The organism is Achromobacter sp. GQ309, assembly GCF_059759315.1.
This window is the reverse complement of record NZ_JCAXDP010000006.1, coordinates 171,710-285,491: the sequence shown is the minus strand read 5'-3', so window position 1 is coordinate 285,491 and position 113,782 is coordinate 171,710. Positions and strand designations below refer to the sequence as shown.

Sequence of the window (113,782 nt, the reverse complement as noted above, 5' to 3'; positions counted from 1 at the left end):
TTGTTCACCGCCAGGTGCTCGCGCAGCGTCAACCCGTGGCCGCCGTAGGCCTTGGGCCACGTCATGCCGGCGAGTCCGGCCTGATACATCGCGGCCTCCCAGGCGCTGCTCTCGGCAAGCGTGGGCGCGCGCCAGTCCGGGCTGTCGGCGCGCATGAAATCTGGCAGGTTGGCGCGCAGCCAGGTGCGCGCATGCTGGCGGTAGACCTCGGGGCCTGCGCTCGGGTCAGGGACCGTGGCAAGTTGTTCGAATTGCATGGCTGTCCTCAATGGGCGGGCGCGGCGCGCGGGATCATCAGCGCGTCCAGGACGACCACGCCTTGGCCCTGCGGCCGGACCAGAATGGGGTTCATGTCGATCTCGGCGACGTCGTCGCGATGGCGGTACGCAAACGCCGACAGGCGCGCCACGCTACGCGCGGCGGCGGCGATGTCGGCCTTGGGCTGGCCCCGCGCGCCGTCCAGGATGGCAAACATCTTGAGCGAGCGGATCATTTCCGCGGCCTCGTCCTCTGTCACGGGCGCGGCCTGCACGGCCACGTCCTTCAGCACCTCGGCGTAGATGCCGCCCATGCCGACCATGACGATGGGGCCGAAGACGGGGTCTTGCGACACGCCGGCGATCAGTTCGGTGCCGCCCGCGACCATCGGCGCGACCAGGACGCCATCGATGCGGGCGCCGGGCGCATGGTGCGCGACGTTGGCCAGGATGCGGGCGTGGGCGTCGCGCACGGCGTCGGCATCGGCCACGTTGAGCAGCACACCGCCGGCTTCCGTCTTGTGCGCGACGTCTTCGGAGGCGATCTTGAGCACGACGGGGTAGCCGATGGCGTCGGCCGCGCGCACCGCGTCGTCGGCACTGCGGGCGATGAATTCGCGCGGCACGTCGATGCCGGCGTTGCCCAGCGCCTGCTTGGCGTGGAATTCGTTGCGGAACACCGCGGGATCGACGGGTTCGGCGGCGGGCAGCGCCGTGTCGGCGTAAGCGGCCGCGCGCAGCTTGCCCAGCTTCACCAGGCCCGACAGCCCCGTCGCCGCGGCGTCGATGCTGGAGAACACCGGAATGCCCAGTGCGTTGATCTGCTCGACGGCGTCGGCGGGGCCCTGGCTGATGACCATCAGCAGGCGGTCTGGATGGCTGGTGCGCACCCGGGCCAGCGCTTCCAGATAGATGCCGCGCAGCCGGGTGTTGTAGAGCGACAGCGACATGAACAGCGCCAGCGAACTGGCCGACGGATCGTCCAGCAGGGCCGTCAGCATCTTTAGCAGAATGTCGGGGCGGCTGGACATCTGGGCGGACGCGTCCACCGGATTGCCGGTGCTGGCCGTGGGCACGGCTTCCAGGATGCGCCGCTGGGTGTCGGGTGCGAGCGCGGGCAGCGCAAGGCCGGCGTCGCTCATGGCGTCGGCCATCATGATGCCGAAGCCGCCGGACGCGGCAACGAGCGTGACCGCGTCGTTGGCCGGCAGGCGGTCGGGCATGAGCAGCGAGGCCGCGTGTCCGATGTCGATCAACGCTTCCACAGAGCGCACGCGCAGCACGCCGTGCCGGCGGAAGACCGCGTCGATCACCGCGTCCGAGCCAGTAAGGGCGCCCGTGTGCGAGGCGGCGGCCGCCTGGCCTTTTTCCGTGGAACCGATCTTCAGGATGATGACGGGCTTGCCCTTGCCGCGCGCAAGGCGCAACGCGTCGATGAGCTTTCCGGCATTCCGGCAAGTTTCCATGCAGCACAGGATGATGCGCGTGTCCGGATCCTCGGCCAGCGCGGCAATGCCGTCGGCGGCGTCCACATCCGCCTCGTTGCCGGTCGCGATGAAGCGGCTGACGCCCATGCCGCGCCGGGCGACGCTCTGCATGGTGTGGCTGCCCACGTTGCCGGACTGCGACACGATGCCTACGTGGCCGACCGGCGGCATGTTCTCTTCCAGCGCGATCGAAAAAGAGCCGATCAGGCGCTCGGCGACGTTGACGGTGCCCAGGCAGTTCGGGCCCAGGACGCGCATGCCGTGTTCGCGAGCGATCGCCACCAGTTCGGACTGTAGCGCCGCGCCTTGCGGACCGGCCTCGGTGAAGCCGGCCGACAGGACGATGGCCGCCTTCACGCCGCGCGCGCCGCAGTCGCGCAGCGCGGCAGGCGTGGCGGCGGCGGGCACGGCCAGGATGGCGAGTTCCGGCGCTGCCGGCGTGTCTTTCACCGATGTGTAGGCCGGCAGCCCCTGGATGGTGCCGCCCTTGGGGTTGATGGGGTACACGGCGCCGCGGTAGCCATGCTTGATCAGCATGTGGACGGGGCGGCCGCCGATCTTGGTGACCTCATCGGAGGCGCCAATCACGGCGATGCCCGACGCCTGGAAAAAGGGCGCCAGCCCCGCACCGGGGCGTTGATTCTGCTGCGTCATGCTCAACGCCCCTTGAATTGCGGCTGGCGCTTTTCCAGGAACGCCATGCGGGCCTCGCGCGCGTCTTCGGTCTTGGCCAGCGCCATCGTGAAGTCCTGCTCGAAGCGATAGGCGTCGCGCTGCGGCATCAGGTCCACCATGTTGGCCGCGCGCTTGGCGTACAGCACGGCGAGCGGCGCCTTGGCGGCGATTTCGTGCGCCAGCGCCAACGCGGCGGGCAGCAGCTGATCGGGGGGCAGCACGTCTTCCAGCACGTTGCGGCGCAGCAGGTCGTGCGCGGTCAAACGCTGTCCTGTGTAGAACATGCGGCGCAGTGTCGAGCGCCCGAACAGCGTACGCAGCATGGAAGCGCCGCCGGCCAGGCCGACGTTGATCTCGGGCATGCCGAACGTGGCGTTATCGGACGCATACATGATGTCGCAGGCAGCCATGAGCCCAAGGCCGGCGCCCAGCGCCGCGCCGTTGACGGCGGCGATGACTGGCTTGGCGCACTCCTTGATGGCGTTGCCGGTCTCGCGGGTGATGCGGTTGTGTTCCAGAAAGTCGCCGGCAATGTCGGCGTCGGGGCGGTCCTTCAGGTCGGCGCCCGCGCAGAACACCGTGCCGTTGCCGGTCAGCACCGCGCAGCGGATGTCCTCGCGCTCGGAGATCTCGTCGAAGATCGCCACGATGCGCCGCCGCATGTTGCGGTTCAGCGCGTTGACCGGCGCGTTGTTCAGGGTGACCAGGGCAACGCCCTCGTTGACTTCGAACTTGACGGGGGTGTCGCTCATGCGCGCACCTCGTTCGACTGGGCATGGACAGTGGGGCGCCGGGCGCCGTGGGCGTGCTGCATGGAAGTCTCCTCGGGTCGGATCGACCTGTCTTGTCCGCAGTCCGTGCCGGGCGGCGCCGGACTTTTTTTTGATTTTAGGTAGGGGCTCCTGCGCGATCTACGCCAAAAACGGTGGTTGTGTTCTGCAGGAATGCCGCATATTCCGGCCCACGCCAAGCCGATACCATGGGGAAAAAGTCGGCGGAAAGCCGGCTAATAAGGAGCGAGGCGGAAGATGCTGATTGAACAAATCGGGACGCTGCGCGCAGCCCTGGGCGAATGTCCGGTCTGGGATGCGGCGCGCGGGCTGCTGTGGATGGCGGATTGCCGCAAGGGGCTGATCCTGGCCGTGAACCCCGACTCTGGCAGCGTGCAACGCTGGCAGTTGCCTGCGCCGCTGGGTTCCTTTGCGTTCAACGGCGAGGACGAGCTGGTGGTGGCGCTGAAGGAGTCGTTTGCGCGCTTTTGGCCGGCGAACGGCAACCTGCGGATGCTGGCCAGTATCGAGGACAGCCACCCGAACCTGCGGTTGAACGACGGTACGCCCCTGCCGGACGGCAGCTTCGTGGCGGGGACCATGCATATCTACCGCGAGGCCGGGGAGCCGCCGTTGGGCGGCCTGTACCGCCTGGATCCCGCCGGCCGCCTTGACCGCATCGACGCGGAGCTGGGGGTGGTCAACGGGCCGGCCCTGCATCCGGATGGCACGCACTTTTACGTGTGCGACAGTTCGGTGCGCAAGATCTACCGCTACCGCATGGACGCGCAGGGCAGATTGTCGGAACGCGACGTCTTCGTCGATACGGACGCGCTGGGGTCGGCGCCCGACGGCTGCTGTTTCGACCGCGACGGCGGGTTATGGACGGCGTTGGTGCATGCCGGCGCCATTGCCAGGTTCGACCGCGATGGAAAGCTGGATGTGCGCATCGACCTGCCGGTCGCGCATCCGGCGTCGCTGTGTTTTGGCGGGGACGGGCTGGCCGACCTGTACGTCACCTCCATCAGCGACAGCGGACGCCTGTCGGCGGACGGCCCGATGGATGGTGCACTGCTGCGCGTGCGCGGCACGAGTTATGCCGGCGCGCCGCGTCCGCATTGCCGGATCCGACCGCAAGCCTGAGGCCTGCCGGCGCGTCAGTCGCTGGCGGCCGGCTTGCCGTACGCCGCAAAGCGCAGTTCCGCGCCGGATACGTGCGAGGCCACGAAGTCCAGGAACAGCCGGATCTTCACGGGGATCATGGCGGTATCCAGGATGGTGGCGTACATGCCTTCTTCAAACGTCGTGTTGGTGACACGGTAATCGGGGCATAGCCGCACCAGCGTGCCGCGCTCGATGTCGTGGTGCACGGTGTAGTCATCCAGCAGCGCAATGCCTTCGCCCAGCCGGGCCAGTTCCAGCAAGGCCACGCCGTTGTTGGTGACGTGCCGCGGCTTGATCAGCACCTCGTCGATGGCGTCGCCCTGCTTGAAGCGCCAGCAGGTCTGGTCGCCGGGCAGCAGATACGCCAGGCAGTCATGCTGCGCGATATCCGCGGGCCGCGTAGGCAGTTCGCGATTCGCCAGGTACGCCGGCGAGGCCACCAGGTAGCGTTCGCTCTTGAACAGGATGCGCCGCTTCAAGCCGGCCTCGACGGGCGGCGAGATGCGAAAGTCGATGTCGAAGTTATTGCGCCGCAGATCGGTTTTGGCTTCCGACAGCACGAGTTCGATGTGGATCTCGGGATAGGCCTCGCGGAACGCGGCGACCAGCTGCGGCAGCACGCCCAGGCCGAACATCATGCGCGAATGCACACGCAGGATGCCCTTGGGCGCGGCGCGGATTTCGGTGATGTTGCGGTGCGCCTCGTTGATGTTCCAGAGGATGGTTTCGAGTTGGCGCGCGTATTCCTGGCCCGCTTCGGTCAGCACGACCTGCCGTGTGGAACGCAGCAGGAGCTTCACGTTGAGCTCGTTTTCGAAGTCGGTGATCATGCGCGACACCGAGGTGGCGGAGATGCCGAACTGGCGCGCGGTTTCCGAGAAGCTCTCGGTCTTCGAGATCGACAGAAAGAGCTCCATTGCGCGCAGTCTGTCCATCATTCCTCCACTTTATGCAGCACAGAACGCCGCTTTTCTTGTATTCCAGCCCATGACTACCGGCCTCTAGAATTTCCTCAAGGATTCAAGCATCAATGAGGAGACACAATGGAATTCGGCGTATTCATTCTGGCGCAGCAACGAGGTTACCACCAGTCCTCCGCGCAAGTCATCAACAACTCCATCGAGCAGACGGTGGCGGCCGAGCAAGCCGGGTTCAACACGGCCTGGTACGCCGAGCACCACTTCAACAACTACTCGCTGTCGCCGTCGCCGCTGATGACGGTGGCGCATGCGGCCGCGAAGACCAGCCGCATCCGTCTGGGCACGGCGGTGTGCATTTTGCCGCTGTATCACCCAGCGCGTTTCCTGGCCGAGGTCGGCTTCGTGGATACGGTGTCCAACGGTCGCCTGGAACTGGGTGTGGGATCCGGGTATCAGCAGTTCGAGTTCGAGCGCTTCGGCGTGCAGCTGGAAGAGTCGGGCGCGATCTTCAATGAGTTCCTGGACGTCATCCCCAAGGGTCTGACGCAGAAGATCTTCGAGCATGACGGCAAGTTTCTGAAGATTCCGCCCAGCTCGATCGCGGTGCGCTGCATCCAGGATCCGATGCCGCCGCTGTGGATCACGTCGGGCAATCCGGTGACGCTGGGCCGCGGCGTGCGCGAAAACCACAACCTGTTCGTGACGGCGCTGCTCAAGGGCAACGACGCCATCGCCGAGCTGCGAGGCCGGCTGGAAAAGGTGGCGGACGACAATGGCAAGGACCTGGATCGCGATGTGAAGTTCGGCTTCCTGCGCTGCGGCTACGCGTCGGACAACAAAGCCGAGATCGACGCCTATCTGGATTGCGCGCGCTTCCAGCGCCGCATTTCCGAAAGCTTGAAGTTCCGCCGCGCGCAGAGCGACGACGGCTACATGGTCAAGGAAGTGCCGTCGGAAACCGATCCGACCTTCGAGCAGCTTCGCAAGAACCTGCCGGTGGGGTCGGTCAATGAAGTCATCGACAAGATGCTGGAAGAGATCAGCATCCTGCGGCCCAAGCACATCGCGCTGCAAACGCAGCTTGGCGATTTCGACCAGAAGACGATGCTCAAGCAGATCGAACTCTGGGGCGACAAGATCATTCCCGCGATCCGCAAGGAAGTTGGCAGTACGACCGTCCTTGCCTGAAGGAGTCCAACATGCGTATCTACTTAAGCAATGCCGGCGCGATTGCGCTGCGCGACGCGGCGGACTTCGGCCGCCTGGATGTCATGGCGGATCCGCAGCCCGCGGATAGGCTCGAACGTGCGATCGCCCGCATTGGCCGGCGCGAGGACGAACGGCACGTGCGGCTGTCGCCGTCGGTGCTGCGCTTTCTGTCGCAGCACGCGGGCGATCCGGCGTGGGAGGCCAGCTTCTCGAAGATGGTGGATTACGCGGCGCGGCATGGATGGGTCGATGAACGCGGCGACATCCGCGCGCACATGGTGGTCAACGATTGCGACGAGGTGGTGTCGGTCGATGACTTCAAGGCGGCGATGCGCTCGCTGCCGGCGGGCATCAGCGCCGTCAGCACGGGCGACGGGGCCGACATGGCGGGGATGATCGTTTCCAGCCTCACGTCGATTTCCGCCGATCCGCCCATGGTCGGATTCTTTGTGCAGCAGACCGCGTCGGCGCATGCGCCGCTGCTGCGAAACGGCCGCTTCGTTGCCAACATCCTGGGAGAAGGCCATGGCGAAGTGATCGAGGCCTTCATGAAGAACCCTCAGGGCAGGGCGCGGTTCGCCCAAGGCGGTTGGGTGATGAACGAACATGGCGCGCCCGTGCTGCCCGATGCGCTGGCCAGCATCGAGTGCGACATCGTCTGCACCGAGAAACTGGGCACGCATGATCTCATCGTGGGCAAGATCCGCAGGACCGCCTGCCGGGAAGCGCGTCCGGTGATCAACTTCCAGTCCGCCACGCACGGCATCGCGCCGGCGCAGATCCAATGAACGAATGACCGCATCGGCCTGAACAGACAAGCCCGCCAAATTGGCGGGCTTGTCATTGGGAGAAGGGTTGGCTCAATCGAGGACGATGTGGTTTTCCTGGATGACCTTGCCCCAATATTGCCGGTCGGCGTCCAGTTGCGCTTCCAGTGCCTGCGGGCCGCCGGCCTTTTCGGTTTGGCCGTTGGCCACGAGCAGCTTTCGGAAGCTCTCGGATTGGACGGTTTTGATGGCGGCCGCGGAATAGGCCTCTACGATCGCGTCGGGCGTTCCCTTGGGCGCATGCAACGCCGTCCAATAGCTGGCCTTGAGCTGGGGATAACCCAGTTCCGTCACGCAGGGCACTTCCGGCAGGGCCGGATCGCGCTGGTCGGTTGTCAGCGCCAGGATCTTCACCGCGCCCGCCTTCTGGTGGTCGGCCAGGGCGATGGGCGTCATGTAGGAGAGATCGTTGCGCCCGGTGATGAGGTCGATCAGGCTGGTGGGCGTGCTCTTGTAGGGCACGGCGGTCAGCGGGATGCCCAGCGTCTTGGACATGATCAGCCCGTATAGATCGGTGACGCTGCCGGGGCCTAGCGATCCGTAGGTGAGCGCGCGATTCTCTTTTTTTGCATAGGCCACCAGCTCCGCGAGGGAATTGACACCCATCTTCGCGGGCACGGTGATCGTGAGCGGGCCGTCGAACATCATGGCGACGGACTTGAAGCTGTCGAAGCCATAGTTCAGGCTGGGGCGCAGCAGGATGTTCAGCGACAGGGGGCCGGAGCCGCCCATGAGCAGCATGCTGCCGTCGGCGGGCGCGCGTGCGACCTGCGATGCGCCGATGATGCCGTTGGCGCCAGGCTTGTTCTCAACGATGAAGTTCATGCCCAGCTCGGCGCCCATGCCTTCGGCCAGGAGGCGCGCGAAATTGTCGTTGGGGCCGCCCGCGGCATAGGGCACGATCAGGGTCACGGGCTTGGCCGCGGCCCGCAGCGGGCGGGCGAACATCATGAGGGTGCCGGCCGCGATGAAGCCGCGGCGCGTGAGCTTGCGCATCTGTCTCTCTCCAGGTTCCCGCCGCCATGCGGGGACCGTGCCTTCCGCAGGCCGGTTTCTTATGTTCTGACGCTGGCGGCTGGGTTGACCGGAATCAGACTTCCGGCCAGGGGTTGTCTCATACGCCGATGATAATTTTTATCCGACCGGCCGATTACCCCATCGATCTGCAGAACAGTTCTGCGAAGCAAGCAAGATTGCGCTGTGCCGCGGCGTTGCCGTTCGTGTCAGCGCCGCGTGAGCGGCGGCAGCCCGGGCATTATGCCGGATTGCGGCTGATCTTCGCGCACCGGTACAACGCCTCCTTGTCCAGCACCGTCAACCCGCCGTAATGCGTTTGCAGTACGCCTTCGCGCGCCAGGCGGGTCAGCGCGGTGTTGCAGCGCTGGCGCGAGACGCCGCATAAGCCCGCGATCTCTTCCTGCGAGATCCGCAACCGGCCCTTAGTGCCCGAATGGACCTCGGCGTCCAGTTGCGCCGCAACGGCGCGCGCCACCGTGGTGTCGACGTCGAGCAGCACGTTGCCCGTGTAGCAGCCCATCAGCCAGTTCACCCGCTGCGCCAGATGCGTCATCAGCGCCTTGGTGAATTCGATGTTGTTGTTCCAGAGGCGTTCGCAGGTGTCGCGCGGCAGGATCACGATGCGGCTGGGGCGCAGGGCGACGACTTCGTACTCGAAGCGTTCGCGGCGGATCATGGTGGCTTCGCCGAACCAGCTTCCCGTGCTGAATCCGGCCAGCGACAACGTGCGGCCATCGGTGCCAGGGGACGACCACTTCACCAGGCCTTCGACCACGCCATACCAGCCAGGCGAGCGGGACCCCGCGCGAAACAGGTATTCGCCCGTCGCCAGCGACACCGTCCGCAGTTCGGCGCGCACCACATCGCGCTCGAGTTCGGGCAGACCCTTGTACCAGGGCACCACGTCGAGCATCTTGTCCACGGCACTGCGCGCCGGCCTGCGATTCACGGCGGACGCGTCGTTGCCCGCCAGGGCAGGCGGTTCGCGCATGTTCATTCCCTGTCTGGAGGTGGTATGCGGCCCAGGTAAACCCTAGGGTTCTTTGTCAACGTGATGACTGTCCGCAGGGGCAGCCGGACCGCAGAATGTTTGACGCCCACGGGCCAAAAACCATAAGAGGAGACCGGTATGTTGTCAATGCCACGCCTGCTGTCCGCCACCGCCATTGCCGGCGCCATTTCCGCCACGCTGCTGCCCGCCACGGCTGCACAGGCGCAAGTGTCCGACGACGTGATCCGCATCGGATTCATCACCGACATGTCCGGCGTCTACTCGGGGCCGGATGGTCCTGGCGGCGCCGAAGCCATCAAGATGGCGATCGAGGAAATGGGCGGGCAGATCAACGGCAAGAAGATCGAGCTTTTGACCGCGGACCACCAGAACAAGGCCGACGTGGCCTCGGCCAAGGCGCGCGAATGGTTTGACCAGCGCGGCCTGGACATGCTGATCGGCGGCACCAATTCCAGCACGGCGCTGGCCATGTCGAAGGTGGCGGCGGACAAGAAAAAGCCGATCATCGTGGTCGGCGCCGGCGCGCCCGCGCTGACCAACGAGCAATGCACGCCCTACACGCTGAACTATGCCTACGACACCGTGGCGCAGGCGCGCGGCACGGGCGCGGCGGTGGTTAAGGCGGGCGGCAAGAGCTGGTACTTCCTGACGGCCGACTACGCCTTCGGGCACGCGCTGCAGGCCGACACCACCAAGGTGGTTGAGTCCGGCGGCGGCAAGGTCGTGGGTAGTGTGAAGCATCCGCTGGCCGCCAGCGATTTCTCGTCATTCCTGTTGCAGGCGCAAAGCAGCAAGGCCGAGATTTTGGCGCTGGCCAATGCGGGTGCGGACGCGACCAATTCAATCAAGGCGGCCAACGAGTTTGGCATCACCAAGTCGATGAAGCTGGCGGGCATGATCATGTTCATCAACGACATCCACGCGATGGGCCTGCCGGCCGCGCAGGGCATGTACCTGACCGACAGCTGGTACTGGAATGCGTCGGACGAGACGCGCGCGTGGAGCCGCAAGTTCTTCGACCGCCGGCAGGCCATGCCGTCGTCGCTGCAGGCGGCCGATTATTCGGCGGCATTGCAGTACCTGCGCGCGGTCAAGGCAACCGGCACGGATGACGCCGACAAGGTGCTGGCTTACTTGCGCGAGAACAAGCTGAACGACATGTACATCAAGGACGGCGTGGTGCGTCCCGATGGCCGCGTCGTGCATGACATGTACCTGCTGCAGGTCAAGAGCCCGGACCAGTCGAAGGAGCCGTGGGATTACTTCACGGTGGTGCAGGCCATCGACGGCAACGAGGCCTTCACGAAGCAGTCCGAAAGCCGCTGCGCGCTGTGGAAATCCTAGGAGAACTCGCATGGCCAAACGCAAAGTCATCGTGACCATTGCCCCAACCGGGGGCATGGCCCTGAAAAGCCAGAATCCGCACCTGCCGACGCAGCCCGCGGAGATCGCGGAGGATGTCTACCGCTGCTATAACGCGGGCGCCAGCGTGGTGGCGCTGCATGCGCGGCGTGCGGATGATCTGGCGACGTGCGACGCCGCCGTCTACCGGAAGATGAACCAGCTGATTCGCGAGCGCTGCGACATCGTGCTGAACAACTCCACGGGCGGTGGGGTGCATGGCGACATGGTCGGCGAGACCTCGCCCGGCACGTGGGAGATTCTGTGGGAGGAGCGTCTGAAGGGCATGGACGCGGGCGCGGAGATGTGCACGCTGGACGCCACCACGCTGAATCTGGCGTTCGGCGACCGCGAATACCTGATGAACACGCCGCTCAGCAAAGGGCGCGAGCTGGCCGCCGGCATGAAGGCGCGCGGCATCAAGCCCGAGTGGGAGGTGTTCAGTCCGACGCACATCCTGCAGGACGTGACGACGCTGATCAACGAGGACCTGGACGAAGGCCCGCACTTCATCAACCTGGTCATGAACGTGCATCGCAATTTCCAGAACGCCATGCCGTTTTCGCCGCGGCATCTGCAGATGATGGTGGACCTGCTGCCCAAGAACAGCGTCTTCTGCGTCAGCGGCATCGGGCCGTCGCAGTTGGAGGCCAACATCAGCGCGCTGCTGCTGGGCGGCCACGCGCGGGTCGGGCTGGAGGACAACCTGTACTACCGGCATGGCGAACTGGCCACCAACGTGCAGTTGACCGAGCGCATCGTGCGCATCATCCGCGAAATGGACATGGAGCCGGCCACGCCCGCCGAGGCGCGCGAGATCATGGGCCTGCCGCTGAAAAGCGGCATCCGTCCCGAGTTCGCACTGTGACGTAACCGTCTGGCGGCGCGGCGCGCGAGCCGCGCTGCCGCCACTTGTACATCGGGACATGACATGACCGAATCATTGAAAGGCGCCCGCGTGCTGGTCACCGCGGGCGCGCAGGGCATCGGACTGGCGATCGCGCGCAGGTTTGTGGATGCGGGCGCCGACGTGCATATCTGCGACGTGGACGAAGGGGCGCTCAAGACGGCGCAAGAAAGCCTGCCTGCGTTGAGCGCCAGCCGGACGGACGTGTCTGATGAGACGCAGGTGCTGGCGATGTTCGAGGCGCTGGGCGCGCGGTGGGGCGCCTTGGATGTGCTGGTCAACAATGCGGGCGTGTCCGGGCCGACCAGCCGGCTCGAGGACACGACGCTGGACGCCTGGCGCAACACGCTGGATGTCAACCTGACCGGCACTTTCCTGTGCGCGCGCAGCGCGGTGCCGCTGCTGCGGGCCGCGGGCGGCGGCGCCATCGTCAATATCTCGTCCGTGGCGGGGCGCCTGGGCTTTTCTTTGCGTTCGCCTTACAGCGCCAGCAAGTTCGGGCTGGCCGGGCTGACCCAGACCTGGGCGATGGAGCTGGGGCCGTCGAACATCCGCGTCAATTCGGTGCTGCCGGGCGTGGTGTCGGGCGACCGGGTCGAGCGCATCATCGCAGCCCGCGCCGAGGCCGGCGGGGTCAGCAACGATGCGATGCGAGAGCAGCTTGTGGAAAAGGTGTCGCTGCGCCGCATGACGCGTCCGGAAGATGTGGCGAATCAGGTGGTGTTCCTGTGCTCGGATCAAGGGGCGATGATCAGCGGGCAGAGCATCTCGGTGTGCGGGAATGTGGAGTATCTGGGATGAGCCTTCGTGTACGCCCGGCAGGCGCCGGGCGTGCGTGTCATCGGCAATCGGGCGCAGGGCCGCAGGGCTGGGGACTGCCTTGCAGCAGCCGGCCGATCAACTTTTCCACCGCGCCGGCCTCGGCCAGGACCGCCATGATCAGCGCCGCCGTGCCGATGACGAACATCGTCCGGTGCTGGCCGCCACTGGCGCTGAACACGGCCGAGTAACCGTAACCGGCCAACGCCTGGAAGGTCGCAAAGCTGACCGTTGCGCGGCTCCAGGCCTGGTTTTGCGCAAAGGCATCGTGCGGAATCAGGTCGTGGATGCGCGCCAGCGCCAGCGGCACGATGCCCGGCGGGAAGGTGCCCGCTACCAGCGCGGCGGCGCCCAGCCATGCATGGTGGTGGCTGAAGCTCAAGGCGCCCATCGCCATCGCCTGAACAGCCAGCACGACGCGCAGGGCCTGGCGCGGGCCAAGCCGATCGCCCAGCCAGCCGTAAAGCGGGGGGCCCACCATTGCGCCGACGCCGTAGAGAATCCAGAAGCGCGCGCCGGCCGCGGCGCCCGCGCCCAGGCCGCGCTCGACGAAGTCCACCAGGAAGACCATCGCCGGGACTAGCGCTACCGCCATCAGCCCATACTGGCCGAACAGCAGGAAGACGCCGGCGCGGTGATCGGAGGGCTGGCGGGCAGGGGAAAACGTATCCGCCACGGGGTTCGCCAACCGGCGCGACGCGGCGCCATGCGCTGGCCACGCACGCCAGGTCAGCAGGGTCAGCGCGGCCGAGATGGCGGCAAGACCTAGCCATGCCGCCTGCAGCCCCATGCCCAGCAGCCACGGCACGACTGTGCCGGAGCCTGCAATGCCGACGCCGATGCCCAGGAAGATGGCGCCGCCCGCCAGTCCGCGCCGCGCGCGCGGCACATGCGGCAGGATCGTCGCGGCGGCCAGCACCATGATGGCGCCGCCCGCGATGCCCGAGGCAAGACGCCAGCCGAAGAACCAGCCGATCGACAGCGGCAGGCTGCACGCCGCAAAGGCCAGCGTGACCAGCGCCATCATGACGCGCAGCACCTGTGTGCTGGAAAGGCGCCGCGCCAGGGGCTGGCCGATGAGCGCGCCGATGAGATAGCCGGTCAGGTTGGCAGCGCTCAGGAACACGACGCTGGACGAGGAGAACCAGTGCGCCTGGATCAGCGCGGGGACCAGCGGCGCGTAGGCGAAACGGGCCAGGCCGATGCTGGCCAGGCTGGCGGCGAACCCGGCAAGGACGTACCGCCATGCAGCGGTGCCTGCTACGGGCGGTGTTGCCACGGGGGTTGGCGTCGCGGAGGGTGCGACGGCGGATGAATGCGACATGGGGAACCTCACGCTTCGAACGCCGGGCGAAACCGACCGGCCTGCGAAAAAGTATAGGTAACCCGTGCGCTGCAATCACGCAGCATTTTGCAATTCGACCAATGCAAAAATGCGGCAGTAATCGTAGGCAATAACCGCTGGCAGTCGTCGCTGACTATCGCCGCCTATTGCGGCGGCGGGTCGAACTGCTTTGCGACGGCGTCGATGAATGCCCGCACCCGGGCCGTGTGCCGCAGGTCCTGGTGCGTCACCAGCCACACGGGAAAGCCGCCTGCGCGTTCGCGCGCCGGCCACAGGCGGACGAGTCCGCCGCGTTCGGCCATGGGCACGGGCAGTTCGCCGATGCCGATGCCGTCGGCGATCATGGCGCGCAGCATCAGGCTGGAATTGGCCGTGGCCACGATGCAGCCTGCCTGGGCCGGTTCGCCGACGATGGTGGGCGCGCGGCCGCCTTCGAGGTAGGGCTGGTAGTACACCAGGTCATGCCCTTGCAGGCCCTCGCCTTCCGCCGGCGTGCCGCGCAGTTCCAGATACTGCTCGCTGGCGTACAGGCCCACTGGCCAGCGGGCCAGTTGGCGCGCGACGAGATCCGGGTTCTCGGGCTTGATGTTACGGATGGCGATGTCCGCCTCGCGCCGGGCAAGATTGGCCATCTGGGTCGACACGTTCAAGCGGACACGCACGGCAGGGTGCTGCACGTGCAGCGCCGCGATGGCTGGTATGACGAATTCCATGGCCAGCGAGTCGGTCGTCGCAACCTTGACCTCGCCTTCCAGCCGCCCGTCCGTGCCTTGGGCCTGCCGCACCAGGTCGTGGGCAAATTGCTCCATGCGTTCGGCGGCGCGCAGCACGCTTTCACCCGTGGGCGTGAGCGTGTATCCGGTGGAACTGCGCAGGAACAGCGTCGCGCCCAGGGTGTGTTCCAGCGTGGCGATGCGCCGCCCGATCGTGGCCTGATCGACGCCGGCCACGCGCGCGGCGCGCCGCAGGGTGCCTTCCCGTTGCAGCGCCAGAAAGATCCTTGCATCGTCCCAGTTCATCGCTTCCTTCGCGGCTGTGTGCCGGCTTCGCCAGGCCCGTCGGGGCAGCGGGATTATCGCCTAAACCCCCGTTGCCAAACCTCGCCACCCCGGTCCATAATCTGCGCTTTGTTAATTGATAACCGTTCGCATTAATAAGCAATGTGAGCGGTATCGCGTGCGGGCGGGATCGTGAGCGGATCGGAAGGGGCATCCCAGGACTTCGAGAGCCTATACGGCAATCACCACGGCTGGCTGCTGGCCTGGGTGAACTGGCGTCTGGGCAACGCGGCGGACGCCGCCGACCTGGCGCACGACGCGTTCGTGCGCCTCTTGACGCGCCCGTGCAAGTTCGACAACGCCCGCCATGCCCGGACCTATCTGCGCCGGATGGCCAACGGCATGTGCATCGACCTGTGGCGCCGCCGCGACCTGGAGCAAGCCTGGCTGGACGCCCTGGCGGCGCAGCCCGAGCCCACGGTGTCCTCGGCCGAGGATCAGGCCATGGTGCTGCAGGCCCTGGGCGAAATCGACGCGATGCTGCGCGGATTGCCGCCCAAGACCGCCCACGCCTTCGTCATGGCGGTGGCGTGCGAGATGACCGACCAGGAAGTGGCGGACGTGCTGGGCGTGTCGTCGCGCATGGTCCGCAAGTACGTCGCCCAGGCCATGCTGTGCTGCATGCAGCTTGAGGCGCGCCTGGCGGCAGGACATGCGGACGAGCCGGCCGGCCTGCTGCAGATGCCCGCGGCATCGCAGGCGGCCGCCTCATGAGCGCCGCGCAGGCGCGCGAGCCCTCTCATCGCGCGATGGAGCAAGCCGCCGAGTGGTATGCGTTGCTGCGATCCGGCGATGCGTCGGCCGCCGAGCGCCAGCAATGGCAGCAATGGATCGACCGCGCGGCGGAACACCGCGAGGCCTGGGGCTACGTCGAACGCATTGGCCGCCGGTTTTCCCCGCTGCAATCCAGTCCTGACCGGGACGCCGCCGTGACGGCGTTCGGGCAGGCCGCGTCGGCCCGGCCGCGCGCTCGCCGGCAATTGCTGCTGGGGATGGCGGGGGCCCTGGGCATCGCCAGCCTGGGGTGGACGGCGTGGCGGCAGACGCCCTTGCCCCTGGCGGCCTCGACCTGGGGCGCGGACCATCGCGCGGGGCTGGGCGAAACGCGCCACGTCGCGCTGGCCGATGGCACCCAGGTCTGGCTGAAGGCGCTGAGCGCGTTCGATGTCGACTATGGCGCCACGTTGCGCCGCCTGCAGCTTGTCGCCGGTGAGCTGCTGATCCAGACCGCCGCGGACCCGATCCGACCCTTTGTGGTCGACACCGCGCAGGGCCGGCTCCAGGCGCTGGGTACGCGTTTCACCGTGCGTGGGGAGGACGACGGCGTGGTGGTGGCCGTGCACGAAGGGGCCGTCCGGGTCGACACGGCCGCCAGCCGCGCCAGCGGCATCGTGCCGGCGGGGCGACAGGCGCGGTTTACGGCGGACACGTTGGACGGCTTCCTGCCGGTGGACCCCGCCCGGGAGGCCTGGACGCGCGGCGTGCTGGTGGCCGACAACACGCCGCTGGCGGACGTAGTGGCCGAATTGCGCCGCTATCACTTCGGCCACCTGGCCGTGGCGCCGGAGATCGCGCGGCTGCACGTCTTCGGCAGCTATCCCATCCGCGAGACCGACCGCGCGCTGGACATGCTGGCCTCGGTATTGCCGGTGCGCGTGCGCCGCACGATGCCCTGGTGGATCAGCCTCGAAGCGCGCGCCTGAAAAAATTTCCGCGAAACGGTTCCGGGTTTTGCCCGCTCGTTCGAATAAGGACAGTAAGAGCCGCTCGCGCCCTGCAATCCGCATGGCTGGCGCGCCGCTCTCCCTTCCAGAACTTACGCACGAGAGCACAGGTCCCGTCATGTCCCACCGTCCTTCTTCCGCCGCCGCGGCCTTTCCCGTGAACCGCGCACGCGCCTTGGCCTTCCGTCGCCGGCGCATCCCGTCCTGGGGCCTGCCGTTGGCCCTGGCGATGGCCGTTTCCGCCGTCTGGGGGCCGACGGCCCACGCGCAGGCCGCGCCCGCGACGACCGGCGTGGCGGATCTGATGACCTTCGACATTGCCCCCGCGCCGCTGAACCAGGTGCTGACGCGGCTGGCGAACGCGTCCGGCATCCTGCTGGCCGCGCAGCCGTCGCTGGTGGCCGACCGCCAGAGCAATGGCGTGCGCGGCCGCTACACCCCCCATCAGGCGCTGGAGCAGGCCCTGGCCGGAACGGGACTGCGCGCCACGCGCGAGGCGCCGAACCAGTATCGCCTGAGCGTGTTGCCCGCCGGCCAGACCACCACGCTGGAACCCGTGACGGTGACGGCCTCCGGGCTGGCGAGCGGCTTGCCGCCGGTTTACCCCGGCGGCCAGGTGGCGCGCGGCGGACGTCTGGGCCTGCTGGGCGACCGCGACGACATGAGCACGCCATTCAGCGCGACGCAGTACACCGCCAAGCTGATCGAGGATCAGCAGGCGCAGAACATCGGCGACGTGCTGGTCAATGACCCGACCGTGCGCAATACCTACTCGCGCGGTGCGGGGCGCGACGAGTTCAACATCCGCGGGTTCACGCTGTTCAATTACGACGTGTCGTTCAATGGCCTGTACGGCGTGTCGCCGCGCAATTCGAGTTCGCTGATCGGGGTGGAGCGCGTCGAAGTGCTGCGCGGTCCCAATGCCTTGCTGAACGGGATGGCGCCCTACGGTTCCGTGGGCGGCTCAATCAACCTCGTGCCCAAGCGCGCGGGCGCCGATCCGCTGAACCGCTTTACCGTGTCTTACATCGGCGACAGCCAGTTCGGCGCGCACGCCGACCTGTCGCGCCGCTATGGCGAGAGCCAGGAGTGGGGCGTGCGCCTGAACGTGGCCGGCAGCAGCGGCGACCTGCCGATGGACGGCGCGAAGGAAGACCTGGGCGCCGTGGCGCTGGGCCTGGACTACCAGGGCGAGCGCCTGCGCGTGGAAGGCGACATCAACTACCAGAACCGCACCACCGATGCGCGCAGCGGCCTGCTGTTTCCGCCGCCGTCGGGCGTGGACATCGGCCGGGCGCCGGACGCGCGCCGCAATTTCTTTCCGTCGTGGACCTACTGGAAGACCAAGGAATGGTCGGGCGCGCTGCGCGCCGAGTACGACGTGTCGCCGGACTGGACCGTCTACGGCGCAGTGGGCGCGCGCAAGCACGACTTTGAAAGCATGCAGACCAGCTGGCTGATGCTGAACGAAGCGGGTGATATCGGCGCGGTGCCGGCCCGCCTGAACGAGTCGCTGCTGAGCAAGACGGGCGAAATCGGCGTGCGGGGGCGCCTGCAGACCGGCCCGCTCAAGCATGAGCCGGCGCTGAGCGCCAGCGTGCTGGACATCGACTATTCGGCGGCGCGAATCCGGTCCAGCACGGTGTTTTCCAACATCTACAACCCCGCGGACCTGCCCAAGCCGAACATCGCGCGGCCGTCGGATCTGCCGCGGGCCAGCGATTCTCGGCTGGTCAGCATTGCGCTGGCCGACACGATTTCGATGGCCGACGATCGCGTGCAATTCATCGCGGGCGTGCGGCACCAGCGCGTGGAGTCGACCAACTTCGACGCGATGAGCGGTCGCCAGACGTCGAACTACAACGAGTCCGCCGTCACGCCGGCGTTTGCATTGACCGTCAAACCCACGGAGCGGCTGGCGCTGTATGGCAATTACATCGAGGGCCTGAGCCAGGGCGGGACGGCGCCCGAAGGCGCCGTCAACGCGGGCGAAGTGTTCGCGCCTGAAATCTCCAAGCAGTTCGAACTGGGCGCCAAGTACGATTTCGGCCAGTTTGAAACGACGCTCAGCGCGTTCCAGATCGAGCGTCCCAGCAGCTATCTGGATCCTGCCAGCCTGCGCTACGTGTCCAATGGCAAGCAGCGCAACCGCGGTCTGGAATTCCTGGTGCAGGGCGAGCCGACGCACGGCGTGCGCCTTTTGGGCGGCGTGGCCTATACCGATGCGCGCCTGACGCGTACCGAGGGCGGCGTCAACGACGGCAATCGCGCGCCGGCCGTGCCGCGTCTGCAATTCAACGCGGCAGCCGAATGGGACACGCCATTCGTGCCGGGCCTGACGCTGACCGCGCGGATGCTGCGAACCAGCTCGCAGATCGTCGACGTCGCCAACACGCAGGAGATTCCGGGCTGGACGCGCTTCGACGTGGGCGCGCGCTATGCCTTCAACGCCAACGGCAAGCCCGTGGTCATCCGTGCGATGGTCGAGAACGTGCTGAACAAGAACTACTGGCAGTCCGCGGCGCGCGAAGGTCTGACGGTCGGCGCGCCGCTGACGGTGCTGTTGTCCGTGAGCACGGAGTTCTAAGGCAAACGGTCCGCCATCAGAACTTGTACGCCACACCCGCGCTGAACGCGCGGCCGTTGCCCGGCAGGAAGATGGGCATGGCGGGCGTGGCCGTGTTGCGGATGGCGTAGCTGCTGGCGTAGGTCTTGTCGGTGAGGTTGTCGGCCGTGACGTAGCCGCTCCAGTGCGCGTCGTGCTCGTAGGCGATCTTGAAGCCAAGGAGCGCATAGGCTTCCTGCTGTGTGCCGGGCGCGTTGGCGTGGTTGGTCTCCGTGTCGCTCATCAGCCAGCGCACGTTGGGGCCGAAGCGCCAGCCGCCGATGCGGTACATGACTTCGGCGCTCAGCAGATGGCGCGGCACGCCGGCGATGCGGTTGCCTTCGTATTGGCCGTTGCGGAAGCGGAAGTCGCTGAGCGTGTAGGCGATGCGGTAGTCGAACATGCCTTCGCCGGGCGAGGGCAGCGTGCCGTAGAGGCCGGCTTCGATGCCCTGGTGCCGCGTGCGGCCGTTGTAGTTGTAGGTGCCCGCCGGCGTGCCGTTTTCGTTGGTGACCGACATCAGCTCGTCGTCGACCTTGCTGCGGTACAGCGACACGCTCCAGTGCTGGTCACGGCCGGCGACGGTGAACGTGCCGTCGCCGCCGACTTCATACGTGAGCGCGCGTTGCAGGTCCAGCTTGCTCATGGAGGTGCTGGCCGTGGCCGGGTTCATCGGCGCGGCGACTTCGCCGTTGACGATTTCCCAGAAGGTCGGCACTTCGTTGCTGCGGCTGACATTGGCGTACCAGCGTTGCGTCGCGGCCGGCTGCCAGATCACGCCCAGCTTCGGCGTGGCGTAGCGCCAATCCTGATCCAGCGTCTTGCCGCTGTTGCGCTCGTGCGCGTCACGCACCGCGACGGTGTATTTGACGTCACCCACCACGCTGAACTGCGGCGTAAGGTGCCAGTCCACGCCCACCATCGCGCTGCGGTTCTCGGCGCGCAGGTCGTAGTTGCCAAAGCGTTGCAGGCGCTGGCCGTCGGACGGGCGGATGGCGTACAGGTCGCGGTCCATGTTGCTGCGCTGCCAGTCCAGTCCGGCGCGGTAGTCCACCGTGCCGATCTTGCCGTTCAGTTGCCAGGCAATGCCATAGGTGTCGCTGTCGGTCACGTTGGCGACCTGGGGATTGGTGAAGTCGTCGTTCGTGTGCTGCCAGTAGACGCCGGCGGTCTGGTTGAAGGCCTCGGTGCCCCAGAAGCTGCGGTTGGCCAGGCGGAACTGGTTGGTGTCGCGGTGCGGGTCGCGGTTGTAGACGTTGTTGGAAATATCCTGCGGCGAATTGCCGTCGCCCAGCACGCTGCGCGGGTCCTCGTACATGCGCGCCTTCGGGATCGGCTGGGGGATGTCGAACTTCAGGTCCGTGTACGAAAGATAGGTGCGGTTTTCAAAAAGGCCTCGCCGGAAGCCGACGTTGCCTTGAAAGCTGGTGCGTTCGGACGACGAGTGGTGGCGGTAGCCGTCCGACTTGTCGTAGCCGAAGGCGAAGCGGCCGTCGAAGCGCTCGTCCTGAAAGCCCTTGGCCAGCGTGACGTTGCGGGTGCCGAAGCTGCCGCCGCCCAGCCGGATGAAGTCGCCCTGCGTGCCGGTGAGCGACTGGAAGTCGACCTCGCCGCCCAGTGTGCTGGCGCCGGGGGCCAGCGCGTTGGCGCCGCGCCGCACGGCGATGATGCCGGCATTGCGTGGTTCGAGCAGGCTGATGATGAAGGAACCGTCCGCGTCGTTGAGCGGCAGACCGTCCTGCATCAGCAGGATGCCGCGCGACAGCGGGTTGCTCTGGATGCCGGAACCGCGGATGTTCAGGCGCGGCTGGTCCAGGCCGCCAAAGAATTCCTGCACGATGACGCCGGGCTGGTATTCCAGCGCGTCGCGCAGCGTGATCAGGCGCACCGCCTGCTGCGGCTGGATCAGGTTGGTGCCGCCGGGCACGGCCTGCAGTTCGGCTTGCGTGCGTTGCACGCTGGGTTCCAGTGCATTGGGGATGGTGGTCCCGGAAACGACGACGGGGGCCAGCGACGGCGCATCCTGCGCCACGGCGACGGACAGCCCGAGGGCGCTCAGGGTGAGGGTGAATGCGAGCTGGCGCAGGACAGGGGTAGACATCAGATGGATTCCACGAAGGACGGGCCTGGGCGTTACCAGGAAATGTGAAACATGGTCTTGGCCAGCAATACGATGCCGGCCATGTGACAGAACACGCTCAGATGCACGCGTGAACGAAGCGCGGCGTGCAGGCGTTGGCGGCGCGCCAGCGTCATGGCCGTAATGACGTGCAGCAGCACGCTGCCGGCCAGCGCCATCTTCAAGAGCAGCAAGGCGGCGAAGGCCGAGCTGCCAGGGCTGGCGAGCACGGCGCGGTAGTGCCAGGCCATGCCCAGTCCGCAGGCGTAGAGCACGACCAGGACCCAGGGCATAACGCCGCGCACGCGCGGCGCCAGTTGCTGCGACAGCGCGCGGCGCACCTCGGCGGGCAGGCGTCGGGCGACGGGTTCGAGGAACAGCACTTCGAAGATCACGGTGCCGATGAAGATCAACGCGGCGAACAGATGCACGATGTGCAGGGCGAGGTAGGTCATGGTTGCTTCCTTGAGTCGAGCAGCAGGGCGTGCAGGCGTTCGGCGTCGGCGGCGCGCTGCGGGCTGCCAATAGACCCGCTGATCGAGACGGGTTCGAGGCGGCCGTTGCCGACCATGACGCAGCGGTCGACCAAGCCCAGCAGTTCCTGCGGGTCGTGGCTGATGCAGATGAGGGCCGCGCCCAGGCGCGCGACTTCTTCGTTGCAGCACGCGGAGAGCTGGCGGCGCAGCGCGGGGTCGAGCGCGCTGAAGGGTTCGTCGAGCAGCAGCAGGTCGGGCTCCAGCGCCAGCGCGCGGGCCAGCGAGACCCGCTGCGCCATGCCGCCCGACAGCTCTCCCGGCCAGGCATTGCCCGCGCCCACCAGCCCGACCCGGGCCAGCCATTCATCCGCTTTCGCGCGGGCGTCGGCCATGCGCAGGCCGGTGGCGCGCAGCGGTAGCGCCACGTTGTCGCGCGCATTGCGCCAGGGCAAGAGGCGCGGCTCCTGGAACATCAGCACCGGATGCCGGAACGTGTTGCGCAGCGTGCCTGCCGTGGGCGCGAGCAGTCCCGCCGCCAGACGCAGCAGCGAGCTCTTGCCCGCGCCGCTGGGGCCGGCAAGGCCCAGCCGTTCTCCGGCAGCCAGTTGCAGGTCGATGCGGGCCAGCACCGGCTGGGCGCCAAAGCGCAGCACGAGGTTTTGCATTTCAAGCATGGCTCGGCTCCATCCAGCGTCCCAGGCGGCGCTGCAACGGTTGCAGCAGCGCAAATTCCAGCAGGGCGACCAGGCCGAAGATCAGCAGCACCCACGCAAAGAGTTCGGCGGTGTCGAACGTGCTGCGGGCATTGGCGAGCGCATAGCCGATGCCGTTCTCCGCGCCCAGCACTTCGGCCATCACCACCAGGCGCACGCCGCCGCACAGGGCGATGAGCAGGGCGGCCAGAAGCGGCGCGCTGAGCGCGGGCAGGTAGAGGTGGCGCAGGCGCAGCCACGGGCCGTAGCGATAGACGTGCGTCATCTCCATCAGCCGCCGGTCCACGTGCAGCATGCCCTTGACGGTGTTGACGTACATGCCGGGGGCCATCATCAGCGTCGTGATGAAGATGACCATGGGCGATCCCATGCCGAACCACAGCATGGCCAGCACCACCATCACCACGGGCGGCACGGCCATCAGCAGCCAGCGCACAGGTTCGATGAGGCCACGCAGGCGCGCGCTGTGCCCGGCCAGCACGCCGAGCGTGAAGCCGATGGAGGCGCCGGCCAGCACGCCCACGCCGATGCGCATCAGGCTGACGCCTGCGTTGGCGAAGAACTGTTCGCTGCGCACGAGGGGGCCGATGGCGCGCAGCGCGTCCCAGGGCGTGGCCATGAGCAGCGGGCCAAGATGGCGGGCGGTCAGGTGCCATGCCAGCAGCAACAGCAGGACGCCGGCCACGCTCCAGCCGCGCGACGTGCGCGCGGGACTTGCGGCGGGGGCGCTCATGGTCCGTAGAAGCCGACAGGGGGCAGCTCGCCGCCGATGGCCTGCGGAAAGCGGCTGGCCAGCAGGCGGTACAGCGCTTCCAGCTCGGGACGGGCATCGTGGGCGCTGCGGCTGTCCAGCCGCGTGCCGCGAATCGCAGTCACGACAGCCGGCGCGGGCAGGTGCGGAAGGTGTTCGCGCACGAGGTCGGCGCAGGCCTCGGGGTTGGCCGCGCACCAGCGCGCCGACGCGGCGTAGGCGGCGTCCACCGCGCGGCACAGCGGGGTATCGTCCGCCACGTCTGCGCCGGCCATGACGCCGGCTTGCGGCAATGAAGGCTGTTCGGGAAAGCTGCCGCGCCACGCGGCTTCCAGGCTCTGGCCGCGGTGCAGCGCCATGCCGCCGGCCTGTTGCGCGCGCCACAGCAGCAGCGAGGCCATGGGTTCGACGAGCAGCACGCTTTCCGCCTGTCCGCTCAGCATGAGGGCGATGGCGTCCTGGCCGTCGCGGGTGCGGCGCAGCGAGACAGGCGCCAAGCCTTTGTCGGCCTGGGCCTGCAGCAAGGTGTCCAGCAGCACGGCGGGCAGATCGCGCTGGAAGGGCGCGACCAGCTCGCGTCCCGCCAGGTCGGCGAAGGTCTTGACGTCGGGGTTGCGGCTGACGAGCCACAGAATGCCCCAGACCGAGATGTTCAACAGGCGCACCGGCATGCCGCGGTTGTGCAGCAGGGCGGGCAGGGTGCTGGGCGCCGCGCTGAACTCGACGTCGCGGTTCACCAGCAGCGTGCGCAACTGGTCCGGCGTCTGCCACAAGCGGAAGCGCAGCTTGTCGGTGTGATCGGCCAGCGCGCCGGTGGCCGCCATGTGCATCAGCGGATAGCTGACCACGGCGCCCGGTCCCGCGAGGGTCAGTTGGGCTCGGCGTTCGCGCGTGGCGGCCTGGACGGATGCAAGGCGCGGCAGGAGGGCGGCGCCCAACGCCGCAGCGCAGAAGCGGCGGCGGGTGTGCTGAGGTGAGGTCATTATTCTAAATAGGAACTATTATCGTTTTATTCTCACACTCAAGCCGAAAGACCCAGAATGACAAATATCAATGTGCTCGAGCCGCGCGCGGCGGCCGTCCGCCTGCTTGCACAGCATCCGCTGCTGGCCGGATTACCGGCGGGCGTGGCCGACGATCTTCTGCTCGATGCGAGTGTGCTGCGGGCGCCGGCCGGGCAGATCCTGTTCGGCGAAGGCGACGAGGCGCGCCACTACCTGCTGGTTGAAACCGGGCAAGCCGAGGTCATGCGCTACAGCTACAACGGCGACGAGCGCGTGTTCCGGGTTTTCGAGCCAGGGCAGCTGATGGCCGAGGCCGCGATGTTCATGCCGCACGGCCGCTATCCGATGCAGGCGCGCGCACGGACGGATGTACAGTGCTGGCGGCTGGCCCGCACGAAGCTGCACGACGCGTGCCGGCGCTGGCCCGATCTGGCGCTCAAGCTGCTGGCCGGTATGAGCCAGGCGGTTTATGACCAGGTGAACAAGGTCGACTGGATGACGTCCAGTTCCGCTGCGGAACGGCTGGCGAACTACCTGATGGGGCTGCAGGAACGGCAGGGCGCCACGCTGACGCTGCCGCTGAACCAGCGCCAGCTTGCGGCGCATTTGGGCATACGCGCTGAAACGCTGAGCCGGCTGCTGAACGACTGGCAGGCGCAGGGCTATATCAGCGGTAAGCGTAGCCAGTGGGTGGTGACTGATCCGGCCCATCTGGCCAGCCTGTCGATGACGGCCAAACGGCCGTTCTGACACGCTCAAACGCACGCGTGCGCCGGGATCGGGCGCGCTTTTTATGCGTTCGCGTGACGTGAAAAGGCGCGCGCGCCAATGACCTTCGTCATGTGACCGGACGCGCGGCGTGCGGAGAATGGCAGGCGTTCTCACGTCCAAGCGCTTCCCGCCTTTCATGCCTTTCACGCCGCAATCCGAACCCGCTAGCCAGACGCCAGCCCCCACCGAAGACGACATCCGCAGGCTGGTCCACACCTTCTACGACAAGGTGCGCGAAGACGAGGTGCTGGGTCCGATCTTCAATGCGCGCGTGAAGGACTGGGACCATCATCTGTCGCTGCTCTGCGATTTCTGGTCGTCGCTGGTGCTGGGCACGCGCCGCTTCAAGGGAGCGCCGATCCCGGCGCATGCGCGCATTCCAGATCTGTCGTGGCCGCTCTTTGAACGTTGGCTGGCGCTCTTTCACGCCACGACGGCGGCGCTGGGACACGCGCAGCTGCAGACGACGGCGGACGCAATGGCCGATCGCATCGCGGCCAAGCTGTGGGCCGTCTGGCAGGCGCGGGCGGACATCGTCAGCCTGCCCGACCGCTTGCCGCCCGGCGTGCAGCCCTATAAGGACAGTCCCGTGTTCACGCCGGACAACCTGCCGGACGCGCTGAAGGCCGCGCATTCCACCAAGGCCGGCACGTGGGGACTGTTGAAGGTGCACGCGGGCGTGCTGCGTTTTGTGCTGGACGATGCCCCGCATACCGAAGCCGTGCTGACCGCGGGCCAGCAGGTGGTGATCGAACCCGGCGTGCGGCATCACGTGGCGTTTGAACTGCCGGGTCGTTTCCAGATCACGTTCTGCCGGGCGGCCGAAGCCTGATGCGCGGCGCGGCCGCGATCAGTCCTTGACCTTTGCAGCCTGATAGAAGCAGTAGCCGCTGCTGCGCAGTGTCTTGACGGGCAGCGTCTGGCCGCTCAGGGCTTCGACGCGGCGGCGCAGCCGGCGCATCTGCGTATCGAGCCGGCGTTGGTCGTAGTCCAGGTAATCGGCGCCGAGGGCTTCGACGATCTGCCGGCGGCTGATGTTTTCGCCGGGCTGGCTCATCAGGCAATGCAGCACGGTCAGGTCCTGCTGCGACAGCGGCATGGCCGCCGCGCCAGGAATGTGCAGGCGGCGGGGGCCGATTTCAAGCAGCCAGCTCAAAGGCGGCTGATCCCGGCCCGGCTGAGGCAGCCCCAGCCGGCGCACCAGCGCGGCCAGCGTTGCAGCCAGTTCGTCCAGGTCGCAGCCTTTGCCCAGATAATGGTCGGCGCCCATGCCCAGGCCCGAAATCCGGTCAGGACCGGTCTGTCGCGCGCTGAACACCACGATGCCCACTTGCTGGCCTTCCTGGCGCAGACGCTGAATCAGGTCCAGGCCGCAGCCATCCGGGAGACCGATGTCGATGACGGCCAGATGATGGCGGGCGGGGTCGAAACGCTGGTCGAATTCCTGCAGGCTGGACGCGCACGAGGGGGCGTATCCCAGCTCTTCGAGGAATTCGCCGAGCTCCTGACGCAGCACGGGTTCATCTTCGAGCAGGATCACTTCAGGCATGAAGCGCCTGAGGAATGCAGCGTGAGGGGCTGGTGTAATCTGCCGGGTTGCACGGAAATGCTGCGTAGATTGCGATTGATGAAACGGGAATGTTACTCCAGGGCCACGCTGTGGCTGACGCTGCTGGCCTGCCTGTTCGCGGGCCTGCTGGCCGCGGCCGCACCGGCGCGCGCCGAGCCGCTGCGCCTGGATGGCTTCCATAGCGTCCAGGACGCGGCCGGGCATCTTGAGCGCCTGATCGATCCCGATGGCGAGCTCGACGTGGGAAATGCCGCCAGCGCGAACGGCTGGACGCCGCTGCCGGGCAGCCTTAGCGCCGGCTTCACGCCCGCGACGATCTGGCTGCGCCTGCCCGTGCAGGTCGATAAGGTCATGCACGGCGGCTGGATGCTGCGGCTGACCAACGCACTGCTGGACGACGCGCGCATCTACGTGGGCCATGGCGGCGGCTGGACGATGCTGGGACGCAGCGGCGAGGACCTGGCGCGGCGCAAATGGCCGGTGGACTATCGCAGCCCCGTGATCCAGTTCAATCCGTCCAAGCCAGGCGAATACGTCATCCTGGTGCGGTTGCAAAGCAAGAACGCCATGGCGACGCGGCTGGAAGTCTGGCAGCGGCTGGCGTTCGACAACCAGTCGCGCCGCGAGGGCCTGCTGTTCGGGCTGTATTTCGGCTTTTATCTGCTGCTGATCTGCGCGCACGCGGCGTTCTGGCTGGTCACGCGTGCGCCGATGAGCGGACTGTTCCTGGCCTACATCGGCAATTGCGTCTTCAACGAGGTCCTGTCGCTGGGGCTGGTGCAGCAGTTGACCGGCCTGCCGGTGGCCTGGAGCGATCGGCTGCTGGGCGTTGGCATCGCCGTCAGCCTGCCGGTGGCGCTGCGCGTTGCGTTCCGCCAGTTGAACCTGGAAGCTTTGTATCCGCGCGCCGTGCGCTGGCTGGACTGGCTGTTCTGGGGCATCGCCGCGATCTGCGCCGCGCTGATCGTGACGGGGCACTACGGCGCCGGCATGCAGCCGATTCAGGCGCTGGCGCTGCTGGTAATTGTGGGATTCACGACGCTGGCGGCTTATCTGCTCAAGCGCGGCTGGCGGCCGGCCCGCTTTTTCGCGTTGGCGTTCGGGGTGTTCTACCTGGGCGTGCTGATCGCTTTCCTGCGCAACCTCGGGGTGTTTCCGGTCAACGCCTTCACCGAATACGTCTCCACGCTGGGCACGATGCTGCACATGCTGCTGCTGAGTCTGTTCATCGTCGGCCGCTACGAACGCCGCCGCCGCGTCCGCGAACTGCAGCAGGCCAACCTGGCGGCCGATCTGGCACGCCAGCACAGTCACTGGCTGGAACGCGAAGTCGCGCTGCGCACGGCCGAAATGCAAGGCGAGATCGAACGTCGGGTCGCGCTGGAGGGCGAGCTGCGCACGTCGCTGGAAAAGGAACGGCAGATGTTCACGGAGCAGCGCGAATTCGTGGCGATGGTGTCGCACGAATTCCGCACCCCGCTGGCGATCATCACGACGTCGGCGCAGCAGCTTGGCCGCAATCTGACTGCGCCGCTGGAGAAAAGCCTGGCGCGGTGCGCCAACATCCGCAATGCGGCCACGCGCCTGCTGGCGCTGGTGGACGAATACCTGACCGATGACCGCATGCGCGAACCCAGCGCCGAACTGCGCACGACCCGGTGCGATCTGCCGGCGCTGCTGCAGGACCTGGCGAGCGAGTATCCGCCGGGGCGGGTGCAAAGCACCTACGAGACGCCCATACGCGCGCTCGATTGCGACGCGGGCATGCTGCGGATTGCCCTGCGCAACCTGCTGGCCAATGCTGACCGGCATTGCGAGGCAGGTGGAAGGGTGAGCGTCTTGGTAAGCGAAGAGGGGGACATGCTGCGCATCGCCGTCTCCAATCCTGGCAGCCGCATTCCGCCTGCCGAGCAGGAACGGCTGTTCCAGAAGTACTACCGCGGCCACAACGCCATGCGGCATCCCGGGGCGGGGTTGGGCTTGTATCTGGTGAGTTCGATTGCGGAGCGGCTTGGCGGATCCGTCGCGCTGGCGTCGGCCGGCGGTGACGAACCGGTGTCTTTCTGCCTAGATTTGCCCCACGCGGCAGCAGCCTGAACGCGTGGTCGGCGCATTAATCGGGACGCCGCGGCGCGCGATTGTTGCGTGAACGCATCTATTTGTTTCAGGCGACGCCTTGGGTGGCTGTATTCAAAATCGGGAAAAGCGCGCGATTCTCTGCCTAATTTACGCGATTTGAGGTGGCGGATTCTCGGATCTTACAAATCGCTCAGATTTGCTCAGATTCCGTTTTGCAATGATCGGTACATTTCAGACACGAAATTTACATGGTCACTACAAAATGTCTCGCCGCTTCCCGCTTACTCGTATTGCTGTATTGCTTAGCTTGAGCCTTTCGCCTATTGCCACCCCGTACGCGCTGGCGCAGATCAGCCCGGAGTATCTGCAGGATGGATACGCGGATCCCCTCGTGTTTGGCAACATCGAAAACACGGCGTCCTCCAACTATCCCTACATTCGCCTGCAGAGCGGTGCGGTGCGGAATGGCGACCTCATCAACAGCGCGCGCCTGCAGGGCGGGTACTACGACGGCTCCTTCTCGGTGGAAGCGTCGACGCTGAACGGAAACATCCGCAACGAAGCCAACAGCACGGCTTACGGCGTGGGTCTCGCCCAAGGCAAAGTGAGCGGCGACATCGTCAACAACGGCGATCTCTACGGCCGATACATCATCTTCGGTTTTGCAGGCGTCTCGCCCATGGCTCAGCCGTCGAGTTCCAGCGTGACGATCACCAGCTTCAGCACCGTCGGCGGCAAGATCATCAACAACGGAATCATCCATTCCGACAGCAATTCCGTCGTTTTCCCGACGAGCGGTCTGGCGATTGATATCTCGAACAACAGCGTGGTCACCGGCGGCATCGAAAACAACGGCACGATCAACGGCGGCATTCTGGTCAGGGACGCCTCTGCCGTGAATAGCGACATCGTCAACATCGGCACCGTCAACGCGAACAACATCACCTCCTCGTCCATGCCGGTGAACAATTTGGCCCTGGAACTCAGGAATGGCAGCACTGTCGCCGGCAACATCGACAACAAAGGCACCCTGAACGGCGGCATCCTGATCGGCGACAATTCGCAGGTGAAGGGCAACATCGTCAATGCCGGCGTCATCTACGCGAGCTCTCCCTCCCCGATCTTCCCGAGCAGCAATCTGGCGGTGGAAGTGCGCAATGGCAGCACCGTCGACGGACGCATCGAAAACTCGCAGACCATCAACGGCGGCATCATGGTGAGCGGCGGCGCCGAAGTGACGGGCGGCATCGTCAACAGCGGCTCGATCCTCGCCAACTCCTACGTGTTCGCCTCCAACAGTGTCGCGGTCGACGTCGAGGGCGCCGGCCAGCCGATGGTGATCACGAACACCGGCACCATCATCGGCGACGTGCGCCTTGGCGCCTCCACGTTGAATATCGACGGCGGCAACATCTATGGCGCCATCACCGGCGACGACAACCAGCACAGCTTCCTGTTTGCCAGCGGCGGCGGCACCAGCACGGTGAACATCAACACCAACTATGCGCCCCAAGGCAACATCACCGTCGGCGCCGTGAACGTCGCAGCGGGCAAGACGCTCACGCTGTCCGGCACGAAGGTCAATGGCCTGCTGAACGTGAACGGCACCCTGGCCGGTTCCGGCGATGTGGGCAACACGACGCTGGCGTCGGGCGCAACGCTGTCGCCGGGCACCGCCGCGAAAACGGGCCACGTGATGATGTCGGCCATGACGCTGGCGCCGATTGGGTCGATCGGCATCATCCCGACCAATTCCGAAATCGGCACCGTGACGGTGAACGGCGACCTGACCTTCATGCCCGGCTCGACCTACCGCGTCGATGCAACCGACGATGGCAAGAGCGACCGCGTGAACGTCACGGGCACGGCCAACCTGGCCGGTAACGTCGTGCATATCGGTTCGGGCGGCACGTACGCTGCGTCGACCGCCTACACGATCCTGTCGGCCAACAGCGTGAACGGCAAGTTTGGCGGCGTGTCCAGCGATCTGGCTTATCTGCAACCGACGTTGAACCAGGAAGGCAACGACGTGGTGCTGAAGCTGGACATGAAGCAGGTGCCCGTGGACCCGGACCCGAAGCCGACCAACCCGGATCCCAAGCCGACCGAGCCGGACACCAAGCCCAGCCCGGGCAAGCCCGTCGACAACGGCGGCGGCAACACGGACAGCGGTACCCGTCCGATCGAGTTCGCCGATTTGGCGGTGACCGGCAACCAGCGTTCGGCGGCGAACGCGGTGCAAACCCTGCCCAAGACCAGCTCGCTGTACACCCGCGTCCTGAACCTGCCCAACGGCGCGCCGGCCGGCGTGTTCGCCGATCTGTCGGGCGAATCGTTCGGCAGCAGCGTGACCGCGATGCAGAACGTAAGCAACAACGTCGCCAGCCTGCCCACGGCACAACTGCGCGCCAATATGAACGCCGGCTTCATCCCCGGCCCGCCCACGGCGCAAGTCGGCCGCGGCGACGCCTCCATGCTGCCACGTTCGAACGCGCAGCCGCTGTGGGCGCAGGCCTTCGGCAACTGGCGCTCGATGGACGGCAACGGCAACGTCGCCAAGTCCCGTGAACGTGATGTCGGCATCTTCGTCGGCGGCGACCACGGCGTGGGCAACGGTTGGCGCCTGGGCGGCGCGTTCGGTTACACCGACAGCCGCATCACCGTGGACGACCGTTCGGCCAAGTCCGACGTGAACAGCTACAGCGCGATCCTGTACGGCGGCAAGTCGTTCGAAGCCGGCTCGGGCAAGATCAACTTCACCGCTGGCCTGGCCTACACGTGGCATGACATCGACAGCAAGCGCAACATCAACGCGGCAGGCCAGTACCAGGAACTTAAGGCTGACTACAGCGCCAGCACCGGCCAGGTCTTCACCGACGTCGGCTACGCGATCCCGCTGAACGACCGTGTCACGCTGGAACCGTTCTTCGGCGCCGACTTCAGCGACCTGCGCACCCGCGGCTTCTCGGAGTCGGGCGGTGACGCCGCGCTGAGCGGTCGCAGCAGCACCAACAACGTGGGCACCACCACGCTGGGCCTGCGCGCGCAAACCACGTTTGACGTGAAGGACACCGCGGGCCGTCTGCGCGGCATGCTTGGCTGGCGCCATGCCTACGGCGACGTCAATCCGGAAGCCACGATGTCGTTCGACGGCAGCCAGCCGTTCACCGTGGCGGGCAACCCGCTGGCGCGTGACGCGGCTGTGATGGAAGTGGGCGTGGACCTGGCGATGAGCAAGAACGCCACGCTGGGCCTGGCGTACTCGGGTCAGTTCGGCGACGGCAACCGTCAGAACACCGGCACGGTCAACGTGAGCTGGCGCTTCTAAGGCATTCCGCCTTGGCGGATGCGAAAGGCCGGCCTCTTCGGAGGCCGGCTTTTTTTGCGTCGGCGGCCTATCTTCGCTCAGCCCGTTGTCAGGCTCCCGCGCCTCCGTGCAATACCGGGTGTCCGGCGAAAACGCGCTCCGATACACTGTCCGGTCACCCCTATAACGAGAACGCCATGAGACAGTTTCTTCCCACCCTGGGCGCCGCCCTGGTGCTAACGCTGGCGGGCAATGCGGCCACCGCGCAGCAATCTCCGCCGCGCGACCCCTTCTTCTGGTTGGGAGAAATCAACAAGGCCACCACGGTGATCAACGCCGACGAAGGCCTGCTCGACAAGTCCATGGCGCCACGCCTGGCGGCTGGTGTCGCAAAAGTCATCCACGACGGCAACCAGCCCGGCGCCAAACGGCCGGCCACCGTCATCACCTTTGAACCGCTGCTGATCAAGGCCGCCGGCGAAGACATCACCTTGCTGCACGCCGGCCGTTCCAGCCAGGACATGCACGCCACCTATCGCAGCGCCATCCTGCGCGACAAGCTGCTGGATCTGGCGGATCAGTTGAACGCCACGTCCACCACGCTGGTGGAGCTGGCGGCCAAGCACGCGGGCACCATCGTGCCCAACTACACCAACGGCGTGGCCGCGCAGCCCAACAGTTATGGACACTATCTGCTCGGTCAGGCTGCGGGTCTGGCGCGCGACGCACAGCGCATCCGCGAAGCCTATGTCCGCATCGACCGCTCGCCCATGGGAACGACCGTGCTGAACGGCACGAGCTGGCCGCTGGACCGCAAGCGCATGGCCCAATACCTGGGCTTCGAGGCGCTGGTCGACAACGCCTACGACGCCTCGCAGATCTCGTCCATGGACCAGCCCGTCGAGGTCGCCTCCATCGTCACCAGCATTGCGCTGCGCACGGGTAATTTCGTCGAGGACGTCATGACCCAATACGCCCAGTCGCGCCCGTGGATCCTGCTGGAAGAAGGGGGCGGCAACACGTACGTGTCCAGCGCCATGCCGCAAAAGCGCAATCCGGGCCTGCTCAACGACACGCGCAGCGACGCATCCACCGCAGTGACCTTGGCGATGGGGCCGGTCCTGCAGACGCACAACATCACGCCGGGCATGAGCGATCCCAAGGACGTGAAGCAGAATTCCGCGATGGTCGATAGCGGCATTTCGGCGCTCAAGCGCTGGGATCGCGTGCTCAAGGCCATGGTCATCAGCCCCGACCGTGCGCTGGAAGAGCTGAACAGCGACTGGACGGCCTCGCAGGAGCTGGCGGACGTGCTGATGCACAAGTACAAGCTGCCGTTCCGTGCGGGCCATCACTTTGCGTCCGAGGTCGTGTCGTACGCCAAGGCGAACAACATCAAGCCGCTGGATTTTCCGTATGAACAGGCGCGCCGCATCTATGCCGACGCAATGAAGGACTCGAAGTACGGCACCGACCTGCCGATGAGCGAAGCCGAGTTCCGCTCGACGCTGGACCCTGTGGCCATCGTGAAGAACCGCGCCACCATCGGCGGTCCGCAGCCCAAGGAAATGGACCGCATGATCCAGGCCGCGCGCGAACAGCTGGCCGCGCAGGACAAGTGGATCAAGGCGCGCCGCGCGCATATCCGCGATTCGCTGGCGGAACTGGACAAGCAGTTCGACGCACTGGTGGCCAGCGCGCCCAAGCAATAACGCCCGCCGGCGGAATTTGTACGCGCCGCCGGCGCGCTCCTTTCTGAGCGGACCTATCGGAGAGCGCCCATCCCGCAAACCTGAAGCACGATGCCGCGCAGCCAGCGATGGGCGGCATCGCCGTCCATTCGCGGATGCCACAGCATCGACACCGTAAAAGGCGCCATTGCGAACGGCAGCGCAAAGCTGCGCATGCCCTCGCGCATCACGGCGGTGTGCCGATCGGGCACCGTGGCGATCATGTCGGTTTCGCGGGCCAGCGCCAGCGCCGTTGAATAGCTGCCCGCAATCGTGGCGACCTGGCGCGCGCGGCCGGCCTGCGCCAGGGTTTCATCCATGGGGCCTGATTCCCGTCCGCGGCGCGATATCAGAATGTGGCGCGCTGCCAAATAACGCGTCAGCGTGACGTTGCCGCGCGCCAGCGGATGGGCGGCGCGCATGACGCCGATGTACCGATCCTGAAACAGCGCGCGCGTGCGCAGTTCAGGACTGGCCGACTCGCCCACCACCCCGGTTTCCAGGTCCACGGCGCCTTCGCGCAGCGGCGCGCTGTTCTTGTCCAGTTTCTGCATGAAACGCAACCGCACCCCCGGCGCTTCGTCGTCAATCAGCGCGAGCAGACGCGCGCCAAAGTTCTCCACGAAGCCATCAGTGACGCGCAGCGTGAAGGTGCGAACGAGCGATGCGAGATCAAGGTCTTGCGAGGGACGCAGCACGGCTTGCGCATCCCTGACCAGCCCGCCGACCTGCTCGCGCAGCGCCAGCGCCCGGGGCGTTGGAACCAGACCTCGTCCGGCGCGCACCAGTAGCGGATCGCCCGTGGTGTCGCGCAGCCGCGCCAACGCGCGGCTCATGGCGGAAGGACTCAGGCGCAGACGCCGGGCGGCGCCGGCCACGCTGCCCTCGGAGAGCAGCGCATCCAGGGTGATGAGAAGGTTGAGGTCGGGCGCGGACATGCGGCAAACGTAGCACGCCGGCGAAAAACGCGCCGGGATCTGGCATGGCGTCATATGCAGGTATTTGCTGCAAATGCTGCGTCTTCCGCCAGGCCTGGGAGAGGCATACGCTGGGATTCCATTTCCCCTTTGCTCGTCGCCATCATGTCGCTCGCCGCTTCGCCCGTATCGTCATCCCCCTCCCGTCTCCCGCTGTTGGCCTGCCTGTCCCTGTCGATGCTGCTGGCGTCCCTGGGCACCAGCATCGCCAACGTGGGCCTGCCCGCGTTCACCCACGCATTCGGCGCGTCGTTTCAGTCGGTGCAATGGGTGGTGCTGGCCTACCTGCTGGCCATCACGACCGCCGTGGTCAGCGCCGGACGGCTGGGCGACCTGATCGGTCGCCGGCGCCTGATGCTGGCCGGGATCGCCTGGTTTACGGTCGCTTCCGTGACGTGCGCAGCCGCGCCCGGACTGTGGACCCTGGTGGCCGCGCGCGCCGCGCAGGGCCTGGGCGCGGCCGTGCTGATGACGCTGGCCATGGCCTTTGCCGGCGAGGCAACGCAGAAGGGAAGGGCGGGCAGCGCCATGGGTCTGTTGGGCACGATGTCGGCGGCCGGCACCGCACTCGGGCCGACGCTGGGCGGCGCGCTGATCGCGGGTCCGGGATGGCGGGCGATCTTTCTCGTCAATCTGCCGCTCGGTCTGCTGGCGTTCTGGCTGGCGTGGCGGCATCTGCCCCGCGATTCGCAACGCGCCGCGGCGCAGACGATTCGTTTCGATTGGCTGGGTAGTGTGCTGCTGTCGCTGACGCTGGCGGTCTACGCGCTGTCCATGACGCTCGGACGCGGCAGCTTCGGCAAGATCAACGGTGTTCTGCTTGCGGCGGCGGCGGGCGGCGCGGGTCTGTTTGCGTGGGTGCAGTCGCGGACGGCAAACCCGCTGGTGCGGCCGGCGATGATGGCCAATCCCGTGCTGGCGGGCGGCTTCGCGGCCAACGCGCTGGTCGCGACGGTGATGATGGCCACCTTGGTGGTTGGGCCGTTCTTTCTGGCCGGGGCGTTGGGATTGGATGCGATGCGCGTCGGGGTGGCAATGTCTTGCGGTCCGCTCGTCGCTGCTCTGGCAGGTGTACCGGCGGGGCGCTGCGTGGACCGCTTTGGCGCCCGGCCGATGACGCTTGCCGCATTGATCGCAATGACGGGCGCATCGGCGATGCTGCCCGTTGCGTCGGATGCGTTCGGAGCGACAGGATATGTTGTCGCGCTGGGCGTGCTGACGGCCGGGTATGCGCTGTTTCAGGCAGCCAACAACACCGCGGTCATGGCCCCGGCGGGCGGCAACGATCGCGGCGCCGTGTCCGGCATGTTGAACCTGTCTCGCAACTTGGGGTTGATTACAGGGGCGTCGGCGATGGGCGCGGTGTTTGCCGTGGGCGCCGGGGCGACGGCGCTGGCTGATGCCGCGCCCGCTCAACTGGCGGCCGGGTTGCACGCGACGTTTGTGATGGCCGCCGTGTTGTGCGCGCTGGCGATGGCAGCGGTGGCGGTTGGCGGGTGGAGGCTTGCTGCAGGCCGATCGTAAGGCGGCTTTGGCTCATGCGGTTGCCGGTCGCAACCGCGGCGCAGTGGAACGACCTGCGCCGCGTTGCCGCTCAACGCTGACGGTTACGCCGAAGTCACTCCGCCTTCAACCCCGCCTGCACGATCAGCGGTTGCCACTTCTGCCGTTCGCTGCGTGCAAACGCGGCGAGCTCCTCGGGCGTGCCGCCGCCCGGTTCATGCCCCAGATCCAGCAGCTTCTGCTTCACTTCCGGCCGCGCCAGGATCTTGGCCAGGTCCTCGTTCAATCGCTTGATCGCCGCCGGCGGCGTGCCCTTCGGCGCATACAAGCCGTTCCACGCGATCACCTGGAACCCATCCAGCCCCTGTCCCGCCACCGACGGCACGCCGGGCAGCAGGGCCGACTCCTTCAACGACGTCACCGCCAGCGGGCGCAGCTTGCCGCTGGCAATGAACGAGCGCGCGGCGCTGACGGTGTCGATGCCGACCTGCACCTGGCCGCCCAAGAGGTCCGTCGTGGCGGTGGCCGAGCCCTTGTAGGGAATGCCGCGAACGCTGTTGACGCCTTGCTGCTTGAGCAGTTCGTACACGAGGCGCGCGGTGGTGCTGGGCATGCCGACGTTGACGCTGTCGGGCTTGGCCTTGGCGCTGTTGCGCAGGTCGGCCAGACTGGCGTAGGGCGAGGACGGCGTCGTCAGCAGCACCATGGGAAACGAACTGACCAGCATGACGGGCGCGAAGTCCTTCTCCGGGTCGAAATTGGTGGACGCGTACATGTACTGGTTCAGCACGTGCGTGCCGTTGGTGCCCATCAGCAGCGTGTAGCCGTCGGGCGCGGCGCGCGCGGCTTCGGACGCGCCGATGTTGCCGCCCGCGCCGGGGCGGTTCTCCACGATGAAGGGTTGGCCCAGGTCGCGGGCCAGGTATTCGGCCAGATAGCGGGCGGCGACGTCGGTGCCCTGGCCGGCCTGGTAGGGGACGATGATCTTGACGGGTTTGGAGGGGTAGCTGTCGGCGGCCGCGGCGGGCTGCGCGAACAGCAGCGGCGCCGCTAGCGCGGCGATCAGGCGTAAGGTCTTCATGGTGGTCTCCTCGTTTTTATATATGGCTGCATCGGATTGCGGCTAGGGCTTGGGAGGCGGCCATCGCGGCAGGATGCCCTGTTCCTGCAACGCCGCGATCTGTGAATCGCCGAAGCCGGCCTCCCGGAGGACTTCGACGGTGTGCTGTGCATAGGCGGGCGGCAGCCGGTCCACGCGCGCGGGCGCTTGCGACAGCCGGACTGCGGGACCGATGCCGTGATAGCCATCGCGATCGACGCGCATGCCGCGATGCGCGGTGTGCGCCTGCGCAAAGGCTTCGGGCACGCTGTTGACCGGCCCAGCCGGTACGCCAAGCTTCATCAGTTCCGCGCACAGCGCATCGCGCGCACGCGTCGCCAGGGCGCTTTCGATGGCGTCCCGCAACGCGTCGCGGTGCGACAGCCGCGCCCGGTTGGTGGCAAAGCGCGGATCGTCCGGCAACGATGGCAGGCCCGCGTAGTCGCAGAAGCGGCGGAACTGGCGGTCGTTGACGACGCCCAGGAAGATCTCGCCATCGCGGCACGCGTAGCGGTCATACGGGGCGATGTTGGGATGCGCGCTGCCCAGGAGGCCCGGCGTCTGGTCGGTGTGCATCCAGTTGGCGGCATGCGGCACCAGCAGGCTGAGCGCGGTGTCGAACAGGGTGACTTCGACCCGCTGGCCAAGACCCGTGCGCGCCCGGTGGTAAAGCGCCAGCAGGATGCCGGACTGCGCGGTGTAGCCGGTCAGGTGGTCAACGATGGGCACGCCGACGCGGGTCGGTCCGCCGGCGGGCTCGCCGTTGATGCTCATCAAGCCGCACATGGCCTGCAGCACCGCGTCGTAGCCGGGCAGGCCGCCCAGCGGCCCGTCTTCGCCGAAGCCCGTGATGGCGCAGTGGATGAGCTGGGGAAAGCGGGGCTTCAGGTCCGCCTCGTAGTCCAGGCCCCACTTGGCCATCGTGCCGGGGATGAAGTTCTCGATCAGGACGTCGGCGTCGGCCAGCAACGCCAGCAGCACGTCGCGGCCGGCGGGCTTGGACAGGTCCAGCCCGATGGCGCGCTTGCCGCGGTTGACGGCGGTGAAGTAGGCGGCGTCGCCGTCGGCGTTGACCGGCGGGCCCAGCGTGCGCGTCTCGTCGCCGCCGGGCGGCTCGACCTTGATGACATCCGCGCCCTGGTCCGCCAGCATCTGCGTGCACAGCGGGCCGGCCAGGACGCGCGACAGGTCGATGACGCGCAGGCCGTCCAGCGCGCCCCGTGGACGGGCCTTGGGGCAGGGTGCAGCATGTTCCGATGAATCAGACATCGCCCACCTCGTCTTGGGGGTTGCCGCCGGTCAGGCGCGGGTAGGCAATTCGACCACACCGGTACCCAGGACGGAAAGCTCGTCGTCCTGGTTGCGCGCTTCCTGTTCGATCTCGACGAGGTGACGGCCGTCTTCCACGTACTTGCGCACCACCTTGCCCTTGAAGAACAGCATGTCGCCCTCGGGGTTGTGGCGGCGGATCTTGCACGTGGACTTGCGCAGGAACCCGGCGTCGCCCATCCAGTTGGTAAGGTGATGGGTCAGCCACGAATTGCGCTCGGGACCGTAGTCGTAGGCGCCGGGCGCGCCGACTTCCAGCGCGAAGTCTTCTTCCCAGTGGACGCGCTCGGGCACATCGGGAATGCCGAAGCGGTTGGTGATGCCCACGCCCGGATGCGCGTCGATGAGCTGCCACGCCAGCTTGTTGGCCCGGATGTACAGGCCGCCCCAGCCCTGCGCGAAGGCGATGAAGCCGGTGACCGTCATCGGGCCCTTGAACATCACGGGCAGTTCCTCGCCTTCCTTCACGTCTTCCCAGTAGCGCGGCGTGGCGCCGCGCACTTCTTCCTGTGCGTAGAGCTTGTAGGCTTCCTTGATTTCCTCGGGGCTGTAGCGGCGCGGCTCGCGTGCACGGACCTCCGCATACTTGCTGCCCTGTTCACGCGCATGGTCGCGTTCGGTGCGGAAGCACCAGCTGTCGGCCTCGGCGACCTTGTCGCCGTCCTGGTTGAAGAAGTCCACGTGATAGATCTGCTGCACGGCGCGGCCCGCAAAGCGGGTCTGGTGTTCGATCAGGTTCTTCAGGTGCGCTTCGGTGGAAATGATGTCGTTACGCTTGACCGTCTTGTGCCAGGTCCAGTCCGCGCCCGACCACATGGCGTGTACGCCGGGCAGCCCGCCCACGTAGCCGGACACGATGCGGCTGGTGGCAAACAGGAAGCTGGGCAGCGCGATGATGCCGCCGTGCTGGGTCTTGGCTGCGTACTCCGGGTCCGACCACAGCGGGTTGTCGTCGCCGATGCCGTGGGCGTAATGGCGGATGTTGTCGCGCGTGGCTTCGTAGCACCACGGTTCGGCGGTGGCGCCGATCTTCACGCCGATGCGCTCGCGCAGCTCGTCCAGCCCGCGTTCGGTGATCTTGGGAAAGCTGCGTTCGGTCTTGGTCTGGGTCAGCATGATGTCTCCTGGGTTTGAGAGGTGGCCTGTGCCGGGTAGCCCTAGGCGTGGGCGGCGCCGGCGGGCGTGGTGTCGGCGGTCGCAAGCTCTTGCTCCCGCAATTTCCTGCGATGGATCTTTCCGGCGGGCGTCTTGGGCAGTTCAGCCACAAACACGACCTGCCGCGGATACTCGTGCTGCGCCAGGCGGCTGCGCACCGCGTCCTGGATTTCCTGCACGAAGGCGTCGTCGCCGGGGCGCGCCGACACCACGAAGGCCTTGACGACCTGGCCGCGCAGCGGGTCGGGCACGCCGATGGCGGCGGCCTCCGTTACGTCGCGGTGCATGAGGATGGCGTCTTCGATCTCGACGGCGCTCATGGTCCAGCCGGCCGAGATGATGACGTCGTCGGCGCGGCCCCCATGCCAGAAGTAGCCGTCTTCGTCCACGCGCCCGAGATCCTTGGTGGCGACCCACGCGTCGCGGCGCCACAGCTTGAGCTCGCCGGTTTCGCCGGGCGCGCAGGGCTGGCCGTTGGCGTCCTGCACTTCGACGCGTAGGCCCGGCACGGGTTTGCCCAGCGAGCCGGCCTTGACCGTGAAATCCGGCGCGCCGGGATAGTTGACAAGGCAGACGCCGATTTCCGTCGTGCCGTACATGCTGCAGACGGGCCGGCCGAAGGTGGCTTCGACGAAGGCGGACGTTTCACTGTCGATGGGCTCGCCGGTGAAGGACACCTTGTCCAGGTGATAGCGGTAGCGTGCCGCCGCGCCGCTGTTGCGCATCATCCGGTAGTGGGTGGCGGCGGCGGAGATGTTGGTGAAACGGTGGTCCTGCAAGGCCTGCAGCAGACGTTCGGCATTGAACTTGCCGGCATACGCGCCGATGGTGACGCCCAGCGCCAGCGGCGCCAGCGTGCCGTGCCACAGGCCGTGCCCCCAGGCGGGCGACGACGGGCACATGTAGCGGTCGCCGGGCCGGATGCCGGTGCCGTACAGCGCGGCCAGCATCAGCGTGACCAGGGCGCGGTGCGTGTGCTTGACGGCGTCGGGCAGCTCGCGCGTCGTGCCCGACGTGTACTGGAAGATGGCCAGATCGTCGGCGCGCGTGCGGCATTCGTAATGGGGCGGGTAGGCGGCCAGTGTGCCGAGAAAGGCGTCGTCGGCGATGACCACGCGCATGTCCTCGCCGCCGGCGGCAAGCGGGGCCTTTTCGGCGTTGGTCACCAGCATGAGCGGCTGGCAGTCCTGAACACGCAACCGGATGCCGTCGGGGCCGAACAGCGTGAAGAGCGGCACGGCGATGGCGCCCATTTTCATCGCGCCGAACATGGCCACGTAGAACGGCAGCGACGGTTCCAGCATGACGGCGACGCGGTCGCCGGCGCGGATGCCCTGCTCAACCAGGTAGTGCGCGAAACGCGAGGATTCCTCGGCGATCTGGCGGAACGAGTAGGTCTCGTCCCCGCCGGCGGCGCGCACCAGGATGATCGCCGGCTCGGCTTTGTCCGCGTGCCGGTCGATGCATTCGTGCGCGATGTTCATGTGTTCGCGGTTGCCATCGAACAGCTCCCAGAGCTTGTTCGAGGAACAGAGCGCCTGGGCGTCCGCGTAGGAAAGGGTATCGGTCAGCTTCGTCATTTCGTCGTACCTGTGTGGGTCGGCAACCTGTGGAACCCACTATGCGCGCCGCCAAATAAATTGTCAATGACGTTTATTGATTGTATATAGACAATTAGAGCAGCGTGGAGGCGGCCCCGCGAGGCGGGCGCCGCACGGTATGCTTGCCGCAATAAAAATGGAGAACCCGATGAGTGAAACCGGTACCCCGGAAATTGCCAGCGCTGGCGGCCCGCGCGTGCGGCCTGTGCCGGCCGTGACGCGATCGATCGCGATCCTGCGCCTTCTGGGCCGGGGCGGCGAGCCCATGACGCTGAAGGCCATCTCGCAGGAACTGGGCATGGTGACCAGCACGTGCCTGCACATTCTTCGCGTCCTGGTGGAGGAAGGCCTGGTGAAGGTCGACCCCGGCGCCAAGCGCTACAGCCTGGGCGTGGGCATGCTGACGCTGGCGCGCAGCGTGATCGAAAGCAACCCGTTCCCCGCGCTGGCGCAGCCCGTGCTGGATCGCATCGCCAACGCGGCCAGCGTCACCGCGATCGGCGTCGAGGTGTCCGGCAGCGATCACATGGTGGTGTTGGCGCTGTCACGGTCCAACGCGCCGTTCCGCCTGCATGTGGACGTGGGAAGCCGCTTTCCGGCGCTGATCAGCGCAACGGGCCGGCTGGTCGCCGCGTTTGCGGATCTGTCTGAGAAGGAACTGGAGCGGCGCTTCAAGGCCCTGCGCTGGGATCAGGCGCCCGAGTTCGCGGCGTGGAAGGCCGACGTGGACGCCGTGCGGCGGCAGGGCTACAGCGTGGACCGCAACAACTACATCAACGGCGTCGTCGTGATCGCGGTGCCGGTGTTCGACAGTCATCAGCGGCTGACGCATGCATTGGTGGCTGCGGGGTTGGCCGAACAGCTCGATGCGGCGCGCGTGGAATCGCTGGCGGCGGAACTGCAGGGCGAGGCGCGCGCGTTGTCGCAACTGATGGCGGCCAGGAGCTAGACGCATGGACACCCATTCCGCCGACGATTCCGCCGTTCCGCCCGGTTGGCGCAAACGCGCGCTGCCCGGGTTTGCGGGCCTGATCGGGCCGTTGTGGGTGCGCAAGGAGGACGATGGTTGGGCTTATGGCCTGTTGACCACCGCCGACCATCTGAATCCCGCAGGCGTAGTGCACGGCGGATTGCTGACTGCGCTGCTGGACCACGGCATCAGCGCGATTGCGTGGGAAGCGCTGGGCCGGCGCGCCTGCGTGACCGTGCAACTGGACACACATTTTCTGGCGGCGGCGCGCGAAGGACAGTTTCTGCACGTGCGCGGCCGCGTGGCGCGGGCCACGTCGTCGCTGGTGTTCATGCAGGGGGAATTGAGCGCGGACGGGGAGATCGTCGCGACGGCGGTTGCCGTGCTCAAGCAGGTCGGTCCGCCCCGAAAAACGGGGGGAGAATCTGCGGCTGGTTCGCCTGCGGCAGGCGAACCAGCCGCAGGCACGCCGGCGGAGTAGCTCCCCGCCGGCGGTTCCGTATCAGCCCTGCGGCAGTGCGATCAGCCGGCCGGCGCTGGCCGCTTCTTCCTCGCGCAGCTTGAACCGCGCAACGGCATCTGCCAACACGCGCGCCTGATCGCTCAACATCCCCGACGCCGCCGTCGATTGCTCGACGAGCGCCGCGTTCTGCTGCGTGGCCTGATCCATGTCGGCGACCGAACGGTCGATCTGCCCCAACCCCGTGCTCTGCTCGGCCATGGCGCCGTGGATCTCGCTCACCATCCGCTGCACGCGGTTGATGCCGTCGACGATCTCGGTCATGGTCGAACCGGCGGCCTGCACGCGTTCCGTGCCGCTCTTCACGTTCTGCACCGACGCCTCGATCAGCGTCTTAATCTCTTGCGCGGAAGCCGCGCTGCGTTGCGCGAGCGTGCGCACTTCACCCGCCACCACCGCGAAACCGCGGCCCTGTTCGCCGGCGCGCGCAGCCTCGACCGCCGCGTTCAGCGCCAGGATGTTGGTCTGGAAGGCGATGCCGTCGATCACGCGGATGATCTCGGTGATGCGCCGCGACGATTGCGAAATCTCGTCCATGGTGGTGACAGCGTCCTTGACCACCTGCCCGCCGCGTGCGGCGACCGCGCTGGCTTCGTCGGCCAGGCGCGTCGCGTGCTCGGCGGTTTCCTCGGTCTGACGCACGCTGGACGCAAGCTCGGTCAGCGCCGACGACGTTTCCTCAAGCGAGGCGGCCGACGTTTCCGTGCGTTGCGACAGATCGCGGTTGCCCATGTCGATCTCTCGCGTGGCGGCGCTCATCGAGTGCACGCCGCTGCGCACCTCGCGCATGACGTGGGTGATCTTCTCCACGAACGCGTTGAACGAGGCCGAAATCTGCGCGACCTCGTCATGACCGACCACGGCCAGACGGTGCGTCATGTCGCCGTCGCCGGAACCGATGGTGTCCATGGCGTCGCGCACGGCGGACAGACGCTTGAAGGCGCGCGACGTGATCACGCTGGCGATGCCCACGGCCACCAGCGTCAGGACCACCAGCGAGATCAGGGTTGCGTTCAACACCTGCGTCAGGCCGACGGTGGCCTCGGTCTTGTCCAGTGCCACGACCAGATACCAGTCGGTGCCGGGAATGCGGCGCGCCTTCAGCAGCTTCTGCGCGCCGTCCAGCGCAATCTCGACGGGCGCTGCGCCGTCGCGGGCCATGGCGGCAATCGCCTCGGCGGTCAGGGCCGGCGAGATGTCGGTCGACGGCTTGAGCGCCAGCTTGTCGTTCAAGTGCGAGATCACCTGGCCGTCCGTGCCCAGCACAAATGCGCTGCTCGACGGGGTGGGGTGGATGGCCTTGATGATGTCCTTCACGCCATCGAGCGGCACGGCGCCGCTCAGCACGCCGGTCGTCTGGCCGTTGCGGATCATCGGCGCGGTGAACGCCACGTACAGCACGCCGGTGCTGGAATCTCCGTAGGGCTTGGTGATCGTCAGCTTGCCGGCGGCCACGGCGCTCTTGTACCAGGGCCGGGCGGTCGGATCGTAATCCGCCGCGGTCTTGGTGGTGGAAAAGAAGGTCTTGTCGGACCAGCCGATGGTGGTGATGGGAAAGCCGTTGGTCTCGCCCATGAGCTTGGTCAGGCCCCGGGGATCGCCTTTCTCGACCACCTTCGCCGTGGCGTCGACAGCCTGCGCCTTGTCGGCCGACCAGCGCTCGATGGCGCTGGCGTTGCCGGAGGCCACGGCGTTCAGGGTCGCGGCGATGGTGGACATCATGTTGTCGCGCACGATCTGGTAGGTGATGAGGCCCGAGAGCGTGAGCGCTCCCACCACCGTAAAGCAGGTAATAAGCAAAATGCGGTTGCGCAGCGACGTTATCTTCATGCTCGTGTACTGGATACGCCGACGTGGATAGTCGGCGGGTTGCTAGTCGGCCGGGAAATCCCCGGCCGCAATCCGCTAACGGCAGGCGGATGCGGCGACTTTAGGGGGCCGAATCAGAACATCGAGCAATATCGATCGCGGCGCTGTCGGACCGCTTTCATTGCAGAAATGTGAACGGGGCAGAATCTGCCCCGTTTGCGGTTCTGGAATGTGCGAATAGCGGGGTCAGAACCCCTCACGCGGTACGTGCACGCGGCCTTCCATCAGCACGCGCGCGCTGCGGCTCATGATGGCTTTGGTCACTTTCCAGTCGCCATCCACCAACTGCGCCTGCGCGCCGACACGCAGGGTGCCCGACGGGTGGCCAAAGCACACGTTGTCGCGTTCGCCGCCGCCGGCCGCCAGGTTCACCAGCGTGCCCGGCACCGCAGCTGCGGTGGCGATGGCGACCGACGCCGTGCCCATCATGGCGTGATGCAGCTTGCCCATGGACAACGCACGCACCAGCACATCAATGTCGCTCGTGCCGATCTTCTTGCCGCTGGAGGAGATGTATTCCTTGGGCGGGGCGACGAAGGCGATCTTCGGGGTGTGCTGGCGGCTGGCGGCCTCTGCCAGGTCCTTGATGAGGCCCATGCGCAGCGCGCCGTGGGCGCGGATGGTCTCAAAGCGCGATAGCGCGGCAGTGTCGCCGTTGATCGCGTCCTGCAGTTCCGTGCCGCTGTAGCCCAGGGCGTCCGCTTCCAGGAAGATCGTCGGGATGCCGGAATTGATCATCGTGGCCTTGAACGTGCCCACGCCGGGCACTTCCAGGTTGTCGACCAGGTTGCCGGTGGGGAACATGGAGCCGCCGTCGCCTTCCTCGGCGGGGTCCATGAATTCCAAACGCAGTTCGGCGGCGGGGAAGGTCACGCCGTCCAGTTCAAAATCGCCGGTTTCCTGCACCGCGCCGCCGGTGATGGGCACGTGAGCCACGATGGTCTTCTGGATGTTGGCCTGCCAGATGCGCACGACCGCAACGCCGTCCTGCGGAACGCGGGCGGGGTCGACCAGGTCGTTGGTGATGGCAAAGGGGCCGACCGCGGCGGACAGGTTGCCGCAGTTGCCGCTCCAGTCCACGAAAGGCTGGTCGATGGAGACCTGGCCGAAGAGGTAGTCCACGTCATGGTCGGGTCGCGTGCTTTTGGCGACGATGACGGTCTTGCTGGTGCTGGACGTGGCGGCGCCCATGCCGTCGATCTGCTTGCCGTAGGGATCGGGGCTGCCGATCACGCGCAGGAGCAGCGCGTCGCGCGCGGCGCCCGGCACGCGGGCGGATTCCGGCAGGTCGTCCAACTTGAAGAACACGCCTTTGCTGGTGCCGCCGCGCATGTAGGTGGCGGCGATCTTGGTTTGGGGAGCATGTGCCATGTGTCGATCCTGAAATATCGGTCCTGAGATATCGGTCCTGAGATATCGGAGTAGGGTGGCGGGCGCTGCACACGCCCGCCGGTCGGTACAACGGCCGGTCAGGCCAGCTTGCCGGCGTCCGTCGCCGAGGCGGCTTCCAGGAAATCCTGGGCAAAGCGCTGCAGCACGCCGCCGGCTTCGTAGATGGACACTTCTTCGGCGGTGTCCAGGCGGCAGGTCACCGGCACCTGTTCGGTGCTGCCGTTGCGGCGGTGGATGACCAGCGTCAGGTCCGCGCGCGGCTTGCGTTCGCCGATGACGTCGTAGCTTTCGGTGCCGTCAAGAGCCAGCGTCTTGCGGTTCACGCCGGGTTTGAATTCCAGCGGCAGCACGCCCATGCCGATCAGGTTGGTGCGGTGGATGCGCTCGAAGCCTTCGGCCACGATGGCTTCCACGCCGGCCAGGCGCACGCCTTTGGCGGCCCAGTCGCGCGACGAACCCTGGCCGTAATCGGCGCCGGCCACGATGATGAGCGGCTGCTTGCGGTCCATGTAGGTCTCGATGGCCTCCCACATGCGCATGACCTGGCCTTCCGGTTCCACGCGCGCCAGCGAACCTTGCTGCACTGAGCCGTCGGCGTTCTTGACCATCTCGTTGAAGAGCTTGGGGTTGGCGAACGTGGCGCGCTGCGCGGTCAGGTGGTCGCCGCGGTGCGTGGCGTACGAGTTGAAGTCTTCTTCGGGCAGGCCCATCTTGTGCAGGTATTCGCCTGCGGCGCTGTCCATCAGGATGGCGTTGGACGGCGACAGGTGGTCGGTGGTGATGTTGTCGCCCAGCACGGCCAGCGGCAGCATGCCGCGCAGCGTGCGCTCGCCGGCCAGCGCGCCTTCCCAGTACGGCGGACGGCGGATGTACGTGCTTTGCGGGCGCCAGTCGTACAGCGGGCTGACGGCCGTTTGGCGGTCGTCCTTGATGCCGAACATGGGGGCATAGACCTTGCGGAACTGCTCGGGCTTGACCGCCGACTTGACCATGGCGTCGATCTCCTCGTCGCTGGGCCAGATGTCCTTCAGACGGATCTCGCGGCCATCGGCGCCCACGCCCAGCACGTCGCGCTCGATGTCGAAGCGGATCGTGCCGGCAATGGCGTAGGCCACAACCAGCGGCGGCGAGGCCAGGAAGGCCTGCTTGGCGTACGGGTGGATGCGGCCGTCGAAGTTGCGGTTGCCGGAGAGCACGGCGGTCGCGTACAGATCGCGGTCGATGATTTCCTGCTGGATCTTCGGGTCCAGCGCGCCGGACATGCCGTTGCACGTGGTACAGGCAAACGCCACGACGCCAAAGCCCAGTTGTTCCAGTTCGTGCGTGAGGCCGGCTTCTTCCAGATAGAGCTGCACGGCCTTGGAGCCGGGCGCCAGCGAGCTCTTGACCCACGGCTTGCGCACGAGGCCCGCGCGGTTGGCGTTGCGCGCCAACAGGCCCGCGGCGATCACGTTGCGCGGGTTGCTGGTGTTGGTGCAGCTGGTGATGGCGGCAATGATGACGGCGCCGTCGGGCATCAGGCCCGGCTGGTTCTCGACCACGCCGGCGATGCCACGTTCGGCCAGGTCGGACACCGGCAGGCGGCGATGCGGGTTGGACGGGCCGGCCAGCGTGCGCACGACGGTGGACAGGTCAAAGCGCAGCACGCGTTCGTACTGCGCCGTCTTCAGGCTGTCGGACCACAGGCCCGCGGTCTTGGCGTAGTTTTCCACCAGCGCGATCTGGTCGTCCTCGCGGCCGGTCAGGCGCAGGTAGTCGATGGTCTGCTGGTCGATGGAGAACATCGCCGCGGTGGCGCCATATTCCGGCGCCATGTTCGAGATGGTGGCGCGATCGCCCAGCGTCAGGCTGGACGCGCCTTCGCCGTAGAACTCCAGGTACGCGCCCACCACCTTTTCCTTGCGCAGGAATTCGGTCAGGGTCAGCACGATGTCGGTGGCGGTGATGCCGGGCTGCGCGCGGCCGGACAGTTCGACGCCGACGATGTCGGGCAGGCGCATCCACGACGCGCGGCCCAGCATGACGTTCTCGGCTTCCAGGCCGCCCACGCCGATGGCGATGACGCCCAGCGCGTCCACGTGCGGCGTGTGGCTGTCGGTGCCGACCAGCGTGTCGGGGAAGGCCACGCCGTCCTGCGTGTAGATCACCGGCGACATCCGTTCCAGGTTGATCTGGTGCATGATGCCGTTGCCCGGCGGCACGACCTCGATGTTCTCGAAGGCCTGCTTGGTCCAGTCGATGAAATGGAAGCGGTCTTCGTTGCGGCGGTCTTCCACCGCGCGGTTCTTGGCGAAGGCGTCCGGGTCGTTGCCGTCGTATTCCACCGCCAGCGAGTGGTCCACGATCAACTGCACCGGCACCACGGGGTTGACCTTGGCCGGGTCGCCGCCCTTGTCGGCGATGGCGTCGCGCAGGCCCGCCAGGTCCACCAGCGCGGTCTGACCCAGGATGTCATGACAGACCACGCGCGCGGGAAACCACGGAAAGTCCAGGTCGCGGCGGCGTTCGATCAACTGCTTGAGCGCGTCGGTCAGCAGCGCGGGATCGCACCGGCGCACCAGGTTTTCGGCCAGGACACGGGACGTGTAGGGCAGGCCGTCATACGCGCCGGGCGCGATGGCCTCCACGGCCGCGCGGGCGTCGAAATAGTCCAGGCGGGTGCCGGGCAGGTTCTTGCGGTACGACTTGTTCATCATGCCTCCGTGCGCTGTTGGGTGCTTTGCGCGATCTGTTGTTCGATGTTGATGCGGGATGCGCGGATGTGCCGGCGCATCAGAAGTTCTGCCAGTTCGCCATCACCGTCGGCGATGGCATCCAGAATGCGGTGGTGCTCGGCATAGGCCTGCCGCGGGCGGTTGGGCGTCGTCGAGTACTGGATGCGGTACATGCGCGCCAATTGATAGAGCTCGTCGCACAGCATGCGGAACAGCATCTGATTGCCGCTGCCTTTGACGATGCGGTAGTGGAAATCGTAATCCCCTTCCTGCTGGTAATAGCCCAGCCCGGCCTGGAAGGCTTCGTCGCGTTCGTGCGCTTCCAGCACGCCGCGCAGCTCGTCGATTTCCGACGGCGGCATGCGCTCGGCGGCCAGGCGGCAGGCGGTGCCTTCCAGCGATTCGCGGATTTCGTAGAGTTCGACCAGTTCCTGGATCGACAGGGACACGACGCGCGCGCCGGCGTGCGGCACGCGCACCAGCAGCTTCTGGCCTTCCAGCCGGTGCAGGGCCTCGCGCAGCGGACCGCGGCTGACCCCGTGGATGCGCGCCAGTTCGGGTTCGGAGATCTTGCTGCCCGGGGCGATCTCGCCCTTGACGATGGCGGACTGGATCTTGCGGAAGATGTGGTCCGACAAGGTTTCGCCATCGGGGGGCGGCGTGCCCGGCAGGGTGAGCACTTTGCTCATGGTGTCGACAATTCGTTCCGTTTTTGGGGTGATAACCGGAAAAACGCGTCGGCAACGCGTCGAAGTGTCAACAATTTACTCCCCGGGCGGGGGCGGGCGCAAGGGCCGTCGGCCCCTGCGCGCCCGGTTGACCGTGCGCCTACCGCTTGTGGTGCACCTCCTGCATTCCGTATACCTGCACGGGGAGGCCGGCGTGGCGGGCCTTCAATTGCAGGGACAGATACTGCGAGTAATGGCGCGACTGGTGCAGGTTGCCGCCGTGAAACCACAGGCCCTCCTGCTGCGTGGGCTTCCACATGTTGCGCTGTTCGCCTTCCCACGGTCCCGGGTCCTTGGTGGTGGCCGACCCCAATCCCCAGCACTTGCCAACTTTGTCCGCGACCTCGGGACTGATCAGGTCCGCCGCCCAGCCGTTCATCGAGCCGTACCCGGTGGCGTAGACCACCAGGTCGGCGGGCAGGGTGACGCCGTTGGTCAGCACGACGGCGTCGCGCGTGAGCCGGCTGACGTCGGTGCGCGATTGCAGCTTGATGCTGCCGTCGATGATGAGATCGCATGCGCCCACGTCGATGTAATAGCCCGAGCCGCGCCGCAGGTATTTCATGAAGAGGCCCGAGCCGTCGTCGCCCCAATCCAGCATGAAGCCCGCGGCTTCCAGCTTCTGGTAGAACTCGGCGTCGCGCTCGCGCATCTGCTCGTAGAGCGGGATCTGGAATTGCGCCAGGATCTTGTAGGGCACCGACGCGAAGGTCAGGTCGGCCTTGCGCGTGGTCATGCCATTGGCCAGCGCCTGCTCGGAATACAGCCCGCCCAGCCCGATGTCCATCAGCGTCTCGGAGCGCACGATGTGTGTGGACGATCGCTGCACCATCGTGACGTTGGCGCCGCCTTCCCACAACGCCGCGCAGATGTCGTGGGCCGAATTGTTGGCGCCAATGACGACGACTTTCTTGCCGCGGTAGGCGTCCGGGCCGGGGTGGCGCGAGGAATGCTGCTGCTCGCCCTGGAATTCATCCTGCCCCGGAAAGCTGGGCACGTTGGGCTTGCCCGACATGCCGGTGGCCAGCACGAGCTGCTTGGGCCGCAGCACCACGGGCTTGCCCTCGCGCACGACGTGGACCTCCCATTCCTTTTTGTCCTCGTCGTAGCGTGCCGACTCGCAGACGGTGGAGGTCCAGTAGTTCAGCTCCATCACCTTCGTGTACATCTCCAGCCAGTCGCCGATCTTGTCCTTGGGCGCGAAGACGGGCCAGTTTTCGGGGAAGGGGATGTAGGGCAGGTGGTCGTACCAGACCGGGTCGTGCAGGCACAGCGACTTGTAGCGCTTCCTCCAGCTGTCGCCGGCGCGCTCGTTCTTTTCGAGGATGAGCGTGGGCACGTCGAGCTGGCGCAGACGCGCGCCCAGCGCGATGCCGCCCTGGCCGCCGCCGATGATCAGCACGTAGGGCTGCGTCTCGTAGCCCAGCTCGGCGGCTTCGCGCTCGCGTTTTTCGAGCCAGGTCTGGCGTTCGCGGCTGTGGCCGTGCTGGGCGCCCATGGGCCGGCGCACGCCGCTCGGTTCTTCGTGGCCCTTCAGTTCCGACATCGTGGTGAGCAGCGTCCAGATCTTGCCGTCCTTGACCCGGATGTGGCCGTAGCCGCGCGCGAGATTCGTATCGACCCGGAACCAGCCCTGCAGCAGGCCGCCTTCTTCGGTGGTCGCCTCGGCCTCGTCGCGGGTGAAGCGCACCGGCTCGACGTGTTGCAACTGGTGTTCCAGCATGTCGCGGATCGGGTCCTGGCCTTCCAGCGTGCGCAGGTTCCAGGAAAACAGCACCAGGTCGCGCCAATAGCATTCGTCCTGGAACATCCGGGCGACGGCGTCGATGTCCTTGTTGCCCAGCGCAGTGTTCAACTGCGTGAGCAACGCGTCCAAGGCGGCGTCGGCGTCGGCGGCGTGGTCGATCGGCATGTCATGTCTCCTTGCCCGGGGTGGGCGGTCGTTGTCGTGGCGGACGCACGGTCCGGCGGCGGCCCTGTCCTGTGTCGGAAGGTGGTCGCCGATCAGGAACATGCAAATGCCATGCCAGGTGAGTCGGACGGGGGAAGCCCCGGCGCGCGCGGGTCGAGGCGGGAGTGGGGGTGTGGCGCGATGCCACACCTGTGGCGCGACGCTGTGGCACAACGCTGTCGCGCAACCCTATGGCGCAACCCCGCGCGATCCGCGCAACGCTGCGGCGTCAGCGGCGCGAGGCCAATCCGTAGCGCCGCATCTGGCGATGCACGGTGGAACGGTCCACGCCCATGCGACGCGCCGCTTCCGATACGTTGCCCGCGCAGCTGGCCAGCGTGGCGCGCAGCGCGGCTTCCTCGGGGCTGCCAGCCGCTGGCGCTGCCGCCACCGCCAGTGTGTCGGGCAGGTCGTGCGGCTGGATGACGCCGTGTTCGCATAGCGCGGCAGCCACCGCAATGACGTTGGCCAGTTCACGGATGTTGCCTGGCCACGCGTGGGCTTTCAGCGCAATCAACGCGGCAGGCGACAGCGCGGGCGCGCCGGATTCGTCCTGGTGCCGCGCCAGCATGCGCGCGATCAGCCAGTCCAGGTCCTGGCGTTCGCGCAGCGGCGGCACGGTGAGCGCGGCGGCGTTGATGCGGTAGTACAGGTCTTCACGAAAGCGCCCCTCGCGCACCAGCGCGCCCAGGTCGCGGTGCGACGCCGACACCAGCGACAGGCGCAGCGCGCGCGGCGCATTGGCGCCGATCGGCGTGACCTCGGATTCCGCCAGCACGCGCAGCAGGCGGCTTTGCAGCGCCAGCGGCATGTCGCCGATCTCGTCCAGAAAGAGGGTGCCGCCGTCGGCCTCCTCGATGAGACCCTTGCGGCCCTTGGGGGCGGCGCCGGTGTAGGCGCCCGGCAGGTAACCGAACAACTCGCTTTCGATCAGTGATTCGGGGATGGCGGCGCAATTGACGGCGACGAAGCGGCCAGCGCGGCGGCTTTCATCGTGGATGGCGCGCGCAAGGTACTCCTTGCCGACGCCGGTTTCGCCCTGCAGCAGCATGGGCAGGCCCTGCCGCGCCAGCTTGGCGGCGCGCACCAGCAGCGCGGCCATGCGGTCGTCGCCGCCGTCCAGGCCGCGCAGCGCCGAGGGCGCCTCGCGCACCGCCACGGTGGCGCCGCGCGGCCGGCGGTTGGGTTCGATGGCGTGGGCAAAGAGGGCGTCGCCGTCACGCGCGACGATCAGCCGGTCCTGCGGCGCGCGGCCGCGCGTGTACTGCGGCAGATCGTCCAGCTGCACGTCGAAAAAGCGCGTCACCGGCAGGCCGATCAGGTCATGCGGATTGCGCCAGTCCAGCCCGGCGGCGCGTGCCAGCAGCTTGGCGCCGCTATGCGTCATGCCGAGCACGCGGCCGGCCCCGTCCAGCGAAATCGCGGCTTCCGGATCCACATCCAGGAATTCCGGCGAGCGGGCAAAGCGCAGCACCCATTCGTTGCGCGTGCGCGCCATCAGGTTGGCCAGCTCGATGCGCCGCGTGGTGCTGTTGACCAGATGCAGCGCCAGATTCTGGCTGGCCTTCAGGCTGGGCGAACTGAGTAGCGAGATGTCCAGCACGGCGGCCAGCTCGCCGTCGGCGCTGTAGATGGGCGCGGCGGTGCAGGACAGCGGCGTGTGCGTGTTGTCGAAGTGATCGGTCTGGTGAATGGTGAGCGCTTCGCCCGTTTCCAGGCAGGCGCCGACGGCGCAGGTGCCGGCGCGCTGCTCGGACCATTCCGACCCCAGATACAGCCCGGCCTTGCGCAGTTGGGCGGTCTGCTGGGCATCGCCCAGGAATTCCACGGTGACGCCTTGCCGGTCGGCCAGCAGCAGCACGTAGTTCTGGCCGGCCACCTGCCGGAACAGGTGATCCAGCCCGCTGCGGGCGATGGCGATCAGGGCTTCGGATTGCTGGCGGTGTTCACGCAGGCGGCCGTCCGGGACGATGTAGGCCTCGCAGGCGTGGGCCGGGTCGAGACGGTACTGATCCAGGCAGCGCAACCAGCTGCGCACGACATGCGCGTCTCGCTGCGTGGGCAGGCCCTGGCCGACCTGTTCGATTTCGCGGATATGGGCGGAGTGCAGGGATTCCTGACTGGGCATGTCGTCTCCAGGTTTGCCCGATCTGCGCCGGATCAACGGGCAGCATGCCCAAGCGGAGACGCCGCTGTAAATGCTGGTTATCCAGCAGTCGCGCGGCCCCGGCAGCCGGCATCCCGGGGTTCCAAATCCGGCCCAGCAATCCGGCCCAGCAATCTGGCCCCGCGTTCCGGCCCCGAATCCCCCTTAAGTCGGCTTGCTACCGCCTACAGATCCACCCGCACCTTGCCCGACTGCACCAGCCCGGCGACATCCCGGATCTCTGCCAGCAGCGCGTCCTGCAACTGCGCGGGCGTGCCGCCGGTAGGCTCGAAACCTTGCTCAGCCAGCTTGGCGTGCACGGACTCGGTTTTCAGGGCGCGGTTGATGCCCTGGTTCAAGGCCGCAATCGTCGCCTCGGGCGTTCCCGCCGCGCAGTAAGTGCCGAACTGGATCTGCGCCGAAAACCCCGCAAAGCCGCTTTCGGCGACAGTGGGAATGTCCGGGTATTTGGGCAGGCGCTGCGGACTGGTCACGGCCAGCACGCGCAGGCGGCCGCTCTTCAGGTAGGGCTCGACCGCGGCGACGGTGGCCACCACCACCTGGATCTGGCCGCCCAGCAGGTCGGTCATCATCGGGCCGGTGCCGCGATACGGCACGTGCAGCATCTCGATGCCGCACGCGGCCTGCAGCAGTTCGGTGGCCAGGTGCTGAGGCGTCGCGTTGCCCGGGGTGCCGAAGGTCAGCCCCTTGGGCTCGCGCCGCGCCTGCGCCACCAGTTCGGCGATCGTCTTGGCCGGCAGGTCGCTGTTGACCGCCACCATGTAAGGCGACCGCGCGATGGGGCAGACGGGGGCCAACTGTTTCAGTACCTCTTCGGGCGGCCGGGCGTAGTAGCGCACCGACGGGACCAGGCCGGCAAACAGCAGCATGCAGCCGTCCTTGGCGCCATTGGCCGTGTAGTCCGCGCCCAGCATGCCGCTGGCGCCGGGTTTGTTTTCGACGATGACCGAGCGCTCCAGCGCGCCTTCCAGCGACGCCGCGATCACGCGGCCCAGCACGTCGGTGCCGCCGCCCGGCGGGAAGGGCACGATCACGCGCAGGGGCTGTTCGCGCGCGAAGGCCAGGCGGGTGGCGGTGGCGCCCAGCGGGGCCAGCGACATTGCCGCGAGGGTCTTGATGAGGGTTCTGCGGTCCATGTGTTTTGTCTCCGTCCCCGCATCGTGGCGGGGTGTCGCGCATCGTCTCTGTCAGGGCGGACGATTTCGGGTTCTGGGGATTGCGGTTGATGCGGTGTCGTCAGCTACGCCTTTGCGGAATGCGTCGGCGCTGAATTCGGTTGCGCCGAGTTCGCCTGCGTTGAATCCGCTTGTGTTGAATTCGTCAGCGTGGTTTGCGTCTGCGTGGATTGCGTCTGCGCCGGATGCGCCGACACAAAGCTGCGCAGCGCGGCCGCCACCGTGCCGGGTTCCTCTACCGGCAGCATATGACGCTGTTCGGGCGCCACGCGAGCGCACGCCCGAGGCAGCGCGCGCCCCAGCTCCCGCGTCATGCGCGGGTTGGAGCCGACATCGTTCTCGCCCGTCATGACCAGCACAGGGCAGGCGATGTCTGGCGCGGCCTGCGCCAGCAGCGGATCACCCAGCGCGAACAGCGCGTAGGCGGACAGGAAGCTCTCGCGGTCGTTGTCCAGCAGGCGCTGTTCGATCTGCGCCACGCGCGCGGGCCGCGCCGCTTGAAACGCCGGCGTGAACCAGCGCGTCAAGGACACCTTGGCGGCCTCCTGCGGATCCTGCGTGGCGGCCGACGCCAGCCGGGCGCGCACCGCCGCGGCTTCTTCTTGCGTGCGGCGAAACACGGTGCTCAGCAGCACCAGCCGGCTGACGCGATCGGGGCGGGCCGCCGCATAGGCGCCCGCGATGAGGCCGCCCATGGAATAACCCAGCACGGTGGCCTGTTGCCAACCCACGGCGTCCAGTTCCGCGTCCAGTTGCGCAACGAAGTCCTGAATGTCCGCCTGGCCGCGCAACGCGGGCGCGGCGCCGTGGCCCAGCAGGTCATAGCGCAGCACGTCGAAGTCCGGCTCCAGCAAAGGCGCCAGATCGTCCCACAGCGTGTGGTCCAGGCCGACGCCGTGCAGCAGGACCAAAGGTTCGCCGCGGCCGGTGCGCCGCCGTTGCGTATTCATTTTGCGCGCGCCTCCTGCGCTTCCTGTTCCAGTTCCTTCAGGTCCGAATAGCGGTTGCCGATGCGGTGATGCGGACGGCCCGAGGTGGCCGCGCCCAGCGCAATCACGATCTCGTCCGGCGCCGGCGCGTCGTTGATGGTGGTCTGCACCGTCAGGTAGTGCGAGCGCAGGCCTTCATCCAGCTTGTGCATCAGCGGCACCGAGATCACGCAGCCGGGACCGCCGCGCATGTTGGTGAAGCTGAGATAGCTGGTGCCGCCCACCGCGTTGCGGTAGAAGTTGCCGAATCGCAGCGTGTGAATCAGCGCGGACGCGTGTTCGACCTCGCCGGCAGTGCCCACCACGGCGGCCTTGCCGTAGGCCTCGATGTTGTCCGCCGATCCGGCCTGGCGAAGGATCTCGCTGACCAAGAGTTCGCCCAGCGGCGGCGCGGCTTCCAGGATGCCGGGCCGCAGGTCTTCCTGAAACGGCAGGCCGGCCCACGGATTGCGGATCACGGCGGCGGCCACGATCATCACCAGCGGGCGTTCGGCTGCGCGGCCGCCTTCGATGAGGGTTTTCTCGACGTAACTGACTACCTTGCGCACTTGCAGTGACATACGCGCTGCTCCGAAAGCTGGGGGATGAATGACGAGTCCATTGTTCGGCTCGAAGCGCGTTTTTGACAATCCAAATTAACGTGAGCTAACTTCAGAAAATCCGAATTTGGCCCGGCGTCCGTCATGCCCACCCCACTGAAAATCCAGCACCTGCGCCAGTTCCTGATGGCCGCCGACCACGGCAGTTTTCGTGTCGCCGCGCAGGGCACGTTCCGGTCGCAGGCGGCCGTGTCCGCCGCCATGCAGGACTTGGAGCAGCAGTTGGGCGCGCCGCTCTTCGAACCCGGCAAGCGCGCCCAGCTGACGGCGCTGGGCCAGGCGGTGGCGCCGTTGTTCCGCGAGCTGCTGGCCACGCATGACCGCGTGCTGGATGCGGCGCGGCAGTTCGGTATGGGCAGCCAGGGGCCCGTGGCGCTGGCCGTCATGCCATCGCTGGCCGACGAATGGCTGCCCCGCCTGCTGGAACGCTATGCGCGCAGCCATCCCGATGTCCGCATCCGCGCACTGGACGAAACGTCGCCCGAGGTGCACCGGCTGGTGCTGTCGGGAGAGGTGCAGGTGGGCGTGGCTGGACAATCCCCGCGCACGGCCGAGGTGGCCTTCACCCCGGTGGCGCGCGATGCGTTCGGGCTGGTCTGCAAGAAAACCCACCCGCTCGCACGGCGGCGCGGTCCGGTGACGTGGGCGGCGCTGGCCGACGAACGTCTGATTGGCAACGCCACCTTCGAAACGCTGAAGAACCGTCAACTCGGCAGCGGCATCGACGACCCGGCGATCGTGGTGTCCAACCGGGCGTCGCTGTTGGCCAGCGTGGTAGGCGGCCTGGGCGTGACGGTGCTGCCGGTGCTGGCGCGGCCCGCGGCGGGCAGCGGGCTGGCTTTCGTGCCGCTGGTGGAGCCCGTGGTCGAGCGCATCGTCGGCGTGCTGACACGCAAGGAAGAGACGCTGCTGCCGTCGGTGGCTGCGATGCACGCGCTGGCGCTGCGGTCGCTGGCGCAGTTCACGCGCCGCAAGGGCGCGGTGCTGGTGTAGGCGGAAAGCGGTCAGCCAGGCTGCGGGCCGGCGTCACCCTCCGCACGCATAGATCATGAATTGCCGGAAGGCCTCGGCCGGCTTGGCCATGGCCGCGCGCGGATGCCACAGCAGACCGGCTTCCATTGGCGGCACGGCATCGGTGATGGGCACCGCTTCGATCTTGCGGCCTTCAAGCGACCAGGGGCGGTAGACCATGTCCGACAGCATCGTGATGCCAAAGCCGTGCGCGACCAGCCCCCGCAGCGCCTCCATCGACCGCGTCCTGAAAGCAATGTCCGGCTGCAGGCCGTGGCTGCGCCAATAACCCAGCGTGGAACGTTCGCCCTCGTCCATTTCCAGCAGGATGTACGGATAGCGCGCAATGTCGGCTAGCGCGGGTGCGGCCGCCTGCGTCAGGGGATGGCCCGCCGCCGTCCACAACTGGCGCCGCGATCGCACCAGCACGTGATGGCCGAAGCGCTCGCGTTTGTCGACGTTGGACAGCAGCGCCACGCCCAATTCCACGTCGCCGCTGGCCACGGCCTGTTCGATCTCGGGGCGGTCCAGGTCGACCAGGTCCAGCACCACGTCGGGATAGCGCCGCCGAAAGCGCGCCAGTAAATCGGGCAGAAAGTAGCCCAGCACCGTATATGAGGCCGCGATGCGCACCGAGCCTCGCAACGCATAGCGCTGGAATCCCGGCTCACGCAGCGCGTCATCCAGCGAATCGAGCACGTCGCGCGCGCGCTGGTGGAAGTTGTGACCCTCGGGCGTCAGCGTCACCCCGTGCGCGTGGCGGTCGAACAGGCGCACGCCCAGTTGCGCTTCCAGCGCCAGCACGGCATTGGTGACCGCCGATTGGGACACATGTTCGTCGGCCGCCGCCATGGAAAACCGCCCGGTGCGGGCGGCGGCGGCGAAGTACCGGAGTTGGCGAAGCGTGACTTCATTAGCCATGTGTTTTTCACATACCAGCTAGTCGAATATATGAATATACGATGGCAGCGCGCCTTCCTACACTGCGGAAAACACGTAAATGCCCGCACCGCAGATTGCAGGAGACAACCCCGATGAACGCCCCTCTACCCCCCGGCGTGGCCGATACCCATGGCCTGTCGCTGGACGACAAATACGCGCAGCCCACCGGCCGCGTGTACCTCAGCGGCACGCAGGCGCTGGTGCGCCTGCCGCTGATGCAGAAGCAGCGCGACCAGCAGGCCGGCCTGAACACGGCGGGCTATGTGTCCGGTTACCGGGGCTCGCCGCTGGGCGGTCTGGACCAGGCGCTGTGGAAGGCCAAGCGCCATCTGAAGGCGAACGACGTGGTGTTTCAGCCCGGCCTGAACGAAGACCTGGCGGCAACTGCAGTCTGGGGATCGCAGCAGCTCAATCTGTTTCCCGGCGCGCAGCGCGATGGCGTCTTTGGCATGTGGTACGGCAAGGGGCCGGGTGTGGACAGGTCGGTTGACGTGCTCAAGCACGCCAATTCGGCCGGCACGTCCGCGCACGGCGGGGTGCTGATGCTGGCGGGCGACGACCACGCCGCCAAGTCGTCGTCGGTGGCGCACCAGTCGGAACACGTGCTGATCGCCAGCGGCATTCCGGTGCTGTATCCCTCCAACGTGCAGGAATACCTGGACTACGGCCTGCACGGCTGGGCCATGAGCCGTCACACCGGTCTGTGGGTGGCAATGAAGTGCGTGACGGATGTGGTGGAATCCAGCGCCTCGGTCGACGTGGACCCGTCGCGCGTGCAGATCGTGCTGCCCGAAGACGGCATGCCGCCGGGCGGTTTGAACATCCGCTGGCCCGATTCGCCGCTGGCGCAGGAGGCGCGGCTGCTGGACCACAAGTGGTACGCGGCGCTGGCCTATGTGCGCGCCAACAAGCTGAACCGCGTGGTGCTGGATTCGCCCAATGCCCACTTCGGCATCATGACGGCCGGCAAGGCTTATCTGGACGTGCGGCAGGCGCTGAACGACCTGGGGCTGGACGAGGCGGCCTGTGCGCAGGCCGGCATCCGCGTGCTGAAGGTGGGCTGCATCTGGCCGCTGGATGCGCAGGACGCGCGCGAGTTCGCCACCGGGCTCAAGGAAATTCTGGTTGTCGAGGAAAAGCGCCAGATCCTGGAATACGCGCTGAAGGAAGAACTCTACAACTGGCGCGACGACGTGCGCCCGCGCGTGTTTGGCAAGTTCGACGAACGCGAGAACGGCGGCGGCGAATGGTCCACGCCGCGCGGCGGATGGCTGCTGCCGGCGCGCTACGAGCTGTCGCCCGCGCTGATCGCCCGCGCCATCGCCGCGCGCCTCGAAAAAGCCGATCTGTCTGACGCGCTGCGCGCCCGCATCGCGGCGCGCCTGGCCGTGATCGACGCGAAAGAACGCGAGGCCAGCCGCCCCACGCTGGTCGAAGAGCGCAAGCCCTGGTTCTGTTCCGGCTGTCCGCACAACACCTCGACCCGCGTGCCGGAAGGGTCGCGCGCGGTCGCCGGCATCGGCTGCCACTACATGGCGATGTGGATGGACCGCAATACCGACACCTTCAGCCAGATGGGCGGGGAGGGCGTGGCGTGGCTGGGTCAGAAGGACTTCACGTCCGAGCGCCACATCTTCGCCAACCTGGGCGACGGCACGTATTTTCATTCGGGCCTGCTGGCCCTCCGCGCGGCCATCGCGGCGCGTGCGCGCATCACCTACAAGATTCTCTACAACGACGCCGTCGCCATGACGGGCGGGCAGCCCGTGGACGGCGTGCTGACCGTGCCGCAGATCGCGGCGCAGATGCTGGCCGAAGGCATCGTCAAGACGGTGGTGGTGACGGACGAGCCCGATAAATACACGGGCGCGTTGACCTTGCCGGCCGGCATCGAGGTCCACCACCGCAAGGCGCTGGACGACGTGCAGCGCGCGCTGCGCGACATCGACGGCGCCACCGTGCTGATCTACGACCAGACCTGCGCGACCGAGAAGCGCCGCCGCCGCAAGCGCGGGGACTATCCCGACCCGGCCAAGCGCGCCTTCATCAACGAAGCGGTCTGCGAAGGCTGCGGCGATTGCTCGGTGCAGTCGAACTGCCTGTCGGTCGAACCGCTGGATACGCCGCTGGGCACGAAGCGGCGCATCAACCAGTCGTCGTGCAACAAGGACTTCTCGTGCGTGGAGGGCTTCTGCCCCAGCTTCGTGACGGCCGAAGGCGCGGTGCCGCGCAAGCCCGGCAAGCAGGGCGGCGCGCCCGCGCTGCCCGAGGCCCCGCTGCCCGTGCGCGCCGATATTGCGCCGGGCGCCGCGTATCGCGTGGTGGTCGCGGGCGTGGGCGGCACGGGTGTGGTGACGGTTGGCGCGCTGATCGGCGCGGCCGCGCACATCGAGGGCAAGGGCGTGACCGTGCTGGACATGGCCGGGCTGGCGCAGAAGGGCGGGGCCGTGCTCAGCCACGTGCAGCTGGCCAACCGGCCCGAGGATCTGCACGCCACGCGCGTCGCGCTGGGCGAGGCGGATTTGGTCATCGGTTGCGATGCGCTGGTGTCGGCGTCGCCCGAGGTGCTGTCGCGCCTGCGGCCCGATCATGGCCGCGCGGTGGTCAACAGCAGCGCCGCGCCGACGGCCGCGTTCCTGTCGCAGCCGGCCTGGCGCTTTCCGGGCGCGCAGGCGCAGGCCGCGTTGACGCAGAGCACCGGCGGACATGTCGACTTCCTGGAGGCCGGCCCGCTGGCCGAGGCCCTGCTGGGCGACAGCATCTACGCCAATCCGCTGCTGTTGGGCTATGCGTGGCAGAAGGGCGGCCTGCCGCTGTCGCTGGACAGCCTGCGCCGCGCGATCGAGATCAACGGCGTGTCGGTGGACAAGAACCTGGCCGCCTTCGAACTGGGCCGTCAGGCCGCGCATCGCGGCGCCGACGCGCTGCGCCCGGCGGCGGCCGAGCGGGTGGTGGCGCTGCCTGAAACCCTGGATGCGCTGGTCAACCGGCTGGCGGCGCACGTGCGCGATTACCAGGACGACGCGTACGCGCAGCGCTATCTGGCGGCCGTGGCGGCGGTGCGCACCCGCGAAACCGCGCTGGGCGACAAGCGTCACGAGGTCACGCGCGCCGTGGCCCGCAATCTGGCCAAGCTCATGACCTACAAGGACGAGTACGAGGTGGCGCGGCTGCACGCCGACCCCGCGTTCAAGGACCGGCTGCGCGCGCAGTTCGAAGGCGAGCCGGGCCGCGACTACACGCTGCGCTACTACCTGGCGCCGCCGGCGTTGGCGCGCCGCGATGCGCGGGGCCGTCCGCAGAAGCGCGCGTATGGGGCGTGGATGGAAACGGCGTTCCGATTGCTCGCGCCGATGAAGCGCGTGCGCGGCACGTGGCTGGACGTGTTCGGCAGGACGGCCGAGCGCCGCATGGAGCGTCAGCTTGCGGCGGATTATCTGGCGCTGGCCGAGGAGTTCGCCCGCACGCTGGACGACGGCAACCGCGACGCGGCGCTGGCACTGGCCAACGTGCCGGATGCGATCCGCGGGTATGGGCATGTGAAGGAAAAGAGCGTGGAGCAGGCGCGCGGCAAACAGGCGGCGCTGTGGGAGCGGTATCGCGCAGGCAAAGCGCGGTTGGCCGCCTGAGCTGGCGGACGGGTCGACCGCGCGCAGCTGCGGCCTGACCGCGCTGGCGAGACGACCTGGCCCCGCGATCTGAGCCGCCCGGCCATGCTGGCGCGGCGGGAGCGTGGTGTACGATCCCCCGTCAATGCGGGGGCCCGTCCCCGCCGCCCGCTGGATCCGCCATGGAAAGCATCCTCCGCAAACTCGACCTGACTTCGCTGCGCCTCTTTGTGGCGGTCTGCCAGGAGAACAGCATCGCGCGGGCGGCCGAGCGCGAGTTCATCGCGCCTTCCGCCGTCAGCCGGCGCATCGCCGACATGGAAGTGCTGATCGGCCTGCCGCTGATCGCCCGGCACACCCGCGGCGTCTCGGTGACGCCCGCCGGGCAGACCGTCCTGCGCCATGCCCGCCAGATCATCGGCGACGTCGAGGCGATGGGGGCGGAGCTGTCGCGCTTCTATGAGGGCGTGAAAGGGCACGTGCGGGTGGTGGCCAACCTGTCGGCCATCGTGCAGTTCCTGCCCGAGGACGTGGCGGCGTTTCAGCGCCTGTTTCCCGATGTGGACATCGACCTGGAAGAACAGCACAGCCCGGATGTCCTGCGCCTGGTGCGCGAGCGGGCGGCCGACTTCGGGATCTGCAACCAGATGGCGGGCGCCGATGGGCTGGAACAGCTGCCTTACCGCCGCGACCGCCTTGCCGTCATGCTGCCGTCCAATCACCCCAAGGCGTCGGCGCGCCAGCTTAGCCTGCAGGACATTGCCGACGAGACCTTCGTCGGCCTGCGCGAGAACAGCGCGTTGACGCAGCTGCTGGCGGCGCGAGCCGCGGCGCAGGGCAAGACGTTGTCGGTGAAGATTCGCGTGGCCAGCCTGGACGCGCTGTGCAGGATGACACACGCCGGGCTGGGCATTGCCGTCATGCCGCAGCAGGTCGCGGAGTTGTATCTGCAGGCGCTGGACGTGGTGGTGCGTCCCCTTTCCGATGCGTGGGCACGTCGCCAGCTTTGCATCGTGTTTCCGAACCAGGCGCAGTTGTCGGCGACGGCGGGCAAACTGGTCAGGTTTTTGGCGCAGCAGGGCTGACGGTTGGCGGCCCTGCTGCGCCGCTGCGCCGCAAGCAACGCAGCGACCGAGGCGGTTGCCGCCGCAGCCACGGTCGCAACCCGTCGTCGGAACCCGCCGCCGGAACCCGCCGTCGCCATTCGCGATGGCGGGGCTGCCGATATGACACTTCGCGGTTGGCGGCCGCCTTCGTATAGTCAAAGCGCGTTCATCGCCGGTACGGGGCATCCAGACCCCGCTGCGTCCTATACGGAGACATCATGACCCCCACCAGATTGCTCGCGAGCTGTGCGCTCGCGCTTGGCGCCATGTGCGCGGCTGCGGCCGCATCCGCCGCCGGCTACCCGGACCATCCCATCCGCCTGATCGTGCCCACGTCGCCCGGCTCGACCGCCGACGTGGTGGCGCGCGTCGTGGCCGATAACCTGGGCAAGACGCTGGCCCAGCCGATGATCGTGGAAAACCTGGCCGGCGCGGCGGGCATCCCCGGCACACGCCAATTGGTGTCGGCCAAGCCCGACGGCTACACCCTGGGCATCGTGTCGTCCAACCACGCCATCAACCCCAGCCTGTACAAAAGCCTGCCCTACGACACGGTCAAGGACATCACGCCGATTTCCGTCATCGGCACGACGCCGCTGGTGGTCGTGGTGGCGGAGAACTCACCGTACAAAACGATGGACGACCTGCTGAAGGCCGCCCGCGCGCAGCCGGGCAAGATCAATTACGGCTCGTCCGGTACGGGCAGCGTGCTGCACCTGGCTGGCGAGCTGCTCAAGTCCAAGGCGGGCGTGGACATGATGCATATCCCGTACAAGGGCGGCAACGCGCTGATCACCGACGTGATGTCGGGACAGATCCAGGTCGCCTTCCTGGCCACGCCGTCCGTGCTGGCGCAGGTGCAGGCAGGCAAGCTGCGCGCATTGGCGGTCAGCACGCCCGAGCGCCTGGCCATCCTGCCCAACGTGCCCACCTTGGATGAAGCCGGCGTGAAGGGCTATTCGTACGATGCCTGGATCTCGCTGATCGGACCGGCCGGGCTGCCCGCCAATATCGTGCAAAAGCTGCAAGCCGCCACGCACAAGACCATGCAGGAGCCGGCGGTGCTCAAGGCGCTGTCGCCGCAGGGCTTTGTGTCGCAGGGCACCACGGCGGAACAGGCGGCGCAGACGCTGGCCGCCGAGATCACCAAGAGCCAGACGCTCGTCAAGGCGGCGGGCGTCACCATCGAATGACCGGATTGCCATGACTGCCGTATCTGTACTCGACGCCCCGGCCCGCCTGCTGTTTCTGACGCAGGATCCGTCGCGCGTGACCGCGCAACTGGGCGGCGCGGCGCTGACGCTGCCCCAAGCCGCGCCGCTGCGCGACGACATCTCCACCGACGAGATCACACCCGTGCCGATCCTGACCCACTTCGACGAGAAGCTGGGCCGGTATCCGTACACGGGTTTTCGGGCGGGCGACACCCAGCCCATCGGCATCGATGCCATCCGGCACGCCGGCATCAATGTCGTCGTCGCGGGCAAGCGGTACGGCAAGGGCTCGTCGCGCGAGCACAGTCCGATGGCAGAGAAGTCTGCCGGCGTGCGGCTGGTGATTGCCGAGAGCTTCGAGCGCATCTACCGCCAGAACGCCGACAACATCGGGCTCTACACCAGCACCGACATGGGGCTGGTGGCGCGGCTGCAAGGGTGCGAGCGCATCACGGTCGATGAGATCGTGGCGGGGCGCGACGCGCTGGCGGCGGCGATCGTCAAGGCGGGCGGGCTGCTGGCTTTCGGGCAGGCGCAGTTGCGGGATGTGTCGCCGACGGGTGAACGTCTGGAGGAGGACGGTCCGGGGACTGGCGCGCCGGAAGCCGGCGTGTCGGGTGTCAGTGAATCCACCGCCGATTCGGCCGCGCCTTCTGTCGGGCCGCCGCTCACGCTCTTCGAGAAGATCGTCCGGCGCCATCTCTTGAAGACCGCTGCGACCGCGCCCAACCCGCAGCAGGGCGACGGCGTCTTCCTGCGCGCGGACTGGCGCTTCATCCATGAGTACTACACCGGCATGGCCGCCCATATGCTGCATGCGCGGTTTGGCCGGCCCCTGCGTCTGGTGGACCCCGACCGCATCGTGGTGTTCGAGGACCACACCTCCTACGTCGAGGAAAGCCCCAACCACGTGCGCGCGGGCATTGTGCCCAACGTGCGCGCCATGTGCCAGGCGCAGCGCGACTTCGCCGACGCCTACGGCCTGCGCCAGCACCGCACGCTGACCGAGGCCGAGGCCGCGCGCGACACCGGCGCCAACGTGGCCGGCATCTCGCACGCCATGATGGCTGAACACTACGCGCTGCCGGGGCAGGTCGTCGTGGGCACCGACTCGCACACGCCGCACAGCGGCGCGCTGGGATGCGTGGCCTTTGGTGTGGGTACCACCGACATGGCGAACGCGTTCGTCACGGGCGCGGTGCGGTTGACGCTGCCGGCCTCGCTGCGCATCGAACTGGACGGTGCGCCTGCGCCCGGCGTCACCGCCAAGGACATCGTGCTGCATCTGCTGGCCCTGCCTGAAATCCGCGCGGGCGCGGGCGTAGGCAAGGTGTTCGAGTTTGCCGGCGAGGCCATCGCCAGCCTGTCCATCGACGAGCGGGCCACGCTGACCAACATGACTGCTGAACTGGGCGGACTGACGGGCATCGTCGCACCCGATGCCGAGACGGCGCGCTTTCTGCGCGAACGCCGCGGCGTGGATGCCGGCATGGAACCGTGGATGCGCAGCGATCCAGGCGCCGACTACGCCGCCGTCCTGCGCGTGGACTGCGCGGCGTTGTCGCCGCTGGTGGCGGCGCCCGGCGATCCGGGCAATGGCGTGCCGCTGTCCAGCCTGACCGCACGGCCGCGCATCGACATTGCGTATGGCGGCTCCTGTACCGCCGGCAAGCGCGAGGATTTCGACTACTACCATCAGGTGCTGGCGTGGGCGGTGGCGCGTGGATTGCGGCTGCCGGACGGCGTGACGCTGTATCTGCAGTACGGCACCACGGCCGTGCGCGACTACTGCGTGGCGCAGGGGTACGACAAGACGTTTGCCGCCGTGGGCGCGCGCATCCTGCAGCCGTCGTGCGGCGCGTGTGCGAACTGCGGGCCGGGGTCGTCCACCGAGGCGTCTCAGGTGACGATCAGCGCCATCAACCGGAATTTTCCGGGCCGATCGGGGCCGGGCAGCGTCTGGCTCGCCAGTCCGCCAACGGTCATGGCGAGCGCGCTGGCAGGGGAACTGGCGTCGTTCGCCGAGTTGCAGGCGCGATACGGCGCGTAGCCATGCCGGACCGCCCGGATCACTAGGGTTCCCCCCACTTCGCGCGCCGCGAAGCCCAGCTTCACAAATCCTTAATTGGCAGCCAAACCGGGCTGCGTCAGAGTGCGCAACAGAGAAAACGGCCGCCAGATGCCGTTTCCGGCCGCGCGCATGGATATCGCGGCCCGCCGCAAGGCGCCTTCGCACGGAAAAAAACACCCTGTCGACGATGTGAACCCGGGACACACCGGGAGCTTGCTGATCGGCCGCGCCGTCCGGGCTGCGGCTTACCCCTGTTGGTCCGAGGAGACAACAATGAGCAAGAGCTGGAAGGCAATGGTTGGGGCGGTGGCGGTCATGGCGGGCGGATGGGCACATGCTGCCGACGCGCCGCCGGTGGATGTAAAACTGATGCAGCTGTCGGTGGGCAAGATCGAGCTGGACAAGGGTTTCATGACCGCGATGGTCGACGTGGGCACCAAGATCAAGATTCCGGTGCCGGCCTACGTGATCCAGCACCCGCGCGGCCTGGTGCTGTTCGACACTGGCATGAACCAGGCCACGGCCGACGGCAATTGCGCCAATTATTGGGGCCAGGGTCTGTGCGGCGCGTTCAATTCCATCCAGGGCCGCGACGAGGTCATCGACCGCCAGCTCAAGGCCGCCGGCTTTGACGTGGGCGACGTGAAATACGTCGTGTACTCGCACTTCCACCTGGATCACGCCGGCAATATCAAGATGTTCCCCAAGGCCAAGCACGTGGTGCAGAAGGCCGAGCTGCGCGCCGCCTGGTGGCCCGAGAAATTCCAGCGCGCCGCCTACGTGATGAAGGACTTCGACACCACGCGCGACTACGACTTCATCCAGGTCGAGGGTGACTTCGATCTGTTCGGCGACGGCACCATCGTGCTGCTGGACACCAAGGGCCACACGCAAGGCCACCAGTCGCTGCAGGTCAAGCTGCCCAAGACCGGCGTCGTGCTGCTGGCGGCCGATGCCATCTACACGGGTGAAAACGAGGCCGGCGTCATTCCCGGCATCACCTGGAACACGGCGGCGTCCATGCAGGCCATCGACCGTCTCAAGCAGATCCGCGATGCGCGCCAGGGCCAGCTCTGGTACAGCCACGACGCGGAGCAGCACGCGCAGAACGCCAAGACCAAAGTGTTCGACTAAAAGGCGCGCCATGGAGCCCGCCGTCGCCTTGCACCAGGTCTGCAAGTCGTTCGGATCCCGCCAGGTTCTGGAATCCCTCAGCCTGTCCGTCAGGCCGGGGGAGATCCTGGGCCTGCTCGGGCCGAACGGCAGCGGCAAGACCACCACGCTGCGCCTGATGGCGGGCCTTTACGCGCCCGACAGCGGGCGCATTACGATTCGCGGACGTGAGCCCGCGCCGGGCCGCGGCAACGCCGACATCGGCTATCTGCCCGAACGCGCGCCGCTCTATGACGCGCTGACCGTCACGCAGTATCTGGAGTTCGGCGCGGGCGTCAAAGTGCAGGGCGGCGCCAGCGCGCGCCGCCTGGCCATCGAACGCGCCATCGATGGCTTCGATCTGCAGGGCGTGGCGCGCTCGGTGATCGGACGCCTGTCCAAGGGGCAGCGTCAGCGCGTGGGGCTGGCGCAGGCGGTGCTGAACGACCCGCCCGTCCTGCTGCTGGACGAGGCCACCAACGGCCTGGATCCCGTGCAGATCGTCGAAGCCCGCGCCATGATCCGCCGCTGCGCCGAAGGCCGCGCGGTGGTGTTCAGCAGCCACCTGATGCAGGAAGTCGAGGCGCTGTGCTCGCGCATTGCGATCCTGCGGCAGGGCCGGTTGGTCGAGGACCAGCCACTGGGCGAATCGCGGTTGGCGCTGCAATTGCTGCTGGCGTTGCCCGCCGCCGGGCATGCCGCATTGCACGCGGCGTTGTCCGCGTGTCCGGGCGTGAAGGCGGTGGACATCACGCTGCTCGATGCCGGCACCAGCAAGTGGCGCGTCACGTGGGACGCCCCGGGTGCAAGCGTGACCGGCCGCCATATCGCCAGTGCGACGACCAACGCCGCCAACGACGCGACCAATGCCGCCGCCTGCGACGCGGTCCTGCGCACCGCGCTGGCGCACGCGGAACTGCGCGCCGTGCTGCCCGCGCAGGAAGCGGTCGAAGCCCGCTTGCTGGCGGCGCTGGCGCCTAACGATCCCCCGTTACGGAGACGCGCATGAAGGGTTTCGCGGCGTTGTACCGCAAGGAACTGCGCACCGACTTCGGCTCGCCCGTGGCGCTGGCCGTCGTGGCGGTGTTCTGGGCTTTGTCGGGCTATCTGTTCAGCTTCAACCTGTTCTTCGTCAGCACCGGGCAGATGGTGACGGCGTTTCACAACATGACCATCCTGCTGATGTTGGTGATGCCGCTGGTCAGCATGCGCGCCTTTGCCGAAGAGGCGCGGCAGGGCACGCTGGAGCTGCTGCTGACGCTGCCGCTGTCGGACTTCACGCTGGTGGCCGCCAAGTTCGCGGCCGGGCTGACCATGCTGGCGCTGATGCTGGCCGGCACGATGTCGGCGGTGCTGCCGCTGGCCTGGTACGGCCAACCGGACTACGGTCCCATCGTAGGCGGGTACATCGGCGTGTTCCTGTACGGCGCGCTGTTCCTGGCAATCGGCATTGCCGTGTCCAGCGCCTGCTCGAACCAGATCGTCGCCGCCAGCGCCACGTGGGGCATCCTCGTGCTGTTGTGGTTCATCGACTACCCGGCGGCGCTGGATGCGTTTCCGGCGTTGTCGCCGTTCTTCCAGGCCCTGTCGCTGTCGGCGCAGCACGTGGACTTCATCCGGGGCGTGCTGCCCGGACCCGCCACCGTCACGCTGGCCAGCGTGGCCGTGCTGGCGCTGATGGTGGCCGCCGTCAACCTGAAGCGCTGGAGGCTGCGATGAGCCCCGCCGTGCGCCGCGCCGGTCGGCGGCTGTCGCTGTGGCTGCCGGTGCTGGCCGTGGCCGCGCTGCTGCTGGCGCTGAACCTGTGGGCGTCGCGCCATCTGGGCCGTATCGACCTGACCGCGCAGCGCGTGTACAGCCTGGCCCCTGAAAGCCTGGAAGTCGCGCGGCAGGTGCGTCAGCCGGTCGAGGTGACGTGGTTCTACGACCTGCGCAACAAGAGCATGGTCGACGCGCTGGAACTGCTGCGCCAGTACGAACGCGAGAACCCGCTGATCCGCGTGCGCGGCGTCGACCCGGCGCTGCGCCCGGCCGAGGCGCGCGCCGCCGGCATCCAGTTCGCGGGCAGCGCGGTGCTGGCCTCGGGCGAGCGTCGCACCACCATCAACGGCGGCACCGAAACCGACTTCACCAACGCGATCATCCGCATCAGCCAGAACGGCGCGCAGACGGTCTGCTTCACGCAGGGCCATCGCGAAGCGCCGCTGGACAGCCTGACGTCGCTGGACGACCTGGAAGACCACGACCACGACGAGAACCTGGTGGCGCGTGTCGAGGTGCATGAACAGCACGGCATGGCGATGGCGCGCAACGCCTTGCAGACGCTGGGGTTTTCGACGCGCGCGGTGGGCGCGGGCAGTCTGGCGCAGGCCCTGCCGCGCTGCGCCGTCGTGGTCGCGGCCGGCCCGCGCACGCCATTTGGCGAGGACGACGCCCAGGCGCTGCGCCGCTGGACCGGCGCGGGCGGCAAGACGCTGTTGCTGCTGGAACCCGATACCCGGCACGGCCTGGACGGTCTGCTGTCGGACTTCGGCATCGCGCTGGCGCCTGGCGCGCTGGCCGATGCGGGTAGTCACTACCGCAACGATCCCGGCAGTCCCGCCGTCAGCGATTACACGCGGCACAAGATGACGCGCGGGTTGCCGCTCAGCTTCTTTCCGGGCGCGGCCGGCCTGGAACCCGCGGGCGACGCGCTGCCGCCCGGCGTGGTGGTGACGCCGCTGGCGCAGACCTCCGCCGATGCCCAGGTGCCCGGCCAGCCGCCCTCGCGCTACACGCTGATGGCGCTGGCCACGCGCAACGCGCAGGCGGCCAACGCGGACGGGGCCGCGCATCCCACGCTGCTGGTTGCGGGCGACAGCGATTTCGCCATCAACCGGCATTTCGCCACGCTGGGCAACGGCGCGCTGTTCACCAACGCCGTCACCCTGCTGGCGGGCGAGGACGCGCTGTTGACGATCCGGCCCCGGCATTACGAAAACCGCCGCGTGGAACTGACCAACCGTCAGATGCGCGCGGTGTTCTGGACCAGCACGGTGGCCTTGCCGCTGCTTGCGCTGCTGACGGGACTGCTGCTGTGGTGGAGGCGGCGGTGAACGCGCGCGCGGCCCTGTGGCCGGCGCTGCTGGCGGCAGGCATTGTGCTGTCGGCGTGGCAATGGCACGAGGCCGCCGAATCGCCGGCGCATCACGACGGCCACACGCATCTGCACGACGATCGCGGCAAGCCCGGGCGGCTTTACGCCTGGGAACCCGGCATGGCTGCGCAGGTGACGCTGGCGGGTCCCGACGGATCGGTTCGACTGGCGCGCGGCCCGCAGGGCTGGACCGCCACGCCATCGGGCGCCGCAGCAGGCTTTGATGTGGCCGACTTCATCGCGCTGTTCTCGCAGACCCGCAGCGACCGCACGCTGACCCCGCAGGACGGAGAAACCTATGGCCTTGCGCCGCCGCAATTGCGCATCGACGTGCGCGATGCCGCGGGCGCGACCTTGGCAACGCTGGATGTCGGCGCGCTGGCGCCGGATGGATTAGGCCGTTATGTACGCCTGCCGGATGAGGCGCAGATCCGGATTATCCCGGACTATCAAACCCGGGCGCCGCTGGCGGCGCTGGGGGCGCCAGCCGCCACTCCATCGCTTGTTAAACCCGCCTTGCACAAAGATAAATAGGTCGCCGATGAACCCCTACCTATACTTCGCAAACATAGGACGGCGGACCGGCCCGAGCCGTTGCGGGATGGGCCTGTAAGCCAGCCATAAAAGTGCCTTCTGGCGTCTTGCGCAGCCTGCGCAGGACAGCACGGAAAGGTTGATAACGAGACAAGGGCGCGCCGGGCGCGCCCGGGGCGCAAGCCCGCACGCCGCGCGATCCTGACGGTTCGTCGCGTCCGTGCTCAGCGTATTGGGAGAAGACGCTTGACCTTGGATCTACTGCCTCTCGCCTTGGTGGACGGCGTGGCATACGCCAGTCTGCTATTCCTGGTGTCGATGGGGTTAACCCTGGTGTTCGGTGTGATGGGGATACTGAACGTTGCCCACGGCGCGTTCTACGCCTTTGGCGGCTATGCCGCGGCCAGCCTCGTCATGTTCGTGGCGCCCAAGACCGACTCCCCCATTCTTCTTTTCGCGGCGCTGTTCGTGGCGGCCATCGCCGTCGGGCTGCTGCTGGGCAGCATCATGGAATTCGTCCTGATCCGCCGCGCCCAGAACTACGATCCCATCCTCAAGCTGCTGCTCACTTTCGGCGCGTTCCTGATGCTGGAAGACATCCAGCGCATGCTGTGGGGTGCGCAACCCTACAGCGCCAGCGAAGTCGTCAACCGGCTGGGAAACATCGAGATCGGCGACATCACCTACACGACATATCAGCTTGTCGTGGTCCCCGCCACGGCGCTGCTGGCCTACGTGTGCCTGGAGTTCTTCCTGCGCCACACCAAGCTCGGCAAACAAACCGTGGCCACCACGCACCACCGCGAGGTCGCCACGTCGCTCGGCATCAACGCCAAGAAGATCGGCTACGTCACCTTCGTGATCGCGACCATCCTGGGCGCGCTGGGCGGCGCGCTGGCTTCGCCCACGACGTCGCTGGTGCCGGGCGCCGGCACCGACATGACGGTGCTGTCGTTCGCAGTGGTCGCCACCGCCGGGCTGGGCCAGATCACGGGCGCGCTGATCGCCGCGCTGCTCATCGGCATCATCCGCGCCATCGCCGTGTATGCGGCGCCGGAGCTGGAAGTCGCCGTGCCCTACATCATCATGGTGCTGGTGCTGATCATCCGCCCGCACGGCCTGTTCACCGTTGCTCAAGCGAGGACGATCTGATGAAAGTCCCTGTCCTCAGCCTGCTGGCCGCGTTGTTCACGCTGTTCCTTGGCTACACCTATTCCTGGACCATCACGCCCATCGTCATCGGCCTGACCTACGCGATTGCCGCGCTGGGCGTGTCGGTGATGGCGCGCGCCGGCCAGATTTCGTTCGGCCACGCCATGTTTGCCTGCATCTCGGCGTACACCGTGGCGTTCCTGGCCAAAGCCATGCCCGGTCTGGATGCGCTGGTGCTGATCCTGGCCGGCGTCGTCGCCAGTTTTGTCGCCGCCGTGGTCATTGGCCTGTTCGTGGTGCGTTACCGCGGCATCTTCTTCGGCATGTTGAACCTGGCGCTCAGCATGGTGCTGTTCGCGCTGCTGGGCAAGCTCTACACGCTGACCGGCGGCTCCGACGGCATGCGCATCGTGCGCCCGACCATGGCCGGCATCGTGATGGAGCGCGAATCCTTCGAACGCGCGCTGCTGGTGCTGACGCTGGTCCTGTCGCTGGTGTTGGCGTGGTGGGTGCAGCGTTACTTCCGCTCGGGCAGCGGCCAGGCGCTGTCGGCCATCAAGACTAACGAAACGCGCATCGAATACCTGGGCTTTTCCGCGTACTTCATCATGTGGAAGGGCTATCTGCTGTCGGCGGTGGTGGTGGGCTTTTCGGGCGCGATCCTTGCGCTGATGCAGGGGCTGGTCACGCCGGAAATCGGCTCGTGGCTGCGCTCGGGCGAATTCGTCTTCATCACCATCCTGGGCGGGGCGGGCCACGCGGCCGGCGCTTTCCTGGGCGCCGTGGGCTTCGAATCCGTGAAGCTGGTGTCCGCCGCCTACTTCCCCGGTCTCTGGCAGTTCCTGTTGGGCCTCACGCTGATCCTGGTCATCTTCATGTTCCCCACGGGCTTCGTGGGCCAGATCACCAAGCGCATCAAATCGCGTGAACGTGCGCAGCGGCGCGCGCAGGCGCCCGTGCAGGTCGCGGCAAGGAATTGACATGAAACCCCTGATTCAAACCACCGACCTGTACCTGGCTTTCGGCGGCGTGGTGGCCGCCGACAACATCAACTTCGAGCTGCACGAGGGCGAACGCCTGGCAGTGATCGGCCAGAACGGCGCGGGCAAGACCACCTTCATCAACATCTGCACGGGGTACCTGACGCCCGCCAAGGGCAAGGTCTATTTCGACGGCAAGGACGTCACCGCCATGGCCCCGCGCAAGATCGTGCGGCTGGGCATGGGTCGTTCGTTCCAGCTGCCGCAGCTGTTCACCGAGCACACCGTGCGCCAGTGCGTGCAGATCGCGGCCGCGCGCCGCAACAAGGAACTGAGCTGGTTCCGGTCGCTGGAAAGCACGATCGACGCGCGCGAGGTGGACGCCACGCTGGACCTGGTGGGCCTCTTGCCCGATGCCGACGAAGCCTGCATTGAGCTGCCCGAAGGCAAGCGCAAGCTGCTGGACGTGGCGATGGCGCTGGCGTTGCAGCCCAAGCTGCTGATCATGGACGAGCCCACCAGCGGTGTCGCATCGGAAGACAAGTTCGCGCTGATGGAGACCGTGATGCACGCGCTGGACGAGCGCCGCGTGACGAGCTGGTTCGTCGAGCACGATGTGGACATCGTGTCGCGCTACGCCACCCGCGTGGCGGCGTGGATCGCCGGCAAGGTGGCCGCCGACGGCTCGCCCGAGGAAGTCTTGAACAATCCGCAGATCAGAAGCGAAGTGCTGGGGGCCTGAACCATGTTGAATCTATCGGCCATCAACGTCGACCTGGCGGGCAATCGCATCCTGCGCGACGTCAGCGCCAACTTCGAAGCGTCCCGCACCATCGGCATCGTCGGGCGCAACGGCGCGGGCAAGACCACGCTCTTGCGCACCATCATGGGCCTGACGCGCATCCGCTCCGGCAGGATCGCGTTCGACGGCACCGACCTCACGTCGCTGCCCGGCCACAAGCGCGCTGCGATGAAAGTGGGCTACGCGCCCGAAGACCGCGTCATCTTCCCGACCATGACCGTCGAGGAAAACCTGCACCTGCCGTGCGAAGTGCAGGGCCAGTCCAAGGCCGAGATCCAGACCCGCATGGACACCGTGCTGAAGGTGGTGCCGCAGCTGGAGCCCATGCTCAAGCGGTCCGGCTCCGCGCTGTCGGGCGGGCAGGGCAAGATGGTGGCGCTGGCGCGCGCCGTTATGGTCGGCACGCGGCTTTTGATGCTGGATGAACCCTTCCAGGGGCTCGCGCCCAAGCTGGCGCGCGACTACACCGAGGCGCTGGGCCGGCTCAAGGAAATGCAGCCCGACCTGTGCGTGGTCATCACCGAATCCAACGTGAAGCTGCTGGGCGACATTCCCGACCAGATATGGACGATCGAGCGCGGCTCGATCACGCTGAACTGATACCCCACGGAGACATTCCCATGACGCAGATGATTATCGGCGGCCGCCAGGTCGACGCCCAGGACGGGCGCACGATCGAGGTCGTTTCCCCCGTAGACGGCCAGGTGTTCACCACCATCCCGCGCGGCCAGCAGGCCGACGTCAACGCGGCGGTGCAGGCCGCGCGCGACGCGCTGGAAGGCGAATGGGGCGACATGACGGCGCTGGAACGCGGCCGGCTGCTGATGCGCCTGGGCGAAAGCGTGCTGGCGCACCACGAGGAACTGGCGCAACTGGAATCGCGCGATACCGGTAAGCCCATGTCCACCGCGCGCGGCGACATCACCGTGCTGGCCCGCTACTTCGAGTTCTACGGCGGCGCGGCGGATAAGGTGCACGGCCAGACCATCCCGTTCCAGAAAGACTATTCGGTGCAGCTCATCCGCGAACCGCTGGGCGTCACCGCGCACATCATTCCGTGGAATTACCCCGCGCAGATGTTCGGCCGCAGCGTGGCGCCGGCGCTGGCCATGGGCAACGCCGCTGTCGTCAAACCCGCCGAGGACGCCTGCCTGTCTATCATCCGCGTGGCCGAACTGGCGCTGGAAGTGGGCTTTCCGCCGGGCGCGCTGAACATTGTCTCGGGCCTGGGCGAAGAGGCCGGCGCCGCGCTGTCGCGCCATCCCGGCATCAACTTCATCACCTTCACCGGCTCCAACGAAGTAGGCGTGCTGGTTCAGCAGGCCGCTGCACTGAACGCGGTCAAGTGCGTGCTGGAGCTGGGCGGCAAGTCGGCGCACATCGTTTTTGACGACGCCAACTACAAGCTCGCCATTCCGGCCATCGTCAAGGGCATCGTCCACAACACCGGCCAGACCTGCACTGCGGGCAGCCGGCTACTGGTGCAAATGGGCATCTACGACGACTTCATGCAGGCGCTGGGCGAGGAATTTTCCAAGGTGCGCGCGGGCACGCCGGACATGGACCTGACCTGCGGCCCCGTCGTCAACAAGGCGCAGTACGACCGCGTCAACCGCTACATCGCCAAGGGTCTCTCTGAAGGCCTGCAGGTCGCGGCCGAAGGCGGCATCGCCGACGGCGTGCCCCAGGGCGGTTTCTTCGTCAAACCCACGCTCTTTGCCGCCACCAGCCACGACAGCGACCTGCTGACGCAAGAAATCTTCGGCCCCGTGCTGGTCGCGCTGCCCTTCGCGGATGAGGCCGAGGCCATCCGTCTTGCCAACGCCACCGACTACGGCCTGCTGGGCGCGGTGTGGACCGAGAACGGCGGACGTCAGCAGCGCGTGGCGCGCGGCATCAAGTGCGGCCAGGTCTACATCAACGGCTTCGGCGCGGGCGGCGGCGTCGAGCTGCCCTTCGGCGGTGTCAAGAAAAGCGGCCACGGCCGGGAAAAAGGCTTCATCGCGCTGGAAGAGATGAGCACGACCAAGACCCTGATTCAGTTCTATGGCGAGTGATCGCCGCGCATCATACGGAGACAGAAAATGAGCCAGTTGCAAGGCAAGGTTGCGATCGTCACGGGCGGGGGCAACGGTTTCGGCGAGGGCATCGTCAAGCTGTACGCCAAGGAAGGCGCCAAGGTCGTGATCGCGGACATCAATAAAGAGGCCGCCGACCGCGTGGCTGCTGAAGTCGGCGATGCCGCGCTGGCGGTGAAGGCCGATGTGTCCAGCCGCGCCGACATCGACAACGTGGTGCGCGCCGCGCTCGACAAATTCGGCGCCGTGGACATCGTGGTCAACAACGCCGCCATCACCCACAAGAACCAGCCGATGCTGGACGTGGACGAGGCCACGTTCGATCGCATGATCGACATCAACGTGAAGTCGATCTATCACATGGCCCAGGCCGTCGTGCCCGTCATGCGCAAGCAAAAGCGCGGCGTGATCCTGAACATCGGATCGACGGCCGGCATCCGGCCGCGCCCCGGCCTCAGTTGGTACAACGCGTCCAAGGGCGCGGTCAACGTGCTGTCCAAGTCGATGGCCGTGGAGCTGGGCGGCGAAGGCATCCGCGTCAACGCCATCTGCCCGGTCATGGGCGTGACCGGCATGTTCGAACTCTTCATGGGCCTGCCCGACACGCCGGAGAACCGCGCGAAATTCGTGTCGACCATTCCGCTGGGCCGCTTCTGCCAGCCGTCCGACGTGGCCGCGGCCGCGCTGTTCCTGGCCAGCGATGCGGCCGAGTTCATCACCGGCGTGGAGTTCCCCGTCGACGGCGGACGCACGGTGTAGGTTTGGACGCCGGCTTGCCGCGGGGTCGCGGCATGCCGGATGCCGCGACCGCCCGCGGTCCGGATCACTTCTGTGGATGAAGACGCATGAAAATCAAAGCGGCGTTATTGCGGCAAGTGGGGGTCGAAGGACCGTACGCGCAGACCCGGCCCCTGACCATCGCAGATATCGAGCTGGACCCGCCCGGGTTCGGCGAGGTCCTGGTCAGAATCCGTGCGGCCGGGCTGTGCCATTCGGACCTGTCGGTCATCAACGGCGACCGGCCGCGCGGCGTGCCGATCGTGCTGGGCCATGAGTCATCCGGCGAAGTCGTGGAAACCGGACCGGGCGTCTCGGACCTGAAGGCCGGCGATCACGTTGCCATGGTGTTCGTGCCCAGTTGCGGCTGCTGCAGCCCCTGCATGGAAGGCCGGCCCGCCTTGTGCGAGCCCGGCGCCGTCGCCAACACGAAGGGCACGCTGCTGGGCGGCGAGCGCCGCCTGCATATCGGCGACGAATACATCAACCATCACACGGGCGTATCCTGCTTTGCGGAGTACGCCGTGGTGTCGCGGCGCTCGTGCGTCAAGGTGAACGTTGAACTGTCCCACCGCGAGGCGGCGCTCTTCGGCTGCGCCGTGCTGACCGGCGCCGGCGCCGTCATCAACCGCGCACGGATCAAGGTGGGCGACACCGCCGCCATCGTGGGGCTGGGCGGCGTGGGCCTGAGCGCGCTGCTGGCGGCGGTTGCCGCGGGCGCGCGCCGCGTGGTCGCCATCGACCTGAGCGACGAGAAGCTGGCGCTCGCCAAGGAACTGGGCGCCACGCACCTCGTCAATCCGAAGCAGGTCAAGACCGACGACGACCTCATGGATCTGGCGGGCGGCCGCGTGGACTTCGGCTTCGACATGGCGGGCGCCGTGCCGGCCTTCGAGACCGCCTACAAGCTCACGCGCCGGGGCGGCGCCACGGTGACGTCCGGCCTGCCCAACCCCAAGTTCAGCTTCCCGCTGTCGCTGTCGCAGATGGTGGGCGAAGAGCGCGAGATCCGGGGCAGCTACCTGGGCTCGGGCGTGCCCGCCATCGACATCAGCCGCTACATCGACCTGTACAAGGCCGGCCGCCTGCCGGTGGACCGGATGATGGGCCAATCGTTTTCGCTAGACCAGATCAACGAGGGGTTCGATCACCTCGCCACCGGCGGCAGCCTGCGCGACGCCATCGTTTTCTAAGGGCACAGACCCGATCAACAACACTGGAGACAACACCATGAAGACCTCAAGACTGGCGGCCCTCTTGGGCGCTACCCTGCTGTCGGGCCTGGCCACGCTGGCCATCGCCGCCGACAAGCCCAAGGAACTGAACGTCGGCATCTCGACCTTCCTGTCGGGCTCGGCGTCCGTGTTCGGCGTGCCCGCCCGCGACGCGGCCGACATCCTGATCGAAGAGATCAACGCGAACGGCGGCATCGACGGCGTGAAGATCGTGCCCAGCTACATCGACGAAGGCGGCGGCGGCGAGAAGCTGCTGTCCGAATACCGCCGCCTGGCCGAAGGCGGCACGCGCGTGATGCTGTCGGCCATTTCCAGCGGCCACTGCAACATCGTCGCGCCCGTGGCCGAGGACCTGAAGGTGCTGAACGTGCTGTGGGACTGCGGCACGGAAAAGGCGCTGGAAGGCAAGAAATACAAGTACGTCGTGCGCACGCAGGCCAACGCCACCACCGAGATGGTCGCGCAGGTGCTCTACCTGATGAAGGTAAAGCCCGACTTCAAGACCATCGCCATCGTCAACCAGGACTACGCCTGGGGCCGCGATTCGCGTGACATCTTCCTGGCCGCGCTCAAGAAGTTCAAGCCCGACGTCAAGGTCGTCGCCGAGATGTTCCCCAAATTCGGCGCTGCCGACTTCTCCACCGAAATCAGCCGCCTGCAGGCGCTGCGCCCGGATGTGATCGTCTCCACGTCATGGGGTGGCGACCTGGACAACTTCGTGCGCCAGGCCTCGCAACGCAACCTGTTCAAGAACTCCACCTTCGTGCTGTCGCTGGCCGAAAGCTCGCTGGAACGTCTGGGCAACGCCCTGCCGGAAGGCGTCCTGGTCGGCGCGCGTGGCGACCATTACTTCCTGCATCCGGAAACCAAGGACGATCCCAAGCACCAGGCCTTCGTGAAGAAATTCCACGACAAGACCGGCGCCTATCCGATCTACTCGGTCTATCACATGGTGCAAGGCATCAATGGCCTGAAGGCCGGCTACGAAAAGGCCATCAAGGACAACGGCGGCAACTGGCCGACGCCTGAACAGGTGGCGGCCGCCATGCACGACGTGACCTTCAAGGGCTACGGCCGCGAAGTGAAGATGCACCGCGCCGACGGCCAGGCCTTGGAAGCACAACTGTTCGGCGTCACCAAGAAGAGCGACAAGTACCCGTTCAAGGTCCTGTCCGACATCACCATCGTGCCGGCAGAGCTGGTTACGCCGGGAGTGACGGATACGTCGATGGCGTGGATCGAAAAGAGCCTGACGCCTGATGTATTGAAGAGCGATCAGATCAAGGTGTTCCCGAACTGATCGGGACGGACAGCGCAAGCAGCAGTGTGTGGTGCAGGGATAGCCCCAGCGTGCGCGCCGGGGCGTTTTTTTTGCTACAGCTCCAGCACCACCTTCTTGCCCCCGCACGATCGCGAGCAGCAGGCCATCATCTTGTTGTTCGCCTCGCGTTCCGCGCGCGTCAGCACCACGTCGCGATGGTCGATGTCGCCTTCCAGCACGCGCACCTCGCACGATCCGCACAACCCTTCCTCGCAATCGCTCTGCACATCGATATTGGCGCCGCGCAATGCGGTCAGCAGCGTCTGGTCCGCGGGCACGTTGAGGACAATCCCCGAATCCTTCAGCACTACCTCAAAGGCCTGTTCCTTCGACGGATCGAGCGTGCCCAGCGTGGAATGGAAGTGCTCCACCCGCAGCGTATCCTCCGGCCATGCCGCGCAGCAGCCGGCCAGCGCATCCAGCAGAGCCTGCGGACCGCATGCATAGACCTGCGTGCCGGCGCGCGGCTCGGCGAGCAGGGCGGCATAGTCCGCGCGAGTGCCCTCGTCCTTGACGTGCAGATGCAGGCGATCTCCGTGCAGCGAGGCCAGTTCGTCCGCCAGCGCCATGCAAGCGCGCGAGCGACCGCTGTAATGCAGTTCGTAGTCCAGCCCCAGCTCTCGCGCACGCCGCGCCATGGCGCTGATGGGCGTGATGCCGATGCCGCCCGCGATCAGGATGAGTTTTGAAGCCGATTCGTCCAGACGGAAGTGATTGCGTGGTCCACGAATGCGCAGGCGCGCGCCGGGCGTGGCGTTCGCGTGCATCCAGGCGGAACCGCCGCGGCCATCTTCTTCGCGCAGCACGGCAATTTCAAAGACGCCGGTCTCGGCCGGATCGCCGCACAGCGAATACTGACGTGACAGGCCGGTATCGCCGCATTCCACATCGATGTGCGATCCGGGCGACCAGCGGGGCAGGGGCTTGCCGTCCGGCGACACCAGGCGCAGCCGCACGATGCCGTCGGCCGCCGCTTCTGCGCTGTGCACCACGACCGGCCGGGTGATGGCGTGTGAGGACGGCTCGCCAATGCGCACGGGGTGCCTGTTCTCCAGCAACGAAGGATTCGCACGTTCCGGATTCTGCGCCGGATCCCATTCAACCCAGAGATGTTCCGGGCCGCGGAACGAAGTGTTCGGCACATACGTAAACGCCTGTTCCGCCAGCTTCAGATGGGGCAGGCGGCGCGTCAGCTCTTCCAGGAAGATCTGCATCTCCATGCGCGCCAGATTCTTGCCCATGCACTGGTGCGAGCCATACCCGAAGGTGAGCTGGTCGCTGGCGTTTTCGCGGCGGATGTCGAAGAGGTCGGCGTCTTCAAACTGGCCCTCGTCATGGTTGGCCGACGAGGTCACGATCAGCAGCTTGGAGCCGGCCGGAATCGCCACGCCCGCGATCTCCACGTCGCGCGTCGCCAGCCGCCGCCAGGCAGCCACTGAGCCGTTGTGCCGCAGGCATTCCTCGACCGCGTTCGGGATCAGGTTCGGGTCCTCGCAGATCTCGCGCCAGGCCTGGGGATGCTGCAGCAGCAGCTTGATCGCGTTGGCCGACGCGTTGGCGGTGGTCTCGTGCGCCGCCACGATGCCGGCCATCATCATCGAATGCAGGTACGAGTCGGTGACCACCTCCGGATGGGTCTGCTGCTTGCGCAGGCCGTATTGCATCCAGCCGGGGCCGGACGGGTCCTGCCGCATCTTTTCCAGGATCTTGCCGGCCAACTGCCAGAAATTGCCGACCGCGTGGGCGACGGCAACCTGTTCTTCCGGCTTGGGCCGGCCCCAGGTGTTCACCGTGTGCGCGATGGAATACTGGCGCAGCAGATCCATGTCTTCTTCGGGCACGCCCAGGAAGTGCAGCGCCACCGTCAGCGGCACTTCCCACAGCATCTGGTCCACGAGATCGGCGCGGCCGTCGTCGATGAAGCGGTCCACGTATTCGCGCGTCAGGCGTCGCACCATCGGTTCGTGGTGCTTCAATTCTTCAGGCGTGAACGGGTCCATCAGCACGCGGCGGCGCGGCATGTGCGCGGGCTCGTCCTCGTTCACCAGCGTGCGATTCATGGCGTAGCCGTACGACGCCAGCACCGCGTTGGCCTCCGGCCCCGTGGGCGTGATCTTCTCCAGCGCGATGGACGGGCTGAAGGTGATGTTGTCGCGGAAGATCGCCTTGATGTCGTCGTAGCGCGTCACGACCCAATAACCCAGTTGCGGGCTGTAGAACACCGGCTCTTGCTCGCGCGCCCAACGCACGTATTCCGGCGGGTCTTGCTGATAGCCGTCGCCAAAGGGATCGAACGCGGCGGCGCGCGCGCTGACCGGACAGCCCGTCGGGCTCTGCGCCGCAGCCAACGCGGCGTGATCGATGGGACAGCCCGAGGGGCGCGGGGTGGCGGATGCTTGGTTCATGAGGTCGTTCCGTGTGTTCGTCTTGCGGGCCCGCCGCGGGTTCGGCGTGTGGTGCGCGGCATACGATGTGCGGCGGGCCGGTGATGCGGGTTCAGCGTGATGCCGTGAGCGTGATGCTCAGTCCAGCGTGATGCCCAGATCCTTGATCAGCTTCTGCCAGCGGGCGCGCTCGGCGGTCAGCATCTCGGCGTACTGCGCAGGCGTGTTGCCGATCGGCTCGATGCCGAACTCCACCAGACGCTGGCGCGTGGCCGGGTCATTGATGGTCGCGACCACTTGCTTGTTCAGCGCATCGATCACGGGCTTGGGCGTCGCGGCCGGCACCACCACGCCAACCTGCGCCGCGGCTTCCACGTTCTTCAGGCCGATTTCGGCAAAGGTCGGCACGTCGGGCAGTTGCGGCAGGCGGGTCGGATTGGCGACCGCCAGCGCCTTCACCTTGCCGCCGTTGATGAAGCCGGCGCCAGCGGCCAGATCCACCATCATCGCGGGCACCTGCCCGCCGGCCACGTCCGCCAGGGCGGGCGACGCGCCGCGGTAGGGCACGTGCGTCAGGGTCAGTCCCGCTTCAACCTTCAGCAATTCCATCGCCAGGTGGTGCGGACTGCCCGCGCCGGCCGACGCGTAATCCAGGCCTTCCTTGCGCGCCTTGGCTTCCGCCAGGAATTCCTTGGCCGAGTTGACCTTCATGGCCGGACCCACCACCAGGATCATCGGAAACCGTCCCATCAGCGTGACGGGCGCCAGATCCTTCGCCGGGTCGTACGACAGCTTCTTGTAGAGGGCCGGGTTGAACACCAGCGTGCCGTTGTCGGCGGACAGCATCGTGTAGCCGTCGGCCGGGGCGCGCGCCGTTTCCGACGCCGCAATCGCCGTGTTGCCGCCCGGCTTGTTCTCGATCACCACCGGCTGGTGCAGGCGCCCCGTCAATCCCTGCCCGATGCTGCGCGCCAGGAAATCCGACCCGCCGCCCGCGGCGTACGGCACGATCCAGCGCACGGGCTTGGACGGGTAATCGGCCGCCGCCTGCTGCGCGGACGCGCTGGCACAAGCCAGCAGGGGCAGGGCCATCAGGCCGGCCAGGATGTGGTGTTTAACACTGCGCATGGACAAGTCTCCTCGTTGTGGAATGTCAAAAGTGCATTCCTTATTTGCGTAAAGCATATACGCAATGCGTAATTTTTGAAGAAGGGTTAACCTTAGTGCCGCTCCAGGCTTTCGATCCCTCGTTTGCCGGCGAGCGTCTGCCCCGGAGCTGTATTTCCCTATGAGCAAAGCCGCCTTGCCGCCTGAATCCGACCTCGAATCCGACCAGGATCCGGCCGCCCGGCCGCGCGAGCGACGTCAGCGGGTCCAGGCCGCCGAGACCGGCATGTCTGTGCTGAAAGGGCTCGCTCGCCTGGGTGGCCGCGCCAGCCTCACGGCCTTGGCGGCCCACGTCGGCGAAAGCCCCGCCAAGGTCCACCGCTACCTGATGAGCCTCATCGCCGAAGGCCTGGTCGACCAGGAAGTGGCGACGCAGCAATATCACCTGGGCCTTGAAGCGCTTTATGTCGGGGTAGCCGCCATGCGCCAGGCCGACCCCCTACGCATCGGCGAACCCGCGCTCGTGCGCCTGCGCGAAAGCCTGGCCGTCACGTGCTTCATCGCCGTCATGGGCAACAAGGGTCCGACCATCGTGCGATTCGAGGAGCCCGGCCTGCCGGTCACCGTGAACGTGCGCGTCGGCTCGGTGCTGTCGATGCTGTGGTCGGCGACGGGGCGGGCTTTTCTGGGTTTGCTGGACGAGGCGCCGGTACGGGCGCTGGCGGAAGCCGAACTGGCCGGCGCACCGGCCGAGCAGCGCGCGCTGCTGGATCGGGATGACCCCATCGGCGTCTTGCGCCGCGATGTTCGGGCGGCGGGATGCGCCACCGTGAAAGACACCAATCTGCGCGGCATCAGCGCCGTGTCGGCGCCGCTGTATGACCACACCGGACGGGTCTGCGCGGTATTGACCGCGCTGGGCGCGACGGGCGGGTTCGACGTGTCCGCGGGCGGGGCGGTGGTGGCCGCGGTTAAGCGCGAGGCGCTGGCGGCTAGTGTGGCGTTGGGGTATGTGGCGGGGTGATTCTGCGCAGAAGCCCTGCAGATTCAGACCAATCCTCATCGACACCCAAGTCGCTCCTTGCGACATTGTTCGCTGGTTAGCGGATGGGTGAACACATGTTCGACGAATCAAGTGTTGTTGGTGCGAGGCGCCAGTTGGATGGGCAGGGCGAACCATTCGCCAGGGTCGCGCTTCATACAAAAATTTGTATAATTGCGCTTTGAACGCGCCGCGTGAGGTTGAATTCGTTGGCGGCGCGCTGGACGATCTACGCGCGTTGCCGCTTGCGGTCAGGCGTGAGGCCGGTTACCAAATAGATCGCGTGCAGCGCGGGTTGGAGCCTGACGATTGGAAGCCGATGAGTACGGTCGGACCCGGAGTCAGGGAGATACGGATTCGTGACGTGACGGGCGCATTTCGCGTTCTCTACATCGCGAAATTTGCCGAGGTGGTCTATGTGCTCCATTGCTTCCAGAAAAAATCGGAAAAAACCAGCAAGGTTGACCTGGATCTGGCCGCAAAGCGTTACCGGCACTTGTTGAAGGAGCTGAAACCGTGAGCAAGCAACGATACGAAAGCGTGTGGGACGCAATCGAGAGCACGCCGTCGGAAGCGGAAAACATGAAGTTGCGTTCCGTCCTCATGATGGCTTTGACGAGTCACCTTGCGCAGTCGGGGATGAGTCAGGCTCAGGCTGCCCGCCTGTTCGGCGTAACGCAGCCTCGCGTGTCGGATCTGATGCGCGGCAAGATCAATCTGTTTGGGCTGGATGCGTTGGTCAACATGGCGGCGGCCGCCGGCTTGCGTGTGGAAATGCGCCTGCACGAGGCTGCGTGAACACCCTCTCGTTTTGCGGAGCCGGCGTTACCGCCCCACCTCCAACTTCCCCAACGCATCCCTGAAATCCGGATACTCCTTCAGAAACGCCTGATTCCGCTCGAACCTCCCGAGCAGCCGATCATCGATCGTCAAATTCAACACCGTCTCCCGATCCCACACCCTGGGCCGACGCTTCACGGGAATCGGCACCTTCTCCGTGAACTCCTTGTACGAATCATGCGGTTCGCACTGTTCATAATCGGTCGAGATCCGCTGCACCGTCCCCGTCTCCAAGCCCGCCTGCCGCGCCTTTTCCTGCAGCCATGCCGCCGGCAGCGTCTGCAAGCTTCCATCCTGATATCCGCCGCCCACATCCGAATGCGCGCCGATGAACCAGCGCTGTTCGACGGGCAGGTGCGCCGGCCGTGGCGGTGAACCCGCGCGACGAGTCCATAGCGTGGGAAAGTACGGCTCGCGGTATTCGTTGGTGGCGATGGCGTGGTAGGCGTTCAGGACGTGGTTGCTCAGTTCCGTGTCGTGGAAGTTGTAGAAACTGGAGAAGCCGGGAAATGACACGCCGCCGACGGGAATGCCGAGGCTGCCGACGGTGTCCCAGACGCCGACAAAGTGCAGGTCGGTGTCGCGGGAGAAGCGGTCGCGGAAGGCGGCGGCTTCCAGGGACGATGGGGTGCAGTCGTCGCGGTACAGCGCGTAGGCTTCCGAGACATTGTTTTCGGTGGGTTCGTTGAGCAAGCCGCACTTACGCACCATGCCCGCCAGGCTGCGGGCGGAGTAGGCGCCGCGGCTGAAGCCGAAGAGAAAGATGCGATCGCCGGGCTCGTGGCGCTGGCAGAGCCAGCGGTAGCCTTCGCGGATGTTGGCCGACAGGCCTGCGCCGAACGCGCCGCCCATGAATTTGTCGATGGCGGACCACAGGCCCTGGCCTTGTGTCCCCACGCCCTCGATGTAGAGCGTTTCCTGCGTGCTGGTCTCGGGCGCGGCTTTGTAGAGCTCGTAGACGTTGGTGCGGTCGTTGGGTTCGTTCCACGTACCGTCGAAGAATACGGCGAGGTTCTTCACCATGATCGTCTCCCCACACACAGATAAAGGCTTGCGATACCTATGCTGCCGGCTGGGACAACGCCTGCGTGAGGCAAGCTAGCACGCGGCGTGTCGAAGGCAGGGCGCGGGGTTTCCCTGCTGCATGTTCGTACACCACCTTTCTGCCTAGCCCCGCGGGCGCGACATTGCGTGCTGGCGGCGTTCTGCGCGGCGTACCGTTTTCAAGAGTACGCCTTTACTACCGCATCAGGAGCCATCCGAAGCGTTTGCGGATGGTATCCAGGACAAGAAAAAAGCGGCCCGGAGGCCGCCGTAGCAAACAGGGACAATCCCCGCTTCAGACGATCTGGAATTGCACATCGATGTTGTCGCGAATCGCGCGCGAGTAAGGGCACAACTGGTGCGCCGATTCAACCAGCAACTGCTTCTGCTCGCCGGTCAATCCCGGCAGCGAAACGGCCAGCGTGACGCCGAGCGCGAAGTTGGCGCCGTTATCGACCTTGCCCAGCGACACGCTGGCGTCGATGGCGATATCGCGCGGCACGGTGATGTTGTGAGTGGCGCCGGCGCGCTTGATCGCGCCCATGAAGCAGGCCGAGTAGCCCACGCCAAAAAGCTGTTCGGGATTGGTGCCGGGCTTGCCGGATCCGGGCGTGCTCAGCGTGACGTCCAGCGCGCCGTCGCTGCTGCGTCCCGCGCCTTCGCGGCCGGCGGTGGTGTGGGTGTGGGCGGTGTAGAGAACCTGCTCGAGTTGCTTGGCCATGATGACTCCAGGATGGTCGGCGCGGTGGGGCCGTGCCGGTGGTTGAGAGCCTGCATTGCATCAAGCGGCTGTATCGGTCATGTGTCGGCGCCGGGGCGGGATGGCATCACCGCGTATCCAGGACCGGTCCGGATACGCTGCGATACAAACCGCCGTCATTGGCGGACGCGGCGGCATTAGAGTATGTTGCGCGCTGGCGGCACGGGCCGCATCAAAGCAACGATCGAGTAACGATCAAGCAACGATCACGGAAAAGCACACATCATGGGACGTCTCGCCATCCTGGGCGCGCTGCACGAAGAAATCGCCGACCTGCTGGCGGCCATGGATCCCGGCGCCGAAACGCGCCGCATCGCCATGCGCGATTTTCAGGTGGGCACGCTGTGGGGCACGCCCTGCGTGATCGCGCTCAGCCGTATCGGCAAGGTGGCCGCGGCGGCGACGGCGTCCATCGTCATCCAGGAGTTCGGCGTGTCGCGCGTGCTGTTCACGGGCCTGGCGGGCGGGCTGCATCCGCAGGTGCGCGTCGGCGATATCGTCGTGGCGGATGCCTTGATGCAGCACGACATGGACGCGCGGCCCTTGTTCGGCCGCCACGAAATCCCGCTGCTGGGGCGCGAGCGCTTCGATGCCGATGCCGCGCTGAGTGCATTGCTGCTGGATAGCGCACGCGACTTCGCGGCCAAGGGCGGTTTACCGGGCGCGGCCGCCCAGCCGCGCGTTCACCACGGCCTGATCGCGACCGGCGACATTTTCGTCAACGACAACGATCTGGCGCACGAGCTGCGCCAGCGCCTGCCCGACGCGCTTTGCCTGGAAATGGAAGGCGCGGCGATGGCGCAGGTGTGTCACGAGTTCGGCGTGCCGTTTGCCGTGATGCGCGTGATCTCCGACAGCGCCGATCACGCGGCCAAGACGGACTTCACGGACTTCCTGGTGAACCTGGCACGGCTGTACACCGCCGGCATCCTGAAGCCGCTGCTGCAGTCGGGCGCGCTGCGCGACGCCTGACGATCAACGCTACGCAACCAGCGGCGCGATCCTGACTTCCGCAGACAAGCCGCCGCCTTCGCGGTTGGCAAGGATCAGCCTGCCGCCCAGCGCCTGTGCAAGCTGATGCGCAATGGCCAGTCCAAGTCCCGTCCCGCCCGTGTCCCGATTACGAGAGCTTTCCAGCCGGTAAAACGGTTGCAGCACCGCGTCCAGTTCGTCTGCCGGGATGCCCGGGCCGCGATCCAGCACATGGATGGATAGCGTCGCGTCGTCCCGTGCCGCCACACGCACTTCGGCGGCGCCCGCGAACTTCAGCGCGTTGTCGATGAGATTGCCCAGGATGCGCCGCAAGGCATGGGGTCGCGTCAACAGCGGCGGGACGGCGTCGCCCGACAGGGACACGTCCTTGCCCGTGTCCTGATAGTCGCAAACCAGACTGTCCAGAAAGGCATTCAGGTCGATCCGCGCGGGCTGCTCGGTCTTGCCGTGGGCGCTGCGCGCATAGTCGATGCCTTCGCGCACCAGCCGCTCGACTTCGTTCAGGTCCTGCGCCAGCTTGTCCCGGTCAGCGGACGCATCCATGAACTCCGTGCGCAATTTCATGCGGGTGATGGGCGTCTGCAGGTCGTGCGAAATGGCGCCCAGCATCTGCATGCGTTCGGCCAGATGCGCGGCGATGCGGTCCTGCATGGCATTGAAGGCGACGGCGGCGTGCGCGACTTCGGCCGGGCCGGCCTCGTCGAGCGGCGGGCTTTTGTGGTCGGGATCCAGTTCCTCGGCGGCGCGGGCCAGGCGGGTCAGCGGACGCACGGCCAGTCGCACGGCCAGCCAGGCACAGCCGGCCAGCAGCAGCAACTGCACGCCCAGCACGCCAAACAGCCACGGCGCCGGCCGCATCCGCAGCAGTTCGATGTCCAGAATCGCGGGCTGACCATCGGACAGCACGACACGCGCCTGGATGTGGCGCGGATCGTCGGCCATGGCTCGGACCGTGACGGGACGCTCCGGCCCCAGCGCGGCCTCGATCGACTGCGCGGCGGTGCGCGCGGCGTCCAGGGAAAGCGGCTGGTCGGCCTTGCCGTCGCCCAGCAGATACTGGCGGTTGTTGCTGGACAGGCGCGGCAGCCAGGCGGCGCGCTCGGCCGCGGGCAGGCGGTCCAGGATGTCCATGGCGATGGCGACGTCGCGTTCCAGGTCGCCCAGCATCATGTTGCGGGTGGCGCTGTAGCGTTCGTAGAACAGCGAGGCGAACGACAGGCCGTACGCCAGAATCAGCCCCGCCACGAAAATCAGGAACAGCCGCGCGACCAGCGTGCGGGGCCAGGCGTGACGGCGCGGCGCGGCGGCACTCACGGTTCGCCTTCCGAGACTTCCACCGCCGCGGAAAACACGTAGCCTTCGCTGCGCACGGTCTTGATGTACAGGGGTTCGCGCGCATCTTCGCGCAGGCGCTGGCGCAGGCGGCTGACCAGGAGGTCGATCGAACGACCGAAGAAGTCGGCGTCGCGGCCCTGCGTCAGGTTCAGCAGCTGGTCGCGGTTCAGCACGCGCTGCGGGTGGTCCAGAAAGACGCGCAGCAGCCGGTACTCCGCGCCGCTGAGCGCCACGATGGTGCCTTCGGCGTCCAGCAGGTGCCGCGCCGTGGTGTCCAGCCGCCAGTTTCCAAAGCTGATCTCGCGGCCCGGCTCGGTCACCTGAAAGTTGGGAGGCAGCATGCGCGTGCGGCGCAGGATGGCCTTGATGCGCGCCAGCAGCTCGCGCGCCACGAACGGCTTGACCAGGTAATCGTCCGCGCCCATCTCCAGGCCCAGTACGCGGTCCATGTCGTCGCTGCGCGCCGTCAGCATCAGGATCGGGATGCGGCGGTGCTTGCCGCTGCGCAGTTCGCGGCACAGCACCAGGCCATCGTCGCCGGGCATCATGATGTCCAGCACGATCAGATCGACCGTCAGGTTCTCAAGCAGTTGCCGCATCTGCCGTCCGTCGGCGGCCAGCGTGACGGTCAGGCCGTTCTTGCGCAGAAAGCCGCCGGCCAGTTCGCGGATCTCGCGATCGTCGTCCACGATCATGACGTGGTCTATGTGGTCCATCTGCGGGTGCCTTCTTGGTGGGTGATGGCGCGCCCGGCGCGCCGGCGGGGTTCCGGAATTCTATAGGCCTAGCGCTCGCCCGGGGGCAGGGGATCGCGGCGAGGGCGGGTGTTGGAGATGAGCTGGCATTGGAAGGGCTTGGCGGCCTCGGCGGTGAAGCCGCCAAAGAGCAGCAGCAGGACGGCAAGAAAGCGTTTCATGAGGGACTCCGTTGCGGGGTGTGATCGGTTTATAGTGCCGGGCCGCCCGCGGAGTGTGTCGTACTGTATACGCCCTGGCGGCGGATACACGCGCTTGAAAAAATCCGCCGATCCGGCACATGCCGGATACGTGCCACGGGTGCAATGGGGTCACTTTCCAAAGGACGACCCCCATGGACCTCATCAACACCCCCATCGCGTTGCTTGCCGGCATGCTGACCATTGCGTCTCCCTGCGTGCTGCCCCTGTTGCCCGTGCTGCTGGGCACCTCGCTGGAACGGTCCGGCCGCCTGCGCCCCTTGTTTGTCGTGTCCGGCTTCGTGCTGGCGTTCGCCGGCCTGGGCATTGCCCTCAGCCTGATTTCCAACCTGAATGAACACGTGCATGAAGCCGTGCGCTCGACCTCGATCGTCCTGCTGGCGTTGTTCGGCCTGGTGCGCATCTGGCCCGATCCCTACGACCGGCTGATCGCCCGCGTCGGCGGCCCGTTGCAGCGCCTGGCGGCGGCGGGCGGTACGGGCAGCGGCAATGCGGGCGGCTTTGTGCTGGGTCTGTCGCTGGGCGCCGTGTGGACGCCGTGCGCGGGGCCGGTGCTGGCTTCGATCCTGGTGCTGGCGGCCAAGGCGCAGGACCTCGTGCAGTCCAGCACGCTGCTGCTGGTGTTCGCCATCGGCGCCGGCGTCCCGATGCTGGTGATCGCCTACGGCGGGCAGGCCATCGCCACCCGGGTGCGCGGCCTGTCGCGCTACACGCAGCGCCTGCAGCAGGGCTTTGGGGTGCTGCTCGTCCTGACCGCCATCGCCATTTACTTCCAGTACGACGTCCTGGCCTATGCCTGGATCACCAACCTCTTCGCCTGACCCTCAAGGAGATAACCATGTTTGCCACGTTCAAGAAGATTGCCCTGGGCGCGCTGATCGGCGCCTGCCTGATGCAGGGCGCCGCGCAGGCCGCCCCGGCCGCCGCACCCCCGGCCCCGGAATTCACCGGCATCGAAAAATGGCTCAACAGCGAGCCGCTGACGATGGATTCGCTGCGCGGCAAGGTCGTGCTGGTGGATTTCTGGACCTACACCTGCATCAACTGCATCCGCACGCTGCCCTACGTCACGAGCTGGTATCAGAAGTACAAGGATCAGGGCCTGGTCGTCGTGGGTGTGCACACGCCGGAGTTTCCGTTTGAACGGTCGACCCCGAATGTGGAAAAGGCGCTGCAACGCTTCGGCATCACGTATCCGGTCGCGCAGGACAACCGCTACGCCACCTGGACCGCCTACCGCAACCAGTATTGGCCCGCAGCGTACCTGATCGACAAGCAGGGCAAGGTGGCCTATAGCCACTTCGGCGAAGGCCGGTACAAGGAGACCGAGGCGGAAATCCAGCGGCTGCTGGCCCAACCCGGCTGAGCCCGGACCAAGGCCCGGAGGAAACCCGGGCCAATCCCCCCCGCCAAACCCCGCGCAAACCAGATATGCGATCCCGCGCATAGCCCCGGCCCCGCCCCGCGCCTACCATGCTGCAAACACAAGAACGAAGTTTGGAGACAGCATGAAGATCGTTAGCGCGCTGACCGCGGCCGGGCTTTTGCTCGGCGCGGGTCTGTTTTCCGCGGCTGGGGCCGCGGGTTCCTATCCCGACCGGCCCCTGCGGCTGGTCGTTCCCTTTCCGGCCGGCGGGGCCACCGACCTGATGGCTCGGGCGCTGGCGCAAGGGCTGGGCGAGAAGCTGGGCCAGTCCGTGGTGGTGGAAAACCGGGGCGGGGCGGGGGGCTCGATCGGGGCCGAGGCGGTGGCGACCGCCGCGCCGGACGGCTACACCCTGCTGTATTCGACGATGGGCGTGCTGACGATCAATCCGTCGCTGTACGCCAAGCTGCGCTATGACCCGCAAAAGAGCTTTGCGCCGGTCTCGCTGACCAACCTGACCGCCAACCTGCTTGTAGTGAACCCGGCGCTGAAGGTGAACTCCGTGACGGAGCTTGCCGAGCTTGCCCGCCGCCAGCCCGGCGAGCTGACCTTCAGTTCTTCGGGCAACGGCACCACCAGCCATCTGGCCGGCGAGATGTTCAAGTCCACCGCAGGCGTGGATATCCGCCACATTCCGTACAAGGGCACGTCCGGCGCGATCAACGACTTCATGGCCGGCCGCATCTCGATGATGATCGACACCTCGTCCAATTTCGTGGAGCAGGTCAAGGACGGCAAGGTCAAGGCCTTGGGCGTGACGAGCCGCAAGCGCCTGGCGGCGTTGCCCGACGTGCCGTCGATCTCGGAGACGCCGGGTTTCGAGGACTACGAAGTCAGCCTGTGGTCAGGCGTGCTGGCGCCCGCGGGCACGCCGCGCGCCATCATCGATCGGCTCAACGCGGACATCAAAACCGTGATGACGGCGCCGCAGATGGTCGAGCGCATGGCGGGCTACGGCATTCAGACCACGTACAGCACCCCCGAGGAATTCTCCGAACGCATCCGCGCCGACACGCAGAAGTGGGCGCGCATCATCGAAGCGTCCGGCGCGCGCGCGGACTGAGCGCCGGCCCGCCTGGCCATCGCATCTCCAACCAACGGAACGACCATGCCTTCGATGATCCGAGCTTTGCTGGCGGCGGCTGCCGCACTGTCCTTCGCGTCCGCCCCGGCCGCCGCCGCGTACCCAGACCATCCCATCACGTTGATCAATCCGTACGCCGCCGGCGGTCCGGCCGACGTGGTGGCGCGCAGCCTGGCGCGCGCGCTGGAAAAACGCCTGGGCCAGCCGGTCGTGGTCGAGAACAAGCCGGGCGGCGGCGCATCCATCGGAACGGGCTTCGTGGCGCGCGCCAAGCCGGACGGCTACATGCTGCTGCTCGGCACGTCGGCCGGCCACGTCGTGACGCCGCTGATGCAGAAGACGATATACGACGGCATCCAGGGCTTCGAGTTCTGCTCGGTGGTGGCGGTGCAGCCCATCATGCTGGTCGTCAACCCGTCGCGCGGCATCAGGACGGTGCCTGACCTGATCGCCCGCGCCAAGGCGGAACCCGGCAAGCTCAGCTACGGGTCGGCGGGCGTCGGAGGGGCCACGCACCTGGGCGCGGAACTGTTCCAGCAGGCCGCGCACGTGCAGCTCAATCACATTCCCTATGCCGGCGCGTCGCCCGCGATCAACGACGCGGTGGGCGGGCAGATCGACCTGGCCATGTTGAACCTGTCCGCCAGCCTGCCGTTCATCCGCCAGGGCCGGCTGGTGCCGTTGGCGTATGCGGCCGACAAGCGCTCGCCGCTGTTGCCCGATGTGCCCACGCTGGACGAGGCCGGGGTAAAGGGCGCGCAGGCCGCCACCTGGTACAGCCTGGCCGCGCCTGCCGGCACGCCGCCGGACATCGTGCAGAAGCTGAGCGACACCGTCCGAAGCGTGAACGACGATCCCGACTACCGCCGCATCATGCAGGACCAGGCGATAGAGTTGATGGCGCTGTCTCCCCAGGATGCCGGCGCCTACGTCCGGAAGGACCGCGCCGACATGCAGCGGCTGCTGGGCACACTGGGGCTGCTGGCCAAATGACCCCCCACTTTCCTGCGCCGCGAAAGGCGCCCGCACCATGAACTTCGACTTCAGCAACTTGGCCTCGGCCGACGCCTTCAAGCTGCTCTCCAGCGTGGTCGTGCCCCGGCCCATCGCCTGGGTGGTCAGCCAGTCGGAAGCGGGCGTGCGCAATGCCGCGCCGTTCTCGTTCTTCAACGTGGTCAGCAGCGACCCGCCCATCGTCGCGCTGGGCATCGGACCGCGCGGCGGGCAATTGAAGGACACCTCGCGCAACATCCTGCAGACGCGGCAGTTCGTGATCAACCTGGTGTCTGCGGAGCTGGCCGAACAGATGAATCACACCAGCCTGGACTACGACGCCGGCATCGACGAACTGGCGCGCGCCGGATTGGCGACCGAACCGTCCCTGATCGTGGCGCCGCCGCGCATCGCGCAGAGTCCGGCCGCGCTGGAATGCGAGGTCTGGCAGGTGCTGGACGCGGCGCCGCAGCGCGTGATCGTGCTGGCGCGGGTGGTGGCGCTGTACCTGCGGGACGACGCCTTGCTCGATGCCGGCAAGTTCTATGTGGACACGCCCGCGCTGCGCCTGCTGGGCCGCATGCACGGCGCCGGCTGGTACGCGCATACCAGCGATCTTTTTCAGATGCGCACGCCCGACGCGGCCAACGATCCCGCCGTGCGGCCCGCGCAGGGGCATTGAATGCCCCGCAGACCTTGAACCCTTTTGGAGCCTGTCGATGAAACTGCGTTGGTCGCCACGATCGCCCTTCGTGCGCAAGGTGATGATCGTCATTCACGAGGCCGGCATCGAGGACCGCGTGGCGCTGGTGCGCACGCCGGTCGCGATGGACAAGCCCAATCTGGACCTCGTGCCCGACAACCCGCTCATCAAGCTGCCGACGCTGGTGCTGGAAGACGGCACGGCGTTGTACGACTCGCGCGTCATCTGCGGCTACCTGGATGCGCTCACCGGCGCGGGCCTGTTGCCCGCCGACCCCCGCGCGCGCCTGCTCGCCGAACGCCGGCAGGCGCTGGGAGACGGCTTCCTGGACGCGTTGCTGTTGTTCCGGCAGGAGCGCAACAAGCCCGCCGCGCGCCAGACGCCCGCGTGGCTCGACGCCTTTGCGCTGAAAACCCGAGCGGTGCTTGCCGCGCTGGAAGCCGAGGCGCCGGCGCTGCAGGCCAGCGGCTTCGACCTGGGCCTGATCGCCATTGGCTGCGCGCTGTCCTACATGGACTATCGTTTCCCGGACATCGCCTGGCGCGACGGCCACCCGGCGCTGGCGGCGTGGCACGCGCGGTTCGCCGCCCGGCCCTCGGTAATGCGCACGCAACCCACCGAAACCCCGTGAACAGAGGACGATGATGAGCCGTATCCCGCTACCCGATCCCGCCACCATGACCGACGCGCAGAAGGGCGTGTACGAGAAGATCGTCTCCGGTCCGCGCGGCCGCCTCGTCGGTCCCCTGCGCGCCGCGCTGCACAATCCTGATCTGGCCGATCGCTGGCAGGCGCTGGGGGCGCTGCTGCGCTTTGGCACCAGCCTGCCGCCCCGCGTCAGCGAGCTTGCCATCGTGGTGACGGCGCGCCGCTGGAATAGCCAGATCGAGTGGCATATCCATGCGCAAGCCGCCCGGGCCGCAGGCATTTCGGAGGGTGTGCTGGACGCGATCCGGGCACGCGCGACGCCGGTATTCGACAACCGCGACGACGAAATCGTCTATGAGTTCGCGCGGCAGCTCCAGGAGACCGGGCAGGTCGAACCGGTCTTGTATGCGCAGGCGGTCGAGCGCTGGGCCGCCGTTGGCGTGGTGGAACTGACCGCTGTGATCGGCTACTACACGATGGTGTCCATGACGCTGAATGCGCACGAGATCCCGATGCCCGACGACGCGCCGCCGCCGCTGGATACACCGGCGCAGGATGGCGCGCCGGCGCTCAGCCGCCTGGCGCCGCTGGCCGGGAGCGCATCATGAGCGCCGCCGGCAATCCCAACCCCGGCGCGCAGGCGCGCGCCTACGTGCCGGACAGCGTGGAGACGCCGCGCATGCCCGTGACACCCCGCCATACGCTGCCGGCGGGGGCGTGCGATACGCATTGCCACGTCTTCGGGCCCTACGAACGCTTTCCCTTGCAGCATCCGTCGTCCTACGCCGCGCCGGACGCGCTGGCCGAACGCTATCTGCGCATGCTGGACACGTTGGGCGCCGCGCGGGGCGTGCTGGTGCAACCGGCGCCCTACGGGACGAATCCGGACGCGTTGCTGGCCGCCGTGGCGAAGGGCGGAGAGCGCTTGCGCGGAATTGCCGTGGCGGATCCCACGGCCACCGATGCGCAATTGCAGGCCCTTTACGACGGCGGCGTGCGCGGCCTGCGCTTTGTCGAGGCGCGCGATCCGGCGGGCAACCTGTTTGCCGGCAGCGTGGGATTCGATCAGGTGGCGGCGCTTGCGCCGCGCATGAAGCGGTTCGGCCTGCACGCGCAGCTTTGGGCGCCGTGCGATACCTACCTGCGCCATCTGCCTGCACTGGCCAAGCTGGATCTGCCGCTGGTCATCGACCACCTGGGCAGCCTCGTGCCCGCGCGCGGCGCAGAGGACCCGGTGTTCCAGATGCTGCACGGCCTGCTGGCCGATGGGCGGATCTGGATGAAGCTGACGGTATGCCGGGTCGGCGCCGCGCCTGACTACGAAAACGCGCGCGGCATCCACGACGCCTTCACCCGCGCCAATCCGGACCAGGTGCTGTGGGGGTCGGATTGGCCCTTTGTCCGCATGGGCGCGGCGGCGCCGTCGGCCGATGCGCTGGTGGATCTGGCGCACGATTGGCTGGGCAACGACGCGTTGCGCAGGAAGGTGTGGGTGGATAACCCCGCGCGCCTGTACGGGTTCAGGTAAGCGCCCGTACGCCGGTCCGGGTTTACGGGCTGGCGTGCCAGACGCCTTCGCCGCCGATCTCGCGCACCAGCGTCTGGATCTGGGAGGCCACCTCCATGACCGTGCGGCCCGGCCCCTTCGAGCGCGAGAACGCCATGGAGACGATGCGGCTCATCGTCGGATCGCGCAGCGCGGCAATGCTGAGGCGGCCTTCCTGCACCTCCTGCCATACCGCGTGCAGCGGCAGCACGGTGTACATCTTTTCGTGTTCGACGATGGACTTCATCAACGGCAGGGAGTCGGCCTCGATCAGCGGAGAGATGGCGATCTTGCGCGCCCGCGCCAGACCGTCGAGCGCGTTGCGCAAGCCGTTGGGCGCGCCCGGCAGGATGAAGGGCAGGCCATCGAGCTTGTCGAAGGTGATCTCGCCCGCCTGCGTGCGCGCGTCGCCCGCGGCGCCGACCAGGTACGAGTCCACGGAGGCCAGCGCCTGTTCGCCGGGCGGGCATTTGTCGCCGTAGCGGTAAAGAATGGCGATGTCCACGCGGCTGTCGGTCAGCCATTCCTCGATCTGGCCGCTGGAGCCTTCCAGGATCTTGAGATGCACCTTCGGGAATTGCTCGCGCAGCCGGGAAAACAGCCTGCGGATGAGCGGGTGCGCGGTTGAAGGCAACAGTCCCAGCGTGACCTCGCCGGCAGGCTCGCGCGCCTCGCCGTTCAGTTCCATTTCCAGGCGTTCGGCGTCGCCCAGCAGCGTCTGCACCAGCGGGAACAGGCGCTCGCCCACTTCGGACAGGTTCACGCCGCGCCCGGTGCGGTTGAAGAGCCGCGCATTGCACTCGCGCTCGAGCGCATTGATGCGGCGGCTCAGCACCGACTGGTCCTGGTCCAGGTACAGCGCCGCGCGCGTGATGCTGCCCAGTTCCGCAATGGCCAGGAAGGCCCGCCATTTATGAAGGTCGGCGGTCAGGTCCAGGCTCAGGCCCGTGGCTTTTGCTGATGGCATGGTCGATGGCGCAGGTCGGCAGTCGTGGGAATCGGCATAAGCGTACGGCAAAAGCGCACGGGCATGGCGTTATTGCAGGCCCAGCTTGCCGCGCTTGATGACCTCGCCCCACTTCTTCGATTCTGTCTCCATCAGCGTGCGGTATGCGTCGGGCGTGGTCGCGACGGGGATGGCGCCCTGGTCGATCATCTTCTGCCGCAGGACCGGGTCGGCCAGGGATTTTGCAATCGCGGCGGACATCTTGTCGACGATGTCCTTGGGCGTGCCGGTGGGCGCGATGACGCCGTAGTTGGATTCCACGATGATGCCGGGAAAGCCGGCCTCCTTGGTGGTGGGTACGTCGGGCAGGCCCTCGAAGCGTTCCGGGCTGGCCACGGCCAGCGCCCGCAGCTTGCCCGCCTTGATGAAGCCCAGCGCGGCGGACGCGTCGCCGGGGAACATCTGCACCTCATTGGACAGCAGCGCCGTGACTGCGGGCGCGGCGCCCTTGTAGGGCACGTGCATGATGTCGATGCCGGTCTGCTGCTTGAGCAGTTCGCCGCCCAGGTGCGGCGTCGTCACGTTGCCGGCCGAGCCGTAGTTGTACTTGCCGGGCTGCTTCTTGGCGCTGTCGACAAAAGCGGCCAGGGTGGTGTCCGGCAACGACGGATTGACCATGATGACCTGCGGAATGCGCGCGACCAGCGACACGTATTGGATTTTGGACACGTCGTACGGCACCTTCATGACGTGAGGCAAACCGGTGATCGCGCCCGGCACGCCGAAGCCGAAGGTATTGCCATCGGGCGTGGCGCGCACGGTGGCGTCGACACCGATGGTGCCGCTGGCGCCGGCCTTGTTCTCGATGACGATGGTTTGCCCGAGGCGCTCGCCCAGAGACGGCGCAAGCAGGCGCGCCAGGTTGTCCACCGAGCCGCCGGGCGGGTAGGGCACGATCAGCCGGATCGGCTGGCTTGGCCAGGGCTGGGCTGCGAGCGCGGCGGGCGTGGCGGCGACGCCGCCCAGGATCATTGCCGCCACCGTCAGTGCGGTTGCTTTCTTCATGTGTCTCTCTCCGGATGCGCCGGCTCGGGCCGGCGCGTTGTCGTTGTCAGGCGCCTTGCAGGCCCAGGACCTGCTTGGCGTAGATGTTGCGCTGTATCTCGTTGGTGCCGCTGAAGATGGTGGCCGCCAGGGCGTTGGTATAGGGCGCCAGCGCCTGCACGCCGCCGCCGCCATAGCTCAGGCGCATTGCCGCGCCGCCATATTCTTCGGCAATCTGGATCAGCAGGGCGCCCAGCCGCTCGTGGGTTTCGGTGGCCCAGATCTTCAGGAGCGACAGTTCCGGCGGAAGCGGAAGTCCGGCTTTGGCCATGTCCGCAAACACGCGGTACATCGCGGTCAGGTCGGCGCTGTCCAGCCGCAACTCGGCCAGCCGGTCGGCGAACGCCGGATCGGCCAGCAGGCCGCGCTGGCGCGCCAGACTGAAGATCTGTTGCAGGGCGTGGCTTGCGTGCTTGGGGCTGCCGCTGAACAGACGCTCGAAGCCGAGCAAGGCCTTGGCAATTCCCCAGCCCGCGTTGAGTTCGCCGACCACGTTGCCGCGCGGCACGCGGACCTGGTCGAAGAAGACCTCGCAGAACTCCTCGTGACCCGACAGCGTGCGGATCGGCCGGCGGCTGACGCCCGGGCTGTTCAGATCGACCAGCAGGAAACTGATGCCTGCCTGCTTCTTGACGGTCTTGTCGGTGCGCACCAGCATGAACATGTGCGTCGCGTCCTGCGCCAGCGTGGACCAGGTCTTCTGGCCGGTGACGACCAGTTCGTCGCCGTCGATCACCGCCTCGCAGCGCAGCGAGGCCAGATCCGATCCCGCGTCGGGTTCCGAGTAGCCCTGCGCCCACACCGCCTCGCCGGACAGGATGCCCGGCAGAAAGCGCGCGCGCTGCGCGTCCGTGCCGTGGCGGATGAGGATGGGGCCCAGCATGACCAGGCCCTGGTCCGGCGCGCGCGCCACGCCGTAGCGTTCGGCTTCTTCGATGAACGCGATCTGCCGGGCGGGAGACAGCGCCATGCCGCCATGCTCGCGCGGCCACGAGGGTGCGATCCAGCCCTGGCGCGACAAGGTGAAGTACCACGCCTTGATCTCATCCCAATGCAGCCGCCACGGCACGTGCCGCAGGTGATCTGGGTAATGCGCGCGGAAGAAGCGGCGCAGCAGCTTGCGGAACGCCGCTTCCGGCATCGCGTTCCAGTCTGCCTCGCGCGGGAACTCCATGGCATCCAGGCCTGGCGTTGAGTCCTCCGGTGCGTCCTCTGCCGTATCGTCCGCCTCCGGCGTCGGGTCGGCTGCCAGCACGCCATAACGCTGACGATGCGCCGTGGCGTTGCCCAGCCAGGCGGCCAGGTGCAGGGCGCTGCGGAAGTACAGGCTGACGTCGCATTCGTCGGTGTAGCCGATGGCGCCGTGCAGCTGGATGGCCAGCCGCGCCGCATCGATGCCGGCGCGCGCTGCTCGGGCCTTGACCCGGCTGGCCGCCGCCTTGCGGGCCTTGACGTCGTCCGGCGCCGCGGCAATGGCGTTCAGTGCGTCCAGCAGACTGTTCGACGCCAGCTCGACCTGCAGGGTCGCGTCGACCAGGCGGTGCTGCAGCGCCTGGAATGACGAGAGCGTCTGGCCGAACTGCTTGCGCGTATTCAAGTAGGCGACCGAATCGGCCAGGACCTGCCGCGCGACGCCCACGAGTTCTGCGGATTGCATCAGGCGGCCGTAGTCCAGCGCCTCGTCAACGGCGTCCAGCACGCCCTCGCGCGCCAGCAACGCTTCGCCGCCAACCACCGCGGACTCGATCGTCAAATGGCAGGCCGGTGAGCCATCCGCGCGTTCGTGCGTCTGCACCGTGACGCCGGGCGTGCCGGCCGGCAGATAGAACAGCGCAGACCCCGTTTCGCCATCGGCCGTGACGAGCCAGCCGTCCACGTCCGCGCCGGGGACGACGTGGCGCTTTTCGCCGTTCAGCACATAGGCGCCTTCGCGCGCGGTGACCGTGACGCCAAACGCCCCGGCGGATTCGCCGGCTTCGAGCTGTCCTTCGGTTTCCTGCCAGGCGAGGCCAACCCTTTTTTCACCGGCGCACAAGGCTTGCAGCAACGCGTCTCGGACGGTGCCATCGCCCGCCGGATTGATGCGCGCCAGCAGCGCCGTGCTCAGCACACCCGCCCCGACAAGCGGTTCGGGCAACTGGGCGCGGCCCGCTTCTTCAAGCACGGCGGCCATCGCGTGCCAGCCCAGTCCCAAACCGCCCAGTGCTTCGGGCACGCTCATGCCCAGCCAGCCGACGGCGGCAATCTCCTGCCAGTACGCGCGCTCGCCGCCCGGGGTGCGGCGCTTGCGCTGCCGCTGGTCGCGGCGTTGCAGGAAGTCGCGCGCGCTGTCGCGGATTTCCTCGATCAGTTCGTGGTCGGCGGCGCTCATACGATGCCCTCGGCATGCAGGCGTTCGATCGCTTCGGCGGACAGGCCAAGTTCGGCGCGCAGGATGTCGGCCGTGTGCTCGCCCAGCATGGGCGGGGGCAGACCGGCGGCGATCGGCGTGGCGGAAAAGTGAATCGGGTTGCGGACGATCGGCATGCTGCCGAGCGCGGGATGCTCCACGCTGCCCAGCACCTGCCGATGGCGCACCTGCGGATCCTCGAACACTTGATCCATGGTGTAGATCGGGCCGCAGGGCACGTTGGCGGCCGCCAGGGCCTGGTTCCAGTCCGCGACGGTTCGCGCCAGCATCGCGGGCTCGATCAGCCGCGACAGATCGGCCTGCGCCGCCGCGCGCTTGGGATTCGTGTCAAAGCGTGGGTCGTCGGCGAGCGCGGGCAGACCGATGACCAGGCAGAAGCTGCGGAATTGCGAGTCGTTGCCCACGGCGACCATCAGGTGTCCGTCCCGGCATTCGAAGGCGCGGAACGGCGCGGTGATCTGCGAGGCCGAACCCATGCGGGCGGGCAGCTGACCGCTGGCCAGATAGTTCATGCCGATGTGCGAGATGGCCGCGATCTGCGCGTCCAGCAGCGCCAGGTCGATGTGCTGACCCACGCCGGAGATCTGGTCGCGATGCCGCAGCGCGGCAAGAATGGCCGACACCGCGTAGAAGCCCGCGGTCAGGTCGGAAACGGAATAACCCGCCTTGACCGGCCCGGCGCCCGGCTCGCCGTCCGGCACACCCGTCACGCTCATCAGCCCGCTCATGGACTGGAAGATCGGATCGTAGCCCGGCAGGTGGCTGTAGGGGCCGGTCTGGCCGAAGCCGGTGATGGAGCAATACACCAGCCGCGGGTTCAGGGCCGACAGCGAGGCGTAGTCCAGTCCGTAGCGCTTCAGGTCGCCCGCCTTGAAGTTTTCGATGACGATGTCGGCCTTCTGCGCAAGCTGGCGCACCAGCGCCTGGCCTTCGGGCCGCGAGATATCGAGCGTCACGGATTTCTTGCCGCGGTTCATCGCGACGAACGACGAGGTTTCCCGGCTGGGCTTGCCGTCGCGGTCTGGCATGGGATAGCCCTGGTGCCGCACGTCGTCGCCGCGGCCGGGGCGCTCCACCTTGATGACCTCGGCGCCGAAGTCGGCCAGCATCTGCGCGGCCCACGGCCCGGAAAAAACCCGGCTCAGGTCCAGGACCTTCACGCCTTCCAATGCACTGGTCATGTCGGCTCCCTTATTTGCCCTGGAACACCGGCGCGCGCTTTTCCAGGAACGCGCGGCGCGCCTCCTGCGCGTCCTCGGTCTTGGCGATGGCCGCCGTCATGTCCTGTTCGTAGCGGTAGCCGTCGCGCAGGCTCATGTCTTCGATGGCGTTGAGGGTCTGCTTGGCCAGCACAGTCGCCAGCGGACTCTTGGAGGCCAGCTCGCGCGCCAGTTCCATGGCACGGTCCATCAACGCATCGGCGGGCACGGCGGCTTCGACGATGCCCAGGCGATAAAGCTCGTCGCCGTCCACGCGCAGGCCGGTCAGCATCATCCGGCGCAGGCGCGAGTGGCCGAAGAGGCGCATGCCATGGCGGCCCCCGCCCAGCAGTCCGACATTGATCTCCGGCAGTCCCACGACGGCGGTGGACGCGGCAATCAGGATGTCGCAAGACGCCACGATGGCCAGCCCCGCACCCAGCGCCGCGCCGTTGATCGCGCCCACCACGGGCTTGGCGCATTCACGGATGGCATGAAAGCACTCCCGCGTGCGGCGTGAATGCTGCGGCAGGTCGCCCGGCCCCTTGATCGTCTCGCCACGGCTCTTCAGGTCGGCGCCGGCGCAGAAGATCTTGCCCTGGCCCGACAGCACCACCGCCCGCACCTCGGGCGTCTCCGAAATGCGGTCCAACACCCACGACAGCTCGTTCATCATGTCGGTGCTGAGCGCGTTCACGGGCGGATTGGCCAGCAGGATGGTGGCGACCCCGTCGGCGATCGTGACGTCCAGCGCGCGGTAGGGGCCAGCCAGGTTCTCCGGCATGCTCATGTCTCTCTCCTTTTCTTGTTCAGATGATCTTGCGGTCGCGGTAATCCTGGATCTGTTCGGCGGACAGGCCCAGCTCCGCCAGCACGTCGGCGGTGTGCTGGCCCAGCAGCGGCGGGGCGGCGTCGGCGCGCAGCGCGGCGCTGCCAAAGCGCAGCGGGTTCATCACCTGCGGTACCGACCCCGCAGCCGGATGCGGCAGCCGACGCAGCATGGCGCGATGCACGACCTGGGGGTCTTCGAAGACTTCGGGAACGGTATTGATGGAGCCCGCCGGTACGCCGGCCTTTTTCAGCGCCGCCAGCCAGTGGGCGCGCGGCTGGGTGACGAAAATGGCGTCCAGGATGGGGTCCAGGGTGTCCTGATTGCGCACGCGCTGGCTGTTGGTGATGTAACGCGGGTCCTGCGCCAGCGCGGGCTGGCCCAGCATGCCGCACAGCGTGGCGAACTGCCCGTCGTTGCCCACCACGATCACGATGTCGCCATCGGCGCACGCGAAGGTGCGCTGCGGCTGGATGTTGGGATGCGCGGTGCCGGTGCGGCGCGGCACCTTGTTGCCCAACAGGAAGTTCATTGCCTGGTTGGCCAGCAGACCCACCTGCACGTCCAGCATCGCGACGTCGATGTATTCGCCCTGGCCGGTCTGTGCGCGGCGCAGCAGCGCGGCCACGATGCCGAGCGCGGCATACACGCCGGTGGTCAGGTCCACCATCGGCACCCCGACCTTCTGGGGACCGCCGCCGGGCTTGTCGTCCCGTTCGCCGGTAACGCTCATCAGGCCGCCCATGGCCTGGATCAGGAAGTCATAGGCGGGTTCGGCGGCGCGTGGCCCGGTCTGCCCGAATCCGGTGACAGAGCAGTACACCAGCCGCGGATTGATCTTGGAGAGCGTGTCGTAATCCAGCCCCATGCGCGCCAGCGTGCCGACCTTGTAGTTCTCCAGCACCACGTCCGCATCGCGGCACAGTTCCTTGACGAGCGCCTGGCCTTCCGGCGTCTGCAGGTCCAGCGTGATGGAGCGCTTGCCGCGGTTGGTGGCAATGAAGTAGGCGCCGTCCTTGGTGTCCTGGCCTTCTTCGTCCTTCAGGAACGGGGGGCCCCAGGAGCGCGTGTCGTCGCCCTGGCCCGGCCGCTCGACCTTGATGACGTCAGCGCCCAGGTCGGCCAGGATCTGGCTGGCCCAGGGGCCGGCGAGGATGCGGCTCAGGTCCAGCACTTTGAGATTCGATAACAGCGGCTGCAAAGCCTTCTCCTTGACTGCGGTATGTGCAGGCAGTCTAGGAGTTGGCGGGCGCTGCGGGAGGGGCCCGCGAGCGCAAAGCTGTTATGCGGATTGAGGCCGTCGTCGTGCGTCGGCGTCAGCGTCCCGTGTTGGGATAGTCAGGCCCGGCGTCGTTGAACCCGCCGGAGCTGTACGGATTTGCCGCGCCCGGGTGCGGCGGTCCGCCGGGGCCGGCGCCGCAACCGGCCAGGAGCAGGGTGGCGGCAAGAAGAGAAAGCAGGCGCTTCAGGGAGGATGTCATGGAGGTCTCCTGCGTCTGCCCCTCAGCAGGCGCGTGGCTTGCAGCGTATGCGCGGATTATAGGCCCGCAGTCTTCGCCTTGATCCGGGGTTTTGCGCAACGCGCGCGATACGCGTTCACCGGGTCGGAATCCGCGGGATGAAAGTACGGGTGCGGGTAGCCTGCTTCGCGCAGCGCCGCGTGCAGGCGAACGCCCCACACGCATTCGCGCTGCGCTTCGTCCCACAGCCGCGCCGCCAGGTCTTTTTGTCCGCTGCGCCACAGCGCCAGGCCGTAATCGGCCGCGATTTCTTCGTCGCGCGGCAGGTCGCGGTAGGCAAGACGCATCAGGCGCAGGCCTTCGTCGGTCTGGCCGCGCAGGGACAGAATCCAGCCCAGCGTGCCCTGGTTGTACGGACGCGGGCCGACGCGCGCCAGCGAGCGGCGGGCCTGTTCCTCCGCTTGCGGCAGGTAGTCGGGAAAGTCCGCCAGGAAGTAGGCGGTGTTGTTCGCCAGGTCCGTTGCGTCGGCGGCGTGCTTTTTCGATTGCCGGGCCTGCAAGACGTTCGAATCCTCCAGCACCAGATCGGGCATGCCGAGCAGGCGCTCCACTTCCAGCCGCTTGCGCCGGTCGGCGTCGTCAACCGGCTTGAACATGTCCGGAAACGGCCGCTGCCGTGTCTGCAGCAGCCAGTGCCGCGCCAGATCGGTTTGGCCAGCGGCCAGCAGCAGCCGCGCCAGGTCCAGCTTCTGCTCGGCACTGCGGGTGCAGCGCATGGCGCCGATCAGCGCGCGGGCGCCGTCTGCGTCGTGCTGCGCGAACTTGCGGTTGACGGCGTCCAGCTCCGCAAAGCACTTGCTGTCGCGCGTGACGTCCGCATCGATATGCAGCGACACCGAACCCGCCGGCACGTCGTGGCTGAAGTAGGCCGTCGCGCCCTGCCGGGTGGTGTAGCCCAGGTCCACCCATTGTTCGCCCCAGCGCTGGGGCATGGTCATGATGTACGGCCAGGCTGGCAAGGGCTCGGTGCTGCCACTGCGCTGCAACTGGAAGAAGTGCCCCCAAGGCCCGTCGCCGATGCGGCGGATCAGGGTGAAGTCGTCTTCCGTATGCGGCAGCGAGGTCCGGATCAGCGCCGTGCGGCCTTCGGCGTCGGTGACGCCATGCAGGATGCCGTCGCCGGAAGGGGTATCGAGAATCTCGTCGTTCGAGCCGGTAACGAAGACGCGGTACGGCGTATGCGGCGCGGGGGCGGGACCATTGCCATCCATCAGCGTCAACATCAGGCTGCGCGTGCGGCTTGGGGTGTCTGACACCTGCGCGGCCGCCGTGACTGCCGGAGCCGCTGCATGCGCGGCCGCCGTGCTTGCCGGAGCCGCTGCATGCGCGGCCGCCGCGGCCAGTCCCAGCACGGCCGCCAGGCATGACGCCGAGGCCGATGCGAACCAGGCGCGGCGCGATGCGGCGTCGGGAAGTGCGGGTGAGGCGGATTGTCCGGAACGTTGCTGCGGGTGCTTCATGGGGACTGCCAGTGGCGCCGGGCGCGGCGGGCTGCCACGGCGGTAGGGGAGAAGGCCTGCCAAAGCAGGGCGCTGCGATGCAAGCGCGAGCCGGATTGTGCATCACAAACCGAAAGCGTAGCGGGCCGCGGGATCCGATGCGCGGGGCGGCTTCGCGCCGCTGACAGCCCCGCGCCCGCGTCAACGTGTGGCATCCTCGCGCCTTCGCCTTCGCCTTCGCCTTAGCCTTCCCCGCCGTGCCCCATGTCCAAACTCATTCTGCGTGCCCTGGACCTGTCCATCCTGTCCTTTGCCGCCGCGCTTTTCGGCGCGTGCCTGACGTCCTTGCTGCAGACCGGTGACCTCGGCTGGGTGGTCCCCGACGCGCCGTACATGTTCTCGGCGCGCGATTTCTACGCCCAGGCAGTTCTGGCCGGCCTGGCTGGTGTGCTGATGCTGATCGTGGCCGAGCGCCCGGCCAAGCTGCGCCAGTCCTCCTCCTGGGGCTTCGTGGCGACGTTTGCGGCCGCGCTGCTCGCCCTGTACCTCGCGCCGCCTTCCCCGCAAGTGTTCGGCAACACCTGGGCCCCCGGCGAGGCCACACGCGAGCTGTTTCTGGCGCAATGGCGCCTGGTCTTGCCCATTGCCCTCGCCACAACCGCGCTGCGGTGGGGTTTGCGCCGGCTTTTGCGCTAGGATTGTCGTCACCCAACCCCGCCTCCCCCGGAGATACCCTGCATGTCCTCCCTAGACGCCTTTGCCATCACCAAGAAGTGGCCCGCCCAGCATCCCGACCGCATCCAGCTCTATTCGCTGCCGACGCCCAACGGCGTGAAGGCGTCGATCATGCTCGAGGAAACCGGTCTGCCCTATGAAGTCCACCGGGTCGCCTTCGATACCAAGGACCAGTTCACGCCCGAATTCCTGTCGCTCAGCCCGAACAACAAGATCCCGGCCATCCTCGACCCGAACGGGCCGGACGGCAAGCCGCTGGGCCTGTTCGAGTCCGGCGCGATCCTGGTCTACCTGGCCAGCAAGGCCGGCCAGTTCATCCCGGCGGACACGGCGGGTCGCTTCGAGACGCTGCAATGGGTGATGTTCCAGATGGGCGGCATCGGACCGATGTTTGGCCAACTGGGCTTTTTCCATCGGTTCGCGGGCAAGGACTATGAAGACAAGCGCCCGCGCGACCGTTATGTGGACGAGTCCAAGCGCCTGCTCGCCGTGCTGGACCAGCGCCTGGAAGGGCGCGACTGGGTGATGGGCGACCAGTACACCATCGCCGACATCGCCATCTTCCCGTGGGTGCGCAACCTGGTGGGCTTCTATGACGCCGGCGACCTCGTCGGCTTTTCGTCGTTCAAGAACGTCGCGCGCGTGCTGGACGCGTTCGTGGCGCGGCCCGCGGTCGCCAAGGGTCTGACCATTCCGGGCTGACCGATGGAACTGCGCCAGCTCCGTTACTTCGTGCGCGTGGTCGAGGCCGGCAGCATCGGCCGGGCGGCCATGTCGATCGGCATGGTCACGTCGGCGCTCAGCCAGCAGATCAGCCGTCTCGAAGGCGAGCTGTCCACGCGGCTGTTGCAGCGCAGCGCCAGCGGCGTGGTGCCTACGGACGCGGGGCTGGCGTTTTTCCGGCAGGCGCAGCTGGCCCTGCGCCACGCCGACGACGCCGTCCAGGCTGCGCAACAGGCGCGGCTGGCCGGGCACGTCAGCGTCGGCCTGCCGTCCACGACGGCGGCGGTGCTGGGCGCGCCCTTCCTGCAGGCCATGCATGCGCGTTACCCCGACATCCGGCTGCATCTGGTCGAAGCGCTGTCCGGGCACCTGACTGACATGCTCAACGGCCGCCTGCTGGATCTGGCCATCGTGTTTCATGCCGAATCCGCGCGCCGCTGGAGCGTGATGCCGCTGCTGGACGAGCCTCTGTTCCTTTTTGCCCGGCCCGGCATGCCGGGCGTGTCGTCTGGCGACACGACGCGGCTGGAGGCCATTGCCGACCTGCCGCTGGTGCTGCCCAGCGGCCGCCACGGCCTGCGCGCGCTGGTCAACAACGCCTTCCAGCAACTGGGACGCACGCCCCGGGTGGTGGCCGAGGTCGATGGCCTGTCCCTGCTGATGGACGTGGTGCAGCAGGGCGGCGCGGCGACGATCCAGCCCAGTTCGGCCACCGCGCGCATCGCGCCCGGTCAGTTGCAGATGGCGCGCATCGACGATGCCCACCTGTTCCGCTCCAACCTGCTGGCCAGCCTGTCGGACGAAGAACTGTCACCCGCGGCGCTGGCGGCCCGGCTGGTCATGGCCGACGTGTCCCGCACCCTGGCCCGCGAAGGCAAATGGGCGGTGGTTGCTCTTCACGAATCGTGAATACCCGTTGACGCCTGCCTGATATCGCAGCGGCGCGCCGCTGCGTAGAGTCTGCCCCTTGAATTGGGGAAGATGGCATGGTTGACGTCTTGGTGATTGGTGGGGGCAATGCGGCGCTGTGCGCGGCCCTGATGGCGCGCGAAGCCGGCGCGAGCGTGCTGCTGCTGGAAGCGGCGCCAAAGGAATGGCGGGGCGGGAATTCCCAGCACACGCGCAATCTGCGCTGCATGCACGATGCGCCGCAGGACGTGCTGATCGACGCGTATCCCGAAGAGGAATACTGGCAGGACCTGCTCAAGGTGACGGGCGGGCTGACCAACGAACACCTGGCGCGGCTGGTCATCCGCGAGTCCTCCACCTGTCGCGACTGGATGCGCCGCCACGGCGTGAACTTCCAGCCGCCGCTGTCGGGCGCGCTGCACGTGGCGCGCACCAATGCCTTCTTCATGGGCGGCGGCAAGGCGCTGGTGAACGCCTATTACCGCAGCGCCGAAGCGCTGGGTGTGCAGATCCGCTACAACGCGCCGGTCGATTCGCTGGACCTGGACAACGGCCGCTTCGTGGCCGCGCGCATTGGCGACGAGCGCATCGAGGCCCGCGCCTGTGTGCTGGCCGCAGGGGGCTTCGAGTCCAACCGCGAATGGTTGCGCGAAGCCTGGGGCCAGAACGAGCGCGGCGAATGGCCGGCCGACAACTTTTTGATCCGCGGCACGCGCTTCAACATGGGCGTGCTGCTGAAATTCATGCTGGATGCCGGCGCCGACGGCATCGGCGACCCGTCCCAATCGCATTGCGTGGCCATCGACGCTCGCGCGCCGCTGTACGACGGCGGCATTTGCACCCGCATCGATTGCGTATCGCTGGGCGTCGTCGTCAACCGCGACGCTGAGCGCTTCCACGACGAGGGCGAGGACTTCTGGCCCAAGCGCTACGCCATCTGGGGGCGTCTGACCGCCATGCAGCCGGGCCAGATCGCGTATTCCATCATCGACGCCAAGGCGATCGGCCGCTTCATGCCGCCGGTGTTTCCGGGCGTGAAGGCCGATACGTTGCCCGAACTGGCGGAGAAGCTGGGGCTGGATGCGGCCACCTTCGAGAGGACGGTCAGGGACTACAACGCGGCCTGCCGCGTGGGCAAGTTCGACCACACCGCGCTGGACGACTGCCATACCGAAGGCCTGACGCCCGCCAAGACGCACTGGGCGCGGCCCATCGACACCGCGCCGTTCTACGGCTATGCGCTGCGGCCCGGCATCACCTTTACCTATCTGGGCCTGAAGGTGGACGACACCGCCGCGGTCCGGTTCAACGACCAGCCCAGCGACAACCTCTTTGTCGCGGGCGAAATGATGGCCGGCAACGTGCTGGGCAAGGGATACACGGCGGGCGTGGGCATGTCCATCGGCACGGCCTTCGGCCGCATTGCCGGCACCCGCGCCGCCGCCGCGGCGCTCGGCCAGAACCCTGCGGGAGCACACCGTGAAGCAGCTTGAAGCCCTGGCCCGCGAGGCGCAGTCCTTTTCCACCAGCCAGTCCGGACCTATCCCGACTCCGGCGCCCGCCGAGCAGCCCGTGCATTTTCATGCAAGGGGCGCCAAGCCGCTGACGGAATCGCTGACCGATGAGGAGACCGAAGTGGCGCGCGTCATGCAGATCTGCAACGCCTGCCGCTACTGCGAAGGTTTCTGCGCGGTGTTTCCCGCCATGACGCGCCGCCTGGAATTCGGCAAAGCCGACCTGAACTACCTGGCCAACCTGTGCCATAACTGCGGCGCCTGTCTGCACGCGTGCCAGTACGCGCCGCCGCACGAGTTCGCCGTCAACGTGCCGCAGGCCATGGCCAAGGTGCGGATGCAGACCTACACCGACTATGCGTGGCCCGCGGCGCTGGGCACGCTGTACAAGCGCAATGGCCTCGCGCTGTCGCTGGCCACGGCCGCCGGACTGGCGCTGTTCCTGGTGCTGGCGGTGGTGATGGCGGGCGGCCTGTTCCACGAGCCGATGGCAGGCAATTTCTACGCCGTGTTCCCGCACAACACGCTGGCGCTGATGTTTGGCGTGGCGTTCGGCTTTTCGATGCTGGCGCTGGCGGTGGGCGTGACGCGGTTCTGGCGCAACGTCAGCCCGGGGGCGGCCTCCGGCGCAGCGGTGGCCGAGGCGGCGCACGACGCGCTGCGCCTGCGCTATCTGGATGGCGGCCACGGCAAGGGTTGCAACAACGCCGACGACGCCTTCACGCTGTGGCGCCGGCGGTTTCACCACTTCACGTTCTACGGCTTCATGCTGTGTTTCGCAGCCACGTGTGTCGCCACGCTTTACCACTATCTGCTGGACCAGCAGGCGCCGTATCCGATCCTGAGCGCGCCGGTGCTGCTGGGCACCGCGGGCGGCATCGGCCTCTTGATCGGGCCAGCCGGCTTGCTGTGGCTGAATGTCAAGCGCCATCCCCTGCAGGGCGACGCGGCGCAGAAACCGATGGACCGGGGCTTCATCGTGCTGTTGTTCCTGACCAGCGCGACGGGCCTGGCGCTCTTGGCCGGCCGCGACGGCAGCGCGATGGCGCTGCTGCTGGCGATCCATCTTGGCGTCGTGATGGCGTTGTTCCTGACCTTGCCCTACGGCAAGTTCGCCCATGGCATCTACCGCTCGGCCGCGCTCTTGAAGTGGTCCATCGAAAAACGCCAGCCCAACAAGCTGCAGCTCGGTTCGGACTGACCGGACCGGCCTTATCGCCGGCCTGACGGCGCCCGCTCGAGGCGCCGCAGCCGACCACAACCTTGGAGACTCCCATGTTCCGCACTCGTTTGCTGGCGCGCTGCGCGCTGGCCGCCTGTCTGACCCCGGCCCTGCCGGCGGCGCACGCCCAGACCTTTCCCGCCAAGCCGATCACGCTGGCCGTCCCGCATTCGGCGGGTGGGACGTCCGACATCCTGGCCCGCACCGTCGCCGCCGAAGCCGCCAAGACGCTTGGCCAGACGATCGTGATCGACAACAAGGGCGGCGCCAACGGCACCATCGCTGCCAAGCAGGTTGCCACGGCCGCGCCGGACGGCTACACGCTGCTGCTGGCCACCGCCAGCACGCACGGCATCAACCCGTCGCTGTACTCGCGCATTTCGTACGACGCGGTCAAGGACTTCACGCCCGTCACGCTACTGGCCACCGTGCCGAACGTGCTGGTCGTCGGCCCCAACGTCAAGGCGAAGAACGTGCAGGAACTGATCGCGTTCATCCGTTCGCAGGGCGACAAGACCAACATGGGCTCGGCGGGCGCCGGCACGCCGGGGCACCTGGCGGGCGAGATGTTCAAGAGCGAAGCCAAGCTGGAATTCACGCACGTGCCGTACAAGGGCGGCAGCCCCGCGATCACGGACTTGATCGGCGGCCAGATCGACTTCATGTTCACCACCATTCCGGGCGTCCTGCCGCATGTGAAGGCGGGCACGCTGCGCGCATTGGCCGTGACGTCGCCCGAGCGTTCGTCCGCGATGCCTGACGTGCCGACGATGGCCGAATCCGGCTTGCCCGGCTTTCAGGCGGTGTCCTGGCACGGCATCGTTGCGCCGGCCGGTACGCCGGACGCGGTGGTGGCCAAGCTGAATCAGGCGTTGACCGGCGCGCTGGCCTCGCCCGAGGTCAAGCAGCGCCTGCTGGAAGAGGGCGCGCGCGCCTCCAGCGTGAACACCGCCGAATTCGGCAAGTTCATCCAGACCGAGATCGCGGCGTGGGCGAAGGCGGTCAAGGACTCTGGCGCCACGGCGAATTGAGGCGGCAGGCGGTCGCGCGGCTTCTTTCAGCCTTTGAGGATTTCTGAAGACCGACGGGATTTGCCGGGCATCAGACGGGCGGATGAGCGCGAATCCGCCATGCTAGGATGCCCCGCATGCTGATTGCCGCCTTGCTTACCTCGCTGGCCCTGACCTCGGGCCCTGCCCTTGAATACGACCTTCCGTGCTTCTTTGCGGACAAGGAAGCGGAAGGCTCCCTCGAACACGTCCAGCACTGCGCCCGCGCCACGAACGGTAGCGTCGAATTCCGTCCCGCCGTCATGGCGCGCATGGATTTCAGCAAGGATGGCCTGTCACCCGCAACGGCCAATGGCTCGTGGCACTGGGTGCGGCCCGACGGACGCGCCGTCGCCGTGGTCACGTTCGATAACGGCGCCGACGATTTCGAGGAAGGCCTGACGCGCGGACCGTGGGCCGGCGGCATGGCCTACTACGACAGGCAACTCAACCGCGTGCTGGCTACGCCTTACGACTGGGTCGACCGCTTCGAGGGCGGCCTGGCCGCGGTGTGCAAGGGTTGCCGCATCGAACGCACGCGCGACGGCGAACACAGTTATGTCACGGGCGGAGAATGGGGCGCCATCGACCGCGAAGGGCGGCTGGCGCTGCCCATGCGGCCGGATGCGATGTCGTTGCGGGCAGAGATTGAGGCGGCGCGCGGGGCGCCCAGCAGCGCGCCTCACCCGCAATAAATCAGCCTCAGAACTTGTAGCGCAGTTGCGCGTACACGTTGCGCGGCGCGCCGTAAAAGACCGAGTTGTAGCTGCCCATGCCCGAGTAATAGTGCTTGTCCAGCACGTTGTTCAGGTTCACGGTCAGGCGCAGGTCCTTGGTGAAGTCATAGCCCGCCATCAGCCCCAGCACGCCAAAGGCGTCCTGCGTGAACCGATGGTTGTTGTCGCCGATGTCCTGCGAGAAATACGTGTTGCTCTGCCAAAGCATGTTCGCGCCCACGGTCAGGCGGTGCCAGTCGCCCGGCAGACGATACGCCGTAGCCAGCTTGAACAGGTGTTCGGGCTGCGTGGTGCTGACCCGCTTGCCGTCACGGTCGCGCGAACGGCTGTAGGTGTAGCCCGCGTTCACCTGCCAGCCCGGCATGACTTCGCCCGACACCTCCAGTTCGACGCCACGCGTGGTCACGCCCGGAATCGCGATGTAGGCGGTGCCGCCCGACGGCGTGGACGCGCCGCTAGGATCCAGCTCGGCGACGTGGTCCTGCTTGAGCTGGAACAGCGCGATGCTGGCGTTCAACCGGCCGTTCAGGTATTCGCCCTTGGCGCCGATTTCGTAGCTCTTGCCGGTCAGCGGATCCAGCTGGCGGTCGTTGGCATCGAAGTTGTAGGCCTGCGGCTTGAAGACGTCGGTATAGCTGGCATACACCGTGTGGTGGCTATCGAGGTCGTAAGTGATGCCCGCATAGGGGATGAATTTGTTGTCGACGGTGGTGGCGTAATGCGAAGTGCGGCCGTTGCCCAGACTGCCGTCCAGGCTCCATTCGTAATCCGTCCAGCGGCCGCCCAGGATGACGCCAAGCCGATCCGTGGGACGCAGCACGGTCGCGCCGTACAGGATCTTCTGGTTCACCAGAATATTGTGCGTCAGCCACCATTCGTACATGTCGGGCTCGGCGGCGTTGTTGTTCCAGTTGAAGGCGTCGTCGATCAGCGAATCGGTATTGCCGTCGTAGCGGTTCGATTGCGAATGCGTGCGCGCGGCGTTGTAGCCCAGCACCAGTTCATGCTGGCG

At 67.1% G+C, this 113,782-nt stretch carries 99 protein-coding genes (2 of these 99 cut by a window edge); 54 read left to right on the top strand and 45 right to left on the bottom strand.

Features of this window, described 5'->3' with window-relative positions:
* The 3 genes in view from AC6CIE_RS20505 to AC6CIE_RS20495 are tightly spaced (at most 8 nt apart) and all read right to left on the bottom strand, a layout consistent with a single transcriptional unit that may run on beyond the window.
* Positions 1–257 carry the 5' end (the start) of an acyl-CoA dehydrogenase family protein gene (locus AC6CIE_RS20505; RefSeq protein WP_498093660.1) on the bottom strand. It extends 949 nt beyond the left edge of the window, so 257 of the gene's 1,206 nt are visible here — the first part of the coding sequence; it begins with the start codon at positions 255–257; the stop codon falls past the left edge of the window.
* 8 nt (positions 258–265) lie between these two features.
* The gene (locus tag AC6CIE_RS20500) at positions 266–2,398 is read right to left on the bottom strand and encodes an acetate--CoA ligase family protein (protein ID WP_498093658.1); all 2,133 of its coding nucleotides are present in this window, start codon (positions 2,396–2,398) and stop codon (positions 266–268) included.
* Between the two features lie 2 nt (positions 2,399–2,400).
* Positions 2,401–3,171: an enoyl-CoA hydratase/isomerase family protein gene (locus AC6CIE_RS20495; protein WP_175137893.1), complete on the bottom strand. Its 771-nt coding sequence runs from the start codon at positions 3,169–3,171 to the stop codon at positions 2,401–2,403.
* A gap of 276 nt (positions 3,172–3,447) precedes the next feature.
* Here AC6CIE_RS20495 and AC6CIE_RS20490 point away from each other — a divergent pair, with 276 nt between their 5' ends.
* Positions 3,448–4,332 (top strand): SMP-30/gluconolactonase/LRE family protein, encoded by an 885-nt coding sequence (locus AC6CIE_RS20490; RefSeq protein ID WP_498093656.1) that lies wholly within the window; start codon positions 3,448–3,450, stop codon positions 4,330–4,332.
* A gap of 14 nt (positions 4,333–4,346) precedes the next feature.
* Here AC6CIE_RS20490 and AC6CIE_RS20485 read toward each other — a convergent pair whose 3' ends face one another.
* Positions 4,347–5,288 carry a LysR family transcriptional regulator gene (locus AC6CIE_RS20485; RefSeq protein ID WP_175122797.1) on the bottom strand — a complete coding sequence of 314 codons (942 nt, stop codon included), beginning with the start codon at positions 5,286–5,288 and terminating at the stop codon, positions 4,347–4,349.
* A gap of 108 nt (positions 5,289–5,396) precedes the next feature.
* Between AC6CIE_RS20485 and AC6CIE_RS20480 the strand changes: the two genes are divergently transcribed.
* Both AC6CIE_RS20480 and AC6CIE_RS20475 read left to right on the top strand, forming a co-directional pair.
* A complete protein-coding gene (locus AC6CIE_RS20480; protein ID WP_175184744.1) occupies positions 5,397–6,461 on the top strand; it encodes an LLM class flavin-dependent oxidoreductase in 1,065 nt (354 codons plus the stop codon).
* A gap of 11 nt (positions 6,462–6,472) precedes the next feature.
* Complete coding sequence (locus AC6CIE_RS20475) at positions 6,473–7,270, top strand: flavin reductase family protein (RefSeq protein WP_175122390.1); 798 nt, start codon at positions 6,473–6,475, stop codon at positions 7,268–7,270.
* A gap of 72 nt (positions 7,271–7,342) precedes the next feature.
* Here the strand turns inward: AC6CIE_RS20475 and AC6CIE_RS20470 are convergent, their stop codons facing one another.
* Positions 7,343–8,305 carry a tripartite tricarboxylate transporter substrate binding protein gene (locus AC6CIE_RS20470; RefSeq protein ID WP_367353235.1) on the bottom strand — a complete coding sequence of 321 codons (963 nt, stop codon included), beginning with the start codon at positions 8,303–8,305 and terminating at the stop codon, positions 7,343–7,345.
* Between the two features lie 259 nt (positions 8,306–8,564).
* Entirely contained in the window at positions 8,565–9,317 is a 753-nt protein-coding gene (locus tag AC6CIE_RS20465) for a Crp/Fnr family transcriptional regulator (RefSeq protein WP_239211271.1), read from the bottom strand.
* Between the two features lie 147 nt (positions 9,318–9,464).
* Between AC6CIE_RS20465 and AC6CIE_RS20460 the strand changes: the two genes are divergently transcribed.
* The 3 genes from AC6CIE_RS20460 (at position 9,465) to AC6CIE_RS20450 (ending at position 12,447) form a co-directional block, all read left to right on the top strand.
* The gene (locus AC6CIE_RS20460) at positions 9,465–10,682 is read left to right on the top strand and encodes an ABC transporter substrate-binding protein (RefSeq protein WP_239211942.1); all 1,218 of its coding nucleotides are present in this window, start codon (positions 9,465–9,467) and stop codon (positions 10,680–10,682) included.
* A gap of 10 nt (positions 10,683–10,692) precedes the next feature.
* Positions 10,693–11,607 (top strand): beta-keto acid cleavage family enzyme, encoded by a 915-nt coding sequence (locus AC6CIE_RS20455; RefSeq protein ID WP_343737946.1) that lies wholly within the window; start codon positions 10,693–10,695, stop codon positions 11,605–11,607.
* A 63-nt stretch (positions 11,608–11,670) separates the two neighbouring features.
* Positions 11,671–12,447, top strand: a complete 777-nt coding sequence (locus AC6CIE_RS20450) for an SDR family oxidoreductase (RefSeq protein ID WP_498093653.1) — start codon at positions 11,671–11,673, stop codon at positions 12,445–12,447.
* Between the two features lie 37 nt (positions 12,448–12,484).
* Here AC6CIE_RS20450 and AC6CIE_RS20445 read toward each other — a convergent pair whose 3' ends face one another.
* Both AC6CIE_RS20445 and AC6CIE_RS20440 read right to left on the bottom strand, forming a co-directional pair.
* On the bottom strand, positions 12,485–13,789 hold the full coding sequence (locus AC6CIE_RS20445) for a YbfB/YjiJ family MFS transporter (RefSeq protein WP_498093651.1): 1,305 nt from the start codon (positions 13,787–13,789) through the stop codon (positions 12,485–12,487).
* Between the two features lie 164 nt (positions 13,790–13,953).
* Positions 13,954–14,829, bottom strand: a complete 876-nt coding sequence (locus AC6CIE_RS20440; protein WP_498093649.1) for a LysR family transcriptional regulator — start codon at positions 14,827–14,829, stop codon at positions 13,954–13,956.
* Positions 14,830–15,000: 171 nt separating this feature from the next.
* On the opposite strand from AC6CIE_RS20440, the gene AC6CIE_RS20435 reads away from it, so the two are divergent.
* The 3 genes from AC6CIE_RS20435 (at position 15,001) to AC6CIE_RS20425 (ending at position 19,179) form a co-directional block, all read left to right on the top strand.
* Complete coding sequence (locus AC6CIE_RS20435; protein WP_498093647.1) at positions 15,001–15,582, top strand: sigma-70 family RNA polymerase sigma factor; 582 nt, start codon at positions 15,001–15,003, stop codon at positions 15,580–15,582.
* Positions 15,579–16,571 (top strand): FecR family protein, encoded by a 993-nt coding sequence (locus tag AC6CIE_RS20430; RefSeq protein ID WP_175184740.1) that lies wholly within the window; start codon positions 15,579–15,581, stop codon positions 16,569–16,571. Before AC6CIE_RS20435 ends, AC6CIE_RS20430 begins: the two co-directional genes overlap by 4 nt.
* Positions 16,572–16,710: 139 nt before the next feature.
* Positions 16,711–19,179, top strand: coding sequence for a TonB-dependent siderophore receptor (locus AC6CIE_RS20425; protein ID WP_498093645.1), 2,469 nt, complete (start codon positions 16,711–16,713; stop codon positions 19,177–19,179).
* Between the two features lie 16 nt (positions 19,180–19,195).
* Here AC6CIE_RS20425 and AC6CIE_RS20420 read toward each other — a convergent pair whose 3' ends face one another.
* Genes AC6CIE_RS20420 through AC6CIE_RS20400 form a run of 5 tightly spaced genes read right to left on the bottom strand, consistent with a single transcriptional unit; the run spans position 19,196 to position 24,239 of the window.
* Positions 19,196–21,298 (bottom strand): TonB-dependent receptor family protein, encoded by a 2,103-nt coding sequence (locus AC6CIE_RS20420; protein ID WP_498093643.1) that lies wholly within the window; start codon positions 21,296–21,298, stop codon positions 19,196–19,198.
* 32 nt (positions 21,299–21,330) lie between these two features.
* On the bottom strand, positions 21,331–21,771 hold the full coding sequence (locus AC6CIE_RS20415) for a CopD family copper resistance protein (RefSeq protein ID WP_498093641.1): 441 nt from the start codon (positions 21,769–21,771) through the stop codon (positions 21,331–21,333).
* Positions 21,768–22,466: an ATP-binding cassette domain-containing protein gene (locus tag AC6CIE_RS20410; protein WP_498093639.1), complete on the bottom strand. Its 699-nt coding sequence runs from the start codon at positions 22,464–22,466 to the stop codon at positions 21,768–21,770. Before AC6CIE_RS20410 ends, AC6CIE_RS20415 begins: the two co-directional genes overlap by 4 nt.
* On the bottom strand, positions 22,459–23,238 hold the full coding sequence (locus AC6CIE_RS20405; protein WP_105240696.1) for an ABC transporter permease: 780 nt from the start codon (positions 23,236–23,238) through the stop codon (positions 22,459–22,461). The genes AC6CIE_RS20410 and AC6CIE_RS20405 overlap by 8 nt, the downstream gene beginning before the upstream one ends.
* Positions 23,235–24,239 carry an ABC transporter substrate-binding protein gene (locus tag AC6CIE_RS20400; RefSeq protein ID WP_498093637.1) on the bottom strand — a complete coding sequence of 335 codons (1,005 nt, stop codon included), beginning with the start codon at positions 24,237–24,239 and terminating at the stop codon, positions 23,235–23,237. Before AC6CIE_RS20400 ends, AC6CIE_RS20405 begins: the two co-directional genes overlap by 4 nt.
* 57 nt (positions 24,240–24,296) lie before the next feature.
* Between AC6CIE_RS20400 and AC6CIE_RS20395 the strand changes: the two genes are divergently transcribed.
* On the top strand, positions 24,297–25,010 hold the full coding sequence (locus AC6CIE_RS20395; RefSeq protein WP_286939542.1) for a Crp/Fnr family transcriptional regulator: 714 nt from the start codon (positions 24,297–24,299) through the stop codon (positions 25,008–25,010).
* 118 nt (positions 25,011–25,128) lie between these two features.
* Positions 25,129–25,863: a TehB-like domain-containing protein gene (locus AC6CIE_RS20390; protein ID WP_498093635.1), complete on the top strand. Its 735-nt coding sequence runs from the start codon at positions 25,129–25,131 to the stop codon at positions 25,861–25,863.
* Positions 25,864–25,881: 18 nt separating this feature from the next.
* Here AC6CIE_RS20390 and AC6CIE_RS20385 read toward each other — a convergent pair whose 3' ends face one another.
* Positions 25,882–26,580 carry a response regulator transcription factor gene (locus AC6CIE_RS20385; RefSeq protein ID WP_498093633.1) on the bottom strand — a complete coding sequence of 233 codons (699 nt, stop codon included), beginning with the start codon at positions 26,578–26,580 and terminating at the stop codon, positions 25,882–25,884.
* A gap of 78 nt (positions 26,581–26,658) precedes the next feature.
* On the opposite strand from AC6CIE_RS20385, the gene AC6CIE_RS20380 reads away from it, so the two are divergent.
* The 3 genes from AC6CIE_RS20380 to AC6CIE_RS20370 all read left to right on the top strand — a co-directional run bounded on the left by AC6CIE_RS20380 (position 26,659) and on the right by AC6CIE_RS20370 (position 33,699).
* Positions 26,659–28,698, top strand: coding sequence for a sensor histidine kinase (locus AC6CIE_RS20380; RefSeq protein ID WP_498093631.1), 2,040 nt, complete (start codon positions 26,659–26,661; stop codon positions 28,696–28,698).
* Between the two features lie 289 nt (positions 28,699–28,987).
* The gene (locus AC6CIE_RS20375) at positions 28,988–32,008 is read left to right on the top strand and encodes an autotransporter family protein (protein WP_498093629.1); all 3,021 of its coding nucleotides are present in this window, start codon (positions 28,988–28,990) and stop codon (positions 32,006–32,008) included.
* 176 nt (positions 32,009–32,184) lie between these two features.
* Positions 32,185–33,699, top strand: a complete 1,515-nt coding sequence (locus tag AC6CIE_RS20370; RefSeq protein WP_175137873.1) for an argininosuccinate lyase — start codon at positions 32,185–32,187, stop codon at positions 33,697–33,699.
* 53 nt (positions 33,700–33,752) lie between these two features.
* Here AC6CIE_RS20370 and AC6CIE_RS20365 read toward each other — a convergent pair whose 3' ends face one another.
* Entirely contained in the window at positions 33,753–34,655 is a 903-nt protein-coding gene (locus AC6CIE_RS20365; protein WP_498093627.1) for a LysR family transcriptional regulator, read from the bottom strand.
* Between the two features lie 144 nt (positions 34,656–34,799).
* On the opposite strand from AC6CIE_RS20365, the gene AC6CIE_RS20360 reads away from it, so the two are divergent.
* Positions 34,800–36,218: an MFS transporter gene (locus AC6CIE_RS20360; protein WP_498093625.1), complete on the top strand. Its 1,419-nt coding sequence runs from the start codon at positions 34,800–34,802 to the stop codon at positions 36,216–36,218.
* A gap of 94 nt (positions 36,219–36,312) precedes the next feature.
* Here AC6CIE_RS20360 and AC6CIE_RS20355 read toward each other — a convergent pair whose 3' ends face one another.
* From AC6CIE_RS20355 to AC6CIE_RS20340, 4 genes are read right to left on the bottom strand one after another with little or no spacing between them, the layout of a single operon-like run.
* Entirely contained in the window at positions 36,313–37,278 is a 966-nt protein-coding gene (locus tag AC6CIE_RS20355) for a Bug family tripartite tricarboxylate transporter substrate binding protein (protein WP_498093623.1), read from the bottom strand.
* Between the two features lie 42 nt (positions 37,279–37,320).
* Complete coding sequence (locus tag AC6CIE_RS20350) at positions 37,321–38,565, bottom strand: CaiB/BaiF CoA transferase family protein (RefSeq protein ID WP_498093621.1); 1,245 nt, start codon at positions 38,563–38,565, stop codon at positions 37,321–37,323.
* A 30-nt stretch (positions 38,566–38,595) separates the two neighbouring features.
* Positions 38,596–39,741: an FAS1-like dehydratase domain-containing protein gene (locus AC6CIE_RS20345; protein ID WP_175122412.1), complete on the bottom strand. Its 1,146-nt coding sequence runs from the start codon at positions 39,739–39,741 to the stop codon at positions 38,596–38,598.
* Between the two features lie 41 nt (positions 39,742–39,782).
* Positions 39,783–41,360, bottom strand: a complete 1,578-nt coding sequence (locus tag AC6CIE_RS20340) for an acetate--CoA ligase (RefSeq protein ID WP_498093619.1) — start codon at positions 41,358–41,360, stop codon at positions 39,783–39,785.
* 169 nt (positions 41,361–41,529) lie between these two features.
* Between AC6CIE_RS20340 and AC6CIE_RS20335 the strand changes: the two genes are divergently transcribed.
* On the top strand, positions 41,530–42,330 hold the full coding sequence (locus AC6CIE_RS20335) for an IclR family transcriptional regulator (protein WP_175137867.1): 801 nt from the start codon (positions 41,530–41,532) through the stop codon (positions 42,328–42,330).
* 4 nt (positions 42,331–42,334) lie between these two features.
* On the top strand, positions 42,335–42,832 hold the full coding sequence (locus AC6CIE_RS20330) for a PaaI family thioesterase (RefSeq protein ID WP_498093617.1): 498 nt from the start codon (positions 42,335–42,337) through the stop codon (positions 42,830–42,832).
* A 21-nt stretch (positions 42,833–42,853) separates the two neighbouring features.
* On the opposite strand, the gene AC6CIE_RS20325 is transcribed toward AC6CIE_RS20330, so the two are convergent.
* The 9 genes from AC6CIE_RS20325 to AC6CIE_RS20285 all read right to left on the bottom strand — a co-directional run bounded on the left by AC6CIE_RS20325 (position 42,854) and on the right by AC6CIE_RS20285 (position 56,416).
* Positions 42,854–44,701 carry a methyl-accepting chemotaxis protein gene (locus tag AC6CIE_RS20325; protein WP_218342838.1) on the bottom strand — a complete coding sequence of 616 codons (1,848 nt, stop codon included), beginning with the start codon at positions 44,699–44,701 and terminating at the stop codon, positions 42,854–42,856.
* A 225-nt stretch (positions 44,702–44,926) separates the two neighbouring features.
* Entirely contained in the window at positions 44,927–46,111 is a 1,185-nt protein-coding gene (gene prpF / locus AC6CIE_RS20320; RefSeq protein ID WP_498093615.1) for a 2-methylaconitate cis-trans isomerase PrpF, read from the bottom strand.
* Between the two features lie 98 nt (positions 46,112–46,209).
* Positions 46,210–48,825, bottom strand: a complete 2,616-nt coding sequence (gene acnD / locus AC6CIE_RS20315) for a Fe/S-dependent 2-methylisocitrate dehydratase AcnD (protein WP_498093613.1) — start codon at positions 48,823–48,825, stop codon at positions 46,210–46,212.
* Complete coding sequence (locus tag AC6CIE_RS20310; RefSeq protein WP_498093611.1) at positions 48,825–49,535, bottom strand: GntR family transcriptional regulator; 711 nt, start codon at positions 49,533–49,535, stop codon at positions 48,825–48,827. The genes acnD and AC6CIE_RS20310 overlap by 1 nt, the downstream gene beginning before the upstream one ends.
* Before the next feature lie 139 nt (positions 49,536–49,674).
* Positions 49,675–51,486: an NAD(P)/FAD-dependent oxidoreductase gene (locus tag AC6CIE_RS20305; protein WP_498093609.1), complete on the bottom strand. Its 1,812-nt coding sequence runs from the start codon at positions 51,484–51,486 to the stop codon at positions 49,675–49,677.
* A gap of 268 nt (positions 51,487–51,754) precedes the next feature.
* Positions 51,755–53,653, bottom strand: coding sequence for a sigma-54-dependent Fis family transcriptional regulator (locus tag AC6CIE_RS20300; RefSeq protein WP_498093607.1), 1,899 nt, complete (start codon positions 53,651–53,653; stop codon positions 51,755–51,757).
* Positions 53,654–53,856: 203 nt separating this feature from the next.
* Positions 53,857–54,828, bottom strand: a complete 972-nt coding sequence (locus AC6CIE_RS20295; RefSeq protein WP_498093605.1) for a Bug family tripartite tricarboxylate transporter substrate binding protein — start codon at positions 54,826–54,828, stop codon at positions 53,857–53,859.
* Positions 54,829–54,932: 104 nt separating this feature from the next.
* Positions 54,933–55,817, bottom strand: coding sequence for an alpha/beta fold hydrolase (locus tag AC6CIE_RS20290; protein WP_498093603.1), 885 nt, complete (start codon positions 55,815–55,817; stop codon positions 54,933–54,935).
* On the bottom strand, positions 55,814–56,416 hold the full coding sequence (locus tag AC6CIE_RS20285; protein WP_175122426.1) for an amino acid synthesis family protein: 603 nt from the start codon (positions 56,414–56,416) through the stop codon (positions 55,814–55,816). Before AC6CIE_RS20285 ends, AC6CIE_RS20290 begins: the two co-directional genes overlap by 4 nt.
* 123 nt (positions 56,417–56,539) lie before the next feature.
* Here AC6CIE_RS20285 and AC6CIE_RS20280 point away from each other — a divergent pair, with 123 nt between their 5' ends.
* Positions 56,540–57,448, top strand: coding sequence for a LysR family transcriptional regulator (locus AC6CIE_RS20280; RefSeq protein WP_498093601.1), 909 nt, complete (start codon positions 56,540–56,542; stop codon positions 57,446–57,448).
* A gap of 33 nt (positions 57,449–57,481) precedes the next feature.
* Here the strand turns inward: AC6CIE_RS20280 and AC6CIE_RS20275 are convergent, their stop codons facing one another.
* Positions 57,482–58,387, bottom strand: coding sequence for a LysR family transcriptional regulator (locus AC6CIE_RS20275; RefSeq protein ID WP_175122428.1), 906 nt, complete (start codon positions 58,385–58,387; stop codon positions 57,482–57,484).
* Between the two features lie 113 nt (positions 58,388–58,500).
* Here AC6CIE_RS20275 and AC6CIE_RS20270 point away from each other — a divergent pair, with 113 nt between their 5' ends.
* The 17 genes from AC6CIE_RS20270 (at position 58,501) to AC6CIE_RS20190 (ending at position 79,553) form a co-directional block, all read left to right on the top strand.
* Entirely contained in the window at positions 58,501–62,037 is a 3,537-nt protein-coding gene (locus tag AC6CIE_RS20270) for an indolepyruvate ferredoxin oxidoreductase family protein (RefSeq protein WP_498093599.1), read from the top strand.
* A 161-nt stretch (positions 62,038–62,198) separates the two neighbouring features.
* Positions 62,199–63,101, top strand: a complete 903-nt coding sequence (locus AC6CIE_RS20265; RefSeq protein ID WP_498093597.1) for a LysR substrate-binding domain-containing protein — start codon at positions 62,199–62,201, stop codon at positions 63,099–63,101.
* A gap of 239 nt (positions 63,102–63,340) precedes the next feature.
* On the top strand, positions 63,341–64,315 hold the full coding sequence (locus tag AC6CIE_RS20260) for a tripartite tricarboxylate transporter substrate binding protein (RefSeq protein ID WP_498093595.1): 975 nt from the start codon (positions 63,341–63,343) through the stop codon (positions 64,313–64,315).
* A 10-nt stretch (positions 64,316–64,325) separates the two neighbouring features.
* Complete coding sequence (locus tag AC6CIE_RS20255) at positions 64,326–66,386, top strand: aconitase family protein (protein ID WP_498093593.1); 2,061 nt, start codon at positions 64,326–64,328, stop codon at positions 66,384–66,386.
* A 294-nt stretch (positions 66,387–66,680) separates the two neighbouring features.
* Positions 66,681–67,541: an N-acyl homoserine lactonase family protein gene (locus tag AC6CIE_RS20250; RefSeq protein WP_498093591.1), complete on the top strand. Its 861-nt coding sequence runs from the start codon at positions 66,681–66,683 to the stop codon at positions 67,539–67,541.
* Positions 67,542–67,551: 10 nt separating this feature from the next.
* Entirely contained in the window at positions 67,552–68,568 is a 1,017-nt protein-coding gene (locus AC6CIE_RS20245) for an ABC transporter ATP-binding protein (RefSeq protein WP_498093589.1), read from the top strand.
* Positions 68,565–69,278, top strand: a complete 714-nt coding sequence (locus AC6CIE_RS20240) for an ABC transporter permease (RefSeq protein ID WP_175122433.1) — start codon at positions 68,565–68,567, stop codon at positions 69,276–69,278. Before AC6CIE_RS20245 ends, AC6CIE_RS20240 begins: the two co-directional genes overlap by 4 nt.
* Entirely contained in the window at positions 69,275–70,654 is a 1,380-nt protein-coding gene (locus AC6CIE_RS20235; protein WP_218342850.1) for a GldG family protein, read from the top strand. Before AC6CIE_RS20240 ends, AC6CIE_RS20235 begins: the two co-directional genes overlap by 4 nt.
* Entirely contained in the window at positions 70,651–71,229 is a 579-nt protein-coding gene (locus tag AC6CIE_RS20230; RefSeq protein ID WP_498093587.1) for a DUF4340 domain-containing protein, read from the top strand. The genes AC6CIE_RS20235 and AC6CIE_RS20230 overlap by 4 nt, the downstream gene beginning before the upstream one ends.
* Positions 71,230–71,475: 246 nt before the next feature.
* Positions 71,476–72,381 (top strand): branched-chain amino acid ABC transporter permease, encoded by a 906-nt coding sequence (locus AC6CIE_RS20225; RefSeq protein WP_175122436.1) that lies wholly within the window; start codon positions 71,476–71,478, stop codon positions 72,379–72,381.
* Entirely contained in the window at positions 72,381–73,361 is a 981-nt protein-coding gene (locus AC6CIE_RS20220; protein ID WP_175137852.1) for a branched-chain amino acid ABC transporter permease, read from the top strand. Before AC6CIE_RS20225 ends, AC6CIE_RS20220 begins: the two co-directional genes overlap by 1 nt.
* A 1-nt stretch (position 73,362) precedes the next feature.
* Entirely contained in the window at positions 73,363–74,103 is a 741-nt protein-coding gene (locus AC6CIE_RS20215) for an ABC transporter ATP-binding protein (protein WP_175122438.1), read from the top strand.
* Between the two features lie 3 nt (positions 74,104–74,106).
* Positions 74,107–74,763, top strand: a complete 657-nt coding sequence (locus AC6CIE_RS20210; RefSeq protein WP_498093584.1) for an ABC transporter ATP-binding protein — start codon at positions 74,107–74,109, stop codon at positions 74,761–74,763.
* Between the two features lie 20 nt (positions 74,764–74,783).
* Positions 74,784–76,220 carry an aldehyde dehydrogenase family protein gene (locus tag AC6CIE_RS20205; protein WP_498093582.1) on the top strand — a complete coding sequence of 479 codons (1,437 nt, stop codon included), beginning with the start codon at positions 74,784–74,786 and terminating at the stop codon, positions 76,218–76,220.
* 27 nt (positions 76,221–76,247) lie between these two features.
* Positions 76,248–77,000: a glucose 1-dehydrogenase gene (locus AC6CIE_RS20200; protein ID WP_498093580.1), complete on the top strand. Its 753-nt coding sequence runs from the start codon at positions 76,248–76,250 to the stop codon at positions 76,998–77,000.
* A gap of 86 nt (positions 77,001–77,086) precedes the next feature.
* A complete protein-coding gene (locus tag AC6CIE_RS20195; protein WP_498093578.1) occupies positions 77,087–78,211 on the top strand; it encodes a zinc-dependent alcohol dehydrogenase family protein in 1,125 nt (374 codons plus the stop codon).
* Positions 78,212–78,248: 37 nt separating this feature from the next.
* Positions 78,249–79,553 carry an ABC transporter substrate-binding protein gene (locus AC6CIE_RS20190; RefSeq protein WP_175184704.1) on the top strand — a complete coding sequence of 435 codons (1,305 nt, stop codon included), beginning with the start codon at positions 78,249–78,251 and terminating at the stop codon, positions 79,551–79,553.
* A gap of 74 nt (positions 79,554–79,627) precedes the next feature.
* On the opposite strand, the gene AC6CIE_RS20185 is transcribed toward AC6CIE_RS20190, so the two are convergent.
* The gene (locus AC6CIE_RS20185) at positions 79,628–81,979 is read right to left on the bottom strand and encodes a cytochrome P450/oxidoreductase (protein WP_498093576.1); all 2,352 of its coding nucleotides are present in this window, start codon (positions 81,977–81,979) and stop codon (positions 79,628–79,630) included.
* 117 nt (positions 81,980–82,096) lie between these two features.
* Positions 82,097–83,086, bottom strand: a complete 990-nt coding sequence (locus tag AC6CIE_RS20180; RefSeq protein WP_105240652.1) for a Bug family tripartite tricarboxylate transporter substrate binding protein — start codon at positions 83,084–83,086, stop codon at positions 82,097–82,099.
* 160 nt (positions 83,087–83,246) lie between these two features.
* On the opposite strand from AC6CIE_RS20180, the gene AC6CIE_RS20175 reads away from it, so the two are divergent.
* The 3 genes from AC6CIE_RS20175 (at position 83,247) to AC6CIE_RS20165 (ending at position 84,905) form a co-directional block, all read left to right on the top strand.
* Positions 83,247–84,089, top strand: coding sequence for an IclR family transcriptional regulator domain-containing protein (locus AC6CIE_RS20175; protein ID WP_495602762.1), 843 nt, complete (start codon positions 83,247–83,249; stop codon positions 84,087–84,089).
* A gap of 199 nt (positions 84,090–84,288) precedes the next feature.
* Positions 84,289–84,627 carry a type II toxin-antitoxin system RelE/ParE family toxin gene (locus AC6CIE_RS20170; protein ID WP_498093574.1) on the top strand — a complete coding sequence of 113 codons (339 nt, stop codon included), beginning with the start codon at positions 84,289–84,291 and terminating at the stop codon, positions 84,625–84,627.
* Positions 84,624–84,905, top strand: a complete 282-nt coding sequence (locus AC6CIE_RS20165; RefSeq protein ID WP_175137843.1) for a helix-turn-helix domain-containing protein — start codon at positions 84,624–84,626, stop codon at positions 84,903–84,905. The genes AC6CIE_RS20170 and AC6CIE_RS20165 overlap by 4 nt, the downstream gene beginning before the upstream one ends.
* Before the next feature lie 27 nt (positions 84,906–84,932).
* Here AC6CIE_RS20165 and AC6CIE_RS20160 read toward each other — a convergent pair whose 3' ends face one another.
* Together AC6CIE_RS20160 and AC6CIE_RS20155 are read right to left on the bottom strand one after the other, a co-directional pair.
* Positions 84,933–85,970: a T6SS phospholipase effector Tle1-like catalytic domain-containing protein gene (locus AC6CIE_RS20160; protein ID WP_175137842.1), complete on the bottom strand. Its 1,038-nt coding sequence runs from the start codon at positions 85,968–85,970 to the stop codon at positions 84,933–84,935.
* A 316-nt stretch (positions 85,971–86,286) separates the two neighbouring features.
* Positions 86,287–86,712: an organic hydroperoxide resistance protein gene (locus tag AC6CIE_RS20155; protein WP_175122447.1), complete on the bottom strand. Its 426-nt coding sequence runs from the start codon at positions 86,710–86,712 to the stop codon at positions 86,287–86,289.
* Positions 86,713–86,976: 264 nt separating this feature from the next.
* Here AC6CIE_RS20155 and AC6CIE_RS20150 point away from each other — a divergent pair, with 264 nt between their 5' ends.
* Positions 86,977–87,723, top strand: a complete 747-nt coding sequence (locus AC6CIE_RS20150; protein WP_175137841.1) for a 5'-methylthioadenosine/adenosylhomocysteine nucleosidase — start codon at positions 86,977–86,979, stop codon at positions 87,721–87,723.
* A 9-nt stretch (positions 87,724–87,732) separates the two neighbouring features.
* On the opposite strand, the gene AC6CIE_RS20145 is transcribed toward AC6CIE_RS20150, so the two are convergent.
* From AC6CIE_RS20145 to AC6CIE_RS20135, 3 genes are all read right to left on the bottom strand, one after another.
* Positions 87,733–89,058, bottom strand: coding sequence for an ATP-binding protein (locus AC6CIE_RS20145; RefSeq protein WP_498093572.1), 1,326 nt, complete (start codon positions 89,056–89,058; stop codon positions 87,733–87,735).
* On the bottom strand, positions 89,055–89,795 hold the full coding sequence (locus AC6CIE_RS20140; protein WP_175122450.1) for a response regulator: 741 nt from the start codon (positions 89,793–89,795) through the stop codon (positions 89,055–89,057). Before AC6CIE_RS20140 ends, AC6CIE_RS20145 begins: the two co-directional genes overlap by 4 nt.
* A gap of 68 nt (positions 89,796–89,863) precedes the next feature.
* The gene (locus AC6CIE_RS20135) at positions 89,864–89,995 is read right to left on the bottom strand and encodes a hypothetical protein (protein ID WP_255595163.1); all 132 of its coding nucleotides are present in this window, start codon (positions 89,993–89,995) and stop codon (positions 89,864–89,866) included.
* A 173-nt stretch (positions 89,996–90,168) separates the two neighbouring features.
* Between AC6CIE_RS20135 and AC6CIE_RS20130 the strand changes: the two genes are divergently transcribed.
* The 8 genes from AC6CIE_RS20130 (at position 90,169) to AC6CIE_RS20095 (ending at position 96,416) form a co-directional block, all read left to right on the top strand.
* Complete coding sequence (locus tag AC6CIE_RS20130; protein WP_175122451.1) at positions 90,169–90,855, top strand: cytochrome c biogenesis CcdA family protein; 687 nt, start codon at positions 90,169–90,171, stop codon at positions 90,853–90,855.
* A gap of 71 nt (positions 90,856–90,926) precedes the next feature.
* Positions 90,927–91,400 carry a thioredoxin family protein gene (locus tag AC6CIE_RS20125; RefSeq protein WP_498093808.1) on the top strand — a complete coding sequence of 158 codons (474 nt, stop codon included), beginning with the start codon at positions 90,927–90,929 and terminating at the stop codon, positions 91,398–91,400.
* 142 nt (positions 91,401–91,542) lie between these two features.
* Positions 91,543–92,523, top strand: coding sequence for a Bug family tripartite tricarboxylate transporter substrate binding protein (locus AC6CIE_RS20120; protein WP_498093569.1), 981 nt, complete (start codon positions 91,543–91,545; stop codon positions 92,521–92,523).
* Positions 92,524–92,577: 54 nt separating this feature from the next.
* Entirely contained in the window at positions 92,578–93,537 is a 960-nt protein-coding gene (locus tag AC6CIE_RS20115; RefSeq protein WP_286939652.1) for a tripartite tricarboxylate transporter substrate binding protein, read from the top strand.
* A gap of 37 nt (positions 93,538–93,574) precedes the next feature.
* Positions 93,575–94,219: a flavin reductase family protein gene (locus AC6CIE_RS20110; RefSeq protein WP_498093567.1), complete on the top strand. Its 645-nt coding sequence runs from the start codon at positions 93,575–93,577 to the stop codon at positions 94,217–94,219.
* A gap of 37 nt (positions 94,220–94,256) precedes the next feature.
* Positions 94,257–94,871, top strand: coding sequence for a glutathione S-transferase N-terminal domain-containing protein (locus AC6CIE_RS20105; RefSeq protein ID WP_498093565.1), 615 nt, complete (start codon positions 94,257–94,259; stop codon positions 94,869–94,871).
* A 13-nt stretch (positions 94,872–94,884) separates the two neighbouring features.
* Positions 94,885–95,496, top strand: coding sequence for a carboxymuconolactone decarboxylase family protein (locus AC6CIE_RS20100; protein ID WP_498093806.1), 612 nt, complete (start codon positions 94,885–94,887; stop codon positions 95,494–95,496).
* Complete coding sequence (locus tag AC6CIE_RS20095) at positions 95,493–96,416, top strand: amidohydrolase family protein (protein ID WP_498093564.1); 924 nt, start codon at positions 95,493–95,495, stop codon at positions 96,414–96,416. The genes AC6CIE_RS20100 and AC6CIE_RS20095 overlap by 4 nt, the downstream gene beginning before the upstream one ends.
* Before the next feature lie 22 nt (positions 96,417–96,438).
* Here AC6CIE_RS20095 and AC6CIE_RS20090 read toward each other — a convergent pair whose 3' ends face one another.
* The 8 genes from AC6CIE_RS20090 to AC6CIE_RS20055 all read right to left on the bottom strand — a co-directional run bounded on the left by AC6CIE_RS20090 (position 96,439) and on the right by AC6CIE_RS20055 (position 105,902).
* Positions 96,439–97,401, bottom strand: coding sequence for a LysR family transcriptional regulator (locus AC6CIE_RS20090; protein ID WP_175122457.1), 963 nt, complete (start codon positions 97,399–97,401; stop codon positions 96,439–96,441).
* A gap of 69 nt (positions 97,402–97,470) precedes the next feature.
* Complete coding sequence (locus AC6CIE_RS20085) at positions 97,471–98,445, bottom strand: Bug family tripartite tricarboxylate transporter substrate binding protein (RefSeq protein WP_498093562.1); 975 nt, start codon at positions 98,443–98,445, stop codon at positions 97,471–97,473.
* Positions 98,446–98,491: 46 nt separating this feature from the next.
* Positions 98,492–100,855, bottom strand: coding sequence for an acyl-CoA dehydrogenase family protein (locus AC6CIE_RS20080; RefSeq protein WP_498093561.1), 2,364 nt, complete (start codon positions 100,853–100,855; stop codon positions 98,492–98,494).
* On the bottom strand, positions 100,852–102,075 hold the full coding sequence (locus AC6CIE_RS20075; RefSeq protein ID WP_218342864.1) for a CaiB/BaiF CoA transferase family protein: 1,224 nt from the start codon (positions 102,073–102,075) through the stop codon (positions 100,852–100,854). The genes AC6CIE_RS20080 and AC6CIE_RS20075 overlap by 4 nt, the downstream gene beginning before the upstream one ends.
* A 10-nt stretch (positions 102,076–102,085) precedes the next feature.
* On the bottom strand, positions 102,086–102,883 hold the full coding sequence (locus AC6CIE_RS20070) for an enoyl-CoA hydratase/isomerase family protein (protein WP_175122461.1): 798 nt from the start codon (positions 102,881–102,883) through the stop codon (positions 102,086–102,088).
* A gap of 19 nt (positions 102,884–102,902) precedes the next feature.
* Positions 102,903–104,123, bottom strand: coding sequence for a CaiB/BaiF CoA transferase family protein (locus AC6CIE_RS20065; protein WP_498093558.1), 1,221 nt, complete (start codon positions 104,121–104,123; stop codon positions 102,903–102,905).
* A gap of 115 nt (positions 104,124–104,238) precedes the next feature.
* Positions 104,239–104,403: a hypothetical protein gene (locus AC6CIE_RS20060; RefSeq protein WP_175122021.1), complete on the bottom strand. Its 165-nt coding sequence runs from the start codon at positions 104,401–104,403 to the stop codon at positions 104,239–104,241.
* A gap of 56 nt (positions 104,404–104,459) precedes the next feature.
* Positions 104,460–105,902: a tetratricopeptide repeat protein gene (locus AC6CIE_RS20055; RefSeq protein WP_498093556.1), complete on the bottom strand. Its 1,443-nt coding sequence runs from the start codon at positions 105,900–105,902 to the stop codon at positions 104,460–104,462.
* A 243-nt stretch (positions 105,903–106,145) separates the two neighbouring features.
* Between AC6CIE_RS20055 and AC6CIE_RS20050 the strand changes: the two genes are divergently transcribed.
* From AC6CIE_RS20050 to AC6CIE_RS20020, 7 genes are all read left to right on the top strand, one after another.
* Positions 106,146–106,577, top strand: a complete 432-nt coding sequence (locus AC6CIE_RS20050) for a hypothetical protein (RefSeq protein ID WP_498093555.1) — start codon at positions 106,146–106,148, stop codon at positions 106,575–106,577.
* Positions 106,578–106,619: 42 nt separating this feature from the next.
* A complete protein-coding gene (locus AC6CIE_RS20045; RefSeq protein WP_175122464.1) occupies positions 106,620–107,318 on the top strand; it encodes a glutathione binding-like protein in 699 nt (232 codons plus the stop codon).
* Between the two features lie 3 nt (positions 107,319–107,321).
* Entirely contained in the window at positions 107,322–108,248 is a 927-nt protein-coding gene (locus tag AC6CIE_RS20040; RefSeq protein WP_343737007.1) for a LysR family transcriptional regulator, read from the top strand.
* A gap of 77 nt (positions 108,249–108,325) precedes the next feature.
* Positions 108,326–109,741, top strand: a complete 1,416-nt coding sequence (gene tcuA, locus AC6CIE_RS20035) for an FAD-dependent tricarballylate dehydrogenase TcuA (RefSeq protein WP_498093553.1) — start codon at positions 108,326–108,328, stop codon at positions 109,739–109,741.
* The gene (gene tcuB, locus AC6CIE_RS20030; protein WP_498093551.1) at positions 109,728–110,963 is read left to right on the top strand and encodes a tricarballylate utilization 4Fe-4S protein TcuB; all 1,236 of its coding nucleotides are present in this window, start codon (positions 109,728–109,730) and stop codon (positions 110,961–110,963) included. The genes tcuA and tcuB overlap by 14 nt, the downstream gene beginning before the upstream one ends.
* Before the next feature lie 74 nt (positions 110,964–111,037).
* Entirely contained in the window at positions 111,038–112,015 is a 978-nt protein-coding gene (locus AC6CIE_RS20025) for a Bug family tripartite tricarboxylate transporter substrate binding protein (protein WP_498093549.1), read from the top strand.
* A 116-nt stretch (positions 112,016–112,131) separates the two neighbouring features.
* Positions 112,132–112,728, top strand: coding sequence for a WG repeat-containing protein (locus tag AC6CIE_RS20020; RefSeq protein ID WP_498093547.1), 597 nt, complete (start codon positions 112,132–112,134; stop codon positions 112,726–112,728).
* 7 nt (positions 112,729–112,735) lie between these two features.
* Here AC6CIE_RS20020 and AC6CIE_RS20015 read toward each other — a convergent pair whose 3' ends face one another.
* Positions 112,736–113,782: the end of a TonB-dependent siderophore receptor gene (locus tag AC6CIE_RS20015; RefSeq protein ID WP_498093546.1), read on the bottom strand. It continues 1,407 nt past the right edge of the window; 1,047 of the gene's 2,454 nt are visible here — the last part of the coding sequence; the start codon falls outside the window, past its right edge; the stop codon is at positions 112,736–112,738.

Coding starts and splice junctions, on each gene's coding strand:
- AC6CIE_RS20500 (WP_498093658.1), bottom strand. CDS start 2,398: ATGACGCAGCAGAATCAACGCCCCGGTGCGGGGCTGGCGCCCTTTTTC.
- AC6CIE_RS20495 (WP_175137893.1), bottom strand. CDS start 3,171: ATGAGCGACACCCCCGTCAAGTTCGAAGTCAACGAGGGCGTTGCCCTG.
- AC6CIE_RS20490 (WP_498093656.1), top strand. CDS start 3,448: ATGCTGATTGAACAAATCGGGACGCTGCGCGCAGCCCTGGGCGAATGT.
- AC6CIE_RS20485 (WP_175122797.1), bottom strand. CDS start 5,288: ATGGACAGACTGCGCGCAATGGAGCTCTTTCTGTCGATCTCGAAGACC.
- AC6CIE_RS20480 (WP_175184744.1), top strand. CDS start 5,397: ATGGAATTCGGCGTATTCATTCTGGCGCAGCAACGAGGTTACCACCAG.
- AC6CIE_RS20475 (WP_175122390.1), top strand. CDS start 6,473: ATGCGTATCTACTTAAGCAATGCCGGCGCGATTGCGCTGCGCGACGCG.
- AC6CIE_RS20470 (WP_367353235.1), bottom strand. CDS start 8,305: ATGCGCAAGCTCACGCGCCGCGGCTTCATCGCGGCCGGCACCCTCATG.
- AC6CIE_RS20465 (WP_239211271.1), bottom strand. CDS start 9,317: ATGCGCGAACCGCCTGCCCTGGCGGGCAACGACGCGTCCGCCGTGAAT.
- AC6CIE_RS20460 (WP_239211942.1), top strand. CDS start 9,465: ATGCCACGCCTGCTGTCCGCCACCGCCATTGCCGGCGCCATTTCCGCC.
- AC6CIE_RS20455 (WP_343737946.1), top strand. CDS start 10,693: ATGGCCAAACGCAAAGTCATCGTGACCATTGCCCCAACCGGGGGCATG.
- AC6CIE_RS20450 (WP_498093653.1), top strand. CDS start 11,671: ATGACCGAATCATTGAAAGGCGCCCGCGTGCTGGTCACCGCGGGCGCG.
- AC6CIE_RS20445 (WP_498093651.1), bottom strand. CDS start 13,789: ATGTCGCATTCATCCGCCGTCGCACCCTCCGCGACGCCAACCCCCGTG.
- AC6CIE_RS20440 (WP_498093649.1), bottom strand. CDS start 14,829: ATGAACTGGGACGATGCAAGGATCTTTCTGGCGCTGCAACGGGAAGGC.
- AC6CIE_RS20430 (WP_175184740.1), top strand. CDS start 15,579: ATGAGCGCCGCGCAGGCGCGCGAGCCCTCTCATCGCGCGATGGAGCAA.
- AC6CIE_RS20425 (WP_498093645.1), top strand. CDS start 16,711: ATGTCCCACCGTCCTTCTTCCGCCGCCGCGGCCTTTCCCGTGAACCGC.
- AC6CIE_RS20420 (WP_498093643.1), bottom strand. CDS start 21,298: ATGTCTACCCCTGTCCTGCGCCAGCTCGCATTCACCCTCACCCTGAGC.
- AC6CIE_RS20415 (WP_498093641.1), bottom strand. CDS start 21,771: ATGACCTACCTCGCCCTGCACATCGTGCATCTGTTCGCCGCGTTGATC.
- AC6CIE_RS20410 (WP_498093639.1), bottom strand. CDS start 22,466: ATGCTTGAAATGCAAAACCTCGTGCTGCGCTTTGGCGCCCAGCCGGTG.
- AC6CIE_RS20405 (WP_105240696.1), bottom strand. CDS start 23,238: ATGAGCGCCCCCGCCGCAAGTCCCGCGCGCACGTCGCGCGGCTGGAGC.
- AC6CIE_RS20400 (WP_498093637.1), bottom strand. CDS start 24,239: ATGACCTCACCTCAGCACACCCGCCGCCGCTTCTGCGCTGCGGCGTTG.
- AC6CIE_RS20395 (WP_286939542.1), top strand. CDS start 24,297: ATGACAAATATCAATGTGCTCGAGCCGCGCGCGGCGGCCGTCCGCCTG.
- AC6CIE_RS20390 (WP_498093635.1), top strand. CDS start 25,129: ATGGCAGGCGTTCTCACGTCCAAGCGCTTCCCGCCTTTCATGCCTTTC.
- AC6CIE_RS20385 (WP_498093633.1), bottom strand. CDS start 26,580: ATGCCTGAAGTGATCCTGCTCGAAGATGAACCCGTGCTGCGTCAGGAG.
- AC6CIE_RS20380 (WP_498093631.1), top strand. CDS start 26,659: ATGAAACGGGAATGTTACTCCAGGGCCACGCTGTGGCTGACGCTGCTG.
- AC6CIE_RS20370 (WP_175137873.1), top strand. CDS start 32,185: ATGAGACAGTTTCTTCCCACCCTGGGCGCCGCCCTGGTGCTAACGCTG.
- AC6CIE_RS20365 (WP_498093627.1), bottom strand. CDS start 34,655: ATGTCCGCGCCCGACCTCAACCTTCTCATCACCCTGGATGCGCTGCTC.
- AC6CIE_RS20360 (WP_498093625.1), top strand. CDS start 34,800: ATGTCGCTCGCCGCTTCGCCCGTATCGTCATCCCCCTCCCGTCTCCCG.
- AC6CIE_RS20355 (WP_498093623.1), bottom strand. CDS start 37,278: ATGAAGACCTTACGCCTGATCGCCGCGCTAGCGGCGCCGCTGCTGTTC.
- AC6CIE_RS20350 (WP_498093621.1), bottom strand. CDS start 38,565: ATGTCTGATTCATCGGAACATGCTGCACCCTGCCCCAAGGCCCGTCCA.
- AC6CIE_RS20345 (WP_175122412.1), bottom strand. CDS start 39,741: ATGCTGACCCAGACCAAGACCGAACGCAGCTTTCCCAAGATCACCGAA.
- AC6CIE_RS20340 (WP_498093619.1), bottom strand. CDS start 41,360: ATGACGAAGCTGACCGATACCCTTTCCTACGCGGACGCCCAGGCGCTC.
- AC6CIE_RS20335 (WP_175137867.1), top strand. CDS start 41,530: ATGAGTGAAACCGGTACCCCGGAAATTGCCAGCGCTGGCGGCCCGCGC.
- AC6CIE_RS20330 (WP_498093617.1), top strand. CDS start 42,335: ATGGACACCCATTCCGCCGACGATTCCGCCGTTCCGCCCGGTTGGCGC.
- AC6CIE_RS20325 (WP_218342838.1), bottom strand. CDS start 44,701: ATGAAGATAACGTCGCTGCGCAACCGCATTTTGCTTATTACCTGCTTT.
- prpF (WP_498093615.1), bottom strand. CDS start 46,111: ATGGCACATGCTCCCCAAACCAAGATCGCCGCCACCTACATGCGCGGC.
- acnD (WP_498093613.1), bottom strand. CDS start 48,825: ATGAACAAGTCGTACCGCAAGAACCTGCCCGGCACCCGCCTGGACTAT.
- AC6CIE_RS20310 (WP_498093611.1), bottom strand. CDS start 49,535: ATGAGCAAAGTGCTCACCCTGCCGGGCACGCCGCCCCCCGATGGCGAA.
- AC6CIE_RS20305 (WP_498093609.1), bottom strand. CDS start 51,486: ATGCCGATCGACCACGCCGCCGACGCCGACGCCGCCTTGGACGCGTTG.
- AC6CIE_RS20300 (WP_498093607.1), bottom strand. CDS start 53,653: ATGCCCAGTCAGGAATCCCTGCACTCCGCCCATATCCGCGAAATCGAA.
- AC6CIE_RS20295 (WP_498093605.1), bottom strand. CDS start 54,828: ATGGACCGCAGAACCCTCATCAAGACCCTCGCGGCAATGTCGCTGGCC.
- AC6CIE_RS20290 (WP_498093603.1), bottom strand. CDS start 55,817: ATGAATACGCAACGGCGGCGCACCGGCCGCGGCGAACCTTTGGTCCTG.
- AC6CIE_RS20285 (WP_175122426.1), bottom strand. CDS start 56,416: ATGTCACTGCAAGTGCGCAAGGTAGTCAGTTACGTCGAGAAAACCCTC.
- AC6CIE_RS20280 (WP_498093601.1), top strand. CDS start 56,540: ATGCCCACCCCACTGAAAATCCAGCACCTGCGCCAGTTCCTGATGGCC.
- AC6CIE_RS20275 (WP_175122428.1), bottom strand. CDS start 58,387: ATGGCTAATGAAGTCACGCTTCGCCAACTCCGGTACTTCGCCGCCGCC.
- AC6CIE_RS20270 (WP_498093599.1), top strand. CDS start 58,501: ATGAACGCCCCTCTACCCCCCGGCGTGGCCGATACCCATGGCCTGTCG.
- AC6CIE_RS20265 (WP_498093597.1), top strand. CDS start 62,199: ATGGAAAGCATCCTCCGCAAACTCGACCTGACTTCGCTGCGCCTCTTT.
- AC6CIE_RS20260 (WP_498093595.1), top strand. CDS start 63,341: ATGACCCCCACCAGATTGCTCGCGAGCTGTGCGCTCGCGCTTGGCGCC.
- AC6CIE_RS20255 (WP_498093593.1), top strand. CDS start 64,326: ATGACTGCCGTATCTGTACTCGACGCCCCGGCCCGCCTGCTGTTTCTG.
- AC6CIE_RS20250 (WP_498093591.1), top strand. CDS start 66,681: ATGAGCAAGAGCTGGAAGGCAATGGTTGGGGCGGTGGCGGTCATGGCG.
- AC6CIE_RS20245 (WP_498093589.1), top strand. CDS start 67,552: ATGGAGCCCGCCGTCGCCTTGCACCAGGTCTGCAAGTCGTTCGGATCC.
- AC6CIE_RS20240 (WP_175122433.1), top strand. CDS start 68,565: ATGAAGGGTTTCGCGGCGTTGTACCGCAAGGAACTGCGCACCGACTTC.
- AC6CIE_RS20235 (WP_218342850.1), top strand. CDS start 69,275: ATGAGCCCCGCCGTGCGCCGCGCCGGTCGGCGGCTGTCGCTGTGGCTG.
- AC6CIE_RS20220 (WP_175137852.1), top strand. CDS start 72,381: ATGAAAGTCCCTGTCCTCAGCCTGCTGGCCGCGTTGTTCACGCTGTTC.
- AC6CIE_RS20215 (WP_175122438.1), top strand. CDS start 73,363: ATGAAACCCCTGATTCAAACCACCGACCTGTACCTGGCTTTCGGCGGC.
- AC6CIE_RS20210 (WP_498093584.1), top strand. CDS start 74,107: ATGTTGAATCTATCGGCCATCAACGTCGACCTGGCGGGCAATCGCATC.
- AC6CIE_RS20205 (WP_498093582.1), top strand. CDS start 74,784: ATGACGCAGATGATTATCGGCGGCCGCCAGGTCGACGCCCAGGACGGG.
- AC6CIE_RS20200 (WP_498093580.1), top strand. CDS start 76,248: ATGAGCCAGTTGCAAGGCAAGGTTGCGATCGTCACGGGCGGGGGCAAC.
- AC6CIE_RS20195 (WP_498093578.1), top strand. CDS start 77,087: ATGAAAATCAAAGCGGCGTTATTGCGGCAAGTGGGGGTCGAAGGACCG.
- AC6CIE_RS20190 (WP_175184704.1), top strand. CDS start 78,249: ATGAAGACCTCAAGACTGGCGGCCCTCTTGGGCGCTACCCTGCTGTCG.
- AC6CIE_RS20185 (WP_498093576.1), bottom strand. CDS start 81,979: ATGAACCAAGCATCCGCCACCCCGCGCCCCTCGGGCTGTCCCATCGAT.
- AC6CIE_RS20180 (WP_105240652.1), bottom strand. CDS start 83,086: ATGCGCAGTGTTAAACACCACATCCTGGCCGGCCTGATGGCCCTGCCC.
- AC6CIE_RS20175 (WP_495602762.1), top strand. CDS start 83,247: ATGAGCAAAGCCGCCTTGCCGCCTGAATCCGACCTCGAATCCGACCAG.
- AC6CIE_RS20160 (WP_175137842.1), bottom strand. CDS start 85,970: ATGGTGAAGAACCTCGCCGTATTCTTCGACGGTACGTGGAACGAACCC.
- AC6CIE_RS20155 (WP_175122447.1), bottom strand. CDS start 86,712: ATGGCCAAGCAACTCGAGCAGGTTCTCTACACCGCCCACACCCACACC.
- AC6CIE_RS20150 (WP_175137841.1), top strand. CDS start 86,977: ATGGGACGTCTCGCCATCCTGGGCGCGCTGCACGAAGAAATCGCCGAC.
- AC6CIE_RS20140 (WP_175122450.1), bottom strand. CDS start 89,795: ATGGACCACATAGACCACGTCATGATCGTGGACGACGATCGCGAGATC.
- AC6CIE_RS20135 (WP_255595163.1), bottom strand. CDS start 89,995: ATGAAACGCTTTCTTGCCGTCCTGCTGCTGCTCTTTGGCGGCTTCACC.
- AC6CIE_RS20130 (WP_175122451.1), top strand. CDS start 90,169: ATGGACCTCATCAACACCCCCATCGCGTTGCTTGCCGGCATGCTGACC.
- AC6CIE_RS20125 (WP_498093808.1), top strand. CDS start 90,927: ATGCAGGGCGCCGCGCAGGCCGCCCCGGCCGCCGCACCCCCGGCCCCG.
- AC6CIE_RS20120 (WP_498093569.1), top strand. CDS start 91,543: ATGAAGATCGTTAGCGCGCTGACCGCGGCCGGGCTTTTGCTCGGCGCG.
- AC6CIE_RS20115 (WP_286939652.1), top strand. CDS start 92,578: ATGATCCGAGCTTTGCTGGCGGCGGCTGCCGCACTGTCCTTCGCGTCC.
- AC6CIE_RS20110 (WP_498093567.1), top strand. CDS start 93,575: ATGAACTTCGACTTCAGCAACTTGGCCTCGGCCGACGCCTTCAAGCTG.
- AC6CIE_RS20105 (WP_498093565.1), top strand. CDS start 94,257: ATGAAACTGCGTTGGTCGCCACGATCGCCCTTCGTGCGCAAGGTGATG.
- AC6CIE_RS20100 (WP_498093806.1), top strand. CDS start 94,885: ATGAGCCGTATCCCGCTACCCGATCCCGCCACCATGACCGACGCGCAG.
- AC6CIE_RS20095 (WP_498093564.1), top strand. CDS start 95,493: ATGAGCGCCGCCGGCAATCCCAACCCCGGCGCGCAGGCGCGCGCCTAC.
- AC6CIE_RS20090 (WP_175122457.1), bottom strand. CDS start 97,401: ATGCCATCAGCAAAAGCCACGGGCCTGAGCCTGGACCTGACCGCCGAC.
- AC6CIE_RS20085 (WP_498093562.1), bottom strand. CDS start 98,445: ATGAAGAAAGCAACCGCACTGACGGTGGCGGCAATGATCCTGGGCGGC.
- AC6CIE_RS20080 (WP_498093561.1), bottom strand. CDS start 100,855: ATGAGCGCCGCCGACCACGAACTGATCGAGGAAATCCGCGACAGCGCG.
- AC6CIE_RS20075 (WP_218342864.1), bottom strand. CDS start 102,075: ATGACCAGTGCATTGGAAGGCGTGAAGGTCCTGGACCTGAGCCGGGTT.
- AC6CIE_RS20070 (WP_175122461.1), bottom strand. CDS start 102,883: ATGAGCATGCCGGAGAACCTGGCTGGCCCCTACCGCGCGCTGGACGTC.
- AC6CIE_RS20060 (WP_175122021.1), bottom strand. CDS start 104,403: ATGACATCCTCCCTGAAGCGCCTGCTTTCTCTTCTTGCCGCCACCCTG.
- AC6CIE_RS20055 (WP_498093556.1), bottom strand. CDS start 105,902: ATGAAGCACCCGCAGCAACGTTCCGGACAATCCGCCTCACCCGCACTT.
- AC6CIE_RS20050 (WP_498093555.1), top strand. CDS start 106,146: ATGTCCAAACTCATTCTGCGTGCCCTGGACCTGTCCATCCTGTCCTTT.
- AC6CIE_RS20045 (WP_175122464.1), top strand. CDS start 106,620: ATGTCCTCCCTAGACGCCTTTGCCATCACCAAGAAGTGGCCCGCCCAG.
- AC6CIE_RS20040 (WP_343737007.1), top strand. CDS start 107,322: ATGGAACTGCGCCAGCTCCGTTACTTCGTGCGCGTGGTCGAGGCCGGC.
- tcuA (WP_498093553.1), top strand. CDS start 108,326: ATGGTTGACGTCTTGGTGATTGGTGGGGGCAATGCGGCGCTGTGCGCG.
- AC6CIE_RS20025 (WP_498093549.1), top strand. CDS start 111,038: ATGTTCCGCACTCGTTTGCTGGCGCGCTGCGCGCTGGCCGCCTGTCTG.
- AC6CIE_RS20020 (WP_498093547.1), top strand. CDS start 112,132: ATGCTGATTGCCGCCTTGCTTACCTCGCTGGCCCTGACCTCGGGCCCT.